At 60.7% G+C, this 113,637-nt stretch carries 110 protein-coding genes, 1 tRNA gene, 2 pseudogenes and 2 riboswitches (2 of these 115 running past the window's edge); of the genes and pseudogenes, 49 read left to right on the forward strand and 64 right to left on the reverse strand.

The window, feature by feature from the left end; all coding sequences use genetic code 11:
- The 4 genes from uvrC to BT125_RS03255 form a co-directional block, all read right to left on the reverse strand.
- A protein-coding gene (gene uvrC, locus BT125_RS03240) for an excinuclease ABC subunit UvrC (protein WP_072405384.1) crosses the window boundary here: on the reverse strand, positions 1-1,069 show its 5' portion. The gene continues 755 nt to the left of window position 1, outside the view; only the first 1,069 of its 1,824 coding nucleotides appear in the window; its start codon is at positions 1,067-1,069; the stop codon falls past the left edge of the window.
- A 1-nt stretch (position 1,070) separates the two neighbouring features.
- Positions 1,071-1,712: a response regulator transcription factor GacA gene (uvrY, locus tag BT125_RS03245; RefSeq protein WP_003182764.1), complete on the reverse strand. Its 642-nt coding sequence runs from the start codon at positions 1,710-1,712 to the stop codon at positions 1,071-1,073.
- 127 nt (positions 1,713-1,839) lie between these two features.
- Positions 1,840-2,274 carry a GNAT family N-acetyltransferase gene (locus tag BT125_RS03250; RefSeq protein ID WP_072405150.1) on the reverse strand — a complete coding sequence of 145 codons (435 nt, stop codon included), beginning with the start codon at positions 2,272-2,274 and terminating at the stop codon, positions 1,840-1,842.
- A 7-nt stretch (positions 2,275-2,281) separates the two neighbouring features.
- Complete coding sequence (locus BT125_RS03255; protein WP_072405151.1) at positions 2,282-3,043, reverse strand: carbon-nitrogen hydrolase family protein; 762 nt, start codon at positions 3,041-3,043, stop codon at positions 2,282-2,284.
- Positions 3,044-3,657: 614 nt separating this feature from the next.
- On the opposite strand from BT125_RS03255, the gene BT125_RS03260 reads away from it, so the two are divergent.
- Positions 3,658-4,728, forward strand: a complete 1,071-nt coding sequence (locus tag BT125_RS03260; RefSeq protein ID WP_072405152.1) for a 3-deoxy-7-phosphoheptulonate synthase — start codon at positions 3,658-3,660, stop codon at positions 4,726-4,728.
- Between the two features lie 159 nt (positions 4,729-4,887).
- On the opposite strand, the gene BT125_RS03265 is transcribed toward BT125_RS03260, so the two are convergent.
- Positions 4,888-5,949, reverse strand: coding sequence for a hypothetical protein (locus BT125_RS03265; RefSeq protein ID WP_072405153.1), 1,062 nt, complete (start codon positions 5,947-5,949; stop codon positions 4,888-4,890).
- A gap of 323 nt (positions 5,950-6,272) precedes the next feature.
- Between BT125_RS03265 and BT125_RS03270 the strand changes: the two genes are divergently transcribed.
- The 6 genes from BT125_RS03270 (at position 6,273) to BT125_RS03295 (ending at position 13,198) form a co-directional block, all read left to right on the forward strand.
- Positions 6,273-7,142: a lipase family alpha/beta hydrolase gene (locus BT125_RS03270; RefSeq protein ID WP_072405154.1), complete on the forward strand. Its 870-nt coding sequence runs from the start codon at positions 6,273-6,275 to the stop codon at positions 7,140-7,142.
- Between the two features lie 96 nt (positions 7,143-7,238).
- Positions 7,239-7,520, forward strand: a complete 282-nt coding sequence (locus BT125_RS03275) for a peptidylprolyl isomerase (RefSeq protein WP_072405155.1) — start codon at positions 7,239-7,241, stop codon at positions 7,518-7,520.
- A 128-nt stretch (positions 7,521-7,648) separates the two neighbouring features.
- The gene (locus BT125_RS03280) at positions 7,649-9,517 is read left to right on the forward strand and encodes an extracellular solute-binding protein (RefSeq protein WP_072405156.1); all 1,869 of its coding nucleotides are present in this window, start codon (positions 7,649-7,651) and stop codon (positions 9,515-9,517) included.
- Positions 9,517-10,575 carry a microcin C ABC transporter permease YejB gene (locus BT125_RS03285; RefSeq protein ID WP_072405157.1) on the forward strand — a complete coding sequence of 353 codons (1,059 nt, stop codon included), beginning with the start codon at positions 9,517-9,519 and terminating at the stop codon, positions 10,573-10,575. Before BT125_RS03280 ends, BT125_RS03285 begins: the two co-directional genes overlap by 1 nt.
- Entirely contained in the window at positions 10,575-11,597 is a 1,023-nt protein-coding gene (locus BT125_RS03290) for an ABC transporter permease (protein ID WP_072405158.1), read from the forward strand. The genes BT125_RS03285 and BT125_RS03290 overlap by 1 nt, the downstream gene beginning before the upstream one ends.
- 26 nt (positions 11,598-11,623) lie before the next feature.
- Positions 11,624-13,198 (forward strand): ABC transporter ATP-binding protein, encoded by a 1,575-nt coding sequence (locus BT125_RS03295; protein ID WP_072405385.1) that lies wholly within the window; start codon positions 11,624-11,626, stop codon positions 13,196-13,198.
- A gap of 21 nt (positions 13,199-13,219) precedes the next feature.
- Here BT125_RS03295 and BT125_RS29945 read toward each other — a convergent pair whose 3' ends face one another.
- From BT125_RS29945 to BT125_RS03305, 3 genes and pseudogenes are all read right to left on the reverse strand, one after another.
- Complete coding sequence (locus BT125_RS29945; RefSeq protein WP_371128533.1) at positions 13,220-13,666, reverse strand: methyl-accepting chemotaxis protein; 447 nt, start codon at positions 13,664-13,666, stop codon at positions 13,220-13,222.
- Positions 13,667-13,774: 108 nt separating this feature from the next.
- Positions 13,775-14,554: pseudogene (locus BT125_RS29950) on the reverse strand (PAS domain-containing protein); the annotation flags it as partial.
- 159 nt (positions 14,555-14,713) lie between these two features.
- Positions 14,714-14,929 (reverse strand): TIGR02450 family Trp-rich protein, encoded by a 216-nt coding sequence (locus BT125_RS03305; RefSeq protein WP_072405160.1) that lies wholly within the window; start codon positions 14,927-14,929, stop codon positions 14,714-14,716.
- Between the two features lie 177 nt (positions 14,930-15,106).
- On the opposite strand from BT125_RS03305, the gene BT125_RS03310 reads away from it, so the two are divergent.
- From BT125_RS03310 to asnB, 6 genes are all read left to right on the forward strand, one after another.
- Positions 15,107-16,522 carry a sigma-54 interaction domain-containing protein gene (locus BT125_RS03310; RefSeq protein WP_072405161.1) on the forward strand — a complete coding sequence of 472 codons (1,416 nt, stop codon included), beginning with the start codon at positions 15,107-15,109 and terminating at the stop codon, positions 16,520-16,522.
- A gap of 302 nt (positions 16,523-16,824) precedes the next feature.
- Positions 16,825-18,216 carry a GntP family permease gene (locus BT125_RS03315; protein ID WP_072405162.1) on the forward strand — a complete coding sequence of 464 codons (1,392 nt, stop codon included), beginning with the start codon at positions 16,825-16,827 and terminating at the stop codon, positions 18,214-18,216.
- A gap of 7 nt (positions 18,217-18,223) precedes the next feature.
- Complete coding sequence (locus BT125_RS03320) at positions 18,224-19,000, forward strand: 3-hydroxybutyrate dehydrogenase (RefSeq protein ID WP_060738100.1); 777 nt, start codon at positions 18,224-18,226, stop codon at positions 18,998-19,000.
- 189 nt (positions 19,001-19,189) lie between these two features.
- A complete protein-coding gene (locus BT125_RS03325) occupies positions 19,190-21,145 on the forward strand; it encodes an acetoacetate--CoA ligase (RefSeq protein WP_072405163.1) in 1,956 nt (651 codons plus the stop codon).
- A gap of 458 nt (positions 21,146-21,603) precedes the next feature.
- Positions 21,604-22,956 (forward strand): FAD-binding oxidoreductase, encoded by a 1,353-nt coding sequence (locus tag BT125_RS03330; RefSeq protein WP_072405164.1) that lies wholly within the window; start codon positions 21,604-21,606, stop codon positions 22,954-22,956.
- 87 nt (positions 22,957-23,043) lie between these two features.
- Positions 23,044-24,732: an asparagine synthase (glutamine-hydrolyzing) gene (asnB, locus tag BT125_RS03335; protein ID WP_072405165.1), complete on the forward strand. Its 1,689-nt coding sequence runs from the start codon at positions 23,044-23,046 to the stop codon at positions 24,730-24,732.
- Between the two features lie 43 nt (positions 24,733-24,775).
- Here asnB and BT125_RS03340 read toward each other — a convergent pair whose 3' ends face one another.
- Positions 24,776-25,885, reverse strand: coding sequence for a PilT/PilU family type 4a pilus ATPase (locus tag BT125_RS03340; protein ID WP_072405166.1), 1,110 nt, complete (start codon positions 25,883-25,885; stop codon positions 24,776-24,778).
- 132 nt (positions 25,886-26,017) lie between these two features.
- Between BT125_RS03340 and BT125_RS03345 the strand changes: the two genes are divergently transcribed.
- Positions 26,018-28,555: a hybrid sensor histidine kinase/response regulator gene (locus tag BT125_RS03345; protein ID WP_072405167.1), complete on the forward strand. Its 2,538-nt coding sequence runs from the start codon at positions 26,018-26,020 to the stop codon at positions 28,553-28,555.
- A 48-nt stretch (positions 28,556-28,603) separates the two neighbouring features.
- Positions 28,604-28,879: a peptidylprolyl isomerase gene (locus BT125_RS03350; RefSeq protein WP_019690952.1), complete on the forward strand. Its 276-nt coding sequence runs from the start codon at positions 28,604-28,606 to the stop codon at positions 28,877-28,879.
- Positions 28,880-29,002: 123 nt separating this feature from the next.
- Here BT125_RS03350 and BT125_RS03355 read toward each other — a convergent pair whose 3' ends face one another.
- The 8 genes from BT125_RS03355 to BT125_RS03390 form a co-directional block, all read right to left on the reverse strand.
- Positions 29,003-29,917: a sugar kinase gene (locus BT125_RS03355; RefSeq protein WP_072405168.1), complete on the reverse strand. Its 915-nt coding sequence runs from the start codon at positions 29,915-29,917 to the stop codon at positions 29,003-29,005.
- A gap of 153 nt (positions 29,918-30,070) precedes the next feature.
- Positions 30,071-31,288 (reverse strand): amino acid deaminase, encoded by a 1,218-nt coding sequence (locus BT125_RS03360; RefSeq protein ID WP_072405169.1) that lies wholly within the window; start codon positions 31,286-31,288, stop codon positions 30,071-30,073.
- A 41-nt stretch (positions 31,289-31,329) separates the two neighbouring features.
- Positions 31,330-32,094 carry an IclR family transcriptional regulator gene (locus tag BT125_RS03365; protein ID WP_058543922.1) on the reverse strand — a complete coding sequence of 255 codons (765 nt, stop codon included), beginning with the start codon at positions 32,092-32,094 and terminating at the stop codon, positions 31,330-31,332.
- A gap of 140 nt (positions 32,095-32,234) precedes the next feature.
- Positions 32,235-32,624: a RidA family protein gene (locus BT125_RS03370; protein WP_072405170.1), complete on the reverse strand. Its 390-nt coding sequence runs from the start codon at positions 32,622-32,624 to the stop codon at positions 32,235-32,237.
- Positions 32,625-32,666: 42 nt separating this feature from the next.
- Entirely contained in the window at positions 32,667-33,473 is an 807-nt protein-coding gene (locus tag BT125_RS03375) for an amino acid ABC transporter ATP-binding protein (RefSeq protein ID WP_072405171.1), read from the reverse strand.
- The gene (locus BT125_RS03380) at positions 33,470-34,132 is read right to left on the reverse strand and encodes an amino acid ABC transporter permease (RefSeq protein ID WP_028236639.1); all 663 of its coding nucleotides are present in this window, start codon (positions 34,130-34,132) and stop codon (positions 33,470-33,472) included. Before BT125_RS03380 ends, BT125_RS03375 begins: the two co-directional genes overlap by 4 nt.
- Positions 34,133-34,141: 9 nt before the next feature.
- Positions 34,142-34,804, reverse strand: a complete 663-nt coding sequence (locus BT125_RS03385; RefSeq protein WP_018608019.1) for an amino acid ABC transporter permease — start codon at positions 34,802-34,804, stop codon at positions 34,142-34,144.
- Between the two features lie 54 nt (positions 34,805-34,858).
- Complete coding sequence (locus tag BT125_RS03390) at positions 34,859-35,707, reverse strand: transporter substrate-binding domain-containing protein (protein ID WP_063321992.1); 849 nt, start codon at positions 35,705-35,707, stop codon at positions 34,859-34,861.
- Between the two features lie 341 nt (positions 35,708-36,048).
- Here BT125_RS03390 and BT125_RS03395 point away from each other — a divergent pair, with 341 nt between their 5' ends.
- Positions 36,049-36,495, forward strand: a complete 447-nt coding sequence (locus BT125_RS03395; RefSeq protein ID WP_072405172.1) for a thioredoxin family protein — start codon at positions 36,049-36,051, stop codon at positions 36,493-36,495.
- Between the two features lie 45 nt (positions 36,496-36,540).
- On the opposite strand, the gene BT125_RS03400 is transcribed toward BT125_RS03395, so the two are convergent.
- The 6 genes from BT125_RS03400 to cobW form a co-directional block, all read right to left on the reverse strand.
- The gene (locus tag BT125_RS03400) at positions 36,541-36,882 is read right to left on the reverse strand and encodes a YdcA family protein (protein ID WP_072405173.1); all 342 of its coding nucleotides are present in this window, start codon (positions 36,880-36,882) and stop codon (positions 36,541-36,543) included.
- 54 nt (positions 36,883-36,936) lie between these two features.
- Entirely contained in the window at positions 36,937-38,583 is a 1,647-nt protein-coding gene (locus tag BT125_RS03405; RefSeq protein WP_072405174.1) for a phospholipase D-like domain-containing protein, read from the reverse strand.
- 194 nt (positions 38,584-38,777) lie between these two features.
- On the reverse strand, positions 38,778-39,335 hold the full coding sequence (locus BT125_RS03410; protein WP_072405386.1) for a vWA domain-containing protein: 558 nt from the start codon (positions 39,333-39,335) through the stop codon (positions 38,778-38,780).
- 101 nt (positions 39,336-39,436) lie between these two features.
- Entirely contained in the window at positions 39,437-40,438 is a 1,002-nt protein-coding gene (locus BT125_RS03415) for a magnesium chelatase ATPase subunit I (protein WP_072405175.1), read from the reverse strand.
- Between the two features lie 43 nt (positions 40,439-40,481).
- On the reverse strand, positions 40,482-44,255 hold the full coding sequence (gene cobN / locus BT125_RS03420; RefSeq protein WP_072405176.1) for a cobaltochelatase subunit CobN: 3,774 nt from the start codon (positions 44,253-44,255) through the stop codon (positions 40,482-40,484).
- A gap of 3 nt (positions 44,256-44,258) precedes the next feature.
- Positions 44,259-45,323 (reverse strand): cobalamin biosynthesis protein CobW, encoded by a 1,065-nt coding sequence (gene cobW / locus BT125_RS03425; protein ID WP_072405177.1) that lies wholly within the window; start codon positions 45,321-45,323, stop codon positions 44,259-44,261.
- A 97-nt stretch (positions 45,324-45,420) separates the two neighbouring features.
- A riboswitch (cobalamin riboswitch) is annotated at positions 45,421-45,636 on the reverse strand.
- A gap of 112 nt (positions 45,637-45,748) precedes the next feature.
- Positions 45,749-45,972: riboswitch (cobalamin riboswitch) on the forward strand.
- Between the two features lie 100 nt (positions 45,973-46,072).
- Here cobW and BT125_RS03430 point away from each other — a divergent pair.
- From BT125_RS03430 to cobM, 4 genes are all read left to right on the forward strand, one after another.
- A complete protein-coding gene (locus BT125_RS03430; RefSeq protein WP_072405178.1) occupies positions 46,073-46,261 on the forward strand; it encodes a CbtB domain-containing protein in 189 nt (62 codons plus the stop codon).
- Between the two features lie 11 nt (positions 46,262-46,272).
- A complete protein-coding gene (locus BT125_RS03435) occupies positions 46,273-46,968 on the forward strand; it encodes a CbtA family protein (RefSeq protein ID WP_072405179.1) in 696 nt (231 codons plus the stop codon).
- Positions 46,965-47,369 (forward strand): cobalamin biosynthesis protein, encoded by a 405-nt coding sequence (locus tag BT125_RS03440; RefSeq protein WP_072405180.1) that lies wholly within the window; start codon positions 46,965-46,967, stop codon positions 47,367-47,369. Before BT125_RS03435 ends, BT125_RS03440 begins: the two co-directional genes overlap by 4 nt.
- A 77-nt stretch (positions 47,370-47,446) precedes the next feature.
- A complete protein-coding gene (gene cobM / locus BT125_RS03445) occupies positions 47,447-48,193 on the forward strand; it encodes a precorrin-4 C(11)-methyltransferase (protein WP_072405181.1) in 747 nt (248 codons plus the stop codon).
- A gap of 181 nt (positions 48,194-48,374) precedes the next feature.
- On the opposite strand, the gene nfuA is transcribed toward cobM, so the two are convergent.
- A complete protein-coding gene (nfuA, locus tag BT125_RS03450; protein ID WP_003182850.1) occupies positions 48,375-48,959 on the reverse strand; it encodes a Fe-S biogenesis protein NfuA in 585 nt (194 codons plus the stop codon).
- A gap of 115 nt (positions 48,960-49,074) precedes the next feature.
- Positions 49,075-51,366, reverse strand: a complete 2,292-nt coding sequence (locus BT125_RS03455) for a fatty acid cis/trans isomerase (RefSeq protein WP_072405182.1) — start codon at positions 51,364-51,366, stop codon at positions 49,075-49,077.
- Positions 51,367-51,520: 154 nt separating this feature from the next.
- Here BT125_RS03455 and metH point away from each other — a divergent pair, with 154 nt between their 5' ends.
- The 4 genes from metH to BT125_RS03475 all read left to right on the forward strand — a co-directional run bounded on the left by metH (position 51,521) and on the right by BT125_RS03475 (position 58,192).
- Positions 51,521-55,231: a methionine synthase gene (metH, locus tag BT125_RS03460; protein WP_072405183.1), complete on the forward strand. Its 3,711-nt coding sequence runs from the start codon at positions 51,521-51,523 to the stop codon at positions 55,229-55,231.
- Between the two features lie 126 nt (positions 55,232-55,357).
- Positions 55,358-55,576 carry a DUF2970 domain-containing protein gene (locus tag BT125_RS03465; RefSeq protein WP_024781254.1) on the forward strand — a complete coding sequence of 73 codons (219 nt, stop codon included), beginning with the start codon at positions 55,358-55,360 and terminating at the stop codon, positions 55,574-55,576.
- Positions 55,577-56,055: 479 nt separating this feature from the next.
- Positions 56,056-57,714, forward strand: a complete 1,659-nt coding sequence (locus BT125_RS03470; protein WP_060738120.1) for a nitrite/sulfite reductase — start codon at positions 56,056-56,058, stop codon at positions 57,712-57,714.
- The gene (locus BT125_RS03475) at positions 57,698-58,192 is read left to right on the forward strand and encodes a DUF934 domain-containing protein (RefSeq protein ID WP_058543993.1); all 495 of its coding nucleotides are present in this window, start codon (positions 57,698-57,700) and stop codon (positions 58,190-58,192) included. The genes BT125_RS03470 and BT125_RS03475 overlap by 17 nt, the downstream gene beginning before the upstream one ends.
- A 205-nt stretch (positions 58,193-58,397) precedes the next feature.
- Here BT125_RS03475 and sohB read toward each other — a convergent pair whose 3' ends face one another.
- A complete protein-coding gene (gene sohB / locus BT125_RS03480; protein WP_072405184.1) occupies positions 58,398-59,429 on the reverse strand; it encodes a protease SohB in 1,032 nt (343 codons plus the stop codon).
- A 226-nt stretch (positions 59,430-59,655) separates the two neighbouring features.
- On the opposite strand from sohB, the gene BT125_RS03485 reads away from it, so the two are divergent.
- The 4 genes from BT125_RS03485 to BT125_RS03500 all read left to right on the forward strand — a co-directional run bounded on the left by BT125_RS03485 (position 59,656) and on the right by BT125_RS03500 (position 63,597).
- Positions 59,656-60,366: a histidine phosphatase family protein gene (locus BT125_RS03485; protein WP_072405185.1), complete on the forward strand. Its 711-nt coding sequence runs from the start codon at positions 59,656-59,658 to the stop codon at positions 60,364-60,366.
- A 51-nt stretch (positions 60,367-60,417) separates the two neighbouring features.
- Positions 60,418-60,735, forward strand: a complete 318-nt coding sequence (locus tag BT125_RS03490) for an SCP2 sterol-binding domain-containing protein (protein WP_072405186.1) — start codon at positions 60,418-60,420, stop codon at positions 60,733-60,735.
- A gap of 215 nt (positions 60,736-60,950) precedes the next feature.
- Positions 60,951-62,669, forward strand: a complete 1,719-nt coding sequence (locus BT125_RS03495) for a hydrogenase maturation protein (RefSeq protein ID WP_072405187.1) — start codon at positions 60,951-60,953, stop codon at positions 62,667-62,669.
- A 64-nt stretch (positions 62,670-62,733) separates the two neighbouring features.
- Positions 62,734-63,597 carry a LysR family transcriptional regulator gene (locus BT125_RS03500; RefSeq protein WP_072405188.1) on the forward strand — a complete coding sequence of 288 codons (864 nt, stop codon included), beginning with the start codon at positions 62,734-62,736 and terminating at the stop codon, positions 63,595-63,597.
- A 216-nt stretch (positions 63,598-63,813) separates the two neighbouring features.
- Here BT125_RS03500 and BT125_RS03505 read toward each other — a convergent pair whose 3' ends face one another.
- On the reverse strand, positions 63,814-64,056 hold the full coding sequence (locus BT125_RS03505; RefSeq protein WP_072405189.1) for an HP1242/YdcH family protein: 243 nt from the start codon (positions 64,054-64,056) through the stop codon (positions 63,814-63,816).
- Between the two features lie 217 nt (positions 64,057-64,273).
- Between BT125_RS03505 and BT125_RS03510 the strand changes: the two genes are divergently transcribed.
- Positions 64,274-64,795, forward strand: coding sequence for a DUF4142 domain-containing protein (locus tag BT125_RS03510; protein ID WP_072405190.1), 522 nt, complete (start codon positions 64,274-64,276; stop codon positions 64,793-64,795).
- A gap of 97 nt (positions 64,796-64,892) precedes the next feature.
- Here BT125_RS03510 and BT125_RS03515 read toward each other — a convergent pair whose 3' ends face one another.
- The 3 genes from BT125_RS03515 to BT125_RS28530 all read right to left on the reverse strand — a co-directional run bounded on the left by BT125_RS03515 (position 64,893) and on the right by BT125_RS28530 (position 66,810).
- Complete coding sequence (locus tag BT125_RS03515; protein WP_072405191.1) at positions 64,893-65,678, reverse strand: pyrroline-5-carboxylate reductase family protein; 786 nt, start codon at positions 65,676-65,678, stop codon at positions 64,893-64,895.
- Complete coding sequence (locus tag BT125_RS03520; RefSeq protein ID WP_072405192.1) at positions 65,668-66,372, reverse strand: TetR/AcrR family transcriptional regulator; 705 nt, start codon at positions 66,370-66,372, stop codon at positions 65,668-65,670. Before BT125_RS03520 ends, BT125_RS03515 begins: the two co-directional genes overlap by 11 nt.
- A 249-nt stretch (positions 66,373-66,621) precedes the next feature.
- Complete coding sequence (locus BT125_RS28530; RefSeq protein ID WP_139271671.1) at positions 66,622-66,810, reverse strand: hypothetical protein; 189 nt, start codon at positions 66,808-66,810, stop codon at positions 66,622-66,624.
- Positions 66,811-66,968: 158 nt separating this feature from the next.
- Here BT125_RS28530 and choW point away from each other — a divergent pair, with 158 nt between their 5' ends.
- The 5 genes from choW (at position 66,969) to BT125_RS03545 (ending at position 72,547) form a co-directional block, all read left to right on the forward strand.
- Positions 66,969-67,817 (forward strand): choline ABC transporter permease subunit, encoded by an 849-nt coding sequence (choW, locus tag BT125_RS03525; protein WP_072405193.1) that lies wholly within the window; start codon positions 66,969-66,971, stop codon positions 67,815-67,817.
- Positions 67,814-69,037: a choline ABC transporter ATP-binding protein gene (gene choV, locus BT125_RS03530; protein ID WP_072405194.1), complete on the forward strand. Its 1,224-nt coding sequence runs from the start codon at positions 67,814-67,816 to the stop codon at positions 69,035-69,037. Before choW ends, choV begins: the two co-directional genes overlap by 4 nt.
- 29 nt (positions 69,038-69,066) lie before the next feature.
- Positions 69,067-70,005, forward strand: a complete 939-nt coding sequence (locus tag BT125_RS03535) for a LysR substrate-binding domain-containing protein (RefSeq protein WP_072405195.1) — start codon at positions 69,067-69,069, stop codon at positions 70,003-70,005.
- Positions 70,006-70,144: 139 nt separating this feature from the next.
- On the forward strand, positions 70,145-71,401 hold the full coding sequence (locus BT125_RS03540; RefSeq protein WP_072405196.1) for an aromatic ring-hydroxylating oxygenase subunit alpha: 1,257 nt from the start codon (positions 70,145-70,147) through the stop codon (positions 71,399-71,401).
- A gap of 9 nt (positions 71,402-71,410) precedes the next feature.
- Complete coding sequence (locus BT125_RS03545; protein WP_072405387.1) at positions 71,411-72,547, forward strand: FAD-binding oxidoreductase; 1,137 nt, start codon at positions 71,411-71,413, stop codon at positions 72,545-72,547.
- Between the two features lie 83 nt (positions 72,548-72,630).
- Here BT125_RS03545 and BT125_RS03550 read toward each other — a convergent pair whose 3' ends face one another.
- Complete coding sequence (locus tag BT125_RS03550; protein ID WP_072405197.1) at positions 72,631-73,071, reverse strand: hotdog fold domain-containing protein; 441 nt, start codon at positions 73,069-73,071, stop codon at positions 72,631-72,633.
- Positions 73,072-73,234: 163 nt separating this feature from the next.
- On the opposite strand from BT125_RS03550, the gene BT125_RS03555 reads away from it, so the two are divergent.
- Positions 73,235-73,873 (forward strand): TetR/AcrR family transcriptional regulator, encoded by a 639-nt coding sequence (locus tag BT125_RS03555; protein WP_072405198.1) that lies wholly within the window; start codon positions 73,235-73,237, stop codon positions 73,871-73,873.
- 196 nt (positions 73,874-74,069) lie between these two features.
- Positions 74,070-74,333, forward strand: a complete 264-nt coding sequence (locus BT125_RS03560; RefSeq protein WP_003203536.1) for a hypothetical protein — start codon at positions 74,070-74,072, stop codon at positions 74,331-74,333.
- Between the two features lie 274 nt (positions 74,334-74,607).
- Here the strand turns inward: BT125_RS03560 and BT125_RS03565 are convergent, their stop codons facing one another.
- Both BT125_RS03565 and BT125_RS03570 read right to left on the reverse strand, forming a co-directional pair.
- Positions 74,608-74,925 carry a type II toxin-antitoxin system RelE/ParE family toxin gene (locus tag BT125_RS03565; RefSeq protein ID WP_072405199.1) on the reverse strand — a complete coding sequence of 106 codons (318 nt, stop codon included), beginning with the start codon at positions 74,923-74,925 and terminating at the stop codon, positions 74,608-74,610.
- The gene (locus BT125_RS03570) at positions 74,922-75,158 is read right to left on the reverse strand and encodes a type II toxin-antitoxin system ParD family antitoxin (protein ID WP_072405200.1); all 237 of its coding nucleotides are present in this window, start codon (positions 75,156-75,158) and stop codon (positions 74,922-74,924) included. Before BT125_RS03570 ends, BT125_RS03565 begins: the two co-directional genes overlap by 4 nt.
- A gap of 124 nt (positions 75,159-75,282) precedes the next feature.
- Between BT125_RS03570 and BT125_RS03575 the strand changes: the two genes are divergently transcribed.
- Positions 75,283-77,295, forward strand: a complete 2,013-nt coding sequence (locus BT125_RS03575; protein ID WP_072405201.1) for a DKNYY domain-containing protein — start codon at positions 75,283-75,285, stop codon at positions 77,293-77,295.
- A 49-nt stretch (positions 77,296-77,344) separates the two neighbouring features.
- On the opposite strand, the gene BT125_RS03580 is transcribed toward BT125_RS03575, so the two are convergent.
- From BT125_RS03580 to BT125_RS03590, 3 genes are all read right to left on the reverse strand, one after another.
- A complete protein-coding gene (locus tag BT125_RS03580; RefSeq protein WP_072405202.1) occupies positions 77,345-78,115 on the reverse strand; it encodes a molybdopterin-dependent oxidoreductase in 771 nt (256 codons plus the stop codon).
- Positions 78,108-78,731: a cytochrome b/b6 domain-containing protein gene (locus tag BT125_RS03585; protein WP_072405203.1), complete on the reverse strand. Its 624-nt coding sequence runs from the start codon at positions 78,729-78,731 to the stop codon at positions 78,108-78,110. The genes BT125_RS03580 and BT125_RS03585 overlap by 8 nt, the downstream gene beginning before the upstream one ends.
- A gap of 72 nt (positions 78,732-78,803) precedes the next feature.
- Entirely contained in the window at positions 78,804-79,415 is a 612-nt protein-coding gene (locus BT125_RS03590; RefSeq protein WP_072405204.1) for a hypothetical protein, read from the reverse strand.
- Positions 79,416-79,633: 218 nt separating this feature from the next.
- Here BT125_RS03590 and BT125_RS03595 point away from each other — a divergent pair, with 218 nt between their 5' ends.
- Both BT125_RS03595 and BT125_RS03600 read left to right on the forward strand, forming a co-directional pair.
- The gene (locus BT125_RS03595; RefSeq protein WP_072405205.1) at positions 79,634-80,329 is read left to right on the forward strand and encodes a heavy metal response regulator transcription factor; all 696 of its coding nucleotides are present in this window, start codon (positions 79,634-79,636) and stop codon (positions 80,327-80,329) included.
- Positions 80,302-81,696 (forward strand): heavy metal sensor histidine kinase, encoded by a 1,395-nt coding sequence (locus tag BT125_RS03600; protein WP_072405206.1) that lies wholly within the window; start codon positions 80,302-80,304, stop codon positions 81,694-81,696. Before BT125_RS03595 ends, BT125_RS03600 begins: the two co-directional genes overlap by 28 nt.
- A 20-nt stretch (positions 81,697-81,716) precedes the next feature.
- Here the strand turns inward: BT125_RS03600 and BT125_RS03605 are convergent, their stop codons facing one another.
- Together BT125_RS03605 and BT125_RS03610 are read right to left on the reverse strand one after the other, a co-directional pair.
- Entirely contained in the window at positions 81,717-82,475 is a 759-nt protein-coding gene (locus BT125_RS03605) for an SDR family NAD(P)-dependent oxidoreductase (protein WP_072405207.1), read from the reverse strand.
- Between the two features lie 64 nt (positions 82,476-82,539).
- Entirely contained in the window at positions 82,540-84,015 is a 1,476-nt protein-coding gene (locus tag BT125_RS03610; protein ID WP_072405208.1) for an MFS transporter, read from the reverse strand.
- 347 nt (positions 84,016-84,362) lie between these two features.
- On the opposite strand from BT125_RS03610, the gene BT125_RS03615 reads away from it, so the two are divergent.
- Positions 84,363-85,214: a LysR family transcriptional regulator gene (locus tag BT125_RS03615; protein WP_072405209.1), complete on the forward strand. Its 852-nt coding sequence runs from the start codon at positions 84,363-84,365 to the stop codon at positions 85,212-85,214.
- A gap of 42 nt (positions 85,215-85,256) precedes the next feature.
- Here the strand turns inward: BT125_RS03615 and BT125_RS29955 are convergent.
- Positions 85,257-85,340: pseudogene (locus BT125_RS29955) on the reverse strand (hypothetical protein); the annotation flags it as partial.
- A 149-nt stretch (positions 85,341-85,489) separates the two neighbouring features.
- On the opposite strand from BT125_RS29955, the gene BT125_RS29400 reads away from it, so the two are divergent.
- Positions 85,490-85,654, forward strand: coding sequence for a hypothetical protein (locus tag BT125_RS29400; RefSeq protein WP_170866800.1), 165 nt, complete (start codon positions 85,490-85,492; stop codon positions 85,652-85,654).
- A 143-nt stretch (positions 85,655-85,797) separates the two neighbouring features.
- Here the strand turns inward: BT125_RS29400 and BT125_RS03625 are convergent.
- The 9 genes from BT125_RS03625 to thrS all read right to left on the reverse strand — a co-directional run bounded on the left by BT125_RS03625 (position 85,798) and on the right by thrS (position 93,264).
- Positions 85,798-85,874, reverse strand: a tRNA-Pro gene (locus BT125_RS03625).
- 90 nt (positions 85,875-85,964) lie between these two features.
- Positions 85,965-86,321, reverse strand: a complete 357-nt coding sequence (locus BT125_RS03630; RefSeq protein ID WP_003179985.1) for a MerR family transcriptional regulator — start codon at positions 86,319-86,321, stop codon at positions 85,965-85,967.
- Positions 86,302-86,604, reverse strand: a complete 303-nt coding sequence (gene ihfA, locus BT125_RS03635; RefSeq protein ID WP_002553164.1) for an integration host factor subunit alpha — start codon at positions 86,602-86,604, stop codon at positions 86,302-86,304. Before ihfA ends, BT125_RS03630 begins: the two co-directional genes overlap by 20 nt.
- A 3-nt stretch (positions 86,605-86,607) precedes the next feature.
- Positions 86,608-88,986, reverse strand: coding sequence for a phenylalanine--tRNA ligase subunit beta (gene pheT, locus BT125_RS03640; protein ID WP_072405211.1), 2,379 nt, complete (start codon positions 88,984-88,986; stop codon positions 86,608-86,610).
- Between the two features lie 36 nt (positions 88,987-89,022).
- The gene (gene pheS, locus BT125_RS03645; protein ID WP_072405212.1) at positions 89,023-90,039 is read right to left on the reverse strand and encodes a phenylalanine--tRNA ligase subunit alpha; all 1,017 of its coding nucleotides are present in this window, start codon (positions 90,037-90,039) and stop codon (positions 89,023-89,025) included.
- A 109-nt stretch (positions 90,040-90,148) separates the two neighbouring features.
- Positions 90,149-90,505 carry a 50S ribosomal protein L20 gene (gene rplT, locus BT125_RS03650; protein ID WP_002553161.1) on the reverse strand — a complete coding sequence of 119 codons (357 nt, stop codon included), beginning with the start codon at positions 90,503-90,505 and terminating at the stop codon, positions 90,149-90,151.
- A gap of 30 nt (positions 90,506-90,535) precedes the next feature.
- A complete protein-coding gene (rpmI, locus tag BT125_RS03655; protein ID WP_002553160.1) occupies positions 90,536-90,730 on the reverse strand; it encodes a 50S ribosomal protein L35 in 195 nt (64 codons plus the stop codon).
- Positions 90,731-90,790: 60 nt separating this feature from the next.
- Entirely contained in the window at positions 90,791-91,342 is a 552-nt protein-coding gene (gene infC, locus BT125_RS03660; protein WP_169432615.1) for a translation initiation factor IF-3, read from the reverse strand.
- Complete coding sequence (gene thrS / locus BT125_RS03665) at positions 91,342-93,264, reverse strand: threonine--tRNA ligase (protein ID WP_014337550.1); 1,923 nt, start codon at positions 93,262-93,264, stop codon at positions 91,342-91,344. The genes infC and thrS overlap by 1 nt, the downstream gene beginning before the upstream one ends.
- Positions 93,265-93,637: 373 nt before the next feature.
- Here thrS and BT125_RS03670 point away from each other — a divergent pair, with 373 nt between their 5' ends.
- Positions 93,638-93,940, forward strand: a complete 303-nt coding sequence (locus BT125_RS03670) for a hypothetical protein (RefSeq protein ID WP_072405213.1) — start codon at positions 93,638-93,640, stop codon at positions 93,938-93,940.
- A gap of 288 nt (positions 93,941-94,228) precedes the next feature.
- The gene (locus tag BT125_RS03675) at positions 94,229-94,441 is read left to right on the forward strand and encodes a cold-shock protein (protein ID WP_003179963.1); all 213 of its coding nucleotides are present in this window, start codon (positions 94,229-94,231) and stop codon (positions 94,439-94,441) included.
- 67 nt (positions 94,442-94,508) lie between these two features.
- On the opposite strand, the gene BT125_RS03680 is transcribed toward BT125_RS03675, so the two are convergent.
- A complete protein-coding gene (locus BT125_RS03680) occupies positions 94,509-94,823 on the reverse strand; it encodes an I78 family peptidase inhibitor (RefSeq protein ID WP_072405214.1) in 315 nt (104 codons plus the stop codon).
- A 154-nt stretch (positions 94,824-94,977) separates the two neighbouring features.
- A complete protein-coding gene (locus BT125_RS03685; RefSeq protein WP_072405215.1) occupies positions 94,978-95,283 on the reverse strand; it encodes a hypothetical protein in 306 nt (101 codons plus the stop codon).
- A 129-nt stretch (positions 95,284-95,412) separates the two neighbouring features.
- Here BT125_RS03685 and BT125_RS03690 point away from each other — a divergent pair, with 129 nt between their 5' ends.
- Positions 95,413-95,610, forward strand: a complete 198-nt coding sequence (locus BT125_RS03690) for a hypothetical protein (protein ID WP_072405216.1) — start codon at positions 95,413-95,415, stop codon at positions 95,608-95,610.
- A 48-nt stretch (positions 95,611-95,658) separates the two neighbouring features.
- Here the strand turns inward: BT125_RS03690 and BT125_RS03695 are convergent, their stop codons facing one another.
- The 8 genes from BT125_RS03695 to BT125_RS03730 all read right to left on the reverse strand — a co-directional run bounded on the left by BT125_RS03695 (position 95,659) and on the right by BT125_RS03730 (position 103,208).
- Positions 95,659-96,687 (reverse strand): nucleoside hydrolase, encoded by a 1,029-nt coding sequence (locus BT125_RS03695; RefSeq protein ID WP_072339745.1) that lies wholly within the window; start codon positions 96,685-96,687, stop codon positions 95,659-95,661.
- 30 nt (positions 96,688-96,717) lie between these two features.
- Positions 96,718-97,122 (reverse strand): D-ribose pyranase, encoded by a 405-nt coding sequence (gene rbsD / locus BT125_RS03700; RefSeq protein WP_060738181.1) that lies wholly within the window; start codon positions 97,120-97,122, stop codon positions 96,718-96,720.
- Complete coding sequence (gene rbsK, locus BT125_RS03705; protein ID WP_072405217.1) at positions 97,119-98,033, reverse strand: ribokinase; 915 nt, start codon at positions 98,031-98,033, stop codon at positions 97,119-97,121. Before rbsK ends, rbsD begins: the two co-directional genes overlap by 4 nt.
- Before the next feature lie 23 nt (positions 98,034-98,056).
- Positions 98,057-99,076, reverse strand: a complete 1,020-nt coding sequence (locus BT125_RS03710) for a LacI family DNA-binding transcriptional regulator (RefSeq protein ID WP_072405218.1) — start codon at positions 99,074-99,076, stop codon at positions 98,057-98,059.
- 3 nt (positions 99,077-99,079) lie between these two features.
- Entirely contained in the window at positions 99,080-100,057 is a 978-nt protein-coding gene (locus BT125_RS03715) for an ABC transporter permease (RefSeq protein ID WP_060738184.1), read from the reverse strand.
- Positions 100,054-101,607 (reverse strand): sugar ABC transporter ATP-binding protein, encoded by a 1,554-nt coding sequence (locus BT125_RS03720; protein ID WP_072405219.1) that lies wholly within the window; start codon positions 101,605-101,607, stop codon positions 100,054-100,056. The genes BT125_RS03715 and BT125_RS03720 overlap by 4 nt, the downstream gene beginning before the upstream one ends.
- A 55-nt stretch (positions 101,608-101,662) precedes the next feature.
- The gene (locus tag BT125_RS03725; protein WP_072405220.1) at positions 101,663-102,622 is read right to left on the reverse strand and encodes a sugar ABC transporter substrate-binding protein; all 960 of its coding nucleotides are present in this window, start codon (positions 102,620-102,622) and stop codon (positions 101,663-101,665) included.
- A gap of 133 nt (positions 102,623-102,755) precedes the next feature.
- A complete protein-coding gene (locus BT125_RS03730) occupies positions 102,756-103,208 on the reverse strand; it encodes a hypothetical protein (RefSeq protein WP_072405221.1) in 453 nt (150 codons plus the stop codon).
- Between the two features lie 206 nt (positions 103,209-103,414).
- On the opposite strand from BT125_RS03730, the gene BT125_RS03735 reads away from it, so the two are divergent.
- Positions 103,415-103,714, forward strand: coding sequence for a DUF1654 domain-containing protein (locus BT125_RS03735; RefSeq protein WP_072405222.1), 300 nt, complete (start codon positions 103,415-103,417; stop codon positions 103,712-103,714).
- 5 nt (positions 103,715-103,719) lie between these two features.
- Positions 103,720-104,409, forward strand: coding sequence for an endonuclease (locus BT125_RS03740; protein ID WP_072405223.1), 690 nt, complete (start codon positions 103,720-103,722; stop codon positions 104,407-104,409).
- 157 nt (positions 104,410-104,566) lie between these two features.
- Here BT125_RS03740 and BT125_RS03745 read toward each other — a convergent pair whose 3' ends face one another.
- Positions 104,567-104,932 (reverse strand): penicillin-binding protein activator LpoB, encoded by a 366-nt coding sequence (locus BT125_RS03745; RefSeq protein WP_072405224.1) that lies wholly within the window; start codon positions 104,930-104,932, stop codon positions 104,567-104,569.
- Between the two features lie 247 nt (positions 104,933-105,179).
- On the opposite strand from BT125_RS03745, the gene csrA reads away from it, so the two are divergent.
- Positions 105,180-105,374 carry a carbon storage regulator CsrA gene (gene csrA, locus BT125_RS03750; RefSeq protein WP_003179932.1) on the forward strand — a complete coding sequence of 65 codons (195 nt, stop codon included), beginning with the start codon at positions 105,180-105,182 and terminating at the stop codon, positions 105,372-105,374.
- Between the two features lie 193 nt (positions 105,375-105,567).
- Here csrA and BT125_RS03755 read toward each other — a convergent pair whose 3' ends face one another.
- The 3 genes from BT125_RS03755 to BT125_RS03765 form a co-directional block, all read right to left on the reverse strand.
- Positions 105,568-106,023 carry a DUF2214 family protein gene (locus BT125_RS03755; RefSeq protein WP_072405225.1) on the reverse strand — a complete coding sequence of 152 codons (456 nt, stop codon included), beginning with the start codon at positions 106,021-106,023 and terminating at the stop codon, positions 105,568-105,570.
- Positions 106,024-106,371: 348 nt separating this feature from the next.
- Complete coding sequence (gene cysS, locus BT125_RS03760; RefSeq protein ID WP_072405226.1) at positions 106,372-107,754, reverse strand: cysteine--tRNA ligase; 1,383 nt, start codon at positions 107,752-107,754, stop codon at positions 106,372-106,374.
- A gap of 20 nt (positions 107,755-107,774) precedes the next feature.
- The gene (locus BT125_RS03765) at positions 107,775-109,475 is read right to left on the reverse strand and encodes a glutamine--tRNA ligase/YqeY domain fusion protein (protein ID WP_072405227.1); all 1,701 of its coding nucleotides are present in this window, start codon (positions 109,473-109,475) and stop codon (positions 107,775-107,777) included.
- A gap of 249 nt (positions 109,476-109,724) precedes the next feature.
- Between BT125_RS03765 and BT125_RS03770 the strand changes: the two genes are divergently transcribed.
- Together BT125_RS03770 and BT125_RS03775 are read left to right on the forward strand one after the other, a co-directional pair.
- Positions 109,725-110,228, forward strand: a complete 504-nt coding sequence (locus BT125_RS03770) for a peptidylprolyl isomerase (RefSeq protein WP_072405388.1) — start codon at positions 109,725-109,727, stop codon at positions 110,226-110,228.
- The gene (locus BT125_RS03775; RefSeq protein WP_072405228.1) at positions 110,225-110,992 is read left to right on the forward strand and encodes a UDP-2,3-diacylglucosamine diphosphatase; all 768 of its coding nucleotides are present in this window, start codon (positions 110,225-110,227) and stop codon (positions 110,990-110,992) included. The genes BT125_RS03770 and BT125_RS03775 overlap by 4 nt, the downstream gene beginning before the upstream one ends.
- 120 nt (positions 110,993-111,112) lie before the next feature.
- Here the strand turns inward: BT125_RS03775 and BT125_RS03780 are convergent, their stop codons facing one another.
- Positions 111,113-112,642, reverse strand: coding sequence for a DHA2 family efflux MFS transporter permease subunit (locus BT125_RS03780; RefSeq protein ID WP_072405229.1), 1,530 nt, complete (start codon positions 112,640-112,642; stop codon positions 111,113-111,115).
- Positions 112,643-112,816: 174 nt separating this feature from the next.
- Positions 112,817-113,637: the 3' portion of an HlyD/EmrA/EmrK family protein gene (locus BT125_RS03785; protein WP_072405230.1), read on the reverse strand. The gene runs 379 nt beyond the window's last position; 821 of the gene's 1,200 nt are visible here — the last part of the coding sequence; its start codon lies off the right edge, out of view — the gene reads right to left on this strand; it ends in the stop codon at positions 112,817-112,819.

The raw sequence follows: 113,637 nt of genomic DNA on the forward strand, positions 1-113,637 counted from the left end.
CGGCCAGTTGCTGCCAACGGGCGCGGGTGCCGCGAACGCGGTGGCTGATGGTCAGTTCACGACCGCGGAGCTTGTCGATGGCTTCGATCAGGGCCGGGAAATCTTCATGGACCACGTTGACGATCAACTCGGCAGGCAGGTCCCGTTCCGGACTGCTGATGTAGTACTGGCCCAGGAACGCCGCCATGACCTCGGCCACGTCTTCCTCGATGCCCACTTGGGGGAAGAAGTTCTTGCTGCCCAGCACCCGACCGCCGCGCACGCTGATCAAGTGCACGCAGGCACCGCCCGGGTTGATGAACGCGGCGACCACATCGACATCGCCGCTGCCACCTTCCATGCTTTGCTGGTCCTGCACGCGGCGCAACAGACCGATCTGGTCGCGCAACTCGGCGGCCCGTTCGAATTCCAGGTTGACCGCCGCGTCTTCCATAGCCGCTGACAGCTCGTCGGTCAACGCATTGCTGCGGCCCTCCAGGAACATCACCGAGTGACGCACATCCTCGGCGTAAACCTCGGGCTCGACAAATCCTACACACGGTGCCTTACAACGTTTGATCTGGTACTGCAGGCAGGGTCGGGTGCGGTTCTTGTAGTAGCTGTCTTCACACTGGCGGACGAAGAAGGTCTTCTGCAACAGGCTGAGGCTTTCACGAATCGCCCCGGCGCTGGGATAAGGGCCGAAATACCTGCCCTTGGCCTTCTTGGCCCCCCGATGAATGCTCAGGCGCGGAAACGCCCCGTCGGACAGAAACACGTAGGGGTAGGATTTGTCGTCGCGCAGCAGAATGTTGTACGGCGGGCGCCATTCCTTGATCAGCGTCTGCTCGAGCAGCAGAGCCTCGGTTTCATTGGCGGTGATCGTCGTTTCGATTTGCGCGATGCGCCCCACCAGGGCAGAGGTCTTCGGGGCCAGGCCGGTCTTGCGAAAGTAGCTGGCCAGGCGCTTCTTGAGGTTCTTGGCCTTGCCGACATACAGCAGGCGCGCCTCGCTGTCGAACATGCGGTACACGCCGGGGCGACCGCTGCAGGTGGAGAGGAACGCGCTGGGATCAAACAAATCAGTCATTTCAGGCGCTGGCATCGACCATGCCGTGGCGCACCGCCAACAGTGTCAATTCGACGTCACTGCTGATCGAAAGCTTCTCGAAGATACGGTAACGGTAGGTGTTGACGGTCTTGGGGGACAGGCACAGCTTGTCGGAAATGATCTGTACCTTCTGGCAACCGACAATCATCAGGGCAATCTGGATTTCCCGTTCCGACAGCGCATCGAAAGGCGAATCGTTGGTCGGCTGGAATGACTTGATCGCCAACTGCTGGGCGATTTGCGGGCTGATGTAGCGTTGCCCGGCAAAAACCAGACGAATGGCCTGGACCATTTCGTTCAAGCCAGCGCCCTTGGTGAGGTAGCCCGCCGCGCCCGCTTGCAACAGCCGGGTGGGGAACGGGTCCTCTTCGCAGACAGTTACCGCGACCACCTTGATGTCCGGGTGGCTGCGCAGCAGCTTGCGCGTGGCTTCAAGACCGCCGATGCCAGGCATCTTGACGTCCATCAACACCACGTCGGGTTTCAACTCACGCGCCTTGATCAGCGCCTCCTCACCGGATTCAGCCTGACCAACTACCTGCAGGCCGTCGATGTCAGCCAGCATTCGTGTAATGCCCGTACGGACGAGATCATGGTCATCGACCACTAACACCCTAATCAAGCAGACACCTCACGATTTGGTCTTATTTGGGTTGCACAACACCTTAGCAAAAAAGCATCCCGCAGACCTAGCGCAAAGGGACAGATAAAAGTTACAACGCATCTTTATCGGCACGACATCCAAGGCGTCAAGCACCGACGTCTCGCTGCATCCTCAGGAAACACTCGTCCTCGCCCACGACACGCAGGCCCATGCGTTCGTACAACGCCCTGGCGGGATTGTCCTTGAACACCGTCAAGCGCAGCGCCGGGCGACGTTCCAGCGCCACCATGTCCCAAACCTGTCCGATCGTCCAGGTACCGGCGCCTTGCCCGCGGAACGCCTCGTTTATCTGCAGCTCACGGATATACAACGCCCGGGCATCACGGCTGAGGCTGACAAAGCCCAGCGCCTGGCCTTCACGACTGATTATCCAGTTCTGGCGAATGATCCAAGCCAGGTCGAACGCTTCGTCCTGCCAGAGCAAATCATGCCTGAGGTAATAGGGAAGCATGTTGTCGCAGGTCAACTGCCGGGCGAAGTCGATGTCCCCGTTCGTTGCAGCGCGCCACTCAAAGCTCATGAAGACCTCATTGAAGCACTGTCACCGGCACGACTTGCCCGGCCCAGCCGTTGACGTCGCGACGGGCAATCACCAACAACTCGCCCGCACCCGGCGCCGCCGCGAGCAGTGAACCGTCCGGCCCCCAGATGGCACTGCGGCCAGCCGACTCCCAGCCTCCGGTGGCGCCACCATGATTAGCCATCAGCACGGTCATGGCATGCTGCCGGGCATGACCTTGCAACAACGTCGTATCGGGCATGTAGCCACCCTCGGTGATCAACACCCCTGCTGCATAGAGCGTAGCGCCCTGCCCGGCTGCCGCAGCCGCATGACTGGCGTGGGAAAAATCGGCACACACCGCCAGGGCGATGCGATCCTGCCCCACTGTCAGCATCGAGCCACCATGGCCCGGGGCGAAAGCGACTTCCTCCCCAGGGTGCAGATGCTGCTTGCTGTAGACCCCGAGGGAACCGTTGGCACCGAGGACCAACGCGCCGATCACCACCGGAGCGTCGGCCGACAACCGAATGGGCATGCCCACCACGGCGGTCAGGCCGAGCGCTTGCGCCAGGTCACGCAGCGGTTGCAGTACGGCGTCCTCCGGCAGGATCGCCAGATCCGCCGCCAGGCTGCGTTCGTAGCCGGTGAGCGACAGTTCAGGAAATACCAGCAACTGCACTCCCTGCTTAGCGGCAGCCTCCATGAAACGCTGATGGCACGCGAGGTTGGCGCGAAGATCTCCCGCGACGGAAATCGACTGGGCGGCGGCGAAGACTGGAGCGGTCATGGATCATCCCTGGGAGGCGGTGCAAACCTGAAGTTTGTCATAAAGCCCAGCGGACTCAAGCCAGGGCGAACAATTGCATGCCCTCGATAGAATTTTCTGATTGAACCGCCGCCCTGCCCTCTAGTAAGCTCAGGGCCATTCATCGGAGACAGACCATGTTCAACGCCCTTTCACCGCTTGACACCGCCAGCGCCCCGCGCTCGGTTGCGGCTGCCCGGGCGAACAGCGTTCAAACTCCGGTCAGCTTTTATTTTGGGTATTGGTTTAGCCACTGGCGCGCCTGATACCCAACCGGCGCCCACTTTAAAACGGGTCGCCTTCCAGAGTTTTCCAAACCCCCGGTCGGCCTCCCGACCGGGGGTTTTGTTTTTCCGGCCCCACACATTTGCAGCACCAGACAACTTGAGGATTGAGCCATGAACCACGCCACTTATTACCGTTACGACAGTTTTTCCGCCTGGCGATTTACCAGCCACCGCTCGGGACAGCCTGCCGCCTCCGATCGGTCACCTACCGGTGGCAAGCCTCAATTGCGGGCCCATACGGCCAATTGTCGAACACCCCACTAGGACCGGCGCGGGAACGAACCCGCTGCCCGTCCAGGAAGCCAGATCATGAATTCGTCCGTCTCTGCTTTGCCGCTGTCCACACTCAACCCTGCCAACGAAGCCCTGACCCTGCGTCTGCCGAGCTCGTTGCAACTCAAGCATCAATTGCCGCTCAGCACCGCGTTGAGCCACCAAGTGAGCGCCCATCGCCAGGCCATCCGCGCGATCCTCAACGGCGAAGATGCCCGCCTGCTGGTCATCGTCGGCCCCTGCTCGATCCATGACCCCGAATCCGCCCTCGAATACGCCGCCAACCTGGCTCGCGTGGCCCACGAAGTGAGCGACAGCATGCTGCTGGTCATGCGCGCCTACGTGGAAAAGCCCCGCACGACTGTGGGTTGGAAAGGCCTGGCCTACGATCCCGGCCTGGATGGCAGCGACGACATGGCCGCCGGCCTGACCTTGTCCCGGGAGTTGATGCGCGAAATGCTGCAACTGGGCCTGCCCGTCGCCACCGAACTGTTGCAACCCATGGCCGCCAGTTACTTCGATGACCTGCTCAGTTGGGTCGCCATTGGCGCTCGCACCGCCGAATCGCAGATCCACCGGGAGATGGCCAGCGGGCTGGGCATGCCGGTGGGGTTCAAGAACGGCACGGACGGCGGGGTCGGCATTGCCTGCGACGCCATGCGCTCCGCTGCCCATCCCCATCGGCATTTCGGCGTCGACAGCCAGGGGCATCCGGCGATCATCCAGACCCCAGGCAACCCCGACACCCACCTGGTGCTGCGCGGCGGCCATCGCGGACCAAACTATGACCGCCAGAGCGTCACGCAGATACACAGCGACCTGACCCGCCTCAAAATACCAGCCCGGATCATGGTCGATTGCAGCCACGCCAACAGCGGCAAGGACCCGCTGCGTCAGCCGCAGGTGTTCAATGACGTGCTGGAGCAACGGCTGCAAGGGAATCGCTCCCTGATCGGCATGATGCTCGAAAGCCACCTGTTCGAAGGCTGCCAGCCGCTGGGCCCGTCGATGCGCTACGGCGTCTCGGTCACCGATGGTTGCCTGGGCTGGGCGTCCACCGAGCAGCTGTTGCGCGAGGCTCATCGCCGGTTGCAATTGCCCGCCTGAGGCCCCGAACCCACCTGCCCCTGGAATCAGGGGAAGGCATGGGGCCCTTTGTGGGAGCGAGCATGCTCGCGATGGCGTCAGCTCAGCCAGCCTTGGTGTTGCCTGGCACACTGTCATCGCGAGCAAGCTCGCTCCCACCAGGGTTGCGCGAGACTTCGCTCAGCCTGACGCGCTGGAACGCACCCGAACCGTCACCCATTCGGATCGCTGGCTGACGTCATCCAGGCGCTCGACCTGATAGAACATGCTTACAGACCTGTCGCGCTGGTCCTGCCAGTAACTTGTGGGAATCACAAACATGAGCGGTTTACCTGCCGTGGCCTCGGTGATTTCGCGCTCAAGCACATAAGCGGAGTTGCCATTGCACTGTAACCAGACCAGCTCGCCCGCCTCGAGCCCGGGATCATCAATGACAATCGTCACCCCCTCTTGCAGGTCGTCGACCGCCAGCCAACCGTCGTTCATCTCCCGAATCTGAAGGGCCTTCAGCGCAGGGCGCTGCAACGGGCCGATGTGCAACGACAAGGGCTCAGCCCGACGCACCGAGTGTCCACGCCTGACAACATAGGCCAAGGCCAGGTCGTGTCCCGAATGGGGCGCGATCAGCGAATGATCGATCCAGAGCGATACCTCACGGCCAACCGCATGGGCTTCTATGTCCAGCACATCGCGCCACAGCGCTTTGAAATCCTTGCTGGCCGTCAGGATCAGCCGATCGCCGACGGCCATCCTGGCGTAGGGCCGAATGCTCACCCACGTTCCTTCAGGCACCCGGTTCGGATCGAGGCTGCCCCTCACCGCATCGTTGGCAATGGCAGGCAGCAGTTGCGGCGATGCATCGCCGATCTCCAGTTGCAGGTGTTGCGAAAACAGTGTGGCCGGCAACCGCTTGCCCGTCACCTGGTAGGAGATCTCCAGCGAGCCGCCGTCCAACTCGGCGATATGCGGTTCGCGCACGACGAACACGACGTCTCGCCCCACTTGCCGTTCCGTGACGAACCCGGCCACTTCATGCCGGTAGGGTTCGCCATCGTTGTTGAGGCCGTGCCAACGCAGCACCACCTCATCCCCGCAGGTCATCATGGGATAAGGCTTGACGGTCACCACGGCGTTGCGCCAGGCGGGGTTGATCACCCCGTCCCCGGCCGCTGCCAGGACCGGCGGCGGCAGCCTTGTCGCTGGGGTTGAACGGGATCGTTGAAGCGATGGATAGGTGATCATGTACAGGCTCCAGTCCTTGGATGAAGGCACCGTTTGAATAACGGCGCCGGGCGGAGCCATTAAAACCCGATCGTGCCAAACCCACAGCCAGACAAGACGACAGCGCGAGTGGTCCCTGGCGCTCGAGTCTGTAGCTGCAAACGACAGCAGTTATAGGAGACCTCCTACATCCTCAAGCACCGCCGGGTTACTTCCCACTCTTCCCACTTTTTTTATTCCGGTTTCCCTGGATCAGGGCGGTTTCTTCCTACACCGCACAGGATGAGCCTGCATTAGAGTGAAGTCGCAAATTCAAGGTGAACCTCCTCGAAAAAGGTACGAACATGCAACGGAATGCAACCACTCAATTTCCCATCCTGCTGGTCCATGGGTTGTTCGGGTTTGACAAGATCGGCGGCTTCGAACTTTTCCATGACATCAAACAGGCCCTACGCGCAGGCGGTGCCCGGGTGTTCATCCCGTACTTGTCGGCCACCCACTCCAACGAAGCCAGGGGTGAACAACTGCTGGTTCAGATCGATCGGGTTCTGGCCGGTACCGGCGCCACCCGGGTCAATCTGATCGGCCACAGCCAGGGTGCGCTGGCCGCCCGGTATGCCGCCGCGCTGGCACCCGACAGGGTGGCCTCGGTCACCTCGGTCAGTGGTCCTAACCATGGTTCCGAACTGGCTGACTTTCTGCGCAAGGCCCTCACTCCCGGCCGGCTGCCAGGACACGTGGCACGGGGCGTCGCCACGCTGTTCGCCGATTTCATCTCGCTGCTGGACGGCCAGGCGCAGCTATCGCCAGCCGCTGTCGCCGCACTGTCGGCGCTGAGCACTGAGGGCGTAGGCGCCTTTAATGACAAGTACCCCCAGGGTCTGCCGAAGCACTGGGGCGGGAACGGTCCGGACCGGGTCAACGGCGTGCGCTACTACTCATGGAGCGGCACGTTGCCAGAGGCGACGGATAAAGAACGGGAACCTTTGCAGGTTTTCTGCCGCGCCTTTTCTGAATACTTCATCACCGAAGCCGGGCAGAACGACGGCCTGGTCGGGCGCTTCAGTTCGCACCTGGGCAAGGTCATTCGCTCCGACTATCCCATGAACCACATGGAGGCTATCGGCCCGGGAGGCGGTAAGGCATGCCAGGGGACAGACCCCGCAGCGCTCTACCTGCGCCACGCCGAACGCCTGCGCAAAGCCGGCCTTTGATCGCCAGACCCAAGGTTTTGACGCAATTTTGACAACACCTCGTCAATGAATCCGGTAGGCTCAACACCTTTAAATACATCGAAAGGAATTTGCCCCATGGCCAAAGCCACTGCCCGCCACATCCTGGTTTCCACCGAAGACAAGTGCAACGAACTCAAGGCCCAGATCGAAGCCGGCGCCGACTTCGCCGAAGTGGCCAAGGCCAACTCCTCCTGCCCGTCCAGCCGTCAGGGCGGCGACCTGGGTTCGTTCGGCCCGGGCCAGATGGTCAAGGAGTTCGACACCGTGGTGTTCAGCGCACCGATCAATACCGTCCAAGGCCCAGTCAAGACCCAGTTCGGCTACCACCTGCTGGAAGTCACCAGCCGCCAGGACTGATCCCGGTTTATCGGCATAACGGCCCGCCCTTCGGTGGGCCGTTGTGTTTAGGTCTCGCGAGGGGCTGGCGATTCAAGCGCCGCTCGCGTACAAATCGTGTCATCGATCACCCGGCTCTAAGGCTGACAATGCGACTGGCGTTCCCTTCACTGCTATTGATTGCCGTGGTCCTGCTGACAGGCGCCGCCGGCGTCGATGCAGCACCGCAACATGCCCTGACCGTGTATGGCGAGCCCGCCAGATATGCCGAAGGCTTCGGCCACTTCGCCTACGCCAACCCCCAGGCCCCAAAAGGTGGGACCATGCGCCGCTCGGCCGTGGAGATTGGCCACTTCGACCACATCCTGCCCTATATCGACAAAGGCATCGGCGTCAGCCAGATCGACGGAATGCTCTACTCGCCACTGGCCCAGCGCTCGCTGGATGAGCCCTATACCGTCTATGGCCTGGTGGCGCAGAAGATGGAGCGTGCCGACGATGGCCTGTCCTTGCGCTTCTACCTCAACCCCAAGGCCCGCTTCGCCGATGGCAAGCCCATCACCGCCCAGGACGTGCGCTACAGCTTCGAGCTGTTGATGACCCAAGGCAGCCTGCGCTATCGCACTCAGTTCGCGGCGGTCAAGGACGTAGTGGTCGAGGACGAGCGCACCGTGCGCTTCAACTTCAAGAACAACGAAAGCCGCACCCTGCCTCTGGACATCGCCACCCTGCCGGTCCTTCCCGAACATTGGTGGAAGACTCGCGACTTCGCCAACGGCGGCGGCTACGAGGCGCCACTGGGCAGCGGCCCCTACCGGGTGAGCAAAGTCGACTCCGGGCGCAGCATCACATTCGAGCGCAATGCCGATTGGTGGGGCAAGGATTTGCCGGTCAGTCGCGGGCTCTACAATTTCGACCATTTCAGCATCGAGTATTTCGGCGACACTGACGTCGCCCGCCAGGTGCTGCGCGGCGGCGCCTATGACTACAATCGCGAATTCTCCGCCACCGGCTATTCCATCGGCTACGACGGCCCGGCCCTGCAGGACGGTCGCCTGCAAAAGGCCCACCTGGCCAAAGAGGCCCCCCAGGCCGCCCAGGGCTTTGTCTTCAATCTGCAAAAGCCGCAGTTCCAGGACCGCCGCGTGCGCCAGGCCCTGGCCATGCTCTGGGATTTCGAATGGAGCAACCGCCAGATGATGCGCAACGTCTATGTGCGTCAGCAGAGTTACTTCTCCAACACTGACCTTGCCGCCCGAAAACTGCCCGACGCCGGCGAGCTGGCGATTCTGGAGCCGTTGCGCGGGCAGATTCCCGACGAAGTCTTCACCCAGGTCTTCCAGGCCCCGAAAACCGATGGCAGCGGCGTGATCCGCGATAAACAATTGCAAGCCCTGGCCTTGTTGGAACAGGCCGGCTGGAAACCCGACGGCGACCGCCTGGTGAATGCCGAGGGCGAACCGCTGAGCTTTACCTTCCTGAACAGCCAGAACGGTATCGACCGCCTGCTGCTGCCCTACAAACGTACCCTGGCGCAAATCGGCATCGACATGAGCATCCGCCGCATCGATGCCTCCCAGTACGTCAATCGCCTGATGAGTCGCGACTACGACATGATCATCACCGGCTACCCCGTCAGCACCTCGCCGGGCATGGAACTCTACAACTACTTCGGTTCGGCGGCCGCCAACGATCCGGGGGCCAACAACTACATGGCCTTGAAGAACCCGGCGGTGGACGCACTGATCGATGGTTTGGTCAAGGCCAGCACCCAAGCCGACATGCTGCGCCATGCCCACGCCCTGGACCGGGTGCTGCAATGGAATTACTACTGGATCCCCAACTATTACCCGCCGGGCAGCTCGACCGTGTGGTGGAACCGCTTCGGCATGCCCAAGGTTCAGGCCAGCAATGACGAAGCCATCGAAAGCTGGTGGGAAGTGAGCACCACACCGTTGACCAACGAGCAGATGCGCGCCGAACGCATCAGGCGCGGCACACCCGGAGGGCCGCATTGATGTGGGCTTATATCGCGCGGCGCCTGTTGCTGATCATTCCCACGCTGGTGATTATCCTGCTGGTGAACTTCGTCATCGTACAGGCCGCACCCGGCGGACCGGTGGAACAGGCCATCGCCCATCTGCAAGGCATCGGCGGCACCAGCGTCGGCGGTTCGGGCAGTGAGATGAGCGGCCATTCCCGCGCCAGTCGCGGCCTGGACCCGCAACTGATCAAGGACATCGAGAAACAGTACGGCTTCGATAAACCGGCCCACGAGCGCCTGTGGCTGATGCTCAGCAGCTATGCGCGCCTCGACTTCGGCAAGAGCTTCTTCCGCGGCGCGACGGTCACCGACCTGATCCTGGAAAAGATGCCGGTGACCATTTCCCTTGGGCTCTGGGCGACTTTGATCACGTACCTGGTGTCGATTCCCCTGGGCATTCGCAAGGCCGTGCGTCACGGCTCGGCATTCGACGTGTGGAGCAGCACCGCGATCATCATTGGCTACGCCATGCCGGCGTTCCTCTTCGCGATGTTCCTGATCGTGGTGTTCGCCGGCGGCACCTCGCTGAACTGGTTTCCGGTGCGCGGGCTGGTGTCGGACAACTTCGAGTCGCTGTCGACGCTGGGCAAGATCGCCGATTATTTCTGGCACTTGGTACTGCCGGTCACCTCGCTGGTGATCGGCGGCTTCGCCACCTTGACGATCCTGACCAAGAACTCGTTCCTCAATGAAATCACCCGCCAGTACGTGGTCACGGCGCGGGCCAAGGGCATGAGCGAACAGCGGGTGCTCTACGGTCACGTGTTCCGCAATGCGATGCTGTTGGTAGTCTCCGGTATTCCCCAGGCGTTCATCAGCGTGTTCTTTGCCGGCTCCTTGCTGATCGAGGTGATCTTTTCCCTAGACGGGCTGGGCCGCATGAGCTACGAGGCCGCGGTATCCCGGGACTACCCGGTGGTGTTCGGCTCGCTGTTCATCTTCACGCTGTTCGGCCTGCTGATCAAACTCATCGGCGACCTCTGCTACACCCTGGTGGACCCGCGCATCGACTTCGCCGCGAGGAACGCCTGATGTTCAAGCTTTCTCCCTTGGGCCGCCGACGTTTCGAGCGCTTCAGGAAAAACCGCCGGGGCTGGTGGTCGCTGTGGCTGTTCATCGGCCTGTTCATCCTGAGCCTGGGCGGCGAGTTGATCGCCAATGACAAGCCATGGGTGGTGAGCTACCAGGGCTCGCTGTATTTCCCGGTATTCAAGCGCCACACCGAGCAGGAGTTTGGCGGGCAACTGCCGTTCCAGGCCGACTACCGCAGCAGCTACGTGCAGAACCTGATCCACAAGGACGGCGGCTGGCTGTGGTTTCCACCGATCCCGTTCAGCGACGACACCCCCAACTACGACCTCAACCAACCCGCCCCGAGCCCCCCCTCATCGGTGAACTGGCTGGGCACCGATGACCAGTCCCGGGACGTGCTGGCCCGGGTGATCTTCGGCGCGCGGGTGTCGATCCTGTTCGCCCTGGCCCTGACCGCCATCAGTGCGCTGATCGGCATCGCCGCCGGTGCGTTGCAGGGGTACTACGGCGGCTGGGTGGATTTGCTCGGGCAACGCCTGCTGGAAGTCTGGTCCGGCCTGCCGGTGCTCTATCTGTTGATCATCCTGTCCGGCTTCGTCGAGCCGAATTTCTGGTGGCTGCTGGGGATCATGGCGCTGTTTTCCTGGCTGGCCCTGGTGGACGTGGTCCGCGCCGAGTTTCTGCGCGGGCGCAACCTGGAGTACGTCAAGGCCGCCAGGGCCCTGGGGCTCAGTGATCGCAAGGTGATCGTGCGGCATATCCTGCCCAACGCGATGAACGCGACCCTGAGCTACCTGCCCTTCATCCTCACCGGGGCGATCTCCACCCTCACTGCCCTGGATTTCCTCGGTTTCGGCATGCCGGCCGGTAGCGCCTCCCTGGGCGAATTGATCGCCCAGGGCAAACAGAACCTGCAAGCGCCATGGCTGGGGCTGACGGCGTTTTTCACCCTGGCGCTGATTCTTTCCCTGCTGGTGTTTATCGGCGAAGCGTTGCGAGACGCGTTCGACCCACGCTCTTGAAAACAACCATGAAGCGGACCCTTGAGATGAGCGACAACCTGATCGAAATCCGCGACCTGAGCGTGGCCTTCAACGACCAGACGGTGGTGCGCAACCTGTGCCTGGACATCCGCCCCGGCGAATGCCTGGCCCTGGTGGGCGAGTCGGGTTCCGGCAAGTCGGTGACGGCCCATTCGATCCTGCAATTGCTGCCCGAAACCGGCACCCGCACCACCGGTAGCATTCGCTATCGCGGCCAGGAACTGCTGGGCGCCGACGCCAAGACCCTACGGGAGTTGCGCGGCAACCGCATCGCCATGATCTTCCAGGAGCCGATGACCTCGCTGAACCCGCTGCACAGCGTCGAAAAGCAGATCGGTGAAACCCTGATGCTGCACCGGGGCCTGGGCGGCAAGGCGGCACGCGAGCGCATTCTGGAGCTGCTGGCCCTGGTGGGCATTCAGAAACCCGCCGAGCGGCTCAAGGCCTACCCCCATCAACTGTCCGGCGGCCAACGGCAACGGGTGATGATCGCCATGGCCCTGGCCTGCGAGCCGGAGCTGTTGATCGCCGACGAACCGACCACCGCCCTGGACGTGACCGTGCAACGCAAGATCCTGCTGTTGCTCAAGTCCTTGCAGCAACGGCTCGGCATGTCCTTGTTGTTGATCAGTCACGACCTGAATCTGGTGCGCAGCATCGCGCAACGGGTGTGTGTGATGAAGGCCGGGGAAATCGTCGAGCAGGCGCCGTGCGAAACCCTGTTCAGCGCACCGAAACATCCCTACAGCTGCGTGCTGCTGCACGCCGAACCGGAAGGCGAGGCCCTGCCCCGGGACGAGCGCGAAGACGTGTTGCAGGTGCGGGACCTGCGCGTGAGCTTTGCCCTGGGCGGCGGGTTGTTCCGGCGCAAGGAATATTTGCGCGCCGTGGACGGTATCAGCCTGAGTGTCCAGCGCGGCAAGACCCTGGGCATCGTCGGCGAATCCGGTTCCGGCAAATCCACCCTCGGCCAGGCGATCCTGCGGCTGATCGAATCCGAAGGCAGCATCCACTTCCAGGGCCAGGCCCTCGAGCAGTTATCCCACAAGGCGTTGCGGCCATGGCGCAGGAAGATGCAGGTGGTGTTCCAGGACCCGTTCGGCAGCCTCAGCCCGCGAATGTCGGTGCAGCAGATCATCAGCGAAGGCCTGGAGGTGCACAGCCCGTCCAGCCCTGAGGAATGCGAAGCCCAGGTGATCCAGGCGCTCAAGGAAGTCGGCCTCGATCCACAGAGCCGACACCGCTACCCCCATGAGTTTTCCGGCGGCCAGCGCCAACGCATCGCCATCGCCCGGGCCTTGGTGCTCAAGCCGGCGCTGATTCTGTTGGACGAACCGACCTCGGCCCTGGACCGCACCGTGCAGAAACAAGTGGTCGCGCTGCTGCGCCAGCTCCAGGAAAAGCACGGCCTGACCTACCTGTTCATCAGCCATGACCTGGCGGTGGTCCGCGCCCTGGCCCACGACATGATCGTGATCAAGGATGGCAAGGTGGTCGAGCAAGGCGCCAGTCACGACGTGTTCGATTCACCCCAGCATCCCTATACCAAAGAACTGTTGGCGGCGGCACTTCCCAGGTAAAGGTCGCCGCGGCTCTAGCGCTCAACTGTCGCGGCGCTGATCCAGCGCTTGGGCAAATTCGCCAATGGCCTCCACGACCTGCTGCGCCCCTCGGTGGATATCGAGGATAACGGTGCCCGCCTGGTTCGCCAGCTTCACGCCCTGCTCCGCCTTGAGGGTGCTGGACTGCATGCTGGTCACCGCTTGCCTGGCGAGGTCGCGGTTCTTGCCGACGACTTCGGTGATGGCCACCGTGGCCTGGCTCGTGCGCCGTGCCAGGTTGCGCACTTCATCGGCGACCACGGCGAAACCCCGCCCCTGTTCCCCGGCGCGCGCCGCTTCGATGGCCGCATTGAGCGCGAGCAGGTTAGTCTGTTCGGCGATCCCCCGGATGGCATCGACGATGCTGCCGATTTCCTCGGACTGGGCGCTCAGCGCACTGATTCCCGTGGCCACCCGCTGGAGTTCATCGGCGATGCTTTGCACCACGGTGACCGTTTCCTGGACAACCGCCGTGCCAAGCTGGGTGTGCTCGTCAGTCTGCCGGGACGTCTCGAAGGCCAGCCGCGCGGCGTTGGATTCGCTCTGGCGCTGCTCGACCTCACGGGTGTGATCGGTGGCGAACTTGACCACGCCATACAATCTTCCCTGGGTGTCGTAGAGCGGGTTGTAGGTTGCCTGCAACCAGACCGTGGCGCCTTGTTTGTCGATGCGCTGGAACAGGCCGGTCACATACTCTCCCCGATTCAATCCAGCCCAGAACCCGCGATACGCGTCACTCTGGAACTCACTGGACTTGCAGAACAGGCGGTGGTGCTGACCGCAAACCTCCTCCAGGCGATAGCCCATCACCTTGAGGAAATTCGCATTGGCATTCACCACCTGACCATTGAGGTCGAACTCGATGACCGCCATGGAGCGGTCGATCGCGTGCCTGAAGCTGGATTCGGTCTGGCTCCGAAGGACACGCTCACTGATGTCCCGGGCCACTTCAATGACGCGTTGCAGCTTTCCCTCCTGGTCCAGCACCGGAATGTAACGGGCCTCCACCCACAACCAATGCCCGTCGCGGGCCAGGTGCAAGAACTGTGCATCGACATTCAGGCCTTGCCCCACCTGTTGCCACACAGCGGCATATTCCCGACTGCGCGCGTAGGCAGGCTCGCAGAACATCTGGTGATGCTTGCCCTGAATGTCCTCGAGGGAATAGCCCAGCATCTTCAAAAACAACGCATTGGCGCCGAGCACCTGCCCCGCCGGATCGAGTTCGATAATCGCCATCGCCTGATGGAAAGCGGCTCGCTCGGTCTCGAGAATAGCCCGCCGGGCCTGGATCGGGTGCAAGGTTTCCTGATGCTTGCGGGTGCGAATGAACATGGATACCACTCCGGAAACATAAGTGCTTGGCCGCAGCCAATTGAAGGCACGATGCCTTGTTTGCTAGAGAGGAACCATTAAGCCACTATCCTTCAATAAATTGTACAATTTTATTATCTTGTACAAGAAATAGCGAAGCCGGAATATTCATCCAACGCCTTAGTGCCAACCGATTTTCCAGCGCTTGTCATCGCGCAACTCTGACCAGTCGAACAGCTCCACACGCCCGCTGTGCACTGCCTGAAGTTCAACATTTACAGGAGTTCCCGCCTCGTCGCAGATCAATTCGGTGACCAGAAAATGCTTTTCCCGATTAACTGGCGCGCAGGCCGTCCATTTGGAGAGCTTCAATTTCCGGGGATTGAATGTGTTCACGTGTTCTCCAAAAAAAGGCAGGAAACCGGAGCAGGATCATGTACAAAAATAGCTAACCGTACAAGTTGAGCCCGAAAATAACGGTGGCGCTTCGATCCTGGGACTTCCCCCGGCATAATGCGGCTCTTGGCACCCACCCATGGCTGCCGGCAAATCCCTCCTCTCTGGAAATGCCCGATGAACCCCACCGAAAGCCTCAAGGATTACAAGCGCGTGCGCACGCTGGCGATCCGTTCGTTATTCGAGATCATCGAGCAGTCCAGCGAAGGCACGGTGATTGTCGACCGTGACGCGAATATCGTCTGGATGAACGAGCGCTACGCCCGCCGTTTCGGTCTGAACTCGGCGCAGGAAGCGATTGGCCGGGCCTGCGAGAGCGTGATTCCCGGCAGCCTGTTGCGCGAAGTGGTGCGCACCGGGCGCCCGATCCTGCTGGACATGCAGGACACGCCCAAGGAGCCGCTGGTGGTGATGCGTCTGCCGATCCATGACAACGCCGGCGCGGTGATCGGCGCCATCGGTTTTGCCTTGTTCGATGAATTGCGCAGCCTGTCGCCGATGCTCAAGCGCTACCTGAGCATGCAGGAAGAACTGGCCTCCACCCGCTCATTGCTACGGGCGCGGCAAACCAAGTACAACTTTGCCCATTTCATTGGCACCAGCAGCGCCGGCCTTGAGGTCAAGCGCCGTGCCCGGCGCAGCGCCAGCGCCGATTCGCCAGTGCTGCTGCTCGGCGAAACCGGCACCGGTAAAGAGCTGCTGGCCCAGGCCATCCACAGCGCTTCACCGCGGGCGCACAAGGCGTTCGTCAGCATCAACAGCGCGGCGATTCCTGAATCGCTGCTGGAGGCCGAGTTCTTCGGCACCGCCCCCGGGGCCTTTACCGGGGCCGACCGCAAGGGCCGAGCCGGCAAACTGCAGATTGCCCAGGGCGGCACGCTGTTCCTCGACGAGATCGGCGACATGCCGCTGCCGCTGCAAAGCAAATTGCTGCGCGTGCTTCAGGAAAAAGAGTACGAACCGGTGGGCTCCAACGAGGTGCTGCAAAGCGATGTGCGCGTGATCGCCGCCACCTCCATGGATTTGGAAGCGGCCATCAAGCGCGGCGAGTTTCGCGCCGACCTGTATTACCGCCTCAACGTGTTGCCTATCCAGGTCCCACCGTTGCGCGAACGCCTGGATGACCTGCCCGCCCTGAGCGAGGCGATCCTCGAAGAACTCCGTAGCCAGCACGAACTGAACCGCGATGCATTGGACCTGCTGAGCCAACACGCCTGGCCGGGCAACATCCGCGAGCTGCGCAACGTGCTGGAACGGGCCGCGCTGCTCAGCGATGACCTGGTACTGACAGCGGCGGACATCCGTCCGGCCATCGGCACATTCACACCCGTCACCCGCACGGCGAGCCCTAGCCTTGAGCCGCTGCCCCATGAAACCTTCAGCCAGGCCCGGGCGCGATTCGACCGGCACCTGATCGAAAACACCCTCGCGCAATGCGGCGGCAAAGTGGTGGAAGCGGCCGAGCGGTTGGGGCTGGGGAGGTCGACCTTGTACAAGAAGATGGTGGCGTTGGGGATTGCCGAGTCTCAATAAAGAGACTTAGTTCTCAAAATATAGACTGTCGGTTTTGGAGCGCTTTGCGCTCATCGCGAGCAAGCTCGCTCCCAACAGGTATGGGGTCCTCTTGAGGTACGCGCCCACCTGTGGGAGCGAGCTTGCTCGCGATGAGGCCAGCCCATCCCATAAAAAATCTCCAAACAGAGAAAAAACTGTCGCCCCACCCCTAAAAAACCAAACAATTTCCTTATATTTCAGACAGTTACACACCTGGCACAAAACTCGCTAAAGCCTCTCCCACAGCTTCATCACAACAATAACAATCCAGGAGACACACCATGAGTGTGATCATTGCCTTGGCAGCCCTCGCGCTGCTGATGGTTGCCGCCTACCGTGGCTACAGCGTTATCCTCTTTGCCCCCATCGCCGCCCTCGGTGCCGTCCTGCTCACCGACCCGTCCGCGGTCGCCCCCGCATTCACCGGGGTGTTCATGGAGAAAATGGTCGGTTTCATCAAACTGTATTTCCCGGTGTTCCTGCTCGGTGCAGTGTTCGGCAAGCTGATTGAGCTGTCGGGCTTCTCCCGCTCCATCGTCGCCGCGGCGATTCGTTTGCTGGGGACGCGCCAGGCCATGCTGGTGATCGTGCTGGTCTGCGCCCTGCTGACCTATGGTGGCGTGTCACTGTTCGTGGTGGTGTTCGCGGTGTACCCGTTTGCCGCCGAAATGTTCCGCCAGAGCAATATTCCCAAGCGCTTGATCCCGGCCACCATCGCCCTGGGTGCGTTCTCGTTCACCATGGACGCCCTGCCCGGCACGCCGCAAATCCAGAACATCATCCCCAGCACGTTCTTCAACACCACCGCCTGGGCGGCACCATGGCTGGGGGTGATCGGTACGATCTTCGTGTTCAGCCTCGGCATGCTGTTCCTGCAACGCCAGCGCAACAAGGCCCAGCGTGTGGGCGAAGGCTACGGCACGGAGCTGCGCAACGAGCCGGAAACCGCCGAAGACATCCAGCTGCCGAACCCTTGGATCGCTGTTTCGCCATTGCTGGCGGTGGGCATCATGAACCTGCTGTTCACCCAGTGGATTCCACAGTGGTACGGCAAGACCCACAGCCTGGCGCTGCCGGGCATGGCGACACCGGTGACCAGCGACATCGCCAAGCTCACCGCGATCTGGGCGGTGCAGGCGGCGTTGCTGGTGGGCATCATCATGGTCTTGCTGTTCGGCTTCCGGGCCATTCGCAGCAAACTGGCCGAAGGCAGCAAGAGCGCCGTGGGCGGTGCGTTGCTGGCGGCGATGAACACCGCTTCGGAATACGGCTTCGGCGCGGTCATCGCGTCCTTGCCAGGCTTCCTGGTGCTGGCCGACTGGCTCAAGAACATTCCCAACCCGCTGGTCAACGAAGCGGTGACGGTCACGCTGCTGGCGGGCATCACCGGCTCAGCCTCGGGTGGCATGAGCATCGCCTTGGCGGCGATGTCGGAAAGCTTCATCAACGCCGCCCACGCCGCCAACATTCCCTTGGAAGTACTGCACCGGGTGGCCGCCATGGCCAGCGGCGGCATGGACACCCTGCCCCACAACGGCGCGGTGATTACCCTGCTGGCGGTGACCGGGCTGACCCACCGCGAAGCCTACAAAGACATTTTCTGCATTACGCTGATCAAGACCCTCGCGGTGTTCTTCGTGATCGCTGTGTTCTACGCCACTGGCATTGTGTGAGGTTCCCATGACAACTGCTCTTTCGGGCAAGACCGCCCTGGTCACCGGTTCTACCAGCGGCATCGGCCTGGGCATCGCCCTGAGCCTGGCCAAGGCCGGCGCCAACCTGATCCTCAACGGCTTCGGCGATGCCTCGGCGGTGATCGCTGAGGTCAAACAATTCGGCGGCAAGGTCGGTCATCATCCGGCCGATGTCAGCGACCCGGCGCAGATCGCCGACATGCTCGCCTACGCCGAGCGCGAATTCGGCGGCGTGGACATCTTGGTGAATAACGCCGGGATCCAGCACGTGGCCGCCGTGGAGGATTTTCCGGTGGAGCGCTGGGACTCGATCATCGCCATCAACCTGTCCTCGGTGTTCCACGCCACCCGCCTGAGCCTGCCGGGCATGCGGGCCAAGGGCTGGGGCCGGATCGTCAACATCGCCTCGGTGCATGGCCAGGTCGGCTCGGTGGGCAAGGCAGCGTATGTCGCGGCCAAGCATGGGGTGATCGGCCTGACCAAAGTGGTCGGCCTGGAGACGGCCACCAGCAACGTGACCTGCAACGCCATCTGCCCAGGCTGGGTGCTGACGCCACTGGTGCAAAAACAGATCGACGACCGCATTGCCGCCGGCGTTGACCCGCAACAGGCACAGCATGATCTGTTGGCCGAGAAACAACCGTCCCTGGAGTTCGTCACCCCGCCGCAACTGGGGGAACTGGTGCTGTTCCTGTGCAGCGAAGCCGGCAGCCAGGTGCGGGGCGCGGCGTGGAATATCGATGGTGGGTGGTTGGCTCAGTAACACCCTCCTCTGGCGAGCGCGTTTCGTGTGGCGAGGGAGCTTGCTCCCGCTGGACTGCGAAGCAGGCCCAACAGGCGGCCGCTACGCAGCCGAGCGGGAGCAAGCTCCCTCGCCACAGAAGCGGTTCTCGCCATAAATAACGCCTTGTGCTGCAATGTTTACAAGCCCGAAAAAACAAGAGGCACCCCCATGTCCGACCTCCTCTGGCAACCCAGCCCCGAACGCATCGCCCAGTCGCGCATGAACGCCTTTCGCCAGTTCGTCAATGCGCGGCATCACCTGCAACTGAACGACTACCCCGCCCTGCACGCCTGGAGCATCGACCAGCGCGAGGCCTTCTGGCAGGCCATCGTCGACTTCTTCGAGATCCACTTTCACCACGCTCCCGACGCGGTACTGGTGGAGGGTGCGCAAATGCCCAGCGCCCAGTGGTTCCCTGGCGCCACACTGAACTTCGCCGAGCACCTGCTGCGCCGCCGCGATGACGCCGTCGCGGTGGTGGCGCTGGGCGAAAACGGCGGCCAGGAACAACTGACCTGGGCCGAACTCGCCGCCCATGTCGCCGGCCTGCAGAAAAGCCTGCAAGCCGCTGGCGTCACCCGGGGCGACCGGGTCGCCGCCTGCCTGCCCAACACTTGGCAGACGTTAGTGGGCATGCTCGCCAGCACCAGCCTGGGGGCCATCTGGTCATGCTCGTCACCGGACTTCGGCACCCAGGGCGTCATCGACCGGTTCGGCCAGATCGAGCCCAAGGTACTGATCACCTGCGCCGGTTATCGCTACGCCGGCAAGGTCATCGACCAGCGGGCCAAGGTCAATGAAATCCTCGAACGGCTGCCGTCGCTGCAACAACTGATCGTATTGCCTTATGCCCAGCCTGACGCCCGCCTCGAGGACTTCAAGACCCCGGCCGCGGTCGCGTTGTGGAACGACTTTTATCAACGCGGCGGCGAACCGGAATTCGTCAGCATGCCGTTCGACCACCCGCTGTACATCCTGTACTCCAGCGGCACCACCGGCGTGCCGAAGTGCATCGTCCACGGTACCGGTGGCGTGCTGCTGCAACACGTCAAGGAACATGGCCTGCACGTCGACCTCGGTCCCGAGGATCGGCTGTTCTACTACACGACCTGCGGCTGGATGATGTGGAATTGGCTGGTATCGGCCCTCGCCGTCGGCAGTGCGGTGGTGCTCTATGACGGCTCACCGTTCCATCCTGGCCCCGAGCGCCTGCTGGACCTGATCGACCAGCAGCGCATCAGCGTATTCGGCACCAGCCCCAAGTTCCTGGCCTCACTGGAGAGCCAGGGCTTCAAGCCTCGGCAAACCCACGACCTGGGCAGCCTGAAAACCATCCTATCCACCGGTTCGGCGCTGGCGCCCCATAGCTACGATTTCGTGTACCGCGACTTCAAGCCCGACGTCTGCCTGGCCTCGATGTCCGGCGGCACCGACATTGTGTCGTGCTTCGTCAACGGCAACCCACTGTCACCGGTACGTCGAGGCGAGATGCAAGGCAAGAGCCTGGGCATGGCCGTACAGGTCTGGAGCGAGGCCGGCCAAGCGGTCATCGGCGAGAAAGGCGAACTGGTGTGCACTCGGCATTTTCCGGCCATGCCCATCGGTTTGTGGAACGACCCACGGCAGGAGAAACTTCGTGCGTCCTACTTCAACCAATTCCCTGGCGTATGGGCCCAGGGTGACTACGCCGAAGAACTGCCCCACGGCGGCGTGTTGATTCATGGACGCTCCGACGCCGTGCTCAACCCCGGCGGTGTACGCATTGGTACGGCGGAGATCTATCGGCAGGTGGAAAAGGTCGAGCAGGTGCTGGACAGCGTCGCCATCGGCCAGCAATGGCAGGGGGACGTGCGGGTTGTGCTGTTTGTGCGCTTGCGGGACGGCGTGCGACTGGATGAGGCCTTGAAGCAGCAGATCCGCCAGGTCATCCGGGCCAACACCACGCCAAGGCATGTGCCGGCGAAAATTGTGGCGGTGACGGACATTCCCCGGACGATCAGCGGCAAAGTCGTCGAGTTGGCAGTGCGCAATGTGGTGCATGGGCAGCCGGTCAAGAACACCGATGCACTGGCCAATCCCGAAGCACTGGAACAATTTCGCGATCGCCCTGAACTGACGGCCTGAGTTCGTTGGTCCGGCGTTGCCATCGCACATAACACCCATTAATACCGCCTCAAATCATGCACGAGCAAATATCCCCGCGCATTTAAAAATGCATAAAACTGTTTCAACTTGTGCCGCAAAAACATTTAAAAATGGCGCAAAGTAGATACTCGGAGGAAATATAGCCCACCACCAGACACCCCCATACAAAAACAAACCCTTTAGAAAAACAAAGCATCAGTTGAGCACTTTACAGCTTCACCGGATGACAAGAAAAACTGAATTTTCCCACAATAAAAAATTTGATCAGACCAACACCTACCAACCCCATACATGGGAAATATCCGGTTAAAGATTGCGCCCACTTAAAAGCTTTACGGATAGCAAAACAAGCCTATAGACTTTAAAGAATAAAGCTAATCGCGAAAGCGCACCCCAACTTAAATTTCATTCAAACAACCCAGCGTAGAGTCCAACTCATGAACCATCGATATTTTGGTGACGCCCTCATAAGCAAATATGAGGACGTCACCATTATTTTTCCTGACGACAGTGCTTATGAGAAGACCAGACAAGTCTATAACAGGATGCATGACCTTTATCCGTCAATGATTATTCAAACCCTGAACCGAGCAGCATTAAAGGAGATCGTCAGCTTTGTCACGGCCAATGGCATAGAACTCGCTATCAGGGGGGGCGGGCACCACATTGCAGGCTTCGGCTCCACGCAGGGAGGCATACTGCTCGATTTCTCACCTTTCAACGATATCGTGATTGATGGAATCCATAAAATTGCCCGCGTCCAGCCGGGGGCACGGTTAAAGGATGTGGATGACGCACTTTGCCAACATGGGTACGTCATACCTACCGGCACGGTGAGTGATACAGGTATTGCTGGATTGACGCTGGGCGGTGGTATTGGCTGGCTACTGGGAAAGTACGGCTATACCTGTGAGAATCTTGTAGGCGCAGATGTACTTTTAGCTACAGGGGCTCTCGTAAGGGCCGAAGATCCGGGGCATGAGGATTTGTTGTGGGCGTTGCGCGGCGGAGGCGGAAATTTTGGTATCGTACTTGAATTCAGGTACAAGCTATCGAGACTGCCTTCCGTTTATTGTGGCACCCTGGAATTCACTGGAAATGATGTCGAAGCCGCATTGAGCGACCTGTTTAAATATCTGGACAATCACTGCCCGTCCAACTTGGTTGTCGCTCCGATTCTTCATCGCCATAAAAACTCAATGGAGTGCATGCTCTCCATCGATTTCTGTTTAAGCGACTCAATCGATTACTCAGAAATCAAAAATCTCGAAGAATGCTTGAGCCAGACTATCAAGCACACCTATCTCACCAATGACTTTCTGACATGGCAATCATGGTCTGATGAGCGTTTTGCTCAACCGATGAGAGGCTACTGGAAATCAGTGTGCCCCGAAATCATGGGAGAGAATATTTCGCATTTGTTAACGGATTGGCAAAAAAAAATCCCAGGACCTAACTGCAGTGTGATGATAGAACATCTGAACCCATCCAGAAGAGAAAAATCCGGCGTGGAGTCAGCACTTTCGATAAAAACAATGAACTATGGAATTTTATTTTCTGCTCGCTGGACGTCCTCATGCGATGACGCCAAATACGTGAGCTGGGTCAAAAGCGCCGCGAGCTCGATAACTGGCGCTGCGAGAGCACTTTCATACTCAAATTACACGCTCGATGAAGAAAACACCCAGCCCTCAGTATTTTCGAATAGCGATAACAGGCTATCTTTCACAAAGAAAAAATATGATCCACTGAACGTATTCCGCCGCAACCACAACATTACAAAAAAATAAATTACTCCCTCCAAACTTTGCCCAGCTGATCCATTCATTCAGCACCCCCCTATAAAACCAAAAAATCTCGACATAAAGAGCACAACCATGTGTGGAATACTCGCTGTATACTCCCCAGCCGCCGACATCCAGTCCGTACACATAGATAAAGCACTTGCAGAACTAAATCATCGCGGTCCTGATTTCAGAAACCGCTATATATCACCCGATAGAAAAGTCGCCTTGGGACATACATTACTGGCCATTGCCGACGCACCTGAAAACAGTCAGCAACCGATTGAATTCGAGCATCTTCGGATGACCTACAATGGTGAAATATATAATGTCGCGCACGTCAGACAGGCCCTGCGATCGAAAGGTGCAACCCTCACCACCACCTCTGATAGCGAAGCACTGATCAAGGCCGCGTACTATTTCGGATTGGAATATCTGAGCAATATCACAGGCTGTTACGCGTTCGTCATCCATGACAGTAAACTGAACAAGGTTTTTTTTGGACGCGATCCCTATGGAGAGAAACAACTGGTCTGGACGAAAACCCCTGCCGGGCTGCTGGCCATTAGCTCGGAATCCAAGGCACTGAAACACATTCCAGGGGTCGCACTTAACACCAACACCACGCGCATTTGGCAAGACTTCATTTTCGGATTTTACTCCCCTCGCAGTGAAACGTACTTTGACAACGTGCACAATGCGGAGCCAGGTACGATTTATGCTGTTGATCACGACGGCAATGTCCGTGAACATCTAAAAATCAAATCAACGTCAGCCGTCTGTTACACAGATGAGAACCTGCATATAGCATTGGCGAATGCGGTTAAAAGCCAGATCCCTGACAGGTTTTCGCCTGCTGCCATCTTATCGGGTGGATTGGACAGTAGTATCATCACGACGCTGCTCGACAAAAGCGCCTCCAGCCTTCAAGCATTCACGGCCTATTACCAGGGCACCGAAAGCGAAGACTTCAGCAGCGCAAAAAAATTGACAAGCATATTAAAACATACAACTTTACAGCCTATCTGCGTAGCAAGCGATGACGGAAACCATCTATTCTCTAAGGTCACACATTCTTTGGAGGAACCCTTACTAGATCAAGTCTATATTTCTCAATACTTGCTTTACAAAGCAGTGTCCGAAAAAGGTCTTCGAGTTGCTCTTAATGGTCAAGGTGCAGACGAATTCTGGTGCGGCTACAACCAGCATTACGACTTCCCAATGCAAAGTGAAGCGATACAAAAACACCGGTGGCATGACTTCTACTTCAAGAAAGCAATCGAGTCAGGGCTCGGACTGCTTCTTACCGAGTCGGAAATTAAAACGCTTATTGAAGAGCATTTGCCTGACACATCGGGGAAAGAACCGCTAGAAGTGCTGACTCAATTTTCAATAGAGAACCATCTTCGAGCAATGCTCTGCCATGAAGACAGGCTTTCGATGGCCTCCTCCGTCGAGGTCCGTCTTCCCTTCCTGGACAGACATGTCATTAGTCTGGCGTTAAGTCTGGCTGCAAAGGACAAAATAGTTGATGGCGTAGAGAAAATGCCCCTGCGCAGGGCATTCACCAACGAGCTGCCTCGCGAAATAGCCCAACGACGCAAATTGGCGTTTCCTGACGCGCCTGAAAAGAACTACACGCACATCCTGACATCACACAGCAACCAAGAGCGTTTCAACGGATTTTTCTCCCAGGCTGACTTCAAGAAGTTCCAGTCGCAAGGAAAAAACCTATGGATGCTATTTGGGGTAAATGCGTTTCATAACTCGTTCAGTCATTGACCCTGCACCTCCAATATCCAACAACGCACGGATGAAGCGCTTATCAGTCCATCAGGCCCCATTCGCCCGACGGCGCTTGGGGCTGCGGTGATTCTTCGGCGTGCAATTTCAACTTCAGCCGCAGGTTGTTCACCGAGTCCGCGTGCTTCAGTGCTTCCTCTTCTTCAATCACGCCCTCGACGACCAGCGCGTAAAGCGCGTAGTCGAACGTTTGCATCCCCTGCTCCACAGACTTTTCCATAATCCCCTTGAGTTCAGAAAACTGATTGCTCCGGATCAGATCGGCCACCGTGGGCGAACCCAGCATGACCTCCACCGCCGCCCGCCGCTGGCCGGTGCGGGTGCGTACCAAGCGTTGGGAAACGAACGCCTTGAGGTTGTTGCCCAGGTCGTTCAACAACTGCGGCCGGCGCTCTTCCGGGAAAAAATTGATCACCCGATCCAGGGCCTGGTTGGCGTTATGGGCATGCAAGGTGGAAATCACCAAGTGCCCGGTATCGGCAAACGCCAGGGCATGCTCCATGGTTTCCCGATCGCGGATTTCGCCGATCAGCACCACGTCCGGCGCCTGGCGCAAAGTGTTTTTCAGGGCCGCATGAAAACTGCGGGTGTCGACACCGACTTCCCGTTGGTTGATGATGGATTTCTTGTGCCGATGGATATACTCCACCGGGTCCTCAATGGTGATGATGTGGCCGCTGCTGTTGCGATTGCGGTAATCGATCAGCGCCGCCAGGGAGGTCGACTTGCCCGAACCTGTCGCGCCCACGAACAGCATCAACCCTTGTTTCTGCATGATGCTGTCCAACAGCACCCGGGGCAGTTTCAGGTCTTCGAAGCGCGGGATGTCCAGCTTGACGTTGCGGATCACCATGGACACGTCATTGCGCTGCTTGAAGACATTGACCCGGAACCGCCCGACGCCGGCCAGGGAGATCGCCAGGTTCATTTCCAGTTCCCGATCGAACTCAAGGCGCTGTTCGGCGTCCATCAAAGACTCGGCGAGCCGGGCAATGTCGCCGACCTTGAACGCTTCGTGCCCCAAGGGCTTGAGCACGCCCTCGAAACGCGCGCACGGCGGCGCCCCCGTAGACATGTAAAGGTCGGAACCATTCTGGCTCGCCAGGATTCGCAACAACGGATCGATTTCCATGGACTGAAACTTCCGCGAGACATCAATGAAACAAGTTGAGCCGAACATGAAACCCTTCAGACCCGCCCGTACTTACTTTCCTCAAAGGATAGTAGACGCCGTGGTACAGACACGACAGCCAGGGATTGCGTGATGAACGCGACACCCGCCGGCAGCGATGCCCAGCGCCTGATCAGCCAGGTGGACTGGGCCCAGACCCCATTAGGCACGGCCCGGAACTGGCCTCCGAGCCTGCGCACCGCCGTGGACATCGTGCTCCATTCGCCCATGCCAATGGCCTTGCTGTGGGGAGCGCAACTGACCCATCTCTACAACGACGCCTTCGGCCGACTGACCGGTGACAAGCATCCCCGGGCGTTCGGCCAGCCGACCCATGCAGCATGGCCCGAACTCAAAGGGGCAACCGAAGAGATTTACCACCGCGTATTGCAAGGCCAGACGCACACCTGCCGCGATCAGCACTGGCGCGTGCCCTTCGCCGGTCGCCTCTGCGATATCTGGCTGGACCTGACCTACAGCCCGGTGCATGACGAAAGCGGCAGCGTCGCCGGCATCCTGGTCACCGCCATCGAGACCAGCGAACGCCGCCGCCTGGCCATGGAATTCGAACGGCGCTCCGAGGCCAGCCTCAAGGCCCAGCACGAAAGCGAAGAGCGTCTGCAACTGGCCCTGGCCGCCGCCGACGCGCTGGGCACCTGGGATTGGGACATCAGCGAAGACCGCTTCATCGCCGACGCGCATTTCGCCCTGTTGCATGGCGTCGACCCGAACCTGTCGCGCCAGTTGCCCATCAGCGCCTACCTCGAAGGCGTGCATCCCGAGGACCGGGCGATGGTTGCCCGCAGCATCAAGCACTGCATCACCCATGGCACCGAATACGCCGAAGAGTACCGGCTGTTGCAGCCCGACGATGAATTACGCTGGGTGTACGTGCGTGGCCGTTGCTACAAGGACCGCCACGGCCGGCCCAAGCGTTTCCTTGGCGCGGCCCTGGACCTGACCGAACGCAAGCGTACCGAGCAAGCCCTGCGCCAGAGCCAGACCGAGCTGCAGTTGATCATCAACGCCATGCCGATCCTCATCAGCTACGTGGACCGCGAAGAGCGCTTCAGGCTGAACAACAGCGCCTACCTGGACTGGTACGGGCTGACCCCGCAGGAGCTCTACGGCAAGACCATCCGCGAAGTGCTCGGCGAAGAGGCCTATGCCGCTCGCGCCCAACAGATCGCCGATGCCCTGGCCGGCAATCCATGCAGCTTCACCGTGCAGATGGACCATCGCGACGGTCGCCCGCGCCATTCACTGATCAACTACTTGCCTCGCCACGGGGCGGACGGGGCGGTGAACGGTTTCTACATCTTCGTGATCGACGAGACCGAGAGCAGGAAAACCGAGGAAGCCCTGCGCAACCTCAACGAAACACTGGAGGAACGGGTCATCGCCCGGACCCAGCAACTGGCCGAAGCCAACCACCGCCTGCAAAGCGAGATGTTCGAACGCGAGCGCGCCGAAGAAGCCCTGCGCCATGCACAGAAAATGGAGGCCGTGGGCCAACTCACTGGCGGCATTGCCCATGACTTCAACAACATGCTCACCGGCATCCTCGGCAGCCTCGATCTGATGCAACGCTACATCGCCGCCGGCCGCACCGCCGAGATCGGGCGCTTCACCGAAGCGGCGGTGTCGTCGGCCAACCGCGCCGCGGCCCTGACCCATCGGCTGCTGGCGTTTTCCCGCCGCCAGTCCCTGGACCGCAAGCCGCTGGACGCCAACGAGCTGGTACGCTCGCTCGAAGACCTGCTGAGCCGGACCACCGGCGATCACATCGTGCTGCGGCTGCAACTGACCCACGATCTGTGGCCGGTCAGCACCGATGCCAGCCAGTTGGAAAACGCCCTGCTCAATCTGGTGATCAACGCCCGCGACGCCATGCCCGACGGCGGCGAATTGATCGTCGAAACCGCCAACGTCTATCTGGACGGCACTGACATCAGCACCCTCGAACCGGTCAAGGCCGGCGACTACGTGATGATCGCGGTCAGCGACAACGGCAGCGGCATGACCCCCGCCGTGCTGGCCAAGGCCTTCGACCCGTTCTTCACCACCAAGCCCATCGGCCAGGGCACCGGCCTGGGCTTGTCTATGATCTACGGGTTTGCCCAACAGTCGGGTGGACACCTCAACCTGGACAGCGTGCCGGGCCAGGGCACGCGGGTGCAGTTGTACCTGCCGCGCTTGCACGTTGCGCCGGCCCAACAATCCGCCACGGCGGAGACAATCGACGTACCGCCGGCCATCGCCGGGGAAACCGTGTTGCTGGTGGAAGATGAACCGGCGGTGCGCATGCTGGTGCTCGACCTGTTGAAGACCTTGGGCTACACCGCCCTGGAGGCCCAGGACGCCATGACGGCCCTGCCCATGCTGGAATCGGAGCAGCGCATCGACTTGTTGGTGACCGACGTCGGGCTGCCGGGCATGAATGGCCGGCAACTGGCGGAAATCGGCCGCCAGCACCGCCCGGGGCTGAAAGTGCTGTTCATGACCGGTTACGCGCAGAAAGCCGCCGAACGCCAGGGGTTCCTCGACCAGGGCATGGACATGGTCGCCAAGCCCTTCACCCTCGATCTGCTGGCCAACAAGATTCGGACGATGATCAACCATGACTGCTGACTTGAGGCATAATCGCCGCCCCGTCGCACCGTTCAGGTCACCGCTGCAATGAAAGCCCAAGCCCGCCATATCCTGGTGAAAACCGCCGAAGAAGCCGAACAGCTCAAGCAACGCATCGCCAAGGGTGAAGCCTTCGATGTGCTGGCCAAGAAATACTCCACCTGCCCCTCGGGCAAACGCGGCGGCGACTTGGGCGAAGTGCGGCCGGGGCAGATGGTCGGTGCGATCGATGCGGTGATCTTCAAGAAGCCCTTGCGGGTGGTGCACGGGCCGATCAAGAGCAAGTTCGGCTATCACCTGGTGCAGGTGTTCTACCGGGATTGAAACTGAGCCCGGCGCTTGTGGGAGCGAGCTTGCTCGCGATGGCGGCGACACAGTCAATATTTCTGCAAGCTGAACACCGCTATCGCGAGCAAGCTCGCTCCCACAGGCTTTGTGCCCACTTAATTATTTTGGCATCAACGCCCCTGGCACCTGGATTACCCGGCTCGCCAACAGATGCCCCGCCTCGGCCGCCTCCGCCGGAGTACCACCCAGCAGGCGGCTCGCCAGGTACGCGGCACTGAATGAATCTCCCGCCGCCGTGGTGTCCATCACACGCTCGACCCGTTGGGCGGGAATCTTATAAGACTTGCCATCGCAATGAATCAGACACGCCTCGGCACCGCGCTTGAGCACCACTTCCGGCGTGCCGAACTGCTCATAAGCGGCGAATACCGCGTCAGTGTCCGCATATCCGAATAGTGCCTGCTCGTCTTCCACCGTCAGCAGGGCCAATTCCACGTAGGGCAAGACGCTGCGATACGCCGCCCGCGCCGCCTCGATCGAGGCCCAGAGTCTTGGCCGGTAATTATTGTCGAACACCACCTGGGCCCCACGGCGACGGGCCTCGACCAGGGTTTCGATGAGCCTGGCGCGCCCCTGCTCACCGAGCACTGCCAGGGTGACGCCGCTGAAATACAGCACATCGTAATCCGGCAATGCCGCCAGGATCGGCGCGGCGGCCGGGGTGGTAAAACAGTCGCGCACCGCCGCCTCGTTGCGCCAGTAGAGGAATCGCCGCTCGCCCGCCGCATCGGTCTGGATGCAATACAGACCCGGCAGGCGTCCAGGCAAGCGCTGGACCCGTTGCAGACCGATGTTTTCTTCGGCCCAGCGCTCACACATGGCATCGCTGAAACTGTCGTCGCCCAGGGCAGTGACGTAATCCACCGCGCCCCTGTCGCCCAAGGTGCGGGACAGGTACACCGCGGTGTTCAGGGTATCGCCGCCGAAGCTTTGCAGCAGGCTGCCGTCGGCGCGTTGTTGCAGTTCGATCATGCATTCGCCGATCAGGGCGATGCGGGGTTTGGGGTGGTTCATGGGTGATCCTGATGGTTCGGTGGTGTTTGGCAGGCCGCTATCGCGAGCAAGCTCGCTCCCACAGGGGGATCGAGGCGATCACAGAGTCTGTATTCCCAGCAATCCTCTGTGGGAGCGAGCTTGCTCGCGATAGCCGCGACTCGATCTCAAGCCTTAGAAGCAAGTTTCCATGCTCTCGACCACCCGCAACTGCTCATCCACCAGACACCCCACCCGCCATTTATCGAACGTCAGGCACGGATGCGAAGTACCGAACGAAATGATGTCGCCCACCCGCAACTCAACTCCCGGTGCCACCGTCATGAACGCATGCTGGTCCATCACCGCCGTCACCCTGCAGCCGCTGACATCGTCCCCCGCCACCGAATCCGACCCTGGCTGGTAGCGCTTGAGCGGCACCGGCAATCCGGCGTCGTAGGCCACATCGCGCTTGCCCAGGGCGATCACCGCGAAGCCCGGCTCCGGCAGCGATTGCACATGAGCCCAGACTTCCAGGGCCGGACGCAGGCCTTCGTGCAGGTCGCTGCGGCGCTCCAGCACACAGCACTGGGCTTCTTTGTAGATGCCATGGTCATGGGCCACGTAACTGCCGGGACGCAACACGCTGAGGAAACGCCCGTGGGCATTCTGGGCTTCGAAGGATTCGGCGATCAGGTCGTACCAGGCCGAACCCGAGGCGGTGATGATCGGTTTGTCGATGGCGAAGGCACCGTTGTCCTGCAACTGCACCGCCAGCCGTACCAACGATGCGGCGAATGCGCGGATGCCACTGATGGCGTGGTCGCCATGGATCACCCCTTCGTAGCCTTCGATACCGGTCAACGCCAGCGCCGGTTGACTACGAATCGCCTCGGCCAGGGCCAACACCTCAGCCTCGGTCCGGCAGCCACACCGACCACCGACCACGCCATACTCGATCATCACGTTCAGCTTCATGCCGCGCGAGGCGAAGAACGTCCCCAGGTCCGCGACGTTGTCCGGATGGTCGACCATGCAATGGAATTCGAACGCCGGGTCAGCCAGCAGATCGGCGATCAGCGCCATGTTTGGCGTGCCCACCAGTTGGTTGGCCATCAGCACTCGACGAACGCCGTGGGCGTAAGCGGCACGGGTCTGCACGGCGGTGGCGAGCGTCAGGCCCCAGGCACCGGCATCGAGCTGGCGTCGAAACAGCGCCGGGGTCATGCTGGTCTTGCCATGGGGCGCCAGTTCGGCGCCACTGTCAGTGACGAACGCTTGCATCCAGCGAATGTTGTGCTCCAGCGGCGCGCGGTGCAGCACCAACGCCGGCAGGCTGACGTCCTTGAGCAGATGAGCGCCGACGGTGGTCGCGCCCTTCTCTACGCCAGCATTGGGAATGACAGAAGACATGTTCGTACTCCTCGCACGCGGCCGCTCGCAGCCGCGATTATCTATTCATTGATGCGCCGGGCCAGGTTGTTGGCGCTTTCGATCAGCACCCGGCGGTAGTCGGCGTAATTATTCTTGGCGTCGGCCCGTGGGGCGACGATGCACAGGGTAGCGATGGCCACGCCGCCGGGGTCTTTGACCGGTGCGGCGAAGCAGTGGGTGAAGGTGTCCGCGACGCTGTCGAAGGAGAAGAACCCATCGAGGCCGGCCTGGCGGATTTCCTTGAGGAATTGCTCCAAGGGCAAGCGCTCGCCGTCCGGCAAAATGAAGTCGTCGGGGTCGATCAGGTCGACGATCTGTTGGTCACTCAAATGCGCCAGCAGCAGGCGCCCGGACGCCGTCCACGGGATCGGCGCGTTTTCACCGATGTCCGATGAAATGCGGAAATGCCGCTCGCCTTCCTTCATCAGCGCGACGGTGTATTTGCGCCCGTTGAGCAGGCACATCTGTGCCGTTTCACGGGTCTGGCGCACGATCTCCTGCAAGGCCTGGTCAGCCTCACGGCTCAGGTCGAAATGCCGCAGGTGCGCCTGTCCGAGGAAATACAACTGGCGGCCCAGGTAGACGTGACCGTCCTTGCCCACCGGCTCAAGGATGCGCCGCTCCAGCAGCGACGCCACCAGTTCATAGACCGTGGACTTGGGGCTGCCGATGCCGCTGGCAATATCGTTCGGGCGCAGCGGCTGGCCGATTTCCTTGAGGAAATCGAGGATATCGAACGCCCGATCCAGTCCCCGGGCCCGGCGTTTGATGGTGTCTTCGGTCATTTATTGCATTCCCGTTCATTGGTCGTAGGAGCTGTCGAGTGTAACGAGGCTGCGATCTTTCCCCAGTCAATTGAGTCTTGAGCGAAAGCCCGGCAGATCAAGATCAAAAGATCGCAGCCTTCGGCAGCTCCTACAACGGTTCAGGCCTTTTTCTTGTAGGCGACGCAATCGATCTCGACCTTGCAATCGACCATCATGCTCGCCTGCACACAGGCCCTGGCCGGGGCGTGTTCAGGACTGAAGTATTCGCTGAACACCTTGTTGAAACTCCAGAAATCCCGCGGATCTTCCAGCCACACGCCGCAGCGCACCACGTCCTTGAGCTCATAACCGGCCTCTTCGAGAATGGCGACCAGGTTCTTCATAGTCTGGTGGGTCTGCTCGACGATCCCGCCGACAATGATCTCGCCGTTCACCGCCGGCACCTGGCCGGACACGTGCAGCCAGCCATCGGCTTCCACGGCGCGGGCGAATGGCCGTGGCTGGCCGCCGCCTGCGGTGCTGCCGGTGCCGTAGCGCGTAATGCTCATGGGTGTTTCTCCTTGCTTGGATAGATTAAAGATTCAACTGAATTAAAAGCGGGTGTTCTTGAGAAATTCCGCCAACCGCGGCGATTGCGGTCGCTCGAACAATTCTTTCGGTGGCCCCTGCTCTTCGATGCGCCCCTGATTCATAAATACGATCTTGTCAGACACCTCGAAGGCAAAGCGCATTTCGTGGGTCACCAGCAGCATGGTCATGCCGTCCTCGGCCAGGCCCTTGATCACGTTCAGCACCTCGCCGACCAGCTCCGGGTCCAGGGCCGAGGTGACTTCGTCGAACAGCATCAGGCTGGGGTTCATGGCAATCGCCCGGGCAATCGCCACACGCTGCTGCTGGCCGCCGGACAACTGGCCGGGGAAGTGATTGCGCCGCTCCAGCAGGCCGACCCGCTCCAGCCATTTCTCGGCCAGGTCCACCGCTTCGTCCTTGGGCAGTTTTTTCACCTTGAGCAGACCCAGGGTGACGTTCTGCAACGCGGTCAAATGCGGGAACAGGTTGAACTGCTGGAAGGCCATGCCGGTCATGGCCCGGTGCCGAGCGATGACCTTCTCGGGGTGGCGCACGCGCTTGCCGTCGATGTCGTCATAGCCGATGGATTCGCCGTCGAGCACGATTTGCCCGCCCTGGAACTCTTCGAGCATGTTTACGCAACGCAACAGCGTGGTCTTGCCCGAACCGCTGGAGCCGATCAACGTGACCACGTTGCCGCGCTGCATGCTCAGGTCCACGCCCTTGAGCACTTCCAATGGACCGTATTGTTTGCGCAGGCCGCGAATGTCCAGCAACGGCTGGGTGTTGGAGTGCTCCGTGTTGGAAAGATTCGAAACGTCAGTCATGGCAAGGCCACCCGCTTTTCAATGTGCCGCCCGAGCAATTCGATGGCGTAATTGATGATGAAAAAGAGAAACCCGGCGAACAGGTAAAACTCCAGGGTCATGAAGGTCCGGGCGATGATCTGCTGGGTGCTGAGCAACAGTTCGGCGACGCCGATCACCGACAACAGGGTCGAGGCCTTGACGATCTCGGTAGAGGAATTGACCCAGGTCGGCAGGATCTGCCGCAACGCCTGGGGCAACAGCACATAGCCCAGCGACTGGTAGAACGTCAGGCCGATGGCCTGGCTCGCCTCCATCTGCCCACGGGGCAGCGCCTGCAAGGCGCCGCGCACGATCTCGGCCACATGGGAGCCGCAAAACAGCGTCAGGCCCAGGACACCGGCCTGGAATGCGCCGATCTGCCAGCCCAGGGCCGGGGCCATGTAGAAGCAGGCCAGCACCAGCACGAACACCGGCGTGCCGCGGATCAGGTCGACGTAGAAACGAAACGGCGCGCGCATCCAGGTCCGGCCATAGGTCAGCACCAGGCCGGCCACCAGACCGATCAGCGTGCCCAACACAATCGCCAACAGCGAACACTGCACACTGGTCAGGAAACCGGCCCACAGGGTGTCCCGGGCGACCCATAACTCATGCAACCAACTGGGTGATTCGTACATGGGAGACTCCTAACGGCGGATCGCCAGGCGCTGCTCGAAATACCGCAGCACCATGGCAATGAGGTAACAGGCCGCGACATACAGGGCCGTGGTCACCAGCCAGGTTTCGATCACCCGGTAGCTCTCCACGTTGATCTTGCGGGCGTAATAGGTCAGCTCCGGCACGGCGATCGCCGCCGCCAGGGAGGTGTCCTTGAACAGCGAAATGAAGTTGTTCGACAAGGCCGGCAACACGTTGCGCAGCATCACCGGCACGGTGACGTAGGCTTTCACCTGCCATTCGCCCAGACCGATGGCCAGCCCCGCTTCCCGTTGCCCCTTGTGAATGCTCAACAACCCGCCGCGAAACACTTCGGTCAGGTAGGCCCCGGCGTACAGCGAGAGGGTGATGACGAACGACGGCAGCTTGTCCAGGCGGATGCCCAGGCTCGGCAAGGCGAAGTAGATCAACAGGATCAGCACCAGGATCGGCGTATTGCGGATCACCGTGACATACACCGACGCCAGCACCCGCAGAACCCGGTGCTTGCTCAGCAGCGCGAACGCCATGGCCAGGCCAATCACGCAACCGATGGCGATCGACACCAGCGCCAGGGAAAGCCCCAGGCCCAGCCCCGCCAGCAAGGTGTCGAAATCGCGCCAGACGGCGGCAAAGTTCAACTGATAATTCATGGTCGACAGTACCTTCAACGAAGCGCCCGCAAGGGGCGCCCCGGGCTCACAGGGTCATTTGAATTCAACGGGGAAACCAATCGCCGGCGACGGCAGCTCGACGCCGAACCACTGCTTGAACGATGCCGCATAGGTAGGGAATTCCACGCCGGTCATGGCTTCATGCAAGGTGGTGTTGACGAAGTTCAGCCAGTCCTGATCGCCGCGCTTGACCGCACAGGCATAGGTTTGCGGGCTCCAGGCATAGGCCGGGCTGCGGTAGCGTCCAGGGTTCTGCACCATCAGGTACTTGACCGAGGATTGGTCGGTGGCGGCGGCATCGGCGCGACCGGAGTTCACCGCCTGGTACATCAGGTCGACGCTGTCGTACTGGTCGACCTTGGCCTTGGGCAGCGCCTGGTGCACCAATTCTTCGGCGTAGACGTTCTGCAGCACCGCCACGGTGACGTCATCGCCCGCTGCCTTGAGGTCTTCGATTTCCTTGTACTTGCTGTTGGCCGGCAGCAGCAGGCCCACGCCTTCGCGGTAGTACGGCAGGGTGAACGCCACTTGCTGGGCGCGACTGGCGGTGACGGTGATGAACTGGCAGCTCATGTCGACCTTGTCGGTCAGCAGGTTGGGAATCCGCGCATCGGACGACTGCACCACGAACTCGACCTTCTCCGGGTCATTGAACAGGCCCTTGGCGACCATGCGCGCGATATCGATATCAAAGCCCTGCAACTTGCCATCCGCTCCCTGGAAGTGCCACGGCGCATTGGTACTGCCCGTGCCCACGATCAATTTCCCCCGCTGCAGCACGCTGTCCAGCTTGCTGTCGGCCGCCTGAGCGACACCCACGGCAGCCACCGTGGCCGCGAAGAGAAAAACACATGTTTTGAACAAGGAAGGTCGGCGTTGCATGGCAAGCACTCCAGAGTGAGTTTATTCCGCTATACCGGAACATGGTATGTAACAACGGAATAGACAGCAGAAAGTGTGCCACAGGCTTGCAATGCCTGGGTGAGAAAAATGGAAAGCGAATGAAATCAGGGGGATGGAAAAATCGAGCACCCAGGAACGCTCGGATCGCAGGCACACTTGCTACCGTTGGCTACGGCGTCTGGGTACCAAGGCCCCAAATAGAGTATTTGCGATCCGCTTCGCACTGAAACAGAGCAGGCTACCTGTCAACCCTGACAGTAGCGATGCCCCGCCGGGTTCCTTATCGTTCCTGTCACCGTCGAGGTACAAGGGAGCCGGCCATGAGTTCGCTCATTACTCACGTAGCGTCACAAAAGGACTACCGCCAGGCCCTCAGGACCTGGCGTCCGGTGATTTTTTACTTCGGTCATCCACACTGCTACGCCTGCGGCTGGGCCGAACCGGTGTTCTGCAAGGTGGCCGAGGCATTCCAGGATAGAGCCATCATCTACAAATTGAGCACCCACGAATCGCCCCGGCATCCGGAAGTCAGCGGGACACCGACCGTGCTTTTCTACAAGGATGGAAAGTTGTGCCGCAAGCTCAAGGGCATCGGCGACCAGCCCTCGCTGACGCGCAACTTTGCCGAACATGTCGGCCGGACAAAGCCTCGGCGCTCGTTTCGCCCGATGCGCCATGACGTGAATTGGCTGCGGCAGCGGTTCCAGACTTTGTGCACGGCGGGTCGAGGGCGAGCGCTGATGAGGATGCGGGCAGCGTTTCGATAACAGTGGGGGCAAGCTCTCCCACAATTGTTCGGCGGTGTGCCTGGTCTATTTGCGCTTGTAGCTCTTGCTGCCGCCAGGCGTGAGGCAATAGACCCCGCCCCGGGGGCCGACGCAGTAATTGCCACTGCCGCACTGGCAACCGTCGGCGGACTTGAGCAGCGACTGCGGGCGCGCCTCGTTCCGAAGCCCCAGCACAGCGGAACAGGACCTCTTCGAAGCACTGATGGAGCCGTCATTGCAGAGGAAGGTATCGCCGTCACATCCGGCAATACCGCCCTTGCGCCCGGAACACGGTTGATTGGCGGCAAGGGCCGAAGTGCCCAGGGCCAACAACAGGATCGCGACACAGGTGCGAAGTGAGGCGGACGTTCCGTGACAGCGTTTCATGACAGCTTCCTGGCTGATAGATGGCCCTATGCTAGCACCTGATCATCTGCTGCGCTAATGCCCGCAAAACCTCACTCTGGACAACATCCGCAAATCCCCCTCGCGGTAATAGTCATCACTCCAGCTGTCATCCACCGCCAGTGGCTTGACCTGCTTGAGGGCGAGTTTTTTCGCGAAGTAGCGAAAGCGGTAATGCTCATAGAAACGCAGCAGTTCCAGACCGTAGCGGTCGGCCAGGTCGGTATCACCCTGAATGATCAGATAGTTCTCGTCGTTGCCGCTGCTGGCGGCGGCGCTGAGGTTGTGGCTGCCGCTGAGGATGGTCGGCGAATCACTGGTGAAGTCAGTGACGATGGCTTTGGTGTGCACCAGTAGATTGCCCTTCTGGCCTTTCATGTTTTCCCGCAGCCAGCCTTCCAGACCAATGTTGAGCAGCGCGGTGGCGGCGAATTCGGCAGTGCGGTCGGCATGAAAACCGGTGATGCGGCTCTTGGTGTTTTGCAGGCCGTAGCGCAACACATCGTCATTGGGCTGGCCGAGCAAGGCGTCGAGGATGCGGTCGGGCAACACAAAGGCGGTGACGAACAACAGGTCCTTTCGTGCCCCCTTGATGATGTCGACGAAGCGATCCAGATCGCCCTCCCCGGTGCGCGGCGAGAACCCGGCGAACAACGCTTCTTGCGGGGCCATGGCATTGTTCAGGGTCAGCCACTGGCGAGTGGCATCGACGTCCTGGGGCGTTGCCCAGATTTGCTCGAATACCTGGAGATAGCTGCTGCTGATCCGAGGGTCGTCCAGCACATGCACGACGTTGGCCTGGCGGTAGACACCGTTGGCGGTGAAGTTGGTGCTGCCGCACAGCACGGCTTCAGGTCGCAATGAGCCGCTGGCCTCCACCTTGCTCAGCACAATGAATTTGTTGTGGAAAATGTTGTGGGTGATCCGCCCACGCTTGTTGGCCGCCGGCATGTTTTCGAGGCTGGCTTCGTTGCGCGCCGTGGTGTCGTCTCCCGGCTCGGCGTGATACAGCACCCGCACCTTGGCGCCGCGAGCGTGAGCGGCAGTCACCGCGTCGACGATCACCGGCAATTCGTATTCATAGATGGCGACGTCCAAGGCCCAGCGGGCATCCAGCGCCCGGTCGATGAAACCGGTCAAGCGCCCCAGCAAGCCGTTTTCCAACCAGCGACGTGGTGCGTCGGGCCAGTCATCGATGGACAGGTGCTTGTTGGCATCGAGCAGCGCGTCCACTTCGGGAAACTTGCGCTGGAACGCCTGGCTGGCGGCCACGGCACGGTTGAAGATGACCCGCTGGTTGGCCGGCTGCCCGTCGTCGCTGGTGACGGTGACGGCCAGGGATTCGCCCAATTGCGGTGCATCGGGGCTGCCATAGGCCAGGTGCACGCGATAGTGGATCGTCACGCCGGGGTTGACGGCGTAGTCGGCCCAGCGAAATTTCTGCAGGGGTGCCTTGTCGCTGGGGGTGGCGTGGAACTGGGGAAAGGTGTGGGCCTTGTCGGGGAACGTCAGGCTGTTGAACAGGAACAGCCAGGGCTTGTCGCCCTGCTGTTTCTCGATGGCAAAACCCAGCAAGCCCTTGCGCCGGGATTCGGCCAGATCCATGGCGAGCAGCACGCCGTTGGTGCCGGCATAGGCCTTGACCCGAAAATCGTCCTGGGGGTTGGTGACGAGTACGCGCATGGTTCACTCCTGTGACGGGCTGCCTGAGCATAGTGCAGTGATGCGGGTCAGGTGGGCAGGTCATTGGAATCGAGGGGAGGCCATCGCGAGCAAGCTCGCTCCCATAGGGGGCCAGGTGTTCATCATTCATGTATTCACAAAACAGTGTGGGAGCGAGCTTGCTCGCGATGGGGCCCTGACAGTCACAGAGCCTTTCAATCCGCCTCATCGATATGCCGATACTCAGCCCCCAACCGCCCCGCCAACTGCCGGGCCCGGCCCAAGCGAATCGGGCCGCGCTCGATGTCGATCAACAGGCACGGGCAATCCAGGGAGGGCAGTGACGGTCCCTCTTTGACACGCCCATCGGTCATCACCAACACCCGCTGTTGCTCCGCCGGGAAGCGCTTGCGCCGGGCCATCAACCAGCGTCCGGCCTCGTTCAGCGCCGCCAGTAACGGTGTACCGCCGCCGGCACCGAGTCCCTCGAGCCAATCCCGCAGCCCGGCTGAGGCCTTGAACCCTTGCACCTGCCAAGTCGGAACGGTACCGCTGGCGGTCAACAACGCCAAGCGGGCCCGCTGCCGGTAGGCGTCGTCGAACAGTTGCGCCAACAAACCTTTGCCATCACTCAAGGCACCCTGCCGACGGGTCGAGGCCGAGGCATCGACGATGACCAGCCACAACTCATGGGGCGAGCGCTGGCGGCTGTGAAAACGCAGGTCTTCCCGCAGGCGTGGACGACCATTGAGCAACGTTTCCGGCCAGTTCACCGCACCGCTGGCCGCCACTTTGCTGCGGCCCTGGCGGCCCTGGTCGAGTCGCCCGGCACGGGGTCTGGCATTCGCCACCGCCGACGAACGGGGGCGAATGCCTAGGGCTTTTTTGGCCAGCTCGGCACATCGCGTCGGGCCCCGGTTGGCAACGCCCGGGCCGGCAGGTCGCCCCATTGGCCTTGGCCGTCATTGGATTCAGTGGTTTTTTCCGCCCCTGCCCCGGTCGGCGCCTGGGACGGTGCCGGTGCCGAATGCCCGCGGCGCCGATGGCGCAAGGCAAACTCGGCGACCGCATCGATGTCCTCATCGGCAATCCCAGCAGCACCGCGCCAGGCCGCATGAGCCCGGGCCGCCCGCAGCCAGACCAGGTCGGCGCGCAAGCCATCGACCCCGGCGGCAAAACAGCGCTCGGTGATTTGCGCCAGCGTCCCATCATCCAAGGCGATCCCGGCCAATCGGCTGCGCGCCTGTTGGCAACGTTCACGCAGCTGCTGTTGGGCGCTCTCCCACTCCGCGCAGAACGCCGCCGGATCACTGTCGAAATCCAACCGCCGCCGGATGATCTGCCCGCGCTCAGCCGGTGCGGTGTGGCCGTCGAGGGCGACGTTCAGGCCGAAACGGTCGAGCAGTTGCGGGCGCAGCTCGCCCTCTTCCGGGTTCATGGTGCCGATCAGCACAAAGCGCGCCGGATGCCGATGGGAAATGCCGTCGCGCTCGATCAGGTTGATGCCACTGGCGGCCACATCCAGCAGCAGGTCCACCAGGTGATCGGGCAGCAGGTTCACCTCATCGACATACAGCACGCCACCGTCGGCCTTGGCCAGCACGCCGGGAGAAAACTGCGCGCGCCCTTCCCCCAGGGCCACGTCCAGATCGAGGGTGCCCACCAGCCGCTCTTCGGTGGCACCGAGAGGCAAGGTGACAAACTGACCACTGGCCAGCAGGTCCGCCAGGCCCCGGGCCAAGGTGGACTTGGCCATGCCACGCGGGCCTTCGATCAGCACACCGCCGATTTTCGGGTCGATCGCCGCCAGGCACAGGGCCAGTTTCAGGTCATCGGCGCCGACTACGGCGGAGAGCGGGAAATGGGGTTGGGTCATGGTGAATGTCTCATGAATGTGCGAGGTTCCTGTTGTCCTCATTTCAGCCATCCTCCTCGATGTCCAACAACAAATTCTCCAACGCCTCGCGATACTCCCCCGGGTCCTGCCACATCCCCCGCTGCTGCGCTTCGAGCATGCGCTCAGTCATGTCCCGCAGGGCGTCGGGGTTGTGCTGGCGGACGAAGTTCCGGGTGTCCGGATCGAGCAGGTAGGCATCGGCCAGCAAGGCGTACTGGTGATCGTCGATCAGTTGCGTGGTGGCGTCGAAGGCGAACAGGTTGTCCACCGTCGCGGCCAGTTCGAACGCGCCTTTATAGCCGTGCCGCTTCACGCCGTCGATCCACTTCGGATTGGCCGCGCGGGAACGGATGACCCGGTTGAGTTCTTCTTTCAGGGTGCGAATTCTGGGCAAGTCCGGCTGACTGTGATCGCCATGATAGCTGGCCGCGGTTGCCCCGCTGAGGGTCTCCACTGCCGCCAGCATGCCGCCCTGAAATTGGTAGTAATCGTTGGAATCGAGCAAGTCGTGCTCGCGGTTGTCCTGGTTCTGCAACACCGCTTGCACCTGGCTCAGTCGCCGGGTGAACTGCTCCCGGGCGGCGGTGCCTTCATCGCTGCCGCCGTAGGCGTAGCCGCCCCAGTTCAGGTACACCTCGGCCAGGTCTTCGCGACTCTGCCACAGGCGACCGTCGACAGCCCCCTGCACACCCGCGCCATAGGCGCCGGGCTTGGCGCCGAAGATCCGCCAGCCGGCCTGGCGCGCCGCCGTTTCTGGCTCCAGGCCCGACGCCAACAAGGCTTCACGTTCGCCGCGGACCTTGGCCGCCAAGGGGTTCATGTCGTCCGGTTCATCCAGGGCGGCTACGGCCTGCACGGCGGCATCGAACAAACGGATCAGGTTGGCGAAAGCATCCCGGAAGAACCCGGACACCCGCAGCGTGACATCGACCCGCGGCCGGTCCAGCAAGCTCAACGGCAGGATCTCGAAGTCATCGACCCGCTGGCTGCCCGTGGCCCACACCGGGCGCACACCCATCAGCGCCATGGCCTGGGCAATATCATCGCCGCCAGTGCGCATGGTGGCGGTGCCCCACACCGACAGGCCGAGCTGGCGCAGGTGATCGCCATGGTCCTGCAAGTGCCGCTCAAGGATCAGGTTCGCCGACTGGAAACCGATGCGCCACGCCGTGGTGGTGGGCAGGTTGCGCACGTCCACCGAGAAGAAATTGCGCCCGGTGGGCAACACATCGAGGCGCCCGCGACTCGGCGCACCGCTGGGGCCGGCCGGCACGAAACGCCCGCTCAAGGCATCGAGCAGGCCATGCATTTCCGCCGGGCCGCAGGCGTCCAGGCGCGGAGCCACGACAGTGCGCAGGTTTTCGATGATGCTGCCCACCGTCTCCCAGCCCGGCGCACTGAGCTGCTCGACCACACCGTCCAGTGCCTGCTCGATCAACTGCGCTGCGAACAGCTCCAGGCGCTCGCGGGTATCGCCGGCGGTGCGCCAAGGCTCGGCGCTGATCCGGCGCAAGGCCTCGGGACAATCGCCCGTCCAAGGCTCAGCCAGGGCGCAATCCAGCGGATCGAAACCCAGCCCGAACGCCTTGGCCAGCGCCCGCAACAAGCTCGATTGCGCGCCCTTGCCGTCGCCCCGGGGAATGCGCAACAACGCCAGCAAGGTGTCGATGCGAAGCCGTCCGCTGGGCGATTCGCCAAAAATGTGCAGGCCGTCGCGGATCTGCGACTCCTTCAAATCGCACAGGTACGTGTCCAGGCGTGGCAGCCAGATCGCGGCGTCGGCGTCACTGTCGAGGGCCGCGTCAAGCTGCAGCTCGCGGTCGATGTGGGTCTCGCGCACCAGATTGAGGATGTCCCGTTGCAGTTCCCGGGCGCGACGCGGATCGAGCAATTGCGCCTCATAGTATTCGTCGGCCAGCAGTTCGAGGTTACGCAGCGGTCCGTAGGTTTCGGCCCGGGTCAGCGGCGGCATCAAGTGGTCGATGATCACCGCCTGGGTGCGACGCTTGGCCTGGGCGCCCTCGCCCGGATCATTGACGATGAACGGATAGACATTCGGCAGTGGCCCCAACAGCACGTCCGGCCAGCAATTTTCCGAGAGCCCGACGCCTTTGCCCGGCAGCCATTCGAGGTTGCCGTGCTTGCCGACGTGGATCACCCCGTGAACGCCGTAGGTGTGGCGCAACCAGAAATAAAATGCCAAGTAACCGTGGGGCGGCACCAGGTCCGGGTCATGGTACACCGCGCTCGGATCGACCTGATAACCCCGGGCCGGCTGGATGCCGACGAAGGTCAGGCCCAGGCGCAGGCCGGCGACCATCAGGCGGCCGTCGCGGAACATCGGGTCCTGCTCGGGCGAGCCCCAGCGCGCGAGCACCGCTTGGCGATTGGCCTCGGGCAGCGCGTCGAACATGGCCAGGTAGGCATCGTGGGCCAGGCTCTGGTGGCATGGCCGCAGGTCGAGGCTGTCCAGGTCGTTGCTGACGCCGCCGAGCAATTGCTGGATCAGCGCGGTACCGCTCCCAGGCAATTCGGCCGGCAGTGGATAGCCCTCGGCCTGCAAGGCCCGCAGGATATTCAAGGCCGCCGCCGGCGTATCCAGGCCAACGCCATTGCCGATGCGTCCGTCCCGGGTCGGGTAGTTGGCGAGGATCAGCGCCACACGCTTCTGCCCATTGGGCAGGCGCGCCAGGGTGGTCCAGCGCTGGGCCAGCTCGGCGACAAAATCCATGCGTTCGGGTACGGCGCGATAGCAGACCACGTCGCTCTGGCTGCGCTCACTGCGCCAGGCCAGGTCCTTGAAACTGATGGGGCGGCTGATGATCCGACCATCCAGTTCCGGCAAGGCAATGTGCATCGCCAGGTCTCGCGGGCCCAGGCCCTGCTCGCTGGCACGCCAACCCGGTTCGTTGTCCTGGGCGCAGATCGCCTGGATCACCGGGATGTTGCGACGGAACGGTCGCAGGTGCGGCGCCTCAGGGCTGGATTGAGCGAAGCCGGTGGTGTTGAGAATCACCCCGGCCTCCACCTCATCCAGCCAATCTTCGACCAAGGCCAGGCAACCGGGCTCCTTGAGGCTCGCCACGGCAATGGGCAACGGGTTGAGCCCCGCCGCTTGCAGGCGCTGGCAAAACACGTCGATGAATGCAGTGTTCGCCGCTTGCAAGTGGGAACGATAAAACAGCACCGCCGCCACCGGTTGCCCGGCGTTCCACTCGGCTTGCCAATCGCCGAGGCTGGCGCTGGTTTTTTCCGGGTGATAGATCGCCGTACGCGGCAGGGTCTGCGGCTCGGCCCACGGATAATCACGGCCGAACCATTGACTGCCGAGGTTGTGAAACAGGTCCAGGGCATTGCCCAGTCCACCCTGGCGCAAGAACTGCCAAAGCCGGTCGCGGTCCTCGACAGCCACGTTGCTCAGGTCGCTGAGTTCCGGGTCCGGACGATCATCTCCCGGCACCAGGATCAGCTTCACCCCGCGCCCGGCCAGTTCCATCAGGCGCTCGATGCCATAGCGCCAATAGCCGATGCCGCCGTGCAGCGACAGCAGGATAACCTTGGCGTGACGCAGCACATCTTCGAAATACAGATCCACCGAGGCGTGGTTCTGCACCTGCATCGGGTTGGCGAGGCGAAACTCGGGATAATCCCCCGGCAACTGCTTCGCCGCTTCGGCCAGCAGCGCCAGGCTGGAGTCGCCGCTGCACAGGATCACCAGCTCGGCGGGGGTTTGCCCCAGGTCGGCTATGTTGTCATCCGACACGAAACCGCCGGGCTGAGTCCTGAGCAGGTGCATGGCTTAGGCGCTGAGGGCGGCGCGCAACTGCGCTTCAAGCAGCGACGCATCGAGCGCCTGGCCGATCAGCACCAGGCGGGTCACCCGCGCTTCATCGGCACCCCACTGACGGTCGAAATGTTTGTCGAAACGCGTACCAACGCCTTGGATCAGCAGGCGCATCGGCTTGTTCGGGATCGCCGCGAAACCCTTGACCCGCAGTACACCGTGCTGGACCACCAGTTGCGTCAGCGCGTCCAGCAACAGGCTTTCGTCGGCCTGGGGCAGCTCGATGGAGATGGAGTCGAAGGCGTCATGATCATGGTCGTCATCGTCGCCGTCATGGTGGTGATCGTGATGGCTGTGGCGGCCGTCGATGTGTTCTTCGGAACCGGCGCCCAGGCCGATGAGTACTTCCAGTGGCAGGCGACCGCTGCTGGCTTCGATGACCTTGACCGCCGGTGGCAGCTCTTCGGCGACTTCCAGGCGAACCTGGGCCAGGTCTTCAGGGCTGATCAGGTCAGCCTTGTTGAGGATCACCAGGTCAGCGCTCGCCAGTTGGTCGGCGAACAGCTCATGCAGCGGCGATTCGTGATCCAGGTTCGGATCGAGTTTGCGCTGGGCATCGACCTGATCCGGGAAGGCGGCGAAAGTGCCGGCGGCCACGGCCGGGCTGTCGACCACGGTGATCACCGCATCGACCGTGCAGGCGCTGCGGATTTCCGGCCATTGGAAAGCCTGGACCAGCGGCTTGGGCAAGGCCAGGCCGGAGGTTTCGATGAGGATATGGTCAAGGTCGCCACGCCGGGCCACCAGCTCGCGCATCACCGGGAAGAACTCTTCCTGCACCGTGCAGCACAGGCAGCCGTTGGCCAGTTCGTAGACGCGGCCGTTGGCCTCTTCTTCGGTGCAACCGATGGAACACTGCTTGAGGATCTCGCCGTCGATACCCAGCTCGCCAAACTCGTTGACGATCACGGCAATGCGCCGGCCTTGGGCGTTGTCAAGCATGTGCCGCAGCAAGGTGGTTTTACCCGAACCGAGGAAGCCGGTGACGATGGTGACGGGGAGTTTGGCCAGTGTTTTCATCGGATGCCCTTTGGCAAGGTGGCGGGCAAACCGGACGACAACCGCGGGCACAGGTGTGCACGGAAGATTTCGCCACCGGATCACCCCGCCCGGTTGTAGTGAGAATCTGTCTCGAGGCAGGTCTCCTGGCTGACGGCGGGCCAGTCTTGCGACTGGCATTTGCTGCGCCTTCCCGTGCGCCTTTGGTAAAAGGGCATGCACAGTGGCCTTGCAGAAACCTCACCGTTCACAGTTGCGGGGGCAGCCGCGGCTTGGACCGCGTTCCCTTCTTAGCTTCGGCGCAGGCCGAAGAACCTCGAAGGCGCAAGGCTACGCAGGGTGTGGGGGCGGGTCAATCTCCGCAAGGAAGTTCTGCGGTGTCCTTGCTCGCGATGGGCTGCGCAGCAGCCCCCTGTGCATTGACGACTCCGCCCCACCCATGCTCTCCTGTGCGCCTAGTTACGGGTGCCCTTCACAGGGTGAAACGGGAAACCGGTGAATCGTGTGCTTTACTCCAAAGCCACGTCAGTCCGGTGCTGCCCCCGCAACGGTAAGCGAGCGAAGCGTCTGAACCACTGTGTCCCCGGGCATGGGAAGGTGACGCTTGCAGGCAAGGCCCAGCCCCTGCCCCTCGCGAGCCCGGAGACCGGCCCATGACTCAAGCATCAACAAACCCGCGGTGGGCGGGCGCTGTTCGAACCTTGGCGGTCTCTCGCCCGGGGTCTCATTGCGCTCGCATCCCCCATGGAACAAAAACAGAGGGAAGCGCCATGTCGACCATCAGCAGTACCGCCCGCACCGCCAGCAGCACCACCACCCTGAGCCAACGCCTGAGCGTCGCGATCTTCGCTTCGATCCTGGGTGCCGGCCTGGTCTATTTCGCCGGTTTCTCCCACATCGAAGCGGTCCACAACGCCGCCCACGATACCCGTCACAGCGCCGCATTCCCGTGCCATTGAGACCTGACGACATGATCAAGCGTATCGCCCAGACCGCCGGTTTCAGCGGATTGCTGGCCGCCCTGCTGCTGACTCTCCTGCAAAGTTTCTGGGTATCGCCGCTGATCCTGCAGGCCGAAACCTACGAGAAGGCTCCGGCGGCCGAAGTTCATGAACACGCCAACGGCGTTGCCCACACCCATGATGCCGAGGCCTGGGAACCGGAAGACGGCTGGCAGCGCGTGCTGTCCACCACCGGTGGCAACCTGGTGGTCGCGGTGGGTTTCGCCCTGATGCTGGCGGGCCTGTACACCTTGCGCGCACCGACTCGCACCTCCCAGGGTCTGCTCTGGGGCCTGGCCGGTTATGCCACTTTCGTCCTGGCACCGACCCTCGGCCTGCCTCCGGAATTGCCCGGCACCGCAGCGGCCGACCTGGCCCAGCGGCAGATGTGGTGGATCGGCACCGCCGCGTCGACGGCGGTGGGCATTGCCCTGATCGCCTTCGGTCGGCATTGGCTGCTCAAGCTACTGGGCGTGGCGACGTTGCTGGTGCCCCACGTCATCGGTGCGCCGCAGCCCGAAGTCCATTCGATGCTGGCACCCGAAGCCCTGGAAAGCCAGTTCAAGATCGCCTCGCAGGTGACCAACATCGCCTTCTGGCTGGCCCTGGGCCTGATCAGCGCCTGGCTGTTTCGCCGTGACGGTCAAGCCCACCACGACGCATGAACACTGGGGCGATGCTGGTGGTCGGCCTCGGTTGCCAGCGCGGTTGCCCGGCCAACACGCTGCGGGCCCTGCTCGAACAGACGTTGTCGGCCCACGGCATCGCACTTCACCAGGTACGGGCCCTGGCCAGTATCGACCTCAAGCGTGACGAGCCCGGGCTGCTGGCATTGGCCGGGCAACTGGCCCTGCCGCTGACCTGCTTCAGTGCCGAACAGTTGGCCGGTTACGAGCGGCGGCTCAGTCATCGTTCCGAGATCGCCTTCGAGCGAACCGGTTGCTACGGCATCGCCGAAAGCGCCGCCCTGGCCTTGGCCGACCAATTGGGCACGACGCCCGCAACGCTGCTGATTCCCCGCCAGAGAGGCCCCATGAGCACGCTGGCATTGGCGGTCGTGGCGTAAACCCCGATAATCGCCGTCCAGGATCATGAGCGATCTTCATCTGGGCGACGCTCACCCACCTTCCACAGGAGCCGGTCATGACCGTGTACTTCATCGGCGCCGGCCCCGGCGACCCGGACCTCATCACGGTCAAAGGCCAGCGTCTGATCCGCCAGTGCGCGGTGATCATCTACGCCGGCTCGCTGGTGCCGACCGCCGTCCTCGAAGGCCATTGTGCCGAACAGGTGATCAACAGCGCCGAGCTGCATCTGGAACAGATCATCGAATTGATCAACAGCGCCCATCTCAAGGGCCAGGACGTGGCCCGGGTGCACTCCGGCGACCCGAGCCTGTACGGCGCCATCGGCGAACAGATTCGTTGCCTGCGGGAACTGGACATCCCTTTCGAAATCATCCCGGGCGTGACCGCGATCTCAGCCTGCGCCGCCCTGCTGGGTGCCGAACTGACCTTGCCGGACATCTCCCAGAGCCTGATCCTCACCCGTTACGCCGATAAATCGCCGATGCCCGCTGGGGAAGAACTGGGCAACCTGGCACAGCACGGGGCGACCATGGCTATTCACCTGGGGGTCAATCACCTGGAAAAAATCGTCGACGAACTGCGGCCCCACTATGGCGCGGATTGCCCGATTGCGGTGATCCACCGGGCGACGTGGCCCGATCAGGATTGGGTGCTGGGGACGCTGGCAGATATTGCCGAGAAGGTGCAGACCAAGGGTTTCCGCCGAACGGCGCTGATCCTGGTGGGGCGTGTGCTGGGCAATGACGTGTTCAGCGAATCGTCGCTGTACCGCGCCGGACATGCGCATCTCTATCGGCCCTGACACAATCGGCAGAGCCAATCCGGGAACCCATGTGGGAGCGAGCTTGCTCCCACTGGACCGCGAAGCGGTCCCCAGGCAACTCATGCGCCCATCACGAAGAGCGCATCGGTTGCCTTGCGATTGCTTCGCAATCGAGCGGGAGCAAGCTCCCTCGCCACACACTCTCCGCAGCGAACACCTATCAGTAGTAGGCGTTTTCTTTCTGCGTATGGTCGGTCACGTCGCGCACGCCCTTGAGCTCCGGAATGCGCTCGAGCAAGGTGCGCTCGATGCCTTCCTTCAAGGTCACGTCAGCCTGGCCGCAGCCCTGGCAGCCGCCGCCGAACTGGAGCACGGCGATGCCGTCTTCCACCACGTCGATCAGCGAAACCTGGCCGCCGTGGCTGGCCAGCCCCGGGTTGATCTCGGTTTGCAGGTAGTAGTTGATGCGCTCGTTGACCGGGCTGTCGGCGTTGACCATCGGCACCTTGGCGTTCGGTGCCTTGATGGTCAGCTGGCCGCCCATGCGGTCGGTGGCGTAGTCGACGACCGCATCATCCAGGAAGGCTTCGCTGAACGAGTCGATGTACGCGGTGAAGCTCTTGAGCCCCAACGCGGTGTCTTCGGGTTTTTCTTCTCCCGGCTTGCAGTAGGCAATGCACGTCTCTGCGTACTGGGTGCCAGGCTGGGTGATGAAGATGCGGATTCCGATACCTGGGGTGTTCTGCTTGGACAGCAGGTCGGCCAGGTAATCGTGGGCGGCATCGGTGATGGTAATGGCGGTCATGGAAACTCCTCGCAGGCTTGACGGCAGTTTACGCCAATCATCGCGCCGGACAAAGTCCTAGTATTTTTGTCAGGAAAGCGTCCGACGGCACGGGATTTGCCGCCGGACAGGCCGATCAGAGGTTCTGGTAGCGATTCATGTCCAGCACACCGCTTTCCACGGGCTCCGTTTCCTGGATGTACTGGCTCAGGTCATGGAAGTAATACCAGAACTGCGGGTGACTGCGGCGAATCCCCCAGCGCTCGACAATCCGCTCGAACGCCGGCCCATCCTGGGCACGTTCCATGGCCTCTACGAATGCCGGCACTTGCCCGGCCGGAATGTTGAACATGAAGTTCGGATAGCTGCTGAGCACGCCCGGGTAGACCGTCAGCGTGTCCAGCCCCGGCTGGTAGCGCCGCTCCTCACCCAACAGGAACGCGACGTTGCTGTGGGCCCGGTTGCGCAGCAGGCTGTAGATCTCTCGGTGACCGCTGGCGGTTTCGATGCGCAACAGGGTCGCTTCCGGCAGTTGATCGATCACCTTGAGCCCCGCCGCTGGGCGCGACACCAGCCGACTGAGGGCCTGCTCGGCGTTTTGCAGCGTCAGGTCGATGTTCGGGCGCGAGCAATAGGCGCCGTCGCAGCGGTTGATCGGATCGGGGTGCGCGTTCAGATCGCCATAACGGGCCAGCAGTTGCTGGGCGAAATCCCCCTTGGGGTCGCGTTCGTCAAGCTTGAGGGCGGTCGGCTTGTCATCGTCGATGGCCTCATAATCGAGCCACATCTTGAATTTGCCACCGGCCTGGTACCAGTCGTCGAGGTAGCCTTCCCGGGAGTCGGCCGGCATCAAGCGCAGGAAGTTCTGCTCCGCACCGTTGCGGATCAAATCGAAATACAACCGGGTCTGGGCCTGGTGGGAGACGTTGCCGAACACGTCGAAATTCACCGCCAACTGATAATAGGTGCGCTCCAGCAACGGGAAGTCGAACAGCCACATCGTCTGCGGCACCTCCCCGATCAGCCCCTTGGTGACCGAAGCGCTGTCGAAATGCCGGAAAATGCTCAGCAGCGCGTTGTCGTTGCCGGCCCACAGCGTCGACCAGCTTGGTGCCGGCAACTCGGCATAGTTGTCGCGGCGCAAGGCCTCGTACTCGTTGCGCTTGTCACGGTAATCGAGCCACAGGCTGACGACGCTGCCCACGTCGTCGTTCTGCCCCGGCATCGCCAGCAGCGGTGTGGCCTGGCCGCGGTAGTTCGGGTCGGTGATGTACAGGTCGTGTTCGGGGGCCTGGAACAGCGCCCAGAAATTGTCGCGGATCACGTCCGTGGCGATCTGGCCCCGACACACCGGCCCGCGAATGAACGTACGCACGAAGTACTCGGCGTTATCGAGCATGAATTGGTAGCGGGACTGGGCCGGAATCGCTTCGAAGGTGGAAAACGGGTTGGCCCGGCGCTCCGGACCGTAGCCCGGTAACGCGGTGACCTGCCACTTGCCGCTGTAGAACAGGCTCTTGATCCGCGCCATCTTCGCCGCGCTCAAGCCGTAGGTGATGTGGGTCTTGTGTACGATCACCCCTTGCACCGGCCAGAGCCGATAATAGACGCGGGTGCCGGGATCGTCGTTCGGGCGGCGGGTGTTGATCAGGTCGATGGGCTGCCCGGTGGGCGTACGCGAACGCACCCATTGGAAGAAATGCCCCGGCTCGCCGTCCTTGAAATAGATATGCGCCAGGAACCAGTGTTCGAACAACCAGCGCCCCACCAGGCTTTCCCGGGCGCCGGGGGCGTTGAGCAGGTTTTCCCACTGCACCACTTGCAAGGCTTCGGCGGCGCTCGGGGCCAAGGCCTGCTGGTCGATGGGGGCGCCGGCGGCCAGCCAGCGCTGCAGGGTCTGGTATTGCTGGTCGGTCAGGCCGGTGACCGCCAGCGGCATGCCTTCGCGGGGATGCGCAGCGGCGTATTCGTCGAACTGCCCCGGCACCGGGCAGGTGTTGTCACGGTTGAGCCCAAGCACGATGTCTCCCGGCAATTTGGCGTTAGGCTGCAATGGCGTACGGTGCCCCAGTTCCAGCATCCGCGCCATCAACGCGGCCTGGCTGCCTTGGGCGTCGAGCACCGAATAGAAACCTTTGCGCTGCCAGGCGCGCTGGCCGGAGGCATCGTAGAACAAGCGCGTCGGCTCGGCCGCCTGGCGCCGCTCGCCGTCATACACCGAGAGCTTGCTCGCGCCCCGGGCCACGCCTTCGCCACTGCCCAGGTTCAACTGGCAAGCGGAGTCGTAGCAGGCATGACAGGCCACGCATTTTTCCGTGAAGATCGGCTGGATATCGCGGGTGTAGGACAGCGCTGGGGCGGGATCCCTGGCCACTGCATTGAAAGACAACAGCAGCAACAGACTGCCGAAGAAGACGCGGTACGGCATGTCGCGGGTCCTGAAGGAGAATCCGGCGATTCTACCGGGCCAGCATCGCCTTGCAAACATGAGCGGTATTCATGCAAAAGCCCCTCATGATCAAATCCTGCGCAGGTTTGCTATCATCCCGGCCTTCGTAATGGTCTTTTTTCCAGGTAGTCCTATGTCCGATCGCAGCGCTCGCCTTTATCTTCTCCAGCAAGCCCTCAAGGAACGCATCCTGATCCTCGACGGCGGCATGGGCACGATGATCCAGAGCTACAAGCTCGAGGAACAGGACTACCGCGGCAAGCGCTTTGCCGACTGGCCGAGCGACGTCAAGGGCAACAACGACCTGCTGGTGCTCAGCCGTCCCGACGTGATCGGCGCCATCGAAAAAGCCTACCTCGATGCCGGCGCCGACATCCTGGAAACCAACACCTTCAACGCCACCCAGGTGTCCCAGGCCGACTACGGCATGCAGGCCCTGGCCTACGAGTTGAACCTGGAAGGGGCGCGCCTGGCCCGCCAGGTGGCCGACGCCAAGACCCTGGAAACCCCGGACAAGCCGCGTTTCGTCGCCGGTGTGCTCGGCCCGACCAGCCGCACCTGCTCGCTGTCGCCGGACGTGAACAACCCCGGCTACCGCAACGTGACCTTCGACGAACTGGTGGAGAACTACACCGAAGCCACCAAGGGCCTGATCGAAGGCGGCGCCGACCTGATCCTGATCGAGACCATCTTCGACACGCTGAACGCCAAGGCGGCGATCTTCGCCGTGCAAGGGGTCTACGAAGAGCTGGGTGTCGAGTTGCCGATCATGATTTCCGGCACCATCACCGACGCCTCCGGCCGTACTCTCTCCGGCCAGACCACCGAAGCCTTCTGGAACTCCGTGGCCCACGCAAAGCCGATCTCCGTGGGCCTGAACTGCGCCCTCGGCGCCAGCGAACTGCGCCCGTACCTGGAAGAGCTGTCGAACAAGGCCGGCACCCACGTATCGGCCCACCCCAACGCCGGCCTGCCCAACGAGTTCGGCGAATACGACGAACTGCCGGCCGAGACGGCCAAGGTCATCGAAGAGTTTGCCCAGAGCGGCTTCCTGAATATTGTCGGCGGTTGCTGCGGCACCACTCCGGCGCACATCGAGGCCATCGCCAAGGCCGTGGCCGGCTATGCGCCGCGGCCGATTCCGGAGATCCCGAGGGCTTGCCGCCTGTCAGGCCTGGAACCGTTCACCATCGATCGCAGCTCATTGTTCGTCAACGTCGGCGAGCGAACCAACATCACCGGTTCCGCCAAGTTCGCCCGGTTGATCCGCGAGGACAACTACACCGAAGCGTTGGAAGTGGCCCTGCAGCAGGTCGAGGCCGGCGCCCAGGTGATCGACATCAACATGGACGAGGGCATGCTCGATTCGAAGAAGGCCATGGTGACCTTCCTCAATCTGATCGCCGGCGAACCGGACATTTCCCGCGTGCCGATCATGATCGACTCCTCCAAGTGGGAAGTGATCGAAGCCGGCCTCAAGTGCATCCAGGGCAAGGGCATCGTCAACTCCATCAGCATGAAGGAAGGCGTCGAGCAGTTCATCCATCACGCCAAGCTGTGCAAGCGCTACGGTGCCGCCGTGGTGGTGATGGCCTTCGACGAAGCCGGCCAGGCCGACACCGAGGCGCGCAAGAAGGAAATCTGCAAGCGCTCCTACGACATCCTGGTCAATGAAGTCGGCTTCCCGCCGGAAGACATCATCTTCGACCCGAACATCTTCGCCGTCGCCACCGGTATCGAAGAGCACAACAACTATGCCGTGGACTTCATCAACGCCTGCGCCTACATCCGCGACGAATTGCCGTACGCGCTGACCTCCGGCGGCGTGTCCAACGTGTCGTTCTCGTTCCGTGGCAACAACCCGGTGCGCGAGGCGATCCACTCGGTGTTCCTGCTGTATGCGATCCGCGCGGGCCTGACCATGGGCATCGTCAACGCCGGCCAACTGGAGATCTACGACCAGATCCCGGCGGAACTGCGTGACGCCGTGGAAGACGTGATCCTCAACCGCACCCCCGAAGGCACCGACGCCCTGCTCGCCATCGCCGACAAGTACAAGGGCGACGGCAGCGTCAAGGAAGCGGAAACCGAGGAATGGCGCGGCTGGGAAGTGAACAAGCGCCTGGAGCATGCGCTGGTCAAGGGCATCACCACCCACATCGTCGAAGACACCGAAGAATCGCGACTGTCGTTCGCCCGACCCATCGAGGTCATTGAAGGCCCGCTGATGGCCGGCATGAACATCGTCGGCGACCTGTTTGGTGCCGGTAAAATGTTCCTGCCCCAGGTGGTCAAGTCCGCCCGTGTGATGAAGCAGGCCGTGGCCCACCTGATTCCGTTCATCGAGGCGGAAAAAGGCGACAAGCCGGAAGCCAAGGGCAAGATTCTGATGGCCACGGTCAAGGGCGACGTCCACGACATTGGCAAGAACATCGTCGGCGTGGTGCTCGGTTGCAACGGCTATGACATCGTCGACTTGGGCGTGATGGTTCCGGCGGAGAAGATCCTGCAGGTGGCCAAGGAGCAGAAATGCGACATCATCGGCCTGTCCGGCCTGATCACCCCGTCCCTGGATGAGATGGTGCATGTGGCGCGGGAGATGCAGCGCCAGGACTTCCATCTGCCGCTGATGATCGGTGGCGCCACCACCTCCAAGGCCCACACGGCGGTGAAGATCGAGCCCAAGTACAGCAACGACGCGGTGATCTACGTCACCGACGCCTCCCGCGCCGTGGGCGTGGCGACCCAGTTGCTGTCCAAGGAACTCAAGCCGGCGTTCGTCGAGAAAACCCGCCAGGACTACATCGAGGTACGCGAGCGCACGGCCAACCGCAGCGCCCGTACCGAGCGCCTGAGCTACCCGGCGGCCGTGGCCAAGAAGCCGCAGTTCGACTGGAGCAGCTACCAGCCGGTCAAGCCGACCTTCACCGGCGCCAAGGTCCTGGACAACATCGACTTGAACGTCCTGGCCGAATACATCGACTGGACGCCGTTCTTCATTTCCTGGGACCTGGCCGGCAAGTACCCACGCATCCTCACCGACGAAGTGGTCGGGGAAGCCGCCACCGCGCTGTATGCCGATGCCCGGGCCATGTTGCGCAAGCTGATCGACGAGAAACTCATCAGCGCCCGCGCCGTGTTCGGCTTCTGGCCGGCCAATCAGGTGCATGACGACGACCTGGAAGTCTACGGCGACGATGGCAAGCCACTGGCGCGCCTGCATCACTTGCGCCAGCAGATCATCAAGACCGACGGCAAGCCGAACTTCTCCCTGGCCGACTTCGTCGCGCCGAAGGACAGCGGCGTGACCGACTATGTCGGCGGTTTCATTACCACCGCTGGCATCGGCGCCGAAGAAGTCGCCAAGGCCTATCAGGAGGCCGGCGACGACTACAACTCGATCATGGTCAAGGCCCTGGCCGACCGCCTGGCCGAAGCCTGCGCCGAATGGCTGCACCAGCAAGTGCGCAAGAACTATTGGGGCTACGCCCAGGACGAGAGCCTGGACAACGATGCCCTGATCAAGGAGCAATACACCGGCATCCGCCCTGCCCCCGGTTACCCGGCCTGCCCGGACCACACCGAGAAAGCCACCCTGTTCCGCCTGCTCGACCCCGAGGCCAGCGAATTGAAGGCTGGACGCAGCGGCGTGTTCCTCACCGAACACTACGCCATGTTCCCGGCGGCGGCGGTCAGCGGCTGGTACTTCGCCCATCCCCAGGCGCAATACTTTGCCGTGGGCAAGATCGATAAGGACCAGGTCCAGAGCTACACCGCGCGCAAGGGCCAGGATTTGAGCGTGACTGAGCGTTGGCTGGCACCGAACCTGGGCTACGACAACTAAATAAGCGCCCTTAAAAGATCGCAGGCTTCGCCAGCGCCTACAGGATTTTGTGTTCCCGTAGGCGCTGACGAAGCCTGCGATCTTTTTTTGTCTATGCTTGTGCCAAACACATCGGATGAGGGATTTATGGACGATCCAGTCGACAACAAGCCGCCGACCCTGTTGCAGATGATGCACAGCGTGCTGGCCGCCGCCTTCGGCGTCCAGAGCGGCAAGAACCGCGCCCGGGATTTCACCCACGGCAAGCCGAGTCACTTCGTGATACTGGGGATCGCGTTCACGGTGATCTTCGCTTTGACGCTGTTTGGCATCGTCAAGCTGGTGGTGCACCTGGCGGGTTTGTAATCAATCTACGACGCACATCCCCCTGTGGGAGCGAGCAAGCCCGCTCCCACAGGGGGCAAATGCGTTGACGTAGATTATTGGTGACTGACCCAGAACACCGCGGTGCCCACCACCAGGATAATCAGGAACAAAATGGCCCAGGCATCAACGGTACTGTCGCTTTTCCTTGCTTTGGTCGGATTGCTCATTGCATCGCCTCTTGTCGGTTTTGTAGGTGATTGCATAGGGACTCGACCACAGTTAAGACGATGATTGCCCGCACGACAAATGTGGGTTAGGCAATAATCAATCTCATTAGTCGATTTGGTTCTTTACATATACTCAAACATCACTTTTGCGCATAACTCAAAACAGGTATCTTGCACCGGCTCCTCTAGGAGTGCGCGGCCGTGCGCGCAGAATTGCCGAGGCAGAACCCGATTCCAGCGAGCCAACATGCAGCTGTTTCTGATCGGCCCAAGCCTGAGACCGAGACTTATATGTACGTATATGACGAGTACGATCAGCGAATCATCGAGGACCGCGTCAAGCAGTTCCGTGATCAGACCCGACGCTATCTGGCAGGCGAGCTGAGCGAAGAAGAATTCCGCCCTCTGCGCTTGCAGAATGGCCTGTATATCCAGCGCTTCGCTCCGATGCTGCGCGTGGCTGTGCCTTATGGCCAGCTGACTTCGCGCCAGGTGCGCAAGCTGGCGCAAATTGCCCGTGACTATGACAAGGGCTATGCCCACATCAGTACCCGACAGAACGTCCAGTACAACTGGCCGGCCCTGGAAGATGTGCCCGAGATCCTGGCCGAGCTGGCCACCGTGCAGATGCACGCGATCCAGACCAGCGGCAACTGCCTGCGCAACGTCACCACCGACCAGTTCGCCGGTGTCGCGGCCGACGAGTTGATCGATCCGCGGCCATGGTGCGAAATCGTTCGCCAGTGGACGACGTTCCACCCGGAATTCGCCTACCTGCCGCGCAAGTTCAAGATCGCCATCAACGGCTCGAGTTCGGACCGTGCGGCCATCGAAGTCCACGACATCGGCCTGGAGACGGTCTACAACGCAGCCGGCGAGCTGGGCTTCCGTGTGCTCGTGGGCGGCGGCCTGGGACGTACCCCGGTGGTCGGCGCGTTCATCAACGAGTTCCTGCCATGGCAGGACCTGCTGAGCTACCTCGACGCCATCCTGCGGGTGTACAACCGCTACGGTCGTCGTGACAACAAATACAAGGCGCGGATCAAGATCCTGGTCAAGGCCCTGACGCCTGAAGTGTTCGCCGAGAAGGTCGAAGCCGAGATGGCTCACCTGCGTGGCGGCCAGACGACCTTGACCGAAGCCGAAGTCCACCGTGTGGCCAAGCATTTCGTCGATCCAGACTACAAGGCCCTGAGCAATCAGGACGCCGAGCTGGCAGCCCTCGACAAGGAACATCCAGGCTTCGCCCGCTGGCGCACCCGCAACACCCTGGCCCACAAGAAGCCGGGTTACGTCGCGGTGACCCTGTCCCTGAAACCCACCGGCGTCGCACCGGGCGACATCACCGACAAGCAACTGGACGCCGTGGCCGACCTGGCCGAGCGCTACAGCTTCGGCCAGTTGCGCACCTCCCACGAGCAGAACATCATCCTGGCGGACGTTGAACAGAGCCAGTTGTTCACCTTGTGGGGCGAGCTGCGCGAACAAGGTTTCGCCACCCCGAACATCGGCCTGCTGACCGACATGATCTGCTGCCCGGGCGGCGACTTCTGCTCCCTGGCCAACGCCAAGTCGATCCCTATCGCCGAATCGATCCAGCGTCGTTTCGATGACCTGGACTATCTGTTCGACATCGGCGAGCTGGACCTGAACATTTCCGGCTGCATGAACGCCTGTGGTCACCACCACGTCGGCCACATCGGCATCCTGGGCGTGGACAAGAAAGGCGAAGAGTTCTACCAGGTCTCCCTGGGCGGCAGCGGCAGCCGCGACGCCAGCCTGGGCAAGATCCTCGGCCCGTCGTTTGCCCAGGATGACATGCCTGACGTGATCGAGAAGCTGATCGACGTGTACATCGAACAACGTACCGCGGACGAGCGCTTCATCGACACTTACCAACGTATTGGCATCGACCTCTTCAAGGAACGCGTCTATGCAGCGAATCATTAAGAACAACGAGGTCATCGACGAAACCTGGCACCTGTTGCCCAAGGACGCGACCCTCGATGGCATCTCCAACTGCGACGACCTGATCGTGCCACTGGCCCTGTGGCGCGATCATGCCCATGCCCTCAAGGCCCGCGACGGCGGCCTGGGTGTGTGGCTGGACGCCGACGAGGAAGCGGAAGAAATCGGCGAAGACGCCAACCAGTTGCAGGTCATCGCCCTGAACTTCCCGGCCTTCACCGACGGGCGCAGCTACTCCAACGCCCGCCTGCTGCGTGATCGTTATGGCTTCAAGGGTGAGTTGCGGGCCATTGGCGACGTGCTGCGCGACCAGTTGTTCTACATGCGCCGCTGCGGTTTCGACGCCTTTGCCTTGCGCGCCGACAAAGACCCCTACGAAGCCCTCGAAAGCCTCAAGGACTTTTCGGTGACCTACCAGGCTGCCACTGACGAGCCGCTGCCACTGTTCCGTCGTCGCTGAAACAGCCCCATGGAAAAGCCCTGATCCGGGTGTGCCGGCTCAGGGCTTTTTCATTTGATGGTCTTACCACCGTGGCGGTCCAGCCCCCTGTGGGAGCGGGCTTGCTCGCGAAGGCAGCTTCACAGCCAGCATCATCTATTCAGACAGACCGCATTCGCGAGCAAGCCCGCTCCCACAGGGGCAGTGCGAGGGCGGGCTAAGCGGATTACCAAAACCGCTGCTGGGTCAGGCGGCTCCACCAACTGAGCAGCACGCGATCCACCGAACCGCTGGCCGCCATGCCAATGCGTTCCTGCAGGCTTTTGCGTTCGGCGTAGTGCAGGTGGTACAGCTCGGCCCCCTTGGCCCGTTCGGCCAGGTACTCGTCACTGGTTTTCAGCTCGTCCACCAGATGCTTGCCCAGCGCCGCGACACCCAGCCAGACTTCACCCGTCGCCACTTCATCGATGGCCAGCTGCGGGCGATAGTTGGACACGAAGTTCTTGAACAGTTCATGGGTGATGTCCAGGTCTTCCTGGAATTTCTCCCGGCCCTTCTCGGTATTTTCGCCGAACACCGTCAACGTGCGTTTGTACTCACCGGCCGTCAACACTTCGAAATCGATGTCATGTTTCTTCAGCAGACGGTTGACGTTGGGCAATTGCGCGACGACGCCAATGGAGCCCAGGATCGCGAAGGGGGCGCTGATGATCTTCTCGCCGATGCACGCCATCATGTAGCCGCCGCTGGCCGCCACCTTGTCGATGCAGACGGTCAGCGGCACGCCGGCCTGACGGATCCGCGCCAGTTGCGACGAGGCCAGGCCATAGCTGTGGACCATGCCACCGCCACTTTCCAGGCGCAGAACCACTTCATCCTTCGGCGTCGCCAGGGTCAGCAGCGCGGTGATTTCATGACGCAGGCTCTCGGTGGCCGAGGCCTTGATGTCACCGTCGAAGTCCAGCACAAACACCCGGGGCTTGGCCGCCGGCTTGTCCTTGTTTTTCTTCCCGGCCTTTTCTGCCTTGCCTTCGGCCTTGCGCAAGGCCTTGAGCTGATCCTTGTCCAGCAACGTCTGCTCCAGGCGCTCGCGCAACCCCTTGTAGAAATCGTTGAGTTTGCTCACCTGCAACTGGCCGGCCGACTTGCGCCGCCCCTTGCTGCGCAGCGCAGCAAAACTGGCCAGCACCACCAGGATGGCGATCACCAGCGTCACGGTCTTGGCCAGGAAACCGGCGTATTCGATGAAAAACTCCACAGCAACTCCTTAAATGCGATGCGCCATTGAACGCAGGCGCGTGACAGTCCCAGCATACCCATGCGCCTGCGTCGCGACCAGCCAAGAAACCTATGGTTACCTTGACGCGAGCCAGGCAGGACAAGGCTGCAACGGGCATTTCAAACAAGCGTATGTTTTTTCATTGACAGCTCACCGCCATCCCCATAACCTCGCCAAACCTTCAACGTACCGGGATGACGCGGACGTGGGCAGTATCTATCTGATTCGACATGGCCAGGCCTCCTTTGGTGCGGACGACTACGATGTCCTTTCGCCCAATGGCGTACGCCAGGCGCAAGTGCTCGGCGGCCACCTCGCCGAGCTCGGTGTCGTATTCGACCGCTGCCTCTCGGGCGACCTGCGGCGCCAACAGGATACCGCCGTCGGTGCGCTGGGCCAGATGTCCGCCGCCGGCATGCCGGTCCCCGAATTGGAAATCGATCCGGCGTTCAACGAGTTCGATGCCGACGCGGTCATTCGCGCCCTGTTGCCGGACATGCTTCCCCAGGAACCCGAGGCGTTGCATATCCTGCGCAACGCCGCGCAGAACCGCGCCGAATTCCAGCGTATCTTCGTGCTGATCGTCGAGCGCTGGCTGAGCGGCCAGTATGACCCGCCCGGTCTCGAAAGCTGGCTGGGTTTCGTCGAGCGGGTCCAGGCGGGTCTGCAACGCATCCTGGAGCAAGCCGACAACACCCACAAGATCGCCGTGTTCACCTCCGGCGGCACCATCACCGCCCTGCTCCACCTGATCACCCGGATACCGGCCCGACAGGCCTTCGAACTGAACTGGCAAATCGTCAACACCTCGCTCAACCATCTGAAGTTCAGGGGCCGCGAGGTGGCCCTGGCTTCCTTCAACAACCATGCCCACCTGCAGCTGTTGAAGGCCCCGGACCTCATCACTTTTCGCTGAGTCCGGATTACTGTAGACCCTTGCTGTACCACCCAAATAAGGATCGAAACCATGACCTCCGTAGCCGACGCCGTACAAGCCATGAAAGCCAAGTTCAACCCAGCCGCCGCTGCCGGCCTGGACCTGGTATTCGGTTTCAACATCACCGATGAAGACAAGCAATACGCCCTGATCGTCAAGGACGGCACCTGCGAACTGCAGGAAGGTGAGAATCCCGACGCCAACTGCACGCTGATCATGGACAGCGAAACCCTCAAGGGCATCGTCAGCGGCGATACCGATGGCATGCAGGCGTTCATGGGCGGCAAGCTGCGCGTTGAAGGCGACATGATGCTGTCGATGAAGCTGTCCGAGCTGTTCCCGGCCTGAGATTGAGCTCACCCCCGTCGCGAGCCTCTCGATTGCCAACGAATCCCGCCCCCATGGCGGGATTCGTGTTTTTGCCCCTCCTTGATTTCCCACTGCACACAACCTTGACCCCTGTCAGTTCCTGCTCGTCCTTCAACCGCTAACGTAGCGCTTCCATCAAGGCCAGGGACGGCTCATCGGGAGCGGTGCCTGCTCATCTCAAGGAAGAGAGACTTATGCCCCCACTGAAAATCGTTCTGCTGTCCAGCGCATTCAACGGCTTGACCCAACGCGCCTGGCTGGATCTGCGGGAGGCCGGTTATCGCCCCAGCGTGGTGCTGTTCACCCATGCGGCCTCAGTCTGCCGGCAAATCGAAGAAAGCGGCGCCGACCTGGTGATCTGTCCGTTTCTCAAGGACCGCGTACCCGAGCAGTTGTGGCGCAACCCACGGCGCCCGGTGGTGATCATTCATCCCGGGATTGTCGGCGATCGCGGTGCCAGCGCCCTGGACTGGGCGATCACCCGGCAACTCGAACGCTGGGGCGTCACCGCATTGCAGGCAGTGGAAGAAATGGATGCCGGTCCCGTGTGGGCCACGTGCGAATTCGACCTGCCCACGGGCCTGCGCAAATCGGAGCTGTATAACGGCCCGGTCAGCGACGCGGCCATTCGTTGCATCCGCGAGGTCGTGGAAAAATACCGGAGCGGTTTCGTCCCGGTGCCACTGGACTATGGCCGCCATGACGTGATCGGGCGCCTGCAACCGAACATGACCCAGGATGATCGCAGCTTCAGTTGGCATGACAGCAGCGGTTTCATCAAGCGTTGCATCGACGCCGCGGACGGTCAGCCCGGTGTGCTCGCAAGCCTGGCTGGCGAACAGTTTTACCTGTACGACGCCCATCCGGACGTCCGCCACGGCCGGCCCGGCGAGCTGTTGGCCGTGCGTGACGATGCGGTGCTGGTGGCGACGGGGGATGCCAGCCTGTGGATCGGCGCACTGCGCCGCAAACCACAACCCGGCGAACAGACCTTCAAGCGCCCGGCGCGCCATGTCCTGTCGAACCGCCTCGAAGGTATCCCGGTGCTCGACAGTTCCCTGGCCCGGCAGCCGTTCAGCGACGAGCCCTATCAACCCATTCGTTACCGGGAATGTGGTCATGTCGGGGAGCTGACGTTCGAGTTCTATAACGGGGCGATGAGCACTGAGCAATGCCAGCGCCTGGTGGCGGCATTGCGCTGGGCCAAGTCCCGGGACACCCAGGTGCTGTTGATCCGTGGTGGGCGCGGCAGTTTTTCCAACGGCGTGCACCTGAACGTGATCCAGGCCGCCGCCGAACCGGGCCTGGAAGCCTGGGCCAACATACAAGCCATCGACGACGTCTGCCTGGAGTTGTTCAGCGCCCGGCAACTGGTGGTCAGCGGCCTGACGGGGAACGCCGGGGCCGGCGGTGTGATGCTGGCCCTGGCCGCCGATATCGTGCTGGCGCGCCGTGACATCGTGCTCAACCCCCATTACGCGACCATGGGCCTGTATGGCTCTGAATACTGGACCTATAGCCTGCCCCGCGCGGTTGGTCCGGACATGGCCTGGAAACTCACCCAGGACTGCCTGCCCATCAGCGCCTTGCAGGCGTTGCGCTACGGCATGATCCAGGAGATCGGCCCGCGTTGCCCCGACGAGTTCGGCCTGTGGCTGCTGCAGCGAGCCAACCGTGCACTGCTCGATCCGGCCTATGAAAGCATCCGGGTGCGCAAGGCCGAACGGAGCCTGTCGGCGATCCAGGCGTGTCGCGATGATGAACTCGCACAGATGCGCCGCGACATGGTCGACGATCGCCACGGCTTCGCCGACAAGTGCCGTCGTTTCGTCCTCAAGCACAAGGCCTGCGGTACCCCCGAACGCCTGGTTGCACCCTGGGCGCGGACAAGACAGGCCCAAGCCGTCCAGTAACTCCCGGTATCGGGGAAGGCTTGGCAGCTCTTACAATGCCCACTTCCCCCGCATCGGCCTGAACATGGACATCGACCTCGCCCGCACTTTCCTGGAAATTGTCCGCCACGGCAGCCTCGCCGCAGCCGCCGAAAAGCTGCACGTGACCCAGACGGCGATCACTGCCCGGGTCCAGAAGCTCGAAAGCCAGCTCGGCTGCGCGCTGTTCGTGCGCAACCGTGCCGGCGCGCGCTTGACCGCCGACGGCGAGGCCTTTGTGATCTACGCCAACCAGTTGGTGCAAACCTGGGAAGCGGCCCGCCGGGACCTGCCGTTGCCCGAGGGCTATCGCAACGTCCTGCACCTGGGAGGCGAGGTCAGCCTGTGCAACCCCTTGATGCTCGCCTGGGCCGGAGCACTGCGCCAGAAGATCCCCGGTCACGCCCTGCGCATGGACATCCGCGACGGCGAGAAGCTGCTGCAACAGTTGGAACTGGGCCTGCTGGATGCGGCGGTGGTCTATCAACCCGAATACTGGCCACGCCTGCAGGTAGAACAACTGCTGGAAGAAAAACTCATCCTGGTGCGCCTGGCCGCCCGTCCCGAACCCTACGTGTATATAGACTGGAGCGCGGACTTCCGGCGCCAACACGACACCGCGCTGCCAGACAAGGCCAAGGCCGCCGTGACCTTCAACCTCGGTCCCCTGGCCCTGCAATACATCCTGGAAAACGGCGGCAGCGGCTACTTCCGCACGCGGGTGGTGCAGAGCTACCTGGACAGTGGAATCCTGGAACGGGTGCCCAAGGCACCGGAGTTCAATTACCCGACTTACCTGGTCTATTCCCGCGATCGGGATTCAGCGGCGTTGCAGCAGGCATTCGATGTGCTGCGAGAGATCGTCAAGGCTGGCAGCGACTGGTCACAGCGCTGGGATCCATTGACCTGACAACTGCTCAAGCAAGACTTGCCTGGCACGAGGACCTGACATGGCCAGGGATTGCTCCCGCTTTTCAGGCGCTGGCGAAGCAGGCGATCTTTCTCTTGCGACTCAATCGCCGGTGGAAAGATCGCAGCCTCGTTGCACTCGGCAGCTCCTGCCGTCGCAACCCGGCGGGAGCAATTCCTGGTTACAAAAGCCCTTCGCGATACGAAGAGTCGGGTTCTATGGCTCGCTCTGCATGTGATCCACGATCTCGTCCTTGATCAGCAATCGCTTCTTCTTGAGCGTCTCCAAGACGTCGGCGGGCAGAGCGGCGGAGGACGGCTTCTCGGCCTCGACCACCTCGGCATCCAGTTGGGAGTATTTTTGAAGTAACGAGTCGAGCCTTGGATTCTCGCTGCGTTTTTGCTGGATTTGATCTTTTGTGTAGTTGAGATCCTGGCACAAATCGTGAGACACCGGCATGGAACACCTCCTTTGATGGATCGGTGGCAGGCGTCCTTTCAACGCCCGTCGATTATCAGGATGGCCTCTTGAACGGGGTTCTGTCGACCGCCAATCCGACCAGCGGTGACCGTTCGTCGTACCGGATCGCTTGGCAATCAAACCTTTGCCTGGGCACAACCCTCCATTGATCAGAGACGACAAGAATCGCTCGTTCAACCTGTATGGAGACTTACTCATGGACAAATTTATCCTACGTCAACTCGGCCTGGCAGTTGCTCTGAGCACTAGCATGGGCATGGCCTGGGCCGCGACTTCCAACGACTTCGTCGACGACGCGGCGGTCGGTGGTATCGCGGAAATCGAAACCAGCAAACTGGCCTTGGAAAAAAGCCAATCGGCAGACATCAAGGCGTTCGCCAACAAGATGATCACCGACCACACCAAGGCCAACGAAGAGCTGAAGGCGCTGGCGAAAAAACATGACATCGAAGTGCCCGACGACACCACGTTGATGAAGAAAGCCAAGGCGAAGATTCTCGAGGTGCGCGATGAGTCCTTTGATGCGGCCTTCGCCAACAACCAGGTCAAGGCCCACGAAGAAACCATCGCCCTGTTCAAGAAAGAAGCCGAGACCGTTACCGACGACAAGAAAGCTGGCAACACCGAACTGAAGGCGTTCGCCCAGAAGATGCTGCCGGACCTGCAACATCACCTGGACGAAGCCAAGAAACTTCAGGCGGCCCATCCCAGCAAGTAACGGTAAACCCGCCCCTTGAGCCGCCATAGGGCTCGCTCAAGGAAAAACGGCGCTTCTCCCAAGAGTGGAGGCGCCGTTTTCGTACCCCGGCCTTTTATCAGGCCTCAAGCCCCTTGCGCGCAACCGCAGCACCTGCCTGCAGCGCCCTTCCCACCTGTTCTTCGAAATTCCCCCGGCTCATCACCTGCAAGGCGGCAGCCGTGACACCCCGGTAAGCCACCAAGGCGTCGATCATCTGCTGGGCGTCGTGACTCGCCAGCAACTGGCTGCTGTTGACCACGACACTTTTCGCGGCCAACTGTGCGATGTCGCCAGGTATGCCAGCCAGCATCGCCTGGTGGGCCAGCGCCGTCATCAACAAGGCCGGAAAGGCCGGGCCAGTGCCCGAGAGCGCGGAGAGGTAATCAATGAAAGCTTCTTTTTCGACCTCAGCCGCAGTGCCCACACATTCGAACAGCTGCTGCACGAGGCTTTTCATCGTCGGCGCTATCGCGCCAAAACCGTACCAAGGCGTAAAGGACTGCCCGATTTCCACCGCTGCGTTGGGCATCGCCCGCACGACCACTGAAGCCGAGGTCTGCGCAGCAATCGCCTGCGCCGTGATCCCGGCCATCAGGGAGATCACCGTTTTACCCGTCGCATTGATGCCCAGGCTGGCGAAATGCTCGGGACGAACCGCAATGATCACCACGTCGCTACGATCCACCAGGTCCTGGTTGTCCGTGACCAGGCAAGCACCTTGTCGAGCCAGCGGGTGGTTGCCCGAGCGATTGGAAATGATCAGGTTGCCCACCGGCACCAGCCCCTTCGCCAGGACGGCCTTGGCAATCGCGCCGCCCAACCAGCCGGTGCCGCCAATGATGCCAAGGGTCTCACTGATCATCGCCGTGACCTTCGAACGTGTCGGTCAGGGGCACAAAGACCCCGGGCTCTTTTTCGGCATAACCGAACTTCCCGTAGAAACGATCCAGCTCCCGCTGCTTGGGGACTTTGCCGGTAAAGATGCTCACGTAATGCGGGATGCGCTGGAAGCGCACGGTGATCAACTCTGTCGTGTTCATGGTGATGTAGCCGATCTGCGTCAGATAGATCGTTCGGGCCCGTGCATCGGCCCCTTGGTTGTCGTAGCCAAAGCGCTTGAACATGTTCGCCAGGGCGTTCATGCGCTGCTCGTCCACCACAGCCACCTCTTGGGCCACCTCAGCAGACTGAAGCGCCCAGCTGCGCACGGCGAACTCGAATTGCGAGTCGAACAATTGCGGGTTGAGCCAGCACTCGAACACATTCAGGATCGCCTCGGAAATGCTTTCGGCATAGCTTTCACTTTGCCGTATCAGCCCCCCCGTGTTGGTCTCCCGCCAACGCGACAGCAAAGCAGCCAGCAGTTGCTCACGATCCTCGAAAAACCAGTAGAAGCTGGTGCGCGACAAACCCAGGCGCTTGGCCAGTGGCATGACCCGGACCGCATCGATACCCGACTCTTTCAGGGCCACGTAGGCCGCCTCCAGCCAGCCCTCCGGCGAGCCCCGCCAGCCTGCGTCCTGAGCCTTACTACGGGCCTTCCCTACCTGCGGCATCGTGCGCCTCCTTCTTCAAATACGTGATAGAAATGTACTCTGACGACCTTTAAATGTACACACGAGTACATTTTGTTGACTTGACCGTCATGAGCACTTAAAGTCCAGCGTCATGGAGATCCAACCACCGCTCCCATCAAACAAGCCGGGCCCAGGCATGAAACAACATGTCCGTGAGGCGCGCCGGGTTGTATCTCCAAAAAGGCAAGGACTCTAAAACAACAACAACGAGCCGCCATTATGATTTTTTTACTGAACGCCGCTGAAAAAACCTTCGCCATCCGGCCAAAGAATGCTGGAACGCCTGCCGTCGTCATCCCCTTCATCTGTCACCCACTGCCCAAATTCAGATAACTGCCAACGCGAGTTCAGCGCGCAGGCGCCTTGTGCTGCCCGAACGCTTGGCCCACAGATATCAACCATTTGAAGCGAGGTCATCGATGCTCCAGCCAGGACAGAACCTAGCCACCGCCAGGTAATGCATCGCCCAGCGATATCAGGACTTCAAACCCGCCGTGCGATGGGATCAGCCATACAGTCCTGTGCCCGGGTGGTTGCGTTCGCGAGTCATTTCTTCCATCAGCCGGATTAGTGATATGTGGATTACACAAGAGAAACTTCCCTTGGGCGAGATCATTGCCCGGTATGTCGATTGGTTGACGCAGCATGGCGCAGACATATTCGACGCTATATCCCTGGCGTTGTCCGGGACCATCACTGCGTTGACGCACGCCCTTCTGTGGTTCAACCCCCTGGCTTTGATCGCGATATCTGCACTCCTGGCTTATTACATCCAACGCAAGGTCAGCCTGACACTTTTCGTCGCCTTTTCATTCCTGCTGATATTCAACCTCGGCTACTGGCAGGAAACCATGGAGACCCTGGCCCAAGTGACGTTCGCCACATTCGTATGCGTGATCATCGGCGTACCGCTGGGCATTGTCGCCGCGCACAAGCCGATGTTCTATACCCTGATGCGTCCGGTGCTCGATCTGATGCAGACCGTACCGACCTTCGTCTACCTCATTCCTACCCTGACCCTTTTCGGTCTGGGTGTGGTCCCGGGCCTGATCTCCACGGTGGTGTTCGCGATTGCCGCGCCCATCCGCCTGACCTACCTGGGCATCCGCGACGTTCCGGACGAACTGATGGACGCCGGTAAAGCCTTCGGCTGCTCCCGCCGCCAACTCCTGTCGCGCATCGAACTGCCCCATGCGATGCCAAGCATCGCGGCCGGTATCACCCAGTGCATCATGCTGTCGTTGTCGATGGTGGTGATCGCCGCGCTGGTGGGTGCCGATGGCCTGGGCAAACCCGTGGTCAACGCACTGAACACCGCCGATATCGCCATGGGTTTTGAAGCCGGCCTGGCGATCGTGCTGCTGGCCATTATCCTCGACCGAATCTGCAAACAACGGGAAACCGTGAAAAGAGGTGACGTATGAGCATCATCCGTTTTGAAGACGTCGACGTCATCTTCTCTGCCCGTCCGAAGCCCGCCCTGGATCTGCTCGACCAAGGCTTTTCGCGGCCGGAGATTTTTCAGAAAACCGGTTTGATCGTCGGTGTGGAGAAAGCCAACCTGGAAATCAACAAAGGTGAGATCTGCGTACTCATGGGCCTGTCCGGCTCGGGCAAATCCAGCCTGCTGCGTTGCATCAACGGCTTGAACACCGTCAGTCGTGGCAAGTTGTACGTCGAGCATGAAGGACGGCAGATCGACATCGCCTCCTGCTCCCCCGCCGAATTGAAGATGATGCGCACCCAGCGCATCGCCATGGTGTTCCAGAAATTCGCCCTGATGCCTTGGCTGACGGTGCGCGAGAACATCAGCTTCGGCCTGGAAATGCAGGGCCGTCCGGAAAAGGAATGTCGCAAGCTGGTGGATGAGAAGCTCGAGCTGGTGGGCCTGACCCAGTGGCGCAACAAGAAGCCCGACGAACTGTCTGGCGGCATGCAGCAACGGGTCGGCCTGGCCCGCGCTCTGGCGATGGACGCCGACATCCTGCTGATGGATGAACCGTTCTCGGCCCTCGACCCGCTGATCCGCCAAGGCCTGCAGGATGAATTGCTCGATCTGCAGCGCAAGCTGCACAAGACCATTGTCTTCGTCAGCCATGACCTGGACGAAGCCCTGAAGCTGGGCACGCGGATCGCCATCATGAAAGACGGCAAGATCATCCAGTACAGCAAGCCGGAAGAGATCGTGTTGAACCCGGCGGATGACTACGTGCGCAACTTCGTCGCCCACACCAACCCGTTGAATGTGCTGTGCGCGAAAAGCTTGATGAGCCCACTGGACCAATGCGTTTTGGCCCGCGACGAATATTGCCTGGATACGGCTCAAAACCTGTGGATGGTGGTGAACCCGCAGCGTCATCTGACCAGCGTTCGAAAAGGCGCCACCACTGCACACGTCCAATCATGGAATCCGACCGAGCGAATCGACACCTTGGCGCGACAACCGACTTGCGTGCCGCCGATCACCACCATGCGCGAGGCCCTGCAGATTCGCTACGAAACGGGCCATCCCTTGATCGTGCGGAATGAGACCAGTACCGTCCTGGGCATTCTGGGCGACGGTGAACTGTATCGGGCACTGTTGGGGCACAACCTGTCGCACCCTGTGCTTGCTGAACCCGCAAGAGAATCTTCGGTGGCGTGAGTCACCAGGCACGGCGTTGGAACATACCTATGCAACCCAGCGATATCGATAAGAAGGTCAAGGGCTATCGGCGGTTGATACCGTCGATGACGGCGTTGCTGGAATTCGAAGCCGTGGCGCGGCTGGCCAGTTTCACCCTCGCCGCCCAAGAGCTGGGGGTGACGCAGGCCGCCGTCAGCAAACAGATCCGGTTGTTGGAAGATACCCTGGAGACCAAGCTGTTCCACCGCCTTCATCGGTCGATCAAGCTGACGCACGAAGGCTATGTCCTGCATCTGGTCGTCGCGGAGTCCATTCAGCGCATGGCCAGTGTCTTCGACAAAATTGCCGAGGGCATTGGTGAGCAGGAGATCACCATCGCCTGCACGGAGGCGTTTTCTCATTTGAGAATACTCCCCCGGTTGATTGCACTGCGCACCCTGCAACCGAAGTTGAAGTTGCGCTTGCTGACGCAACAAGTCTCGCCCAGTTCATACCGCGATGATGTCGACCTGGCCATCCGTTTCGGCAATGGCAAATGGGAGGATGGCAGTTCGGTTTTCCTGTTCGATGAAGAAGTGTTTCCCGTTTGCGCGCCGGCCTGGCTTGCCGCCAACGCAGCCCCTTCATCCGTTACCGATTTCCTGGACACGGCGCTGATTGATTCGGACTCCACCCTGGAAGGCTGGATGACCTGGAACCGCTGGTGCCGGGAGCTCGGCGATATGCGCCCCAAGCTCAACTATTCATTTCGCTGCAGTTCCTATAACGATGCGATCGAGGCGGCTATCCAAGGCCACGGCATTGCACTGGGATGGAGTCGGCTGATCGCGCACCGGCTCAACAGTGGTGAACTGATCAGGATTACGCCCTACGTGGTCAAGCCAAAAGACGCTTATTACCTGGTTATTCCGAGCGGTCGGAAACTTGAGCCCATCACCCAGGCTCTGATCGATTGGCTGCGCGATGACAGCCATCTAAACCATTGATTAAATAGAGGTTAAAGACCACTTTCACGCATAACGCAAAGTTATGCGAGCGTGAAAATAAAGCGCGTTGACGGTCTTATCCCACCTTTCCAAACTGTACTCGCCGCCTGATCAACTTTGCGTTTGAGCGAGACCCATAATGACAATCAATACCGTGAAGACCCACCGCGAACTTCTGACCGACCGCACGCCGGGCCATGGTATGCCTGGCGGTTTGTTCGGTCGCCAGGATATTTTTGAAACCGACGTCGATATCTTTTTCACCCAGCATTGGATTCTGGTGGGGGTCACCAGCGACGTCCCCGAACCCGGTGATGTTTCCACCCTCGATATCGGCAAATCCTCCATCCTCCTGGTACGCGACGATGATGAGCATGTGCAGGCGTTTCGCAACGTTTGCCGGCACCGCGGGGCGCGCTTGAAACAGGCTGGCAAGTCAACAGTGGGCATGCTGGTCTGCCCCTATCACCAGTGGACCTACGACCTGGACGGTAGCCTGAAACATGCGGCGCACATGGGCCAGGAATTCGACCCGACCTGTAAAAGCCTGATCCCGGTGCATACTCGGATCGTCGGCACCCATGTCTTCGTCTGCCTGGGCGACGAACCGCCGGAAGACATCCTGTACCTTGACCAGGTCATGACACCGCGTTTCGCCCAGTATAACCTCGCCCATTCCAAGATCGCCTACGAATCGGAAATCATCGAGAACGGCAATTGGAAGCTGGTGATCGAGAACAATCGCGAGTGTTATCACTGCGCCGCCACCCACCCGGAATTGACCACCTCTTTCCTGCCCGAAGATTTCGGTTTCTGCACCGACGGGCTGGGGGAGGATTCACTCCAGGCGCTGGCGGAGTATCACCGCCGCAATGCCGAGACCAAGGCCAACTGGGAGCGCGAAGGTTATATCTGCGATGTCGTCGAACACCTGGGCGAAGACGCCGTGACCCAGTTCCGCTCGCAGCGACTGGCCATTGCCGGCAACGGCGAATCCCAGACCCTGGACACCCGCGTGGCGTGCACCCGGCTGTTTGGCGAGCTCATGCGCCGCGACTTGGGCGACGTGCATTTTTGGACACACAACTCATGGACCCACATCATGAGCGACCATGCCGTGGTCTCCTACATCATCCCTCTGGCGCCCGATAAGACCCTGGTGCGCACCAAATGGCTGGTCCATGCCGATGCCGTCGAAGGCGTCGATTACCAGCTGGATAAGCTGACCGAAGTCTGGGTCGCGACCAACCTGCAGGACGCCAGCCTCGTCGGCATCACCCACAGCGGCACCCAAGATCCTGCCTACACGCCCGGGCCGTTCTCGGCCTTCACCGAAACCTATGTCGACCAGTTCTCTCGCTGGTACGCGGCGCGTCTGGCCGCCCATGGCGTGTGAGCAATGATCATGACGACTTACGAAAACCCGACGCGCCCTGGACATGCCAGCGTGGTCCAGCGCTTTACCGACCCGGCCACCTGGGGCACGTTCGGCGCGCAATGGCACAGCGGTGAACAGAAAACCCTGCAATGCTGCGCTGTGCGCCAGGAAACCCATGACGTCAAAAGCTTCATTTTTCGCTGTGCGGACTTCAGCGCCCTGAGCTTCGAGCCCGGTCAATTCATCACGATCTCGCCGGTGATTGGCGGGCAGACCATTGCCCGCTGCTACACCCTGTCGTCCGCCCCGACCCGGCCGTTTGCGTTTTCCATTACCGTCAAGCGCGTACCGGGGGGCACGGTGTCGAACTGGCTGCACGACCACCTCAAGCCCGGCGACAACCTGAAGGCCTCCGGCCCGGCGGGCAGCTTCACACCGGTCGGCCATCCGGCGGCCAAGTTGTTGTACCTGTCCGCCGGTTCCGGCGTAACGCCGCTGATGTCGATGACCCGGGCCGCCTGCGACATGGCCGGCAACCTCGACATCGTGTTCGTCCACAGCGCCCGCACGCCCGCCGACATCATCTTCCATGGGGAACTGACGCGCATGCAGGCCGCCATGCCGGGGTTGCGGGTCATCAGTGTTTGCGAAGGTCTCGGCGACACCGCTCAATGGCAGCAACCGATAGGCCGGCTCGACTTGTCGTTGTTGAGCCAGCACGTGCCGGACTACAAGGAACGGGAAATCTTCACCTGCGGTCCCCAGGGTTACATGGAAGCGGTCAAGTCGCTGCTCAGGGAAGCGGCATTCGATTTCGCCCACTACCACCAGGAAAGCTTCGACATCGCCGCATTGAATGAAGAACCGTTGATCGAGCAAGCCGCTTTACTCAATCAACAGGACGTCTTCACCGTAACCCTGTCGCGGTCGGGCAAGACGTTCAGCATGCCGGGCAATCAGACCGTGCTGTCTGCCGCCAGGAAAGCCGGCGCGATCGTGCCTTCCTCCTGCAGCCAGGGTATTTGTGGCACCTGCAAGACGGCCCTGCTCCAGGGCACAGTGGACATGCATCACAACGGCGGTATCCGGCAACGGGAAATCGACAAAGGCCTGCGCTTGCTGTGCTGCAGCAAACCCACTTCAGACTTGGTCCTTGATCTTTAACCTTGCCTCAAGCGTCAGCCGCTTGCGTCAGTGGTTGATGGTGCCTCTGGCGGAAACGGCCGACGGCTGATGGGCCAGGGGACCTAGCCGACTTTTACATTCATGGTGATGCGCGCCGTGAAGACTTTCACGCCGCCCTCGTCGAAGATCTCGACCGGGACAACCTTGTCCCCCGAGGTCTGCCAGTCGATGTCGCTACCGTCGGCAATGGCGTGGATGGACGTCTTGGCCTTGGCCAGGTATTCCACGGTCATGCCTTTGGGGATCCAACGAGCCCCGCCAGGGATGGACACCTCGGTCATCATGCCGCCCGCCAGCTCTGCCGCGTTGCACAACGCGATCGCATGAACGGAGGCCAGGTGATTGGTGATTTCCTTGCGGAACGGCACCTTCACCTCACTGCGACCAGGGGCCAACAGCGAAATTTCCGGATGGATGGTGGCGAAGTACGGTGCCATCTGGCAGGCCATACTGCTGAAAGCGGACGGACCAACGCTTTGGTACATGCTGAGAGTCTGGCTCATGGGGTATCCCTGGTCAGGTGGGCTGGAGACATGAACAGAACATTACTCTTTTACAGAATATCGCTCTGTTACAGAACAGTATTCTGTAAATGCCCTGCCTGTCAATCGCTCGTGCCGGGCCTTCGTTTCAATTACCATGGCCACTTTTTGCCTGGGCCGAAAAATGGAACCTGTCGATCTCCTCGAGCGCTGCTACCCAGGGCGTCGTGCCGAGTCCAAGCGGCACATCCTTCGATGTGCCCTGGCGCTGTTCAACCAACAGGGCATAGAAGCGACCACCATCGATATCATCCGTACCGAAAGCCAGATGAGCGTGGGAGCCATTTATCACCATTTCGAAAACAAGGAAGGCTTGGTCGCGGCGTTGTACATGACCGCCCTGGACGATCAGGCGCGGCTGCGGGACAGCTACCTTGGCGCTGTCACCTCGACCCAGGAGTGGGTGCATGCCCTGGTGTTCAGCTACGTGGATTGGGTGGTCAGCCAACCCGATTGGGCGCGGTTCCAATACCAGGCGCGCTTCGCGGTCGCGCGCAGCGGCTTCAACGAACGGCTCGCCGAGGCGAATCTGGCCAGGAACGCCGAGCTCAAGAAATGGTTCAGCGACCCGGCCCACCAGCAGGATTTGCAGGACCTGCCTTTCGAGCTGATCCCGTCACTGATCATCGGTTCGGCGGAGAGCTACTGCCGCGCCTGGCTCTCCGCCCGCGTCAAACGCAGCCCTGAAGACTACCGGCAGCAATTGGCCGAGGCCGCCTGGCGCGCCGTTGGCATTCACCCCAGTGCTTCGTCGAGTGCCTGATCCATCCGAACAGACTCACTGCATAGCTTCCCAGCCTCAGTTACGCAAAGCGACCGCTCGACGGTGCGCCAATTCCGTCAGGCGCACCTCTGGGCTCAGCGCTTTTCTGCGATCCACCTCAAAAACGGCCAATAACGGCCGATACCCAGGGTAAGACCCCGACACTTGGGGCGCAGGACAGAACGGTAGGTCAGTCATGACAGAGATTTATTTGCTGATAGCGCACGGCACGGACCAGGGCGAAGCTTACGTACTGGGCTGGTTCGACGACCGGAGCAAAGCCCGGGAAGTGGCCGAGCAGAAGGAATGGGAAGCGTACCGCGCCAGCCTGAAGGAGAAACACCCATGGTCCAGCCACAAGCCGCTGGCACCGGACCAGACGGACTACCGCCGCTACTGGATCAAGACCATTTCCAAATTCGAACATGTGCCAGTGCCAAGGTCCTTCGCGGTCCATTGATCATCGCGCATGAATATTCGACGAAACGAGCGTTATCGGTGGCGGTCTAGACGATTAAGCCCATCCGATGAGAGCGTTCTTATGTTGAAATTCCTTGGCGGTACCGTAGGTATCATTTTCCTGATTGGCCTGATCGTGGTGATTGCGCTGTTCAAGTTCATTTTTTGAGCGTGGCAGCGGGGATCTTTGGTTTGGTGGTCCCTATTTTCAGGCGTAAAAAAGCCCAATCTTTGCAGATTGGGCTACGTCATTGTCGCCAACGGGTTCGCTTGATTCATGATGACATCCATTCAGGAATGTCCCGCATGGCGTGTAGAAATCGCCATACGTCAATGTGTTCGTTGCACTCCACGTAGAACACCAGATAGGGATAACGTTTCAGCGGCCAGCAGAGTAATCCGGGGACATCCAGCTCATGGGCGTACCTGGACATACCCGATGCCGGATGGCGGCTGATGTGCATATAGGCGTTTTCCAAGGCGTCGATGAAATTGAGTGCCGCCTGCTCTGCCTGCTCGCCTAGGTAATAGTTGATGGCGTCCTCTACATCCCGGCTGGCAAGAGCTCGCGCAATGACGGGTTTCGCCTTCATCCTCTCCCCTTGCGCACCTTGGCCCGAAGGGATTCGAAGTAGTCGCCATTCACAGGAGCAGTGGGAGCAGACTCCGCCCCGGCCAGTATCAAGCCACGCAGGTGCTGCCGATCCTGATCCTTGCGAATCAGCTCCCGCACATATTCGCTACTGGTGCTGTAGCCTCTCTGGCTAACCTGATCATCTATGAATGATTTGAGAGCGTCCGGCAGGGAGATGTTCATGGTACTCATGACTTTGCCTGTTTTTTGACAAAATTTGCCAAAGTATACACTCTTGGGCCAGCCTCGCCAGGGGTCGAACTCGGGTGAAGCTTGTCGTCTTTGGCCAACCATGAAACGTGCAGATCGCAATGACATGACAGACATAGAGACTGCTATTGCTGACTGGGAACCGCTGAACCTTGAATGGCATCAAGGCTTCGCATTCATGGACGGTGTGCTGCTGGGCGACGGGCAAGTGCCTGATGTGTACATCATGCTCAACCCTCAAGGCACACGTCCCGGCGAGTTGGCACAATGTGCCAGCGCTGGGCACTATCCGCCCTCGCCCTTGCTGGCCGGTCAGCCGGTTTGGCGGCATCGACGCAACCCTTGGATCTTGCGTGGCCCCCTGCGTGATTACTACCTGCTTCCGGCCTACCGGGAGCGCCATGGCTACTACGCGCTGCAGCCCCTGCCGTTTCGGTTCGACAAGGGCCTGGAAAGCCTCGGTCACCAGTACTGGCGTGACGCAACCGGCGCTTATTGGTTCGGCGAATACGCGATCACCCAAATCCACGAGGCGCAACCTAACAGGCTGGCCCTGTTGGCAGCGTCCCCAGCCTCGGTCACTTCAGCGTCCGCCCTGTTCTGCGACGGTGCGCATCTCTTTTTGCAGGGGCACATTATCGCCAGCGCCACGGCGCGGGTGCGGTATTGCAACCACCCGTCCTATCGAGTGATCGACGATCAAGTCTATAGGAGCTTCAAGCCCCTGCACCAGAAGGACGGCACGCCGCTGCCGGTCGCCAACCCGGACGACTTCCGTATGCTCGCCCAACGCTGGGGGACCGATGGGCAGTCGATCATCGTGCAAGCGCAGCAAGGCTCGAGCGTTTCATACGAGTACTTCTACCGCATCGACAATGCCGACCTGGCGACCTTCACCGTGCTTAACGAACGCTACGCCAAGGACAAGCAACGCGCCTATTACCTGACTGGAAAAACCATTCGCTACGTGGGCGACTTCCACCTGCTGCAGTGCTGGCAGCCGGCGTTCGATGCGTGCGGTCGCGTGGTCAGCGCCAGCGAATACGAGGATGAGTATTTTGCCGTGGACGACCAGTATGTCTACGCCGCCGGGACCCGCCTGCGCGATGCCCATGGCCCGAGTTTTCGTCACTTGGGGTTCGATTATTACCGTGATCACCAACACGTCTATCGAGGCCGGAAACGCCTCGATGTCGACGTGGAAAGCTTCGTCGTGACCCAGCTCTTTCACCATGACCAGGATTACTCGCCCGTGCTGGTCGGTGACAAGCACGGCCCGCTGGGCTCTGGCGGCATCATCGATGCGGCCATGCACGAGGCGTGGGCGCCTTACTTCGAAGCCCATCCGCAGCTGGAAGGTTATTGGTGGCACCGCTTGCAGGCACGGCCTGAAGCCGCGCAAGCGCACACGGAAACGCTGGCGCTACAGGCCATCGGTCTCGGTTTCGAAATGGGCGACCAGGTGTATTTCCATGGACGCGTGATCAACGGGCTGGACGCAGCGAGTTTCAAATTGCTGGACACGCATCTGTGCGGCGATGCCAACGGCTTGTATCTGATCCCATTCCATAACGCCGACACGGAAGTCCCCGAACGTTTTTCCACGGAATCGGCGGAACATTTTCGCTCACTCGGCCCACCCTACCTGACCGACGGCAAGACGGTGTTCTGCCACCGGGTTTTTTACCATCCCCCGGAACCGATTCGTAAGGCACAAACGGCCTCTTTCGAGTCCTTCGGGCATGGCTGGGCGAAAGATCAGGACACGGTGTATTACTACGGTGAGGCGAAAAAACGACTACATCCGTCGGATACCCGTATTCTCGGCACTTACGCCGTAAGCCCTACGCTGATCTTCTCGGAAGGCAAGCCACTGGGCGTGGCGTTCGATCCCGACGAGGTCCGCGTGCCCCATCCCGACTTCCTGCAACTGGGCACGCGCAAGTTGTTCTGTCACCGACGCCCGCTGAGCGCCAAGCGGATCGACCTGGCCACCCTCGAATTTCTGAATGATCGCTACGCCCGTGACAGGCATCGGGTCTACCATTACGACGGTTATGGGACGCTAACCGAGGTCGATGAAACGCAGTATCGGGAATCGCTTGGTCTGCCGGCGTGACCGAGGGTATCGACTGTAACCTTTTCCAGTTGTTCAGGCGTTTGCTTCATCAGATCCCGCTAAACCAGTTATAGCCCTGATCTTCCCAATACCCGCCTGGATTATCATTACTGACGAAAATCTCAACGATATGCTTGGGATTTTTGAAGCCCAGCTTGGTCGGCACTCGAACCCGGAGTGGATAGCCATACTCCGGCGGCAACGCGACTTCGCCGTAATCCAGTGCCAGAAGCGTTTGCGGATGCAATGCCGTCGGCATGTCCAGGCTGGAGTAATAACGGTCAGCACACTTGAAGCCGACAAAGTTAGCCGTGGTGTCGGCCCCAATGTGTTCCAGGAAGGTTTTCAGCGGCACGCCACCCCACTGCCCGATGGCGCTCCAGCCCTCAACACAGATCAGACGCGTAATGTCAGTGCGCTGCGGCAATTTACGCAAACCTTCGAGGGTCCACGGCGCCTTGTCCCGTACTCGTCCGGAGACGGCTAGCGAATAATCGGGCAGGTCCACTTCCGGGATATCGCCCTGACCGTAGAAGGCATTGAATGGAAATGGCGTGGTCATTTGCGCCTTGGTGAAGGTCGGCGCCAGTTTCTGCCCGCTGAACAGCCAGGCCTGAACCCGGTCGTTCCAGCGCGACATAGCCCACAGCACCTTATCGACCTGATCGCCGTCCTGCAGGTTACAACCGCTCAGCATCGCCATCGCACCGACGGTCAAGCCACCCCGGAGAAAGTTCCGGCGCTGGATATTTTCCAGCTGAAGCTGCTGTGCGGGCTCAAGCTTGATGCGCTGAATCGCGCGCTTTTTGGGCTCAATCATGGTCGGTTTTTCCGCTTTCAATGGGCCGGACGCCACCCGTGATCATGGGCAGCAAGGTTTTCGGCACCAGCATCACCAAGGTCAGATGCACAATCACGAACGCGCCAATCACCGCCATCGCCGCGAAATGCACGTACCGGGCAATGTCGTAGCCGCCCAGGAGCGCGACCAGTTCTTGCAGTTGGATGGGCTTCCAGATCGCCAGTCCCGAGACGACGACCAGTACACCTGCCGCCAGCACCATCCAATACATCAAGCGCTGCACCGCGTTGTAAACGCCCTTCTCGTGCACCAGTCGAAAGCGCAGTGCATCGGTCAAATCATGTTTTAGCGCTGGGAGGCTGATCGGCAACCAATCACGTTTGAAATGGCGGCTGATCAACCCGTACAGCACATAGACAAGGCCGTTGATGAACAGCAGCCACATAAACGCAAAGTGCCAGGCCAGTGAGCCGCCAAGCCAGCCGCCCACCGTCAACGCCACCGGAAACTTGAAGGCGAACAACGGAGAGGCGTTGTAAATCGCCCAACCGCTCATGAACATGCAGGTCATGCCGACGGCGTTGAGCCAATGCGTGAGGCGGACGGGCCAGGGATGGATGGATTCTTTACTCATGTTTTTCCCACTCAGAAATCATCCGTGCGCTGGAGCGATGCCGGACGGCGTCGCTCCAATCTGTTCAGGTGATTACATCGGTGGCTGGAATCCATCCTTACCGACGGCAATACCGCGTGCGGTTGTGCCACCCTCGGCCGGGAACACGACAATTTTCGCGCCTTTGACCAACTCATTGGCTTTGCCTGGTTCTACGTAGGCGATGGGTACATCTTGCGGCACGACGAGTTGCTTCTCGCCGCCCTTGTAATTGACGGTCAGCGTGCGGCCATTGGCTTTGGACAATTTGCCCACGGTGCCGTTGGTCATGGTGCCTGTGCTGCCATCCGCATTTTGCCAACCATAGTGACCTTCACCGCTGCCCTTGAGGCTGGACTCGAATACGGTGACTTCCAGCGCCTTCAGCGAACCGTCGGCCTGTGGAATGGCTGCAGAGCCCACGAAGCTGTCGGCTTTGATCGAATCGATATCAGTCTTTGATACCCGGTTGATACCGGTCTTGTCAGTCAGGCCTATGGTCTGCTGTGCGCCGGAACGGGTGGTGAAGGTCAGCGTGTTGTTGCTGACACTTTCAACGGTGCCCCGCAGCGGCTTGATCACCGGCATATCGGCCGCAGTGGCCATGACAGCGGCACTGAGCATCAGCAAACCGAAGGTGGTGGACAGAGCAGTCTTGAGCTTCATTGCGACAATTCCTCACGGGTTTAAGTGCCGCTATCCTCACCCCCGGATCGGGACCTCACGATGACCGCCGAATGACATTTCTGTCATTCGCAACGACGCCTTTACGAATGACAGAAATGTAACCGACTCAACCTTCTCAGCTGGTTACACTGCAATCCTGAGAGACCGATACCGCGGGTTGAATCCCGTTATAAAAGAGACCCGAGCTCCCCCTGACGATGCATATCCTGCTGATCGAAGACGACACCAAAACCGGCGAGTACCTGAAAAAGGGACTTGGCGAGTCCGGCTACAACGTCGACTGGACCCAGCACGGCGCCGATGGCTTGCACATGGCCCTGCAAACGTCCTACGACCTGATCGTGCTGGATGTGATGTTGCCCGGCATCGATGGATTTCAAATCATCGAGCTATTGCGCGCCAAGCAAGATGTGCCGGTGCTGTTTCTCACCGCTCGCGATCAGTTGCATGACCGCATTCGCGGTTTGGAACTGGGCGCCGATGACTATCTGGTCAAACCGTTTTCCTTCACCGAATTGCTGTTGCGCATTCGCACCATCCTGCGCCGTGGCGTGGTGCGCGAAGCCGATCATTTTCACATCGCCGACCTGGAGCTGGACCTGGTGCGTCGCCGCGTCACGCGCCAGCAGCAAGTGATTGTGTTGACCAACAAGGAGTTCGCCCTGCTGCATCTGTTTCTGCGCCGCGAAGGCGATGTCCTGTCCCGGGCGCAAATTGCTTCGGAAGTCTGGGACATGAATTTCGACAGCGATACCAACGTCGTGGACGTGGCCGTCAAACGCCTGCGCAGCAAGGTCGACCAGCCCTACCCGATCAAACTGATCCATACCATTCGCGGTATCGGCTATGTGTGCGAGGTGAGGCCATGCGGACCCGACGCCAACCATCCCTGACCCTGCGCTCGACCCTGGCGTTCTCGCTGGTGGCCATGCTCGCCGTGGCCGGGGCCGGGTTCTACTTGTACCAGTCGATGAAAGCCTCGGTACTAATCTACAGCGATCACGCGGTCATGGGCCGTCTGGATCACTTCCGCAAACTGCTGCATTACGAATTGGCCATCGAGAAGCTGCGTGACAGCCCGCAGATTTTCAAGAACATGCTCGACAGCGAAGACGATATTTTTATCATCGAGGAGCCCGGCCAGCAGCCGGTGATCCTGGTCAATCCACTGAACGTCACGCTGCCCGATCTGCCCGTGATCGGCCCAGAGGCGAAACTGAGCGTCAACGACCTGCGCAGCGGCGTGACCGACTCCGGAACACCGCTGCGCGCCGCTTCCGTACAAACCACCTCGGGCGGGCGTGAAGTTCGCCTGACTGCCGCGCACATCATGGGCAAGGAAATGGCCATGCTCGCGGCGTTTCGCGAACGTATTTACCTGGCCGTGACCTTGGCCTTTCTGCTCACGGCGGTGCTCGGTTACGTGCTGCTGCGTCGCGGTCTGCGCCCGTTGCGCAAAATGGCCGCCCATGCCGCAAACATAACGCCTGAGCGACTCGACAGCCGGATGGACAGTGCCGACACACCGGTTGAACTGCAACAACTGAGTGACGCCTACAACGCGATGCTCGACCGCCTTGCCAAGGGTTATCAACGACTGACGCAGTTCTCCGCCGACCTGGCTCACGAAATACGCACGCCGGTGGGTTCGTTGATGGGGCACTGCCAGGTCGCCCTGCGCCAGCCCCGTAGCGAGGATGACTATCAGGCGCTTATCGCCTCGAACCTTGAAGAACTGGAGCGTATTTCCCGGATCGTCGAAAGCATCCTGTTCCTCGCTCGCGCCGACGAAGCGCAATCGCTGGTCGAGCGCCAACCACTGTCGCTGCATGACGAATCACAGCGCATCGCGGGTTATTTCGAAGGCCTGGCCGAAGAGCGGCAGATGTCCATCAAGATTATGGGCGATGGCACCGTGCACGCCGATCCTTTGCTGCTGCGCCGAGCACTGAGCAATCTGGTCGCCAACGCGATTCGCTACGCCGACGAAGGCAGTGAAATTCTGATGCGCATCGTTGCAGTCGACGGCGGCTGCCGAATTGAAGTGGAGAATCAGGGCCCCGTGCTAAGCGACGAAACCCTGAGCAAACTGTTCGACCGTTTTTACCGCGGCGATGCGTCCCGTCACCAACGCTCCGACTCATACGGCCTCGGCCTCGCCATCGTCATGGCGATCATGCAATTGCATGGCGGTAAGGTAAGTGTCGAACAGCCCAAGCCCGGAACCATCCGTTTTTCGCTTTTATTCCCCACAGCCTGAGTGCCACAAGCGGACGTCGCTTAGATTTGTGAAAGACCACCGTCGACCATCAGTTCCACGCCGTTGACATAACTGGCGTCAGCGGAGGCAAGGAACAGTGCGGACGACGCTATTTGTTCCGGCTGGGCCATGTAGCCCAGCGGCACGATTTGTCCTACGTGATTTCTGAGGGCGTCGATCTGGCTCTCATCCATCTTCAATCCGTTGTCCATCAACGGCGTCCGGGTAAAACCAGGGCTGAGCACGTTCGCGCGAATCTTTCGGCCTTTAAGTTCATTGGCCCAAGTACGTGCAAATGAACGCACCGCAGCCTTTGAGGCATTGTAAAGACTCAGGCCTTCCATCCCATTGCTGGAACAAATGGAGGCGGTCAGCACGATTGACGAACCATCCTTCATCAAAGGCAACAGCGTCTGAACGGTGAAAAATACGCCCTTCACGTTTATATCGAACATGTTGTAGTAAGCGGCCTCAGTCGTTTCGCCCACAGGATTTTTTTCGCAGATACCGGCATTGGCAAACACCACATCGAGTTGACCGTCCCGGCCTTCGATCAATGCCTTGAGCGAATCCAGATCGGCCTGCTGAACGACATCGGACACCACTGCCACGGCATTCTCGCCCAGGGCGGTAACCGCAGCGTCCAACGTCGTCGCCGAGCGTCCGGTGATATAGACGCGTTTGGCACCCTCGGCTAACAGCGCCTGGGCAATCGCAAAGCCGATTCCAGTCGAACCGCCGGTGACGACCGCTACTTGATTGATAAATTTACCTGTCATGTGTTGACTCCTAAGTGACGCATTTAGGGTGAGTTGAAGATTTGGCAACTGCTCGGCGCTGGCGTCAGTCACGGTTCGGGCTGATCGAAACGCCGAAAGGAGCAGCCGCTTTTGTTGAACGAGGCATCGAGGCATAAACGGACAGCAGCGCTGAAACGACCAGGCAAGCAGCGATGCCCAGCAGGGTGGCAATGAATCCGGTGGCAAGCGAGGAAGGGCTTTGTGCGGGGGCAGCCAGTGCGTAAAACACCCCACCGAGCACCGCCACCCCAAGCGCGGCGCTGATCTGCAAGGCCGAATTGACTACGCCGGAGATCATTCCCGATCCGCCGGGTGGCGCACGATCTATCACGGTTCGAATAAGGGTTGGCAGCGCCCAGCCCTGGCCAAACCCGAGTAACCCCACCGCCAGGATCACCAACGCCAATCGAGGGCTCTGTCCTGTCGGCGCGGCTGCGACTGCCGCGCTCAGGATCAGACATCCCAGTACCTCGAGCATCATGCCCATGGCGGGTACAAAACGGCCGAACAAGCGGATGGCAAAGGGCGTTGTCAAAGGGCCAATCAGAAAGCCCACGCCGAACGGGACGAACATCATTCCCGAGGTCAATGGCGTTACACCCAGCGCGTCCTGTAGATAAATCGAAAACGTCAGGAAGAATGCCGATACTACGTAGAAGAACAGTACGCCCGTCAGTCCGGCCACCAAGCCGCGTGCTCGACTGAGTTGCGGACTGACCAAGGGCGTGCCGCCCCGACGCTCCAGCGCGATCTCGTAGCGCCAAAAGGCCGCAGCGGCTAGCGGCGAGCCGAGCAGCAACAGACACAGCCACCATGGCCAACCGGCTTCCCGGCCTTCAACCAGCGGTACCACCAGCAGCCCGACCGTCAGCGCACACAACAGCACGCCAATGCGATCCAGCGGCACCGGAGTTTGGCTCCGGGTATCGGGAAGCAACCGTATCCCGCCCATAAACACAGCGATGACGATGGGCAGATTGATCAAGAAAACTGCACGCCATTGCAGGCCCCAGACATTCATCGATATCAGCCAGCCCCCCAGTGCCTGGGCGACAACCGCCGCGAAGCCGATCGTTGCGCCATACACCGCCAACGCACGCGAACGCTCATGCTCCGGGAACAGGCTGTGGATGGACGCCAGTCCCTGCGGTGCCATTGCCGCAGCGCTCAAACCTTGCAACACACGTCCGCCGATCAACATCATCGGCGAGCTGGCAAGGCCACACATCAAGGAGGCGACGCCGAAGCCGGCCATGCCCGCAAAGAACACCCGGCGGCGGCCAAACAGGTCACCCAGCCGACCGCCCGTAATCAGGAAGACAGCATAAGTGGCGGCATAACCTGAAATGACCCATTCGACCTGCGCCGGTGTAATCGCCAGGCCGCTACGAATGGACGGCAACGCCACATTGACGATGAAAAAATCCAGCGGCGGAAGAAAGGCGCCGACAAGAAGAACAGCGAAAGCAAACCATCGGCGCGATTCGGCTGCTGGGGCGCGATCCAGTTCGGATGTCATTGGGCAACTCCAGAAAGATACGACTAGCGCAGACTGGCTTCATGTTCACTCAGGTGCGCTGCCTGACAGATGAAACGGCAAGCCTCAGGGTTTGTTGCCGTCGTTGAGGTCTATTGTCGAAGTCAACGAGCGACGGCGGCACTGCCAGGGATGCACATTCCTCGTGCATTTTTGTAAGGCCGCCACCCGTTGTGCAGCGTCTTCAGTCGGTGGCAAAAGCCGACTTGAAATGTTCGCTTCCAGCGATAGGCATATACGGCATCTTCCGCCAGCTCTGCTCCGCCATGGGGTTGCAACGGGACTGCCGTTGCTGCATCTTCGCCGTTCATTTTTGTAGGGGGTGAGCCATGGACTGGAACGACTTGCGCGTCTTTCTGGCGATTGTCCGCACCGGCTCGCTGGGCGCTGCCGCGAAGCAACTGGGCGTTAGCCACCCCACCGTAGGACGGCGGCTTCACGTCCTTGAGCAGCACAGCGGGCAAATTTTTTTCCGCCGCACCGGGCAAGGACTTGTGTTGACGGACAGCGGTGAAAAAATTCTGGGGCTGGCCGAGGAAATGGAGCGAAGCGCTCTTTCCATTGAGCGGCACCTGGCGGGCGACAGCGATCAACCTGAGGGCCTGTTGCGAATTTCATCGGCGGACTGGTTCGCCTGCTATGTGCTCGCGCCTGTACTCGACGAAATGTCGCGAAGGTACCCGCTGATCGTTCCAGAGGTGATCCCCGGACATCGCCTGTTCGATCTGACCCGCCGCGATGCGGATATCGCCTTTCGCATCGTGCCGTTCACCGAGCCGGACATCGTTCAGCGTCGGCTGACGACACTCAGTTACGGACTGTACGTTGCCGCGCACTTGCCCTTCTCACCCTCGCAAGATGGAAAAGGCCTCGGGTTGATCCTCATGAACACGGCGCAAGCTCACTACCCCGACGTGCTTTGGCTACAGCAGATGTTTCCCCGCGCCAAAACCGTGTTCACCAGCAGCAGCCGTACCGTTCAGGCGCAGATGTGCGGCCGCGGATTGGGTGTGGCGGTCTTGCCACGGGTGCTTGGCGATCAGTTGACCGCCCTGAGATTGCTAGACGTCGGCAGTGAACCACCCGGACGCGATATCTGGATGGGCTATCACCACGACATGAGGCAGATGGACAGGCTCCGCGCCCTGGCGGATCTCGCGGGTGAAATGATTGGTACGTAGGGTCTCGCTTTGCGAGGGTCAGTCTCAATAAGCAGTGATCGTCCCCCCGGCGATAGCACCCTTCCAGACAACGACATTCATCGAAAGCGCAACATCAGCGCCCTCGCCTGCTGCGTTGGCGAGTGCTCGACTTTTAGCTGCTCGCTCGAGCATTTTTTTCAAGCCCTGCCGTAGCACAAAATAAGCGCACAATGATGAACACACTTTCATCGAAAGCATCCTTCAACGTGTCTATTCTGCGGGTTCCGACATAGTGACTACAGGAGTAACCCACCATGTTCTCGCACGAAAGTATCCCGCTGATCATCATCTTCACCATCATGCTGCTTGGCGTACTCGCCGCCGTCCTCCATCCAGTACATGCGCTCGTCACCTGGCTTCGGAGGCGGAATGAAGGGTCTTCCCGTCGGCACGCGCAAAAAAAGATTCGCGTTGAATGACTCTCTGCAGGCCCGGCTACGTTCAGGCAATCCCTGACCTGAATATCAGCGAAATCACTGGGTAGTCTTGCGCCGGTTTTTCGCGGACACAAAAAAGCCGATCTATCTGATCGGCTTAGGCGTCTGATTCTAATCAGAAAATATGGTCGGGACGGAGTGATTCGAACACTCGACCCCTAGCACCCCATGCTAGTGCGCTACCGGACTGCGCTACGCCCCGACTAGGCGTGAATCTTGTTCCGCTTCTCAACGGAACGCTCAGGAATATATCGCAAGCTTTTGAAAACTGGAAGTATTTAAAGCAGAAATTTTATTTCTTGAGCACCACCAGCACATCTTCAAGCTCGGCGATCATCTGGCGGATCATTTGTTTGTACTGGGTTGTATCGTCCTTGGCCTCATCACCAGAGAGACGCAGGCGTGCGCCGCCGATGGTGAACCCCTGGTCGTACAGCAACGCGCGGATCTGCCGGATCATCAGCACGTCTTGTCGCTGATAATACCGGCGGTTTCCGCGGCGCTTGACCGGGTTGAGTTGAGGAAACTCCTGCTCCCAATAGCGCAGCACGTGCGGTTTTACCGCACACAGCTCGCTGACTTCACCGATGGTGAAGTAGCGTTTGCCCGGGATGACGGGTAGTTCGTCGTTATGACTTGGTTCCAGCATAAGCCTCAACTCGGGCCTTCAACTTCTGCCCTGGACGAAAGGTGACCACACGGCGAGCCGTGATCGGGATTTCTTCTCCCGTTTTCGGATTGCGGCCAGGCCGCTGGCGTTTGTCCCGAAGGTCGAAATTGCCGAAACCGGACAACTTGACCTGTTCGTTGTCTTCCAGAGCGTGCCTGATTTCTTCGAAAAACAGTTCGACCAATTCTTTGGCCTCCCGTTTATTCAGGCCCAGCTCCTCATACAGACGTTCCGCCATCTCAGCTTTCGTCAGAGCCCCCATACGTCACTTCCTTAACGTGGCGTTCAACCTGTTTTCGAGCGAGGTGAGGATATTCTGCGTTGCGGTATTCACCTCATCGTCATTAAGAGTGCGCGATGGATGCTGCCAGGTCAAGCCAACTGCAAGGCTTTTTCTATGCGGATCAATGCCTTTACCCTGATACACGTCAAATAGCCTGAGGTCCGTCAGCCATTCGCCTGCATTTTCACGTATTACGTCCAGTACAGCACTGGAAGCAACGTCGCGATCAGCCAGCAACGCCAGGTCACGACGCACTTCAGGAAAGCGCGATAACTCCTGGAATTTCGGCATTTTCCCTTGGGCCACTTCGGCCAGAACCAGCTCGAAAACGAAGACTGGACGATCGAGGCCCAGGGTCTTCGACAGTTCCGGGTGGATGGCACCGACATAGCCGACTTCACGCCCGTCTCGCTCGATACGTGCGGTCTGCCCCGGATGCAGCGCCGGGTGCTTGCCTGGTACGAAAGTGAATGCGTCGAGCGCGCCGGCGAAGCCCAGCACCGCTTCCACGTCAGCCTTGACGTCGAAGAAGTCGACGACATCGCGGCCTTGCGCCCAGCCTTCCGGCAAGCGGCTGCCGCAGACGACACCGGCCAGCATCGGCTCTTGCTTCAAGCCGTCCAGTTGACCGACGAAGCGCAGGCCGCTTTCGAACAGACGCACGCGATCCTGCTGGCGGTTGAGGTTGTGCTGCAGCGATTTGACCAAACCAGGCCACAAGGACGAGCGCATGGCCGCCATGTCGTTGGAAATCGGGTTGGCCAGCAACAGCGGCTCGACACCAGGGCTGAACAGCTCGAACTGGCGCGGATCGATGAAGCTGTAGGTGATCGCTTCCTGATACCCACGAGCCACCAGCAGGCGGCGCAGTTCCGGCAGGTCGCTACGGGCTTCGGCCTTGGCCTGCGGGGCCAGGCGCGCTTGCGGGTAGCGAACCGGCAGACGGTTGTAGCCATACAGGCGAGCCAGCTCTTCGATCAGGTCGACTTCCAGGCTGATATCGAAGCGATGGCTTGGCACTTCGACGCGCCACTGCCCTGCCCCATCGGCGCTGATGTTCAGGCCGAGGGCGCTGAGCAGGCGTTCGACTTCAGCCGGGGCCATTTCCATGCCCAGCATCTGGGTGATGCGCTGGGCACGCAGGGTGACCGGTGCAATCTTCGGCAGGTGCTGTTCGCTGACGGTCTCGATGATCGGGCCGGCTTCACCGCCAGTGATCTCCAGCAGCAGGCCAGTGGCGCGCTCCATGGCTTCACGGGCCAGTTGCCAGTCCACGCCACGCTCGTAGCGGTGCGAGGCGTCGGTGTGCAGGCCATAGGAACGCGCCTTGCCAGCGACGGCGATCTGGTCGAAGAACGCGCTTTCCAGGAATACATCGCGGGTCGTGGCGGATACGCCACTGTGCTCGCCCCCCATTACGCCGGCAATCGCCAAGGCGCGGACGTGGTCGGCAATCACCAGGGTGTCGCTGCGCAGGGTCACTTCCTGGCCGTCGAGCAGCACCAGCTTTTCACCCTCTTCGGCCATGCGTACGCGGATGCCACCGTTGATTTCGGCGAGATCGAACGCATGCAGCGGTTGACCCAGCTCCAACATCACATAGTTGGTGATGTCGACGGCGGCGTCGATGCTGCGCACGTCGGCGCGACGCAGGCGCTCAACCATCCACAGCGGTGTTGGCTTGGACAGGTCGACGTTACGGATCACGCGGCCCAGGTAACGCGGGCATGCCGCCGGCGCCAGGACCTCAATCGAACGCACTTCGTCATGCACCGCCGGCACGGTCGCGACCACCGGACGCGTCACGGGGGCGGCATACAGCGCGCCGACTTCGCGGGCCAGACCGGCCAGGGACAGGCAGTCGCCACGGTTCGGCGTCAGGTCGACCTCGATGCTCGCATCGTCCAAGTTCAGGTATTCACGGATGTCCTGGCCCACCGGCGCATCGGCCGGAAGCTCCATCAGGCCATCGTTGCCTTCGCCGACTTGCAGTTCGGCCTGGGAGCACAGCATGCCGTTGGACTCGACGCCACGCAGCTTGGCTTTCTTGATCTTGAAATCGCCCGGCAGCTCGGCACCGATCATGGCGAACGGGATCTTCAGGCCCGGGCGCACGTTAGGTGCGCCGCAGACCACCTGGAAAGTCTCCGCGCCATTGCTGACCTGGCAAACCCGCAATTTGTCAGCGTCCGGGTGTTGCTCGGTGCTCAACACCTCGCCCACCACCACGCCGCTGAATTCACCGGCGGCCGGCGTGACGCTATCGACCTCAAGACCGGCCATCGACAGGCGAGCAACCAACTCGTCCCGACTTACCTGCGGGCTTACCCAGCCGCGCAGCCATTGTTCACTGAATTTCATCCTGCTCTCCTAATAGATTCGTTACGGGCCTGCGACCTAGCGAAATTGCGCAAGGAACCGCAAGTCGTTGTCGAAGAACAGGCGCAAGTCATTCACACCGTAACGCAGCATGGCCAAGCGCTCGACGCCCATGCCGAAAGCAAAACCCGAGAATTCTTCCGGATCGATACCGGACATACGCAGTACGTTCGGGTGAACCATCCCGCAGCCCATCACTTCCAGCCAGCCAGTCTGCTTGCAGACGCGGCAGCCTTTGCCGCTGCACATCACACATTCCATGTCGACTTCAGCGGAGGGCTCGGTGAACGGGAAGTACGAAGGGCGGAAACGCACCGCCAGTTCTTTTTCGAAGAACACCCGCAGGAACTCTTCGATCGTGCCTTTCAGGTCGGCGAAATTGATGTCGCGATCAACCAGCAGGCCTTCGACCTGGTGGAACATCGGCGAGTGGGTGATATCGGAGTCGCTGCGGTACACACGGCCTGGGCAGACGATGCGGATCGGCGGCTGCTGCGATTCCATGGTGCGGACCTGTACCGGCGAGGTATGGGTGCGCAACAGCATGTTCGCATTGAAATAGAAGGTGTCATGCATCGACCGGGCCGGGTGATGGCCTGGGATGTTGAGTGCCTCGAAGTTGTGGTAGTCGTCTTCGACCTCAGGGCCTTCGGCAATGCCGTAGCCGATGTGGGTGAAGAACTGCTCGATGCGTTCCAGGGTCCGGGTCACCGGATGCAAGCCACCGGAAGTCTGGCCACGGCCAGGCAGGGTCACGTCGATGGACTCGGCGGCGAGCTTGGCAGCCAGGTCCGCCTCCTCGAGCAATGCCTTGCGCGCATTGAGGACTTCTGTGACACGCTCCTTGGCAACGTTGATCAGCGCACCGACCTGCGGACGCTCTTCGGCTGGCAGGTTCCCCAGGGTCTTCATCACCTGAGTCAACTCGCCCTTCTTGCCAAGGTAGTGAACCCGGATTTGCTCCAGGGCATTGATATCTTCAGCGCTTTGCACAGCCTCTAGTGCTTGAGCGACCAGCGCGTCCAGGTTTTCCATGTACAGACTCCAGATACAAAATAGGGGAAGAGCTTTAAGGCTCTTCCCCTATTTATGACGTTTGACACCAGGGCCCACAGAGGTGAGCCCGGGTGACTGCCGGGGGTACTTAAGCCAAGGTGGCTTTAGCTTTCTCGACAATCGCAGCAAACGCCGCTTTTTCGTTCACTGCCAGATCAGCCAGAACCTTACGGTCGATCTCGATGGACGCTTTTTTCAGGCCAGCGATGAAACGGCTGTAGGACAGACCGTTAACACGAGCACCAGCGTTGATACGAGCGATCCACAGAGCGCGGAACTGACGTTTTTTCTGACGACGGTCACGGTAGGCGTATTGGCCTGCCTTGATTACCGCTTGCTTGGCAACACGGAATACGCGGGAGCGCGCGCCGTAGTAGCCTTTAGCAAGTTTCAGAATTTTTTTGTGACGCTTACGGGCAATGACGCCACGCTTTACACGAGCCATGAGTTACTTCCTCTATTCTTGATCCAAAAATTAACGAAGGCGCAGCATGCGCTCGACTTTTGCCACGTCAGACGGATGCAGCAAGCTGCTACCGCGCAGTTGACGCTTACGCTTGGTCGACATTTTGGTCAGGATGTGGCTCTTGAAAGCGTGCTTGTGCTTGATACCGTTAGCAGTTTTCAGAAACCGCTTAGCAGCACCACTTTTGGTTTTCATCTTTGGCATGTTCGGATACTCCGCATTCAGTTGATAAACATAATCGCAAGGCCTGCCGTGCCCTGGTGATTACTTCTTCTTTTTCGGGGCGATGACCATGATCAGCTGGCGTCCTTCCATCTTAGGATGCTGTTCGACCGAACCGTACTCGAGCAGGTCTTGTTCAACCCGCTTGAGGAGTTCCATCCCCAGCTCCTGGTGGGCCATCTCACGGCCGCGGAATCGCAAGGATACCTTGGCCCTGTCCCCATCACTCAGGAAACGTACCAGGTTGCGCAGTTTTACCTGGTAATCCCCTTCCTCCGTCCCTGGACGAAACTTGATTTCTTTTACCTGAATCTGCTTCTGGTTTTTCTTCGCCGCGGCAATCTGCTTCTTCTTCTCGAAGATCGACTTGCCGTAGTCCATCACCCGGCAAACCGGTGGGACTGCGTCCGCGGAAATTTCTACCAGATCAAGCTTTGCTTCTTCAGCAATACGAAGCGCTTCATCAATCGAGACGATGCCAATCTGCTCGCCGTCAGCGCCAATTAACCGAACCTCGCGTGCCGAGATATTCTCGTTGATCGGGGCTTTCGGTGCAGCTCGTTTATCTTGTCTCATTTCACGCTTAATAATAATTACTCCAAATCTGGGCGACCACGCCGGGAAACCGCTTGCGCGAGGAACTCAGCGAATTCGGCGACGGGCATCGAGCCCAGGTCAGCACCTTCACGAGTACGCACAGCGACAGTCTGCATCTCGACCTCCCGATCTCCAATAACCAAGAGAAAGGGAACCTTGAGCAAAGTATGCTCGCGGATTTTAAAGCCGATCTTTTCATTTCTCAAGTCGGACTTGGCACGAAATCCGCTTTGGTTGAGAGTTTTTTCGACTTCAGCGGCAAAATCTGCCTGTTTATCAGTGATATTCATGATCACTGCCTGGGTCGGTGCCAGCCACGCAGGGAACGCACCCTCGTAGTGTTCGATCAGAATCCCGACGAAACGCTCGAACGAACCGAGGATCGCGCGGTGAAGCATGACCGGGTGCTTGCGGCTGTTGTCTTCGGACACGTATTCGGCGCCCAGACGGATCGGCAGGTTAAAATCGAGCTGCAGGGTACCACACTGCCACACGCGACCGAGGCAATCTTTCAGCGAGAACTCGATCTTCGGACCGTAGAAAGCCCCCTCGCCCGGCTGCAGATCATACGCAAGGCCCGCGCTATCGAGGGCGGCGGCCAGAGCCGCTTCGGCGCGATCCCACAGCTCGTCGGAGCCGACGCGTTTTTCCGGACGAGTGGACAGCTTCATCTCGACTTCGGTGAAGCCGAAGTCCCGGTAGACATCCATGGTCAGCTTGATGAAAGCGGCGGATTCGGCCTGCATCTGCTCTTCGGTACAGAAGATGTGGGCATCGTCCTGGGTAAACGCACGCACGCGCATGATGCCGTGCAGCGCACCCGACGGCTCGTTGCGGTGGCAGGCACCGAACTCGGCCAGGCGCATCGGCAGCTCGCGGTAGCTTTTCAGGCCCTGGTTGAACACCTGCACGTGGCACGGACAGTTCATCGGCTTGATGGCGTAGTCGCGGTTTTCCGACTGAGTGGTGAACATGTTGTCGGCGTAGTTGGCCCAGTGCCCGGATTTCTCCCACAGGCTGCGGTCGACCACTTGCGGCGTCTTGATTTCCAGATAGCCGTTTTCACGCTGGACCTGGCGCATGTACTGCTCGAGCACCTGGTACAGGGTCCAGCCGTTCGGGTGCCAGAACACCATGCCCGGGGATTCTTCCTGGGTGTGGAACAGGCCCAGGCGCTTGCCGATCTTGCGGTGATCGCGCTTCTCAGCTTCTTCGATGCGCTGGATGTAGGCCGCCAGTTGCTTCTTGTCCGCCCAGGCGGTGCCGTAGACGCGCTGCAACTGCTCGTTCTTCGCATCGCCGCGCCAGTAGGCGCCGGACAGCTTGGTCAGCTTGAAGGATTTGAGGAAACGCGTGTTCGGCACGTGCGGGCCGCGGCACATGTCGACGTATTCTTCGTGGTAGTACAGGCCCATGGCCTGCTCGTCCGGCATGTCTTCCACCAGACGCAGCTTGTAGTCCTCGCCACGGGCCTTGAAGACTTCGATGACTTCGGCGCGCGGGGTGACTTTCTTGATGACGTCGTAATCTTTCTCGATCAGCTGCTGCATGCGCTGTTCGATGGCGGCCATGTCGTCCGGCGTGAAAGGACGCTCGAAGGCAATGTCGTAATAGAAGCCTTCGTCGATGACCGGCCCGATGACCATCTTCGCGCTCGGGTACAGCTGCTTGACCGCGTGGCCAACCAAGTGCGCGCAGGAGTGGCGAATGATCTCCAGCCCCTCTTCATCCTTGGGCGTGATGATTTGCAGCGTGGCGTCGCTGTCGATGACGTCACTGGCGTCGACCAGTTTACCGTTGACCTTGCCGGCCAGGGTGGCCTTGGCCAGGCCCGCGCCGATGGATGCGGCGACCTCGGCTACGGAAACCGGGTGATCGAACGAACGTTGACTGCCGTCGGGAAGAGTAATAGTTGGCATGGCGCCTCCTCTCCTAGTGGTGACCCCTACCAAAGGTCACGTGGGTTGGGATGAGCCAGTACAAGATCCAGTCCAGGCCATTCAATGACGAACGCCTGCCTTACAGCGGCAGGAGCCTTGCGGCCAACCGGGAAAACCGAACCAGAGTGACTGGGATTCAAATCAGGGTTATTCGGACTCTTTGCCACCGGGACGAACACTCGCCCGCAGCCTGGAAATAGCCGAGCCCGGCATGCTAGCACAGATGAACGGTCATCGATGCACAAGGCTGTCACAGGAAGGCAAATCGTCCGCTTTTATGCCAGAGTGCTGAACTTGATCGGCCCTAGAGCCCTCGAATCACAGAACATCGACCCAGAAGGAGCATCCCCGCATGCGTCTCAATACCCTGTTCGCCGTAGTCGCCCCCATTGTTCTGCTGCTGCCGTTGAGTGCCCACGCCGACTGGCCGAAGGGCGAGCGGGATAAATACATGGCCCAGTGCACACAGGCGGCTACCCCGCAGATTGGCGCGGCGGCAGCCAAATCCCACTGCGCCTGTGGCGCCGACGCCATCAAGTCCTACCCGGCGCGTGATATCCAGGCGCTGATGGACAACAAGGCCACCCCTGAACTGCAGCAGAAAGCCCTTGGCGAGATCGCCAAATGCAAGGCCAATGTGCCTGCGAAAAAGTGAAAAACTGGAGCCTTTAAAGCCACCCGGGGCTGATAAAAGGCCCAAAAAAGCGCTTTTTTGTACTATTTATGCAGGTTTTACAGCTTTTTTTATCGTCTTTACTTTCGGCTCAAAGCCTTTAAAACCGGGCCTTTCAGCGGGCAAGGGCGATAAAGTAAACACGACTGATTGGCAAACAGCGCCTGCGGGGGGCTCCCAAATCGAACATTTCGACTATGATACCCGGGTGTGCCCAGTTGGCCTGAGCAGCACAGTACACTGAAAATATATGTTTCTTGGAGATACACCATGTCTAATCGCCAAACCGGCACCGTTAAATGGTTCAACGATGAAAAAGGCTTCGGCTTCATCACTCCTCAAGGTGGCGGTGACGACCTGTTCGTACACTTCAAAGCTATCGAAAGCGACGGTTTCAAAAGCCTGAAAGAAGGCCAGACCGTTTCCTTCGTGGCTGAGAAAGGCCAAAAGGGTATGCAAGCTGCACAGGTTCGCCCAGAGTAATTTCTCGGCGCACAAAAAAACCCCGTCCATGTGACGGGGTTTTTTATGGGCGATTGAAAACCGTCAATCAGCCACAGTTCACCCGGTTGATCACCAGGTTGGCATCGGTATTGAGGTTCAGGCGATCGGAACGGTACTCGAGCGTGACCATATCGTTGGGCTTGAGGATACGGGCATTCTGCGCGCCGGCACGGGTACGGGCCTGCTCCAGCAACTGTGGCGAGGCCTTCTTGCCGATGGCGAACTCGGCGGCCTTTGCTTCGCAGCGGCTGTGACCGGTCTCGGTCGCCACAGGTTCGGGGGTCGATTCAGAGGTGCTGCTGCAACCGCTCAAGAACATGGCGGCCAGCAAAGTACTCAATGACGCAAGCTTCCAAGGCATGAAGCCTCCTTTTTTCGATGAATAAACAGAGAGCGTGCGACAGCCCAAACGGCGCTTGGTTTCAACACCGCAACCATCAGGCCGGGAAAGCTGGCAGTTTGCCTGAGCCCACGGCCCTGTTCAGGCCTGAATCGTGACTGGATATGAACGCAGCTCAATAAACGTCAATGTAATCAAAGGGCGGATTGGGCCAGTTGTCCTTCAGCGCGTTATAGATCTGCATGACCCAGACCTCGTCGCTGGCAGCGACCCGGCCGACATACCCCGAGCCCTTCGCCCACGTTTCGAGCCGAAACCGCAAACCGTCAATGTCAACGCCACCAACCACACCCGAGGACAAATAGGCGATGCCGTCCTTGGTCACGCGCAGTTGGGTATGCTCGTCGTCACTGGCCGAGGCCAGCAATTGACGAACCGCCTCGACGGTCAGGCCATCAGGAGCGTTCAAATCTATCTGCACGGCGAAGCTCCTTTGAAAAATAAAAGAACAAGTGTCGCACAGCCCTCCCCCAATGCCTAAGTCGCAGTGCCAAATCCCGGGCAAAAATGTTTAACTCAGCCTACAGACCTTCAACTCGCGAGCCCGACCATGAGTACCGTCAGTATCGAAGCCACCATCAATGCCAAATGGTCGGAGGGCCACAGCTCCTATAGCCCGGGCAGCCCGGAGGAACTGGCAATCATCTGCATAGAATTGTTAGTGAAGGAGCTGGGGATAGAAGTCGCCCGCAACTTCATCCAACAGACATTCGAGCGCTACCCGAGCATCGTCGACGCCGTAGATTGAGGCACGCGCCCACAGGTCCAGCCCGGGGGCGCGCTATAGCCAGGCAGATTACTTCAGGCGCGCCAGGCGCTCGGTCAGCAGGTCAAAGAACCCCTGGGCATCACCGTTTTCCACCCAGAACGCGTTCTTCGGCGCCTTCAGGCCGTCGTACCAGTCGACGATGGTCTGCCCGAACGTCGGGCCCTCGCGACTGTCCACGACAACATTGACCGAACGGCCAGTGAACAATTGCGGCTTGAGCAGGTAGGCAATCACGGTCGCGTCATGCACCGGCCCGCCCGTCATGCCGTAGTGCTCCATGTCGCCCTTGACGTATTCGTTGAGGATATCGCCCACCAGCTTGCTGGCATTGTTGTTCAGCGCCGCGATCTGCTTCAGGCGTGCCTCGCTGGTGAGAATCTTGTGAGTCACGTCCAACGGCAGGTAGGTCAGCTTCACGCCGCTCTTGGCCACCACCTCGGCCGCCTGCGGATCGGCGAACAGATTGAACTCGGCCACCGGCGTGATATTGCCGCCGTTGAAGTGCGCACCGCCCATGATCACCACTTCCTTGATGCCCTGGACAATGTCCGGTTCCTGGACCAACGCCAGCGCCAGGTTGGTCTGCGGCCCCAGCATGGCAATAGTGATGCTGTGGGGCTTGGCCGCCTTCAGCGTGTCGATCAGGTAGTTGACGGCATTGCCTTCGGCCAGCCCCTTCTTCGGCTCGTGCACTGTGACACCCGACAGGCCTTCCTTGCCATGGATGTTTTCTGCGTAGATGGGCGTGCGCATCAAGGGTTTCGGCGCACCGGCGTAGACCGGCACGTCTTCGCGCCCTGCCCACTCACGGGCCAGGCGAGCGTTGCGCGAGGTCTTGTCCAGGCGCACATTGCCGGCGACGGTGGTCAGCGCACGGATATGCAGCTCCTCGGGCGACGCCAGGGCGAACAGCAGCGCCACCACGTCGTCGGCGCCTGGGTCGGTGTCGATGATCAGGTCGATCTTTTCCGCCGCCTGGGCGCTCGTTGCAGTGATCAGTGACAAAAGCAGCAGACTCCGGATCAGTTGATGCATTTTCTCAGCATAGCGGTGCATAGCGCACTCCTTGTGCGGGGTTGAACAGGGTTAGAACGTCACTCCAGCGACCAGCACAATATTGCAGTATGGCGAGCATTCGCCTGTGCGAATGATCGCCCGTGCCTGTCGGCTGATAACCTTGAATTGCTCATGGCTGACCAACGCCCGCTCACCCAACGCCCCCTCGGCATTCAGCGTCTCCAGGGTTGCCAGGGCCAACGGCTGCTTGTCGAGGATTTCCTCGGCCAGGACATGGCTTTCCACCTGCATTTCGCTGAGCACCACCTTCAAGGTGCTGACAAAGTCAGGAATGCCATGGGTCAGGGCCAGGTCGATCAATTCGACCTGGGGCGGCACGGGCAGGCCGGCATCCCCGATGACCACCTTGTCGCCATGGCCGAGGGAAGCGATCAATCGGGACAGTGCCACATTCAATAACGGCGTCTTTTTCATGATTTGAAAGCCTGTACTTCCAGCAACGTGGGGATTGAAGGTTGCGCGCCGGCGCGGGTGACCGACAGCGCGGCGGCGACCTGGCCGAAACGAATCGCATCGACCTCACTTTTGCCGCTGGCCAAGGCTGCCGCGAAGCCGCCGACAAAGGTATCCCCGGCGGCCGTGGTGTCCACTGCCTTGACCCGCGGGGCCGGGAAATGCTCGAAGCTGGCGCCGTTGGCGAACATCAGCCCCTGGGCCCCCAGGGTGACGATCACCTTGCCGGCACCGGCGGCGATCAAATGCGCCGCGGCGGCCTCTGCGGTTTCCAGGGAATCCACCGCCAACCCGCTCAGCACCGCTGCTTCGCTTTCATTGGGAATCAGGTAGTCGACGCAGGCGTACCAGTCGGCGGGCAGCGTATGGGAAGCCGGCGCCGGGTTGAGGATGACGATTTTGCCCAACTCACGCCCGCGCTTGAGGGCATGGCCGACGGTGGCATCCGGCACTTCGAGCTGGCAGATGATGACATCGGCGCTTTGCAGCACGTCATCGACACCGTCCAGGACCTCGGCGGTGAGCGCACCATTGGCACCGGCGACGATGACGATCGCATTCTGGCTGTTGTCATCGACGACAATCAGCGCCACGCCGCTGGAACCCTCTTCCACGCGGACCGCCTGGCAGTCGATGCCCTCGGCCAGCAACGCACCGCGCAATTGCTCGCCATAGGCATCGTCGCCCACGCAGCCGACCATCGACACCTGCGCCCCCAGGCGCGCGGCGGCTACCGCCTGGTTGGCACCCTTGCCACCGGGGATGGTGGCGAACGACTCGCCGATCAGCGTTTCGCCGCCGCGGGGCAAGCGCGGCGCCCGGGTTACCAGGTCCATGTTCAGACTGCCTATTACCACTACTTTTGCTGGCATACATCACTACTCATCAATTCGGTTCAGCGGTATTGGGCGAATGTACCCGACAGCGGTGCAGTCGACTCTCGCAAGACAATACTCGGCGTCACGATCCGCTGGTCGGTGGCAAGGCCCGGCGTAGCGATACGCCGCAGCAGCACTTCGGCTGCCATCTCCCCGAGCTGCAGGATCGACTGCCCCACCGTGGTCAACGCCGGGTAGACATAGCGGCTCATCTGGATGTCATCGAAACCGATGACCGACAGTTCGCTGGGCACACGCACATTGCGTTCAGCCGCGGCGCGCAGCACACCGATGCCGATCATGTCGTTGGCCGCGAAGATCGCGCTGGGCGGCAGTTGTTCAAGCAGTTGCGCGGCGGCGCGGTAACCGCCGGTACTGGTGAAATCGCTCTCGAGCATGCGCTCGACGGGCAGCTCGATCCCGGCCTCTTTCAGCGCCCGGCGATAACCGGCCAGGCGCATTTGCGCCACGCTGGTATTGGCCGGGCCGCCGATGAATGCGATATCGTGGTGGCCCAACTCCAGCAGGTGCCGGGTCGCCAGGTAGGCGCCGTATTCATGATCGATGCGCACCAGGTCCGCGTCGACACCATCGAGCCCGCGGTCAACGATCACCATGGGCGTGCGCACGCTGGCCAGGCCCTCGGCCAGGCCGACATCGCCTCCGGCGGACGCGAAGATCAGGCCATCGATGCGTTTTTCCAGCAGCACCCGCAGGTAACTGCGTTGCTTGTCCGGGTTGTCGTCGGAGTTGCACAGGATCACGCAATAGCCGTTGCGCTCACAGTAATCCTCGATGCCCCGGGCCAACTCGGCAAAGTAAGGGTTGAGGCTGTTGGGCACCAACAGGCCGATGGTCGCCGTGGTCTTGGCCTTGAGCGAACGGGCCACGGCGCTGGGCACATAGTCCAGGCGCTCGATGGCCGCCTCGACCTTGAGCCGCACCTCTTCGCTGACCGGCCGCGTCTTGTTCACCACGTGGGAAACGGTGGTGTAGGAAATACCCGCGAGCGCTGCTACATCCTTGATCGTCGCCATGGTTCAGCCCCGCCGACTGGCGCGCTGACTGCGATAGGTATCGAGCACGACCGCTACCACGATCACCGCGCCGGTGATGATGCGCTTGGTCGGCTCGGTAGCGCCGATCTGCGCCAGGCCCGCCGCCAGCACGGAGATGATCAACACACCAAAGAAGGTACTGATGACCGAGCCGCGCCCACCCATCAGGCTGGTACCGCCAATGACCACCGCCGCAATCACCTGCAGTTCCAGCCCTGAGCCAGCGTTCGGGTCCGCGGCCTCCAGGCGGGAAATCTGGAACAACGCCGCCACGCCGGCCAGCAAGCCCATCAGGCTGAACACCAGGATCTTGTATGGTTTTGGATTGATGCCGGCCAGGCGCACGGCTTCTTCATTGGTGCCGATGCCGATCAGGTAGCGACCGAACACGGTGCGGGTCAGTACCGCCTGGGCAATGAAGATCACCAGCAAGGCGATGATGAACGAGGGCGAGATACCAAAGGCGATGGGGTTTGACAGCCAGGCGAACGAGTCACCGATGTAGGCGGTCCGGGAACCGGTCATCTGGTACGCCAGGCCCCGGGCCATTTCCAGCACGCCGAGGGAGACGATGAACGATGGAATCCGCCAGGCAACGGTGATCGAACCGGTGACCGTACCCGCCAGCGCCGCCACGGCCATGCCGAGCAAGGCCGATGGCCAGACGCTCCAGCCCCAGCCGAGCACGGCCACGCTGACCGTCGATGCCGCCAGTGCCAGCACCGAGCCCACCGACAGGTCGATGCCGCCGATGATCAGGATGAACGTCATGCCGACCGCCAGCACCATCAGGTCGGGAATCTGGTTGGCCAAGGTGCTGAACGTGTCATAGGACAGGAAGTGGCTGCTCAAGGTTGAGAACAGCGCGACCATGGCCAGCAGCGCGCCGGCCAAGCCCAGGTAGGTCCCGAGGCCATAGAAATTGCCACTCGATTTGCCGACGGCAGATGCGGTTTTCATGAAAAATCCCTAGGCGCTGCTTCGTTGAGCAGCGCATCACGTTTCTGGTAGCCGGCGAATGCGGCGGCAAGCAAGTCATCCTGGGTCCAGCTGTCGCGCTCGAAGGTGTCGATCAGGCGCCCGGCGGACAGCACGCCGATCCGGTCGCAGATCAACATCAGTTCCCGCAGGTCACTGGACACCACGACCAACGCCTTGCCCTGGCGAGTCAATTCGCCGAGCAGCGCATAAATGTCGAATTTGGCGCCGACGTCGATACCACGGGTCGGCTCGTCGAACAGCATGACCGCGCAATCGCGTTCGAGCCAACGACCGATCACGACCTTCTGCTGGTTGCCACCCGACAGCTCGGACACCAACTGGGTCGGGCTGGAACTGCGGATGCGCATGGCATCCACCTGGCGCTGCGCCAAGGCCAGTTCGGCGCTGCCATTGACCAGGCCGGCGCTGGAAATTTCCGGCATGTTGCCCAGGGCAATGTTGGCGGCGATGGACTGCGTCAGCAGCAAGCCTTCGCCCTTGCGGTCTTCGGTGATCAACGCGATGCCATGGGCCACGGCATCGGACGGCGAGCGAATGCTCACGACCCGGGCCGGCGAACCCAGCGCCACCGTGCCGCTGTCGGCCGGATCGGCACCGAAGATCAGCCGCAACAGTTCGGTGCGCCCTGCCCCGATCAGGCCGGAGATGCCGAAAATCTCGCCGCTGCGGACTTCGAAGGACACGTCGCGGACCTTGTCGGAACGGGTCAGGCCTTTAACGGTCAACGCCGGCGCGCCGATCTGGCGTGGGCCAAGGTCGATATGCTCGCCCAGCTCCCGGCCGACCATCAGGGTCACCAGTTGCTCGCTGTCGTAGTTGGCCATCGGTTCGACACAGACCAGGTTGCCATCGCGCAGCACCGCAATGCGCTGGGCGACCCGCGCCAGTTCTTCGAGGCGATGGGAAATGTAGATGATCGACACCCCACGCGCCTGCAAGCGGGTGATCTGCTCAAAGAGCATTTCGACTTCGCGAGCCGTCAGCATGGCGGTCGGCTCATCGAGAATCAGCACATGGCAATCGCCAATCAGGTTGCGGGCGATCTCGACCATCTGTTGGTGACCGATCCCCAGCTCGCCGACCAGCGTGTCGGGATCAATCGCATCGAGCCCCACCTGGGCCATGGCCTCGATGGCCGCCTTGCGCAATTGCTTGCGACTGATCCAGCCGCCGTGGCTGGGCAGGTTGTCGAGGAACAGGTTTTCAGCCACGGACAGGGTCGGCAGCAGGTTGAGTTCCTGCATCACCATGCGTACGCCCAGCTCTTCAGCCTGGGTCCGGCTGCCGGGCCGATAATCCTGCCCCTGAAATTGCATCTGCCCGGTCGTCGGCGTCACCAGCCCGCCGATGATCTTGGACAGGGTGCTTTTGCCGGCGCCATTTTCACCGGTCAGCGCCAGCACTTCACCGCGCATCAACGTCAGATTGATATCGGTCAGTACCGGCTGGGCATAGGTCTTGCCGATACCGCTGACGCACAGGACAGCGTTCGGGTCGCGAACGGACATAACAAACTCTCCAATGCGCTCGCCCGGGTGGGCGAGCACCGTTGTGTCGCCAGGATTACGGCTTGGTCACCAGCTCGACCGGAGTTTCGATAACGCCGTTGGTACCGCTGTCGACTTTTTCGCCCTTGAGCATCTTCAGCGCTGTTTCGATGCCGAACACGGCCTGCTTGGCGGCGAACTGGTCGGCGGTCGCCAGGACACGACCGTCCTTGAGCATTGGCTTGATGGCGTTGATGTTGTCGTAGCCGACCACCTGCACTTTGCCCGCCTTGCCCGCCGCGCGCACGGCCGATACGGCACCGACCGCCATGCTGTCGTTACCGGCCAGCAGTGCCTTGATGTTCGGGTATTCGCTGAGCATCGACGCGGCAACCTGGTTGCCCTTGTTGATTTCCCAGTCGCCGGATTGCAGGGACACGACCTTGACCTGCGCCGCCTCCATCGCATCCTTGAAGCCCGCAGTGCGTGCCTGGGCGTTGGTGGTGGTGGAGACACCCTCGATGATGCCGACTTCGTCACCGGCCTTGAGTTGCTTGGCCAGGTACTCGCCCACCAGCCGCGCGCCCTTGCGGTTGTCAGGACCTACGAACGGCACGTTGATGTTCTTGCTCTTGACCACGGCCGGATCGAGCTGATTATCGATGTTGATGACCGTGATGCCGGCATCCACGGCTTTCTTGATCACCGGCACCATGGCCTTGGAATCCGCTGGCGCGATGATCAGGGCATCGACCTTGGACACGATCATCTGCTCGACGATGCGGATCTGGTTGGCGGTGTCGGTTTCATCCTTAATCCCGTTGGAGATCAGATCGAAATCGGCGGAGTGTTCCTTCTGATAGGCCTTGGCGCCGTCTTCCATGGTCAGGAAGAATTCGTTGGCCAGGGATTTCATGACCAAGGCAACCTTGGGTTTTTCTGCGGTCTGGGCGAATGCCGAGGAGAGAGGCAACACAGCGGATGCGGCCGCGAGCATGGCAACAGCGAGAAGGCGTCCAGCGAATGGCAACTTCATGGGTTCACTCCGATCTTATGATTATTGTGAGCAAATCAATGCACGGAACGCCGCGCAAACGTTTGCGTGAAGTGAACTATGGTAAGGCTTCGCAGATTTGTCAACGTTGCGGCTTGATCCGCAACGTCGAAGTTCAGACCGTCGTATTGACCACCGAACCCGAACCGGCGCCCTTGGCCAGCTCCGTGACCAGGCGACCGGTGACTTCCAGCAAAGCGCCACTGGTGTCGGCGATCTGCCCTTGGATGGCCATGACCGCCGAAGCCTTGGCTTCTTCCGTTGCATAGTCGCGCGCCTCTGCAGCGGCCAGTTGCTGTTGCTGCTCCCTGAGCTGCTGCTGAAGCTCTTGCATCCGCTTGAGCAGCACCTGGACCGCCACGCTCTGGGTGCTACCGGCCTCCTGCGCCTGGTCGGTTGCTTCAGCGCCAGCGCCCATGCCCGTGCGGACCTTGCCCGAGGCTTGCGTTGTACCCAGGGCCTCATCGGCGGCCTGAGCTTCTGCCTCGCTCAAAGCTTTCAGGGTGGCTGCGGATTTTCCGCCGATGGTCACCGCTGCCGCATTGGGAAAGCCGATGGAAAACGACATATCAAAACTCCATGAAGGGGGATTCCTAGGTAAGGACATCGCCCGCCGAAGCAATTTCTTTAGCGCCCGCTGAAATCAGTCAATAGCTTCGCTCCCCTGAACGGCTGACACCTGTTGACGCAAGCCGATAAAAAATTCCTTTCTCCTACACTAAAACGAAAAAAGTGCTGTCAGACGATCTTCTTGAATTTTAAGTAGTTGCGTAAATGCCTACGGTTAAATACTGTATACCCGTACAGCTTAATAAGGATAATCCTGTGGCCACCCCCTCCGCTGCAACTACTCCCTTAGATTCCTATACACGACTCGGCCTTCGGGTCTCGAAAATCATCAACGCTCCCACTGCGCAAAAAGCCAAGGCCGCGCTGATCTTCCGCCTGCCCGACGAGCCGGTGGATGAGTGGGAACGTCTTCTGGAAGAAATCGACGAGAACGACAACGTGACCCTCGCCTATCGCGACGACGGTGGCGTACAGGTTTTCTGGGTTGTGCCGAAGGAAGATTGAGCCTGATGAGTGTTCGCTGTTTAGCTTTTTTGCTTGTGTTCATCGCCATGGGCGCACAGGCCGGTGCCCCGCGCACCTTCAACGAAGCCAAGAAAATCGCCTGGAAGCTCTACGCCCCGCAATCCACCGAGTTCTACTGTGGCTGCAAATACACCGGCAATCGCGTGAACCTGGCCGCCTGCGGTTATGTCCCGCGCAAAAATGCCAGCCGTGCCGCCCGCATCGAGTGGGAGCATATCGTTCCGGCGTGGCAGATCGGCCATCAGCGTCAATGCTGGCAACAAGGCGGTCGCAAGAACTGCACCCGCTATGATCCAGTCTATCAACGGGCCGAGGCCGACCTGCACAACCTGGTGCCGAGCATCGGGGAAGTGAATGGCGATCGCAGCAATTTCAGTTTCGGCTGGCTGCCGGAGCAAAAGGGCCAATACGGCTCATGCCTGACCCAGGTGGATTTCAAGGCCAAGAAGGTCATGCCTCGCCCTTCCATCCGGGGGATGATCGCCCGGACCTATTTCTACATGAGCAAGCAATATGGCCTGCGCCTGTCGAAACAGGACCGGCGCCTGTATGAAGCCTGGGACAAGACCTACCCGGTCGAAAGCTGGGAACGTCAGCGCAACCAGAGCGTGGCATGCGTCATGGGACGTGGGAACGAGTTCGTGGGCCCGGTGGACATGAAGGCCTGCGGTTGACCTCGCACTTGTGAACAGCACAAAACAAACTGTGGGAGCGAGCTTGTTCGCGATAGCGTTGAATCAGCCAGCATTGATCTTGACTGACATGCCCCTATCGCGAGCAAGCTCGCTCCCACAGGTTTTGTGGCTTGGCTGACTTTTTTGGGCTGCCCGATTATTGGGCCGTCGGGTAATCCACCACCAACGTCTCGATGTTGCGTTTCTTCGCACGGACCAGGGCGGCCGTGACCTGCTCCTGCTTGGCCTTGGCTTCTGCCTCGGAATTCAAAGGGCCGACCAGGACGCGTTCCTTGCCGTTTTCCCGCACCACCGTTGACATGAAGCTGTGCTCGATGAGCCAACCGGTCAGGTCGCTGACAGCCTGCGGCGTCTGGCCACGAACCTCGACGGCCCACTGCGGCGCGGCGGCGACGGCCGGTGCGGAGGTCGCGGCGGGTTTCGGCTTCGGTGCTTCGACATCCCGTCCTTCACCGCACCCTGCCAGCACCCATACCGCGATAACCCAAGCCAATTTACGCACAACGTTTCCCCCGGAAGACATGAGGCATGGATTTTAGCATCCGTGCCCGTCAAGATCGCCGCAAACAATGCTCAAAACACGAGAATCCTGCCCGGCGTCTCTGTATAGTCGCACCCTGGGAATTAATGCTGCATCTGCACGTCAGAAAGAGGCACCCACATTGTGACACTTAGCACTAATCTATAAGCAGTACCGACATCTGCACTGTCTGAATCAGGTGCCCTATAAAGCAATCAAGGAGAACACCATGCTGATACTCACCCGCAAAGTCGGTGAAAGCATAAACATTGGTGACGACATCACGATCACCATTCTGGGCGTTAGCGGCCAACAAGTACGGATTGGCATCAACGCCCCGAAAAACGTTGCGGTGCATCGTGAAGAGATCTATCAGCGTATTCAGGCCGGCCTTACCGCCCCTGACAAGCCGCAAACTCCCTGAACATTGCAGCAGTCCGCAGCCAGCCCGTTTGCATCGTCGCAATGGCTGGCTAAAGATTCTGGCCGACTGCGCCGCACCCTGCCCCACCCCGCCTTCTTTCGCCCCGTCTGTGAATCGATACTAATGGCATGGCGCTTGGCATGGCTGTCAGACGTTTCGTTTTAATGATGACGAAGCAGGCGTTCGCGGCCGGTCAGCCCAGGCCCACGCCGCGCGCCATGCCTGTGGCGGCGACGACCATCAAGATCAGCAACAAGGCTTCGATGTGGCTGATTCGTGCGAGGCGGCCGGCTTTCGAAGGATCGATCGCCCCCCCTTTGCCCAGTGCCATCCGCCATTTGATCAGGGCGATCATCGGTACGATCTCTAGCAGCAGAATCAGCAGCAGCAACGTCATCTTCAAGTGAAAAAGCGGTTGGTGCAGGTAATAGTCCGTGCTTTTTTCGTACCCGCCAAAAGCGCGCATCCCACCGGTCACCAGCAGCACCAGCGCCGACAAGCCCCACAGGTTGTCAGCCACCAAGACACCCCGGACCGCGTCCACACCGCCCGCCAGGCGCCGCAACGCCGTGCCGCGGGTCAGCACCGCCCAGAACCCGAGGGCGAACGCCAGCAGATGAATTGCCGCAAGCGACCAATGAGCCAACATGAAAGACTCCTGACAGTGGGAACGTCGAATCGACCTGACAGTACTAGCTCATAAAGGAATGATTGCCAGGCTGAGCACAAAAAAATTGTGGGATTTTCAATGTATGCGATGCCTGTGGACCGCTCAAAAAACTGTGGGGGCGGGCTTGCTCGCGATGGCAATCTTTCATTCAACATTATCGTTGACTGATCCGACGCTATCGCGAGCAAGCTCGCTCCCACAATTGGATGAACGCCACCGGCCCTGTGGGAGCGGGCTTGCCCGCGAAGACGGCGGCTTATTCAACATCTCAGTGACAGAGACACCGCTTTCGCGAGCAAGCCCGCTCCCACATAGACCGGCGTGGACTCAATCCGCCAATCGCCAGGTCGTACCGCCCTTCCCGTCTTCGAGCACCACGCCCATGGCGGTGAGCTGGTCGCGGATGCGGTCGGATTCGGCCCAATCCTTGTTGGCCCGCGCAGCCAGGCGTGCCTGGATCAATGCTTCCACCTCGGCAGCGTCCACACGGCCTTCGGCACCGGCCTGCAGGAAGTCATCGGCTTCGAGCTGCAACACACCCAGCACGCTGGCCAGTTCTTTCAAGCGGGCCGCCAGGCCAGCCGCGGCATTGAGATCGCTCTCACGCAGGCGGTTGATCTCGCGCACCATCTCGAACAGCACCGCGCAGGCTTCCGGCGTACCGAAGTCGTCGTTCATCACTTCGGTGAAACGCGCCACGAACCCTTCGCCACCGGCAGGCGGCACGGCGGGCAGGCCCTTCAACGCATGATAGAAACGCTCCAGGGCACCCTTGGCGTCCTTGAGATTGTCTTCCGAGTAGTTGATGGCGCTGCGATAGTGGCTCGACACCAGCAGGTAACGCACGACTTCCGGGTGATACTTGTCGAGCACGTCACGGATGGTGAAGAAGTTGTTCAAGGACTTGGACATCTTCTCGCCGTTGATCCGGATCATGCCGCAATGCATCCAGGCATTGGCGTAGGTCTTGCCGGTGGCCGCTTCGCTCTGGGCGATTTCGTTTTCGTGGTGCGGGAACTCCAGGTCGCTGCCGCCGCCATGAATGTCGAAGGTCTCGCCCAGGCAGCAGGTGGACATCACCGAGCATTCGATGTGCCAGCCCGGACGCCCGGCGCCCCATGGCGACTCCCAGCTCGGCTCGCCCGGCTTGGCCGCCTTCCACAGCACGAAGTCCAACGGGTCCTGTTTCGACTCGTCGACTTCAATGCGCGCGCCGATGCGCAGGTCTTCGATCTTCTTGCGCGACAGCTTGCCGTAGCCCATGAACTTGGCGACGCGGTAGTACACGTCGCCATTGCCCGGTGCGTAGGCGTAGCCCTTGTCGATCAAGGTCTGGATCATCGCGTGCATGCCCGGAATGTGGTCGGTGGCACGCGGCTCCATGTCCGGCTTCTTGATATTCAGGCGCGCTTCATCTTCGTGCATCGCGGCAATCATGCGCTCGGTCAACGCTTCGAACGACTCGCCGTTCTCGTTGGCGCGGTTGATGATCTTGTCGTCGATGTCAGTGATGTTGCGCACGTAGGTCAGGTCATAACCGCTGAAACGCAGCCAGCGGGTCACCAGGTCGAAGGCGACCATGCTGCGACCATGGCCGAGGTGGCAGTAGTCGTACACGGTCATCCCGCAGACGTACATGCGCACCTTGTTGCCATCCAGCGGCTTGAAGACTTCTTTGCTCTTGGTGAGCGTGTTGTAGATCGTAAGCACGGTGTTTCCTTAAGACTTGATCACTGGCCCCACGAATCACGCAGGGTCACGGTACGGTTGAATACCGGCTGGCCTGGTTTCGAGTCCTTGATATCCGCGACGAAGTAGCCTTCGCGCTCGAACTGGAAACGGTCTTCCGGCTGTGCATTGCCCAGCGAGGGTTCAGCACGACAACCGGTCAGCACTTGCAGTGAGTCAGGGTTGATGTTGTCCAGGAAACTCGCGCTGTCTTCGGCCTTCTCCGGGTTCGGAGAGCGGAACAGGCGATCGTACAGACGCACTTCGCACTCGACGCTGGCAGCGGCCGGCACCCAGTGGATCACGCCCTTGACCTTGCGGCCTTCAGGGTTCTTGCCCAGGGTGTCCGGATCGTACGAGCAACGCAGCTCGACGATGTTGCCATCGGCGTCCTTGATCGCTTCGTCGGCACGGATCACGTAGCTGCCGCGCAGACGCACTTCGCCGTTCGGCTCCAGGCGCTTGTAGCCTTTTGGTGGCTCTTCCATGAAGTCATCGCGGTCGATGTAGATTTCACGGGCGAACGGCAGTTTGCGCACGCCGAGCTCTTCTTTTTGTGGATGACGCAGCAGTTCGAGGCTTTCGACCTGGTCTTGCGGGTAGTTGGTGATCACGACCTTCAACGGACGCAACACGCACATGGCACGCGGGGCATTCGCGTCCAGATCCTGACGGATGCTGAACTCGAGCATGCCGAAATCGACCACACCGTCGGAACGGTTGGTGCCGATCATCTCGCAGAAGTTGCGGATCGACGCCGGCGTGTAGCCACGACGGCGGAAGCCCGACAGCGTCGACATGCGCGGGTCGTCCCAACCGTTGACGTGCTTCTCGTCCACCAGTTGCTTGAGCTTGCGCTTGCTGGTGATGGTGTAGTTCAGGTTCAAGCGGCTGAATTCGTACTGGCGCGGGGTGGCCGGCACGGGCAGGTGCTCGAGGAACCACTCATACAACGGACGATGGCTTTCGAACTCCAGGGTGCAGATCGAGTGGGTGATGCCCTCGATGGCGTCCGACTGACCGTGAGTGAAGTCATAGTTGGGGTAGATGCACCACTTGTCGCCGGTCTGGTGGTGATGGGCGTGACGGATGCGGTACATGATCGGGTCGCGCAGGTTCATGTTCGGCGAGGCCATGTCGATCTTGGCGCGCAGCACCCGTGCGCCGTCCGGGAACTCGCCGGCGCGCATGCGGGCGAACAGGTCCAGGTTCTCTTCGACGCTGCGCTCACGGAACGGGCTGTTCTTGCCCGGCTCGGTCAGGCTGCCGCGGTACTCCTTGGCCTGCTCGGGGGTCAGGTCGCACACGTAGGCGTTGCCGGACTTGATCAGTTCCACCGCCCAGTCGTGCAACTGGTCGAAATATTGCGAGGCGTAGCGCACCTCACCGGACCATTCGAAACCCAGCCACTTGACGTCGCTTTCGATCGCGTCGATGTATTCCTGGTCTTCCTTGGCCGGGTTGGTGTCGTCGAAACGCAGGTGCGTGACGCCGCCGAACTCCTGGGCCAGACCGAAATTCACGCAGATCGACTTGGCATGGCCGATGTGCAGGTAGCCGTTGGGCTCCGGCGGGAAACGAGTGACGATCTGTGTGTGCTTACCCGAGTCCAGGTCCGCCTGGATGATCGGGCGCAGGAAATTGACCGGCACGGCCGGGCCGGTCTTGGAATTCGAGGTAGGGTCGACAGTGGGCTTGCTCATAGGATCCTTGAACAGACAAGTGCGCGGCCGGGTGCGGCCTGATAAATCAAAGCCCGTATCATAGCCGATGCTGTCAAGTACCTGACAGGCCAGGCCGGCAAACGATTGAATTTAATCGACGGCCAGATGAAAAACAGCCTCGAAATTCGTGCCCGGCACGCTAAACTGCCCAACCTGGCCGATTGCAGCCAGACCGGTTGCGGGCGTTTGTGCCCCGAAACCCACGAATTCCTTGAAAGAGTACCGACCATGAGCAAAGTCAAACTGACCACCAACTTCGGTGACATCGTTCTGCAACTGAACGCCGAGAAAGCGCCGCTGACCGTGGCCAACTTCATCGAATACGTCAACGCCGGCCACTACGAAAACACCGTGTTCCACCGCGTCATCGGCAACTTCATGATCCAGGGCGGCGGCTTCGAACCGGGCATGAAGGAAAAGAAAGACAAGCGCCCGAGCATCCAGAACGAAGCCGACAATGGCCTGCCGAACAAAAAGTACAGCGTTGCCATGGCCCGTACCATGGAGCCGCATTCGGCCTCCGCGCAGTTCTTCATCAACGTGGCCGACAACAGCTTCCTGAACCACAGCGCCAAGACCGTACAGGGCTGGGGCTATGCGGTGTTCGGTGAAGTGATCGAAGGCACCGACGTGGTCGACAAGATCAAGGGCGTCGCCACCACTTCCAAGGCTGGCCACCAGGACGTCCCGGCAGACGACGTGATCATCGAGAAAGCCGAGATCATTGAGTGATATTGCTGATTTCAGACTTGCATCTGGAAAAGGAGCGCCCGGACATCACCCGGGCGTTTCTGGATTTACTCGCCACACGCGCCCGCTCGGCGCAAGCGTTGTACATCCTCGGCGACTTTTTCGAAGCCTGGATCGGCGACGATGCCATGACGCCGTTCCAGCGTTCCATCTGCCAGGCCCTGCGCGAATTGAGCGACAGCGGCACGGCCATCTTCCTGATGCACGGCAATCGCGACTTCATGCTGGGGCAGGCCTTTTGCAAAGCGGCCGGCTGCACCCTGCTCAAGGACCCGAGTGTCGTGCAGCTCAATGGCGAGCCGGTGCTGCTGATGCATGGCGACAGCCTCTGCACCCGCGACGAAGGCTACATGAAGCTGCGGCGTTGGCTGCGCAACCCGGTCACGCTGTTCATTCTGCGTCACCTGCCGCTGGGCAGCCGCCAGAAACTGGCGCGCAAACTGCGCAGCGAAAGCCGCACGCAGACCCGCATGAAAGCCAATGACATCGTCGACGTCACGCCCGAAGAGATCCCACGGATCATGCAGCAATACGGCGTGAAGACCCTGGTCCACGGCCACACCCACCGCCCCGCCATTCACAAGCTGCAACTGGGCGAACACGCCGCCCGGCGCATCGTGCTGGGGGACTGGGACAAGCAAGGCTGGGCCTTGCAGGTGGATGAGCAGGGGTTTGCATTGGCGCCGTTTGGGTTCGCCCCGCCGCCGCTGTTATCAGCGCCCGAGACACCACCCAGCCCAACCTGAATCCCCCTGTGGGAGCGAGCTTGCTCGCGATGGCGGTGTTTCAGTCAACATATAAAGTTGACTGTCATGCCGCCATCGCGAGCAAGCTCGCTCCCACATTGAATTGTATTGACCTTTGGATCAGTGCCCTGCCGATGCAGGCCCTGCCTTCGCCGCAAACGGCGGCTTGGCCAGCCACACCAGCAGGATCAAGCCCATGAACGCCCACCCCAGCAACGTGAAGTAATCCACGGTGGAGAGCATGTACGCCTGGCTGTTGAGAACCTGCTCGAGCCGGGCATAGGCCGGGGCGCTCGCACCTCCAAGCTGGTTGAGCGCCTCGCGGGTGGCCGGCTCGAAAGTGCTGATGCTTTCGCTCAGATAGGCGTGATGCTGGTCGGCCCGGCGGATCCAGATCCAGGTGGTCAACGATGCGGCAAAGCTGCCGCCCAGGGTTCGCAGGAACGTCGCCAGCCCCGCGCCGTCGGCAATCTGATGCGGCGGCAGGTCCGACATCAGGATGCTCAGGGTCGGCATGAAGAACAGCGCCACGCCGATGCCCATGAACAACTGCACCAAGGCAATGTGCTGGAAATCCACCTCGTTGGTGAAGCCGGCGCGCATGAAGCAGCTCAGACCGATGGCCAGGAACGCCAGCCCCGCCAGCAAGCGCAGGTCGAACTTGTGGGCGTACTTGCCGACGAAGGGCGACATCAACACCGGCAGGATGCCGATGGGCGCCACCGCCAGTCCGGCCCAGGTGGCGGTGTAGCCCATCTGGGTCTGCAACCACTGGGGCAGGATCAGGTTGATGCCGAAGAACCCTGCGTAGCCCCCTACCAACACGATGGTACCGATGCGGAAGTTGCGATAGGCGAACAGCCGAAGATTGACCACCGGGTGCCGGTCGGTCATCTCCCAGATCACGAATACCGCCAGGGCAATGACCGAAATCACGGCGCCCATGATGATGAAGTTCGACTCGAACCAGTCCAGGTCGTTGCCCTTGTCGAGAATCACCTGGAGCGCGCCGACACCGATGATCAGCGTGATCAACCCCACATAGTCCATCGGCTGATGGCTGGTGACCACCGGCCGTGCCTTGAGCTGCTGGCGCACCACCATCACCGCGAAGATGCCGATGGGCACGTTGATGAAGAAGATCCACGGCCAGCTATAACTGTCAGTGATCCAGCCGCCGAGGATCGGCCCGGCAATCGGCGCCACCACCGTGACCATCGCCAGCAACGCCAGGGCCATGCCGCGCCTGGCCGGCGGGTAGACGGCAATCAGCAAGGTCTGGGTCATCGGGTACAACGGCCCGGCCACCAACCCCTGGATCACCCGAAAGCCAATCAGCTCCGGCATCGAGGTGGAAATGCCACACAAGAATGAAGCGAGCACGAACAGCATCGTCGCCCACAAAAACAGCTTCACCTCGCCAAACCGACGGCTGAGCCAGCCGGTGAGCGGCAGGGCGATGGCGTTGCTCACCGCGAACGAGGTGATCACCCAGGTGCCCTGCTCCGAGCTGACGCCCAGGTTGCCGGAAATGGTCGGCAAGGCGACGTTGGCGATGGTGGTGTCGAGCACTTGCATGAACGTCGCCAGCGACAGCCCGATGGTACTGAGCAACAGGCTGGGCGGCGTGAAGGACGCGTTATTGCTCATTGCGAAATCCTATGAAACAGAGGTGGCGAAATCGTTTAGGTCAGGACACAAACCCTGTGGGAGCGGGCTTGCTCGCGAAGACGATTCCACGTTCAACATCTGTATTGACTGATACTGCGCATTCGCGAGCAAGCCCGCTCCCACAGGGTTCCAGAGGCCGGCCTGCGACAGTGCTCAGCGCTGCGCGGTTTTGCTCGCCGCGGAACTGTTGTCGTGGATCAGGCGGGTGATCATCGCGTCGGCGTCGGCCAGTTGCCGGTCGTAGACCTGGGTGCTGAACGAGGCTTTCTGCGGTGGCTGTTGGGCCAACACCGGGCCGCTCTGGTCGTGCAGGTTGACACTGACCTGGGTCGACAGGCCGACTCGCAGCGGATGCTTGGCCAGTTCTTCGGCGTTGACATGAATGCGCACTGGCACCCGTTGGACGATCTTGATCCAGTTACCGGTGGCGTTCTGCGCCGGCAGCAAGGCAAACGCACTGCCGGTCCCGGCGCCCAGGCTGTCGATGGTGCCGCTGTACTTCACATCGCTGCCGTACAGGTCGGCTTCGATGTCCACCGGCTGGCCGATGCGCATGTCGCGCAGTTGGGTTTCCTTGAAGTTGGCATCGATCCACAACTGATCCAGCGGGATCACTGCCATCAACGCCGTGCCCGGCTGCACCCGCTGCCCCAGTTGCACGGTGCGCTTGGCCACATAGCCGGTGACCGGCGCGATCAAGGTACTGCGGGCGTTGGTCAGGAAGGCCTGGCGCAATTGCGCGGCTGCAGCTTGCACGTCGGGATGAGACGACACCACGGTATCGTCCACCAAGGCGCTGGTGGTCTTGAGTTGTTGCCGGGCATTGGCCAAGGCATTCTGCGCCGAGGTCAGGTCATCCCGGGCGTGGGACAGCTCTTCCTGGGAAATCGCCCCGCCGGCCGCCAGGTTCTTGCGTCGGCTGTAGTTTTCCTGGGCCTTCTGTACTTCGGCCTCTTGGGCATTGACCTGCGCCC

The sequence above is a fragment of the Pseudomonas sp. NFACC04-2 genome, assembly GCF_900119265.1.
GTDB classification, from domain to species: domain Bacteria; phylum Pseudomonadota; class Gammaproteobacteria; order Pseudomonadales; family Pseudomonadaceae; genus Aquipseudomonas; species Aquipseudomonas fluorescens_AA.

Coding starts and splice junctions, on each gene's coding strand:
- BT125_RS03310 (WP_072405161.1), top strand. CDS start 15,107: ATGAACCCCACCGAAAGCCTCAAGGATTACAAGCGCGTGCGCACGCTG.
- BT125_RS03580 (WP_072405202.1), bottom strand. CDS start 78,115: ATGATTGAGCCCAAAAAGCGCGCGATTCAGCGCATCAAGCTTGAGCCC.
- BT125_RS03570 (WP_072405200.1), bottom strand. CDS start 75,158: ATGAGTACCATGAACATCTCCCTGCCGGACGCTCTCAAATCATTCATA.
- BT125_RS03675 (WP_003179963.1), top strand. CDS start 94,229: ATGTCTAATCGCCAAACCGGCACCGTTAAATGGTTCAACGATGAAAAA.
- BT125_RS03490 (WP_072405186.1), top strand. CDS start 60,418: ATGACCTCCGTAGCCGACGCCGTACAAGCCATGAAAGCCAAGTTCAAC.
- BT125_RS03495 (WP_072405187.1), top strand. CDS start 60,951: ATGCCCCCACTGAAAATCGTTCTGCTGTCCAGCGCATTCAACGGCTTG.
- csrA (WP_003179932.1), top strand. CDS start 105,180: ATGCTGATACTCACCCGCAAAGTCGGTGAAAGCATAAACATTGGTGAC.
- BT125_RS03500 (WP_072405188.1), top strand. CDS start 62,734: ATGGACATCGACCTCGCCCGCACTTTCCTGGAAATTGTCCGCCACGGC.
- BT125_RS03360 (WP_072405169.1), bottom strand. CDS start 31,288: ATGTCTTCTGTCATTCCCAATGCTGGCGTAGAGAAGGGCGCGACCACC.
- cobM (WP_072405181.1), top strand. CDS start 47,447: ATGACCGTGTACTTCATCGGCGCCGGCCCCGGCGACCCGGACCTCATC.
- thrS (WP_014337550.1), bottom strand. CDS start 93,264: ATGCCAACTATTACTCTTCCCGACGGCAGTCAACGTTCGTTCGATCAC.
- BT125_RS03765 (WP_072405227.1), bottom strand. CDS start 109,475: ATGAGCAAGCCCACTGTCGACCCTACCTCGAATTCCAAGACCGGCCCG.
- BT125_RS03720 (WP_072405219.1), bottom strand. CDS start 101,607: ATGTCCGTTCGCGACCCGAACGCTGTCCTGTGCGTCAGCGGTATCGGC.
- BT125_RS03375 (WP_072405171.1), bottom strand. CDS start 33,473: ATGACTGACGTTTCGAATCTTTCCAACACGGAGCACTCCAACACCCAG.
- BT125_RS03440 (WP_072405180.1), top strand. CDS start 46,965: ATGAACACTGGGGCGATGCTGGTGGTCGGCCTCGGTTGCCAGCGCGGT.
- BT125_RS03690 (WP_072405216.1), top strand. CDS start 95,413: ATGAGTACCGTCAGTATCGAAGCCACCATCAATGCCAAATGGTCGGAG.
- BT125_RS03585 (WP_072405203.1), bottom strand. CDS start 78,731: ATGAGTAAAGAATCCATCCATCCCTGGCCCGTCCGCCTCACGCATTGG.
- nfuA (WP_003182850.1), bottom strand. CDS start 48,959: ATGACCGCCATTACCATCACCGATGCCGCCCACGATTACCTGGCCGAC.
- rplT (WP_002553161.1), bottom strand. CDS start 90,505: ATGGCTCGTGTAAAGCGTGGCGTCATTGCCCGTAAGCGTCACAAAAAA.
- BT125_RS03535 (WP_072405195.1), top strand. CDS start 69,067: ATGCAACCCAGCGATATCGATAAGAAGGTCAAGGGCTATCGGCGGTTG.
- cobN (WP_072405176.1), bottom strand. CDS start 44,255: ATGCACCTGCTCAGGACTCAGCCCGGCGGTTTCGTGTCGGATGACAAC.
- BT125_RS03320 (WP_060738100.1), top strand. CDS start 18,224: ATGACAACTGCTCTTTCGGGCAAGACCGCCCTGGTCACCGGTTCTACC.
- BT125_RS03325 (WP_072405163.1), top strand. CDS start 19,190: ATGTCCGACCTCCTCTGGCAACCCAGCCCCGAACGCATCGCCCAGTCG.
- BT125_RS03680 (WP_072405214.1), bottom strand. CDS start 94,823: ATGCCTTGGAAGCTTGCGTCATTGAGTACTTTGCTGGCCGCCATGTTC.
- metH (WP_072405183.1), top strand. CDS start 51,521: ATGTCCGATCGCAGCGCTCGCCTTTATCTTCTCCAGCAAGCCCTCAAG.
- BT125_RS03430 (WP_072405178.1), top strand. CDS start 46,073: ATGTCGACCATCAGCAGTACCGCCCGCACCGCCAGCAGCACCACCACC.
- BT125_RS03730 (WP_072405221.1), bottom strand. CDS start 103,208: ATGTCGTTTTCCATCGGCTTTCCCAATGCGGCAGCGGTGACCATCGGC.
- BT125_RS03330 (WP_072405164.1), top strand. CDS start 21,604: ATGAACCATCGATATTTTGGTGACGCCCTCATAAGCAAATATGAGGAC.
- BT125_RS03740 (WP_072405223.1), top strand. CDS start 103,720: ATGAGTGTTCGCTGTTTAGCTTTTTTGCTTGTGTTCATCGCCATGGGC.
- BT125_RS03510 (WP_072405190.1), top strand. CDS start 64,274: ATGGACAAATTTATCCTACGTCAACTCGGCCTGGCAGTTGCTCTGAGC.
- BT125_RS03755 (WP_072405225.1), bottom strand. CDS start 106,023: ATGTTGGCTCATTGGTCGCTTGCGGCAATTCATCTGCTGGCGTTCGCC.
- BT125_RS03565 (WP_072405199.1), bottom strand. CDS start 74,925: ATGAAGGCGAAACCCGTCATTGCGCGAGCTCTTGCCAGCCGGGATGTA.
- BT125_RS03615 (WP_072405209.1), top strand. CDS start 84,363: ATGGACTGGAACGACTTGCGCGTCTTTCTGGCGATTGTCCGCACCGGC.
- BT125_RS03290 (WP_072405158.1), top strand. CDS start 10,575: ATGTTCAAGCTTTCTCCCTTGGGCCGCCGACGTTTCGAGCGCTTCAGG.
- BT125_RS03265 (WP_072405153.1), bottom strand. CDS start 5,949: ATGATCACCTATCCATCGCTTCAACGATCCCGTTCAACCCCAGCGACA.
- asnB (WP_072405165.1), top strand. CDS start 23,044: ATGTGTGGAATACTCGCTGTATACTCCCCAGCCGCCGACATCCAGTCC.
- BT125_RS03575 (WP_072405201.1), top strand. CDS start 75,283: ATGACAGACATAGAGACTGCTATTGCTGACTGGGAACCGCTGAACCTT.
- BT125_RS03365 (WP_058543922.1), bottom strand. CDS start 32,094: ATGACCGAAGACACCATCAAACGCCGGGCCCGGGGACTGGATCGGGCG.
- choW (WP_072405193.1), top strand. CDS start 66,969: ATGTGGATTACACAAGAGAAACTTCCCTTGGGCGAGATCATTGCCCGG.
- BT125_RS03380 (WP_028236639.1), bottom strand. CDS start 34,132: ATGTACGAATCACCCAGTTGGTTGCATGAGTTATGGGTCGCCCGGGAC.
- BT125_RS03695 (WP_072339745.1), bottom strand. CDS start 96,687: ATGCACCGCTATGCTGAGAAAATGCATCAACTGATCCGGAGTCTGCTG.
- BT125_RS03670 (WP_072405213.1), top strand. CDS start 93,638: ATGCGTCTCAATACCCTGTTCGCCGTAGTCGCCCCCATTGTTCTGCTG.
- BT125_RS03340 (WP_072405166.1), bottom strand. CDS start 25,885: ATGGAAATCGATCCGTTGTTGCGAATCCTGGCGAGCCAGAATGGTTCC.
- BT125_RS28530 (WP_139271671.1), bottom strand. CDS start 66,810: ATGACCTCGCTTCAAATGGTTGATATCTGTGGGCCAAGCGTTCGGGCA.
- BT125_RS03435 (WP_072405179.1), top strand. CDS start 46,273: ATGATCAAGCGTATCGCCCAGACCGCCGGTTTCAGCGGATTGCTGGCC.
- BT125_RS03395 (WP_072405172.1), top strand. CDS start 36,049: ATGAGTTCGCTCATTACTCACGTAGCGTCACAAAAGGACTACCGCCAG.
- BT125_RS03350 (WP_019690952.1), top strand. CDS start 28,604: ATGAAAGCCCAAGCCCGCCATATCCTGGTGAAAACCGCCGAAGAAGCC.
- BT125_RS03555 (WP_072405198.1), top strand. CDS start 73,235: ATGGAACCTGTCGATCTCCTCGAGCGCTGCTACCCAGGGCGTCGTGCC.
- BT125_RS03735 (WP_072405222.1), top strand. CDS start 103,415: ATGCCTACGGTTAAATACTGTATACCCGTACAGCTTAATAAGGATAAT.
- BT125_RS03715 (WP_060738184.1), bottom strand. CDS start 100,057: ATGAAAACCGCATCTGCCGTCGGCAAATCGAGTGGCAATTTCTATGGC.
- BT125_RS03345 (WP_072405167.1), top strand. CDS start 26,018: ATGAACGCGACACCCGCCGGCAGCGATGCCCAGCGCCTGATCAGCCAG.
- BT125_RS03605 (WP_072405207.1), bottom strand. CDS start 82,475: ATGACAGGTAAATTTATCAATCAAGTAGCGGTCGTCACCGGCGGTTCG.
- BT125_RS03725 (WP_072405220.1), bottom strand. CDS start 102,622: ATGAAGTTGCCATTCGCTGGACGCCTTCTCGCTGTTGCCATGCTCGCG.
- BT125_RS03780 (WP_072405229.1), bottom strand. CDS start 112,642: ATGAGCAATAACGCGTCCTTCACGCCGCCCAGCCTGTTGCTCAGTACC.
- BT125_RS03505 (WP_072405189.1), bottom strand. CDS start 64,056: ATGCCGGTGTCTCACGATTTGTGCCAGGATCTCAACTACACAAAAGAT.
- pheT (WP_072405211.1), bottom strand. CDS start 88,986: ATGAAATTCAGTGAACAATGGCTGCGCGGCTGGGTAAGCCCGCAGGTA.
- BT125_RS03400 (WP_072405173.1), bottom strand. CDS start 36,882: ATGAAACGCTGTCACGGAACGTCCGCCTCACTTCGCACCTGTGTCGCG.
- BT125_RS03390 (WP_063321992.1), bottom strand. CDS start 35,707: ATGCAACGCCGACCTTCCTTGTTCAAAACATGTGTTTTTCTCTTCGCG.
- BT125_RS03600 (WP_072405206.1), top strand. CDS start 80,302: ATGCGGACCCGACGCCAACCATCCCTGACCCTGCGCTCGACCCTGGCG.
- rbsK (WP_072405217.1), bottom strand. CDS start 98,033: ATGCCAGCAAAAGTAGTGGTAATAGGCAGTCTGAACATGGACCTGGTA.
- BT125_RS29400 (WP_170866800.1), top strand. CDS start 85,490: ATGTTCTCGCACGAAAGTATCCCGCTGATCATCATCTTCACCATCATG.
- pheS (WP_072405212.1), bottom strand. CDS start 90,039: ATGGAAAACCTGGACGCGCTGGTCGCTCAAGCACTAGAGGCTGTGCAA.
- BT125_RS03255 (WP_072405151.1), bottom strand. CDS start 3,043: ATGACCGCTCCAGTCTTCGCCGCCGCCCAGTCGATTTCCGTCGCGGGA.
- BT125_RS03770 (WP_072405388.1), top strand. CDS start 109,725: ATGAGCAAAGTCAAACTGACCACCAACTTCGGTGACATCGTTCTGCAA.
- BT125_RS03295 (WP_072405385.1), top strand. CDS start 11,624: ATGAGCGACAACCTGATCGAAATCCGCGACCTGAGCGTGGCCTTCAAC.
- BT125_RS03545 (WP_072405387.1), top strand. CDS start 71,411: ATGACGACTTACGAAAACCCGACGCGCCCTGGACATGCCAGCGTGGTC.
- BT125_RS03595 (WP_072405205.1), top strand. CDS start 79,634: ATGCATATCCTGCTGATCGAAGACGACACCAAAACCGGCGAGTACCTG.
- BT125_RS03590 (WP_072405204.1), bottom strand. CDS start 79,415: ATGAAGCTCAAGACTGCTCTGTCCACCACCTTCGGTTTGCTGATGCTC.
- BT125_RS03610 (WP_072405208.1), bottom strand. CDS start 84,015: ATGACATCCGAACTGGATCGCGCCCCAGCAGCCGAATCGCGCCGATGG.
- choV (WP_072405194.1), top strand. CDS start 67,814: ATGAGCATCATCCGTTTTGAAGACGTCGACGTCATCTTCTCTGCCCGT.
- BT125_RS03285 (WP_072405157.1), top strand. CDS start 9,517: ATGTGGGCTTATATCGCGCGGCGCCTGTTGCTGATCATTCCCACGCTG.
- cobW (WP_072405177.1), bottom strand. CDS start 45,323: ATGAAAACACTGGCCAAACTCCCCGTCACCATCGTCACCGGCTTCCTC.
- BT125_RS03315 (WP_072405162.1), top strand. CDS start 16,825: ATGAGTGTGATCATTGCCTTGGCAGCCCTCGCGCTGCTGATGGTTGCC.
- BT125_RS03710 (WP_072405218.1), bottom strand. CDS start 99,076: ATGGCGACGATCAAGGATGTAGCAGCGCTCGCGGGTATTTCCTACACC.
- BT125_RS03260 (WP_072405152.1), top strand. CDS start 3,658: ATGAATTCGTCCGTCTCTGCTTTGCCGCTGTCCACACTCAACCCTGCC.
- BT125_RS03465 (WP_024781254.1), top strand. CDS start 55,358: ATGGACGATCCAGTCGACAACAAGCCGCCGACCCTGTTGCAGATGATG.
- BT125_RS03550 (WP_072405197.1), bottom strand. CDS start 73,071: ATGAGCCAGACTCTCAGCATGTACCAAAGCGTTGGTCCGTCCGCTTTC.
- rpmI (WP_002553160.1), bottom strand. CDS start 90,730: ATGCCAAAGATGAAAACCAAAAGTGGTGCTGCTAAGCGGTTTCTGAAA.
- rbsD (WP_060738181.1), bottom strand. CDS start 97,122: ATGAAAAAGACGCCGTTATTGAATGTGGCACTGTCCCGATTGATCGCT.
- BT125_RS03385 (WP_018608019.1), bottom strand. CDS start 34,804: ATGAATTATCAGTTGAACTTTGCCGCCGTCTGGCGCGATTTCGACACC.
- BT125_RS03280 (WP_072405156.1), top strand. CDS start 7,649: ATGCGACTGGCGTTCCCTTCACTGCTATTGATTGCCGTGGTCCTGCTG.
- BT125_RS03515 (WP_072405191.1), bottom strand. CDS start 65,678: ATGATCAGTGAGACCCTTGGCATCATTGGCGGCACCGGCTGGTTGGGC.
- BT125_RS03630 (WP_003179985.1), bottom strand. CDS start 86,321: ATGCTGGAACCAAGTCATAACGACGAACTACCCGTCATCCCGGGCAAA.
- BT125_RS03270 (WP_072405154.1), top strand. CDS start 6,273: ATGCAACGGAATGCAACCACTCAATTTCCCATCCTGCTGGTCCATGGG.
- BT125_RS03415 (WP_072405175.1), bottom strand. CDS start 40,438: ATGACCCAACCCCATTTCCCGCTCTCCGCCGTAGTCGGCGCCGATGAC.
- BT125_RS03355 (WP_072405168.1), bottom strand. CDS start 29,917: ATGAACCACCCCAAACCCCGCATCGCCCTGATCGGCGAATGCATGATC.
- BT125_RS03470 (WP_060738120.1), top strand. CDS start 56,056: ATGTACGTATATGACGAGTACGATCAGCGAATCATCGAGGACCGCGTC.
- BT125_RS03250 (WP_072405150.1), bottom strand. CDS start 2,274: ATGAGCTTTGAGTGGCGCGCTGCAACGAACGGGGACATCGACTTCGCC.
- BT125_RS03455 (WP_072405182.1), bottom strand. CDS start 51,366: ATGCCGTACCGCGTCTTCTTCGGCAGTCTGTTGCTGCTGTTGTCTTTC.
- BT125_RS03405 (WP_072405174.1), bottom strand. CDS start 38,583: ATGCGCGTACTCGTCACCAACCCCCAGGACGATTTTCGGGTCAAGGCC.
- BT125_RS03540 (WP_072405196.1), top strand. CDS start 70,145: ATGACAATCAATACCGTGAAGACCCACCGCGAACTTCTGACCGACCGC.
- BT125_RS03520 (WP_072405192.1), bottom strand. CDS start 66,372: ATGCCGCAGGTAGGGAAGGCCCGTAGTAAGGCTCAGGACGCAGGCTGG.
- BT125_RS03475 (WP_058543993.1), top strand. CDS start 57,698: ATGCAGCGAATCATTAAGAACAACGAGGTCATCGACGAAACCTGGCAC.
- BT125_RS03275 (WP_072405155.1), top strand. CDS start 7,239: ATGGCCAAAGCCACTGCCCGCCACATCCTGGTTTCCACCGAAGACAAG.
- BT125_RS03560 (WP_003203536.1), top strand. CDS start 74,070: ATGACAGAGATTTATTTGCTGATAGCGCACGGCACGGACCAGGGCGAA.
- BT125_RS03370 (WP_072405170.1), bottom strand. CDS start 32,624: ATGAGCATTACGCGCTACGGCACCGGCAGCACCGCAGGCGGCGGCCAG.
- ihfA (WP_002553164.1), bottom strand. CDS start 86,604: ATGGGGGCTCTGACGAAAGCTGAGATGGCGGAACGTCTGTATGAGGAG.